This is a genomic window from Pseudarthrobacter raffinosi, from assembly GCF_023913735.1.
GTDB classification, from domain to species: Bacteria; Actinomycetota; Actinomycetes; order Actinomycetales; family Micrococcaceae; genus Arthrobacter; species Arthrobacter raffinosi.
Window position 1 is genome coordinate 1 of sequence record NZ_JAMXBH010000003.1, and the last position, 114,067, is coordinate 114,067.

Here is a 114,067-nt window from a genome sequence, read left to right on the forward strand (position 1 = left end):
GTGCACCACACAACCCGGCACACGAAGTGACAGAGCGTCCGGCTGAACGTCGCACGAACTGAGAGAGCATCCGGCGGAACACTCCAGGAACTGCGAGAGCGTCCGCTGAGGGCGCAATTCCCCCGCAATTCCCTGGAAAACCGGTGATTTTAGTCAAAAAATGGCGGAAACACGCGGAATTTGCGGACCTCGGGGGCCCAAGCTGGTAAGTTTTCGAACAGTGGCTTGCACGCATGCCGCGTTCAGGCTCCAGAAATCGTGACCGTCCAGGAGGACATCAATGGCTAAGAACCGTAGTGAACTTGTTTCAGAGGTAGCAGGCAAGGCCGGCACCAGCCAGGCAGCCGTCAACTCCGTCCTCGATGCACTGTTCGAGGTATTCGAGACTTCCGTCGCCGCCGGCGAGAAGATCACCATCCCGGGCTGGCTCGCAGTTGAGCGCACCGACCGTGCAGCACGCACCGGCCGCAACCCGCAGACCGGCGAGACCATCCAGATCGCGGCAGGCCACAGCGTCAAGCTGACCGCCGGCTCCAAGCTGAAGGCTGCAGTCGCCAAGAAGAAGTAGTCTTCTTCAGCAACAGCAGCAAAGGAGCGGCAACCTCAGGGTTGCCGCTCCTTTGCTTTAAGCCGATTCTGCTTTAATCCGATTCGCCGCGCGGGCACCCGTAGCGGACAATGGATAGGTGCCTTCTGCAGCAAAATCCCGTCCCACAGCACCCCAGCCAGGCCCCGACAGGGGCGCCCCGGCCAGGGCTGGCGGCGTCGTGGGGATTTCCCGGCCGTGGCAGCTCGCGGGCCTTGCAGCCCTCTTCCTGGGACTGACGGCGGCACTCCTTTTCTCCGGCGCCGCCGCGGCCCGTGAGGTCTCTGACCCGGGGGCACTGGTCCGCTGGGGGCTTCCCGTCAGCAAGGCCATCCACAACGTGGCACTGGCGACGGTGATCGGCGGACTGATCTTCGCCGTCGGCATCCTCCCCAGAACTGCGGGTCCCCGGTCCCGGACCCACAAAGGCGATGCTCCGGAACATCCGGCGTTCGCCCGGGCCCTGGCCATTGCTGCCGCTGCGGGTGCTGCCTGGACGCTGTCGGCGGTGGCCGTACTGGTCCTTACTTACTCAGACGTTGCGGGCCAGGCCGTCGGCGGGGACGCCGAGTTCACCCGCGCGCTGGTGTACTTCATGACGGACATCGAGACCGGCCGGGCATGGCTGAGCGTGACCATCATCGCGGCCGTGGTGACCACCGCGCTGTTCGGCGTCAGATCCCTGGACGGCCTTGCCCTCACGCTGATCCTGGCGGTGGCCGGGCTGGTTCCCGCCGCCCTGATCGGCCACTCCTCAAGCTCGTCGGACCACGAAGGCGCCATCAACTCCCTGGGCCTGCACCTTGTGGGCGTCAGCGCGTGGGTTGGCGGCATCATCGTCCTGGCGCTGCTGTCCGGAATCCTGACCGGCTCGAAGCCCGGTGCCGCCGCCGACATCACCGAGCCAACGCTGCGGCGGTTCTCTTCACTGGCCGGCTTTGCGTTTGTGCTCGTCTTTGCCTCCGGCGTCATCAATGCAAGCATCCGCATCACCAACTGGGGTGACCTATTTGGTTCCCCCTACGGCCAACTGATCCTCGCGAAGACGGCGGCAACCCTTGTCCTTGGCGGCATCGGTTTGATGCACAGGCAATGGGTCATCCCCCAGCTGGGCCGCAAAGGCTCGGCCATGTCCTCACGCCGCGTCTTGTGGCAGCTCGTGCTCGCGGAACTCATGGTTATGGGAGCCACCTCCGGCGTCGCCGTGGCCCTAAGTCGGTCGGCCCCGCCGCAGCCCACCACGTTTGCGCCGGACGCGTCGCCGGCGTTCATCCTCACCGGCTACGAGCTGCCGCCTGAACTGACGCCGGAACGCTGGCTGACGGAATGGCGCTTTGACTGGCTCTGGGTGGCCGTGGTGCTCTTCGGGCTGGTGGCGTACTTCCTGGGCGTCGCCAAGGTGGTCCGACGCGGCGACAAGTGGCAGTGGTTCCGCGCCGTGAACTGGGTGATCGGCCTCCTGGTGCTGACCTTCATCACGTCAGGGCCGCCGTCGGTCTATGGCAGGATCCTCTTCTCCGCGCACATGGTGGACCACATGGCGCTGACCATGGTGGCCCCCATCTTCCTGGTGCTCGGCGCCCCGGTGACGCTGGCCCTGCGGGCGTTGCCTGCCCGCGGCGACGGCACCCGTGGGGCCCGCGAGTGGCTGCTCGTGTTTATCCACTCCAGGTTCTCCCAACTGGTCACGCACCCCATCTTCGCGGCGGCCAACTTCGCGGGCTCCATCGTGCTGTTCTACTACTCGGACGCGTTCGGCTTCGCCATGCGGGACCACGTGGGCCACGAGCTCATGATCCTGCACTTCTCGCTTACGGGTTACATCTTCATCCTGAGCATGATCGGCACGGATCCGTTGCCCCGCCGCGCTCCGTATCCCATGCGCCTGCTCCTGCTGCTGGCGACCATGGGCTTCCACGCGTTCTTCGGCGTCGCCATCATGGGCGGCACCAGCCTGCTGGCGGCCGACTACTTCGGCAACCTTGGCCGCGCCTGGGGGCCGTCCGCTCTCCTGGACCAGCAAATGGGCGGGGCCGTGGCCTGGGGCATCGGCGAAGTGCCCACGCTCCTGGTGGCCATCGGCGTCGCCATCATGTGGTCCCGCTCCGATGCCCGGGAGTCCAAGCGCACCGATCGGGCGGCCGACAGGAATAACGACGCCGATCTCACTGCTTACAACGATATGTTTGCCAAATTGGCCGAACGCGATGCCAGACTGGCTGAACGCAACTCAAAGCTGGAAGGACGCTGATGAGCGAAACCGTACGCACCCAACTCCGGGTCCGCGCCTCCGAACTGGTGGGCCGCAACTGGCTCAACACCGGCGGCAAATCGCTGGACCTCGAAGCCCTGCGCGGCAAGATCGTGCTGCTCGACTTCTGGACTTTCTGCTGCATCAACTGCCTGCACGTCCTGGATGAGCTGCGCCCGCTCGAGGAACAGTACTCCGACGTCCTGGTCACCGTGGGCGTCCACTCGCCCAAGTTTGAGCACGAAGCAGATCCCGTGGCCCTGGCCGCCGCCGTGGAACGCTACGAGATCCACCACCCCGTCCTGGACGATCCCGAGCTGGAGACCTGGAAGGCGTACACGGCGCGCGCCTGGCCCACTCTGGTGGTCATCGACCCCGAGGGCTACATCGTGGCGCACCTGTCCGGTGAGGGCCACGCTGACGGCCTGGCCGTGCTCATCCCCGAGCTGATCGCCGAGCACGAGGCCAAAGGCACGCTGCACCGCGGTTCCGGCCCGTACGTGGCGCCGGAAGCGACCTCTGGCACGCTGCGCTTCCCCGGGAAGGCTCTGTTCCTGCCCGCCGGGCGCGGTTCCGCCGGACCCGGTTCAGGCGCGCAGGGTTCAGGCGTCCAGGGAATGTCCGACGGCGGGACTCCCGCCGCCGCTGATACCGCCACCGACGGTTCCTGGCTGGTAACCGACACCGGGCACCACCGCCTCGTGGAGCTTGGCACCGACTTCGAGACCGTCCTGGCGACGTTCGGCTCCGGTACCAGGGGCCACGCTGACGGCCCGGCCGCCGCCGTCGACTCCGTCGAGCCGACCGCACGGTTCAACGAGCCGCAGGGCCTCGTGCTGCTTCCGGAAGAGGTGGCAGCGAAGGCGGGCTACGACGTCGTGATTGCCGACTCGGTCAACCACCGCCTCCGGGGACTCTCGCTCACGGACGGCAAGGCCACAACGATTGTTGGCAACGGCGTGCAGCGCCTGCTGGAAACCGGCCCCGCCCGGGTGGACGAGGACGCTGCCGGTTTCACGGGCCAGCTCAGCGAGCACCCGCTGGAGGTGTCCCTCAGCTCGCCGTGGGACGTCGTCTGGTCCACCAAGCTCAACGCCGTGGTGATCGCCATGGCCGGCACGCACCAGATCTTCAGCTTCGAGCCCCTCACCGGCGCCGTGGCAATTATCGCCGGCAACGGACTGGAGGGCCTGCTGGACGGGCCCGCCCACGAAGCCTGGTTCGCGCAGCCCTCCGGCCTGGCCGAGGACGCCGACGGCAACATCTGGGTGGCGGACTCCGAAACCTCCGCCCTCCGCAAGCTGGTCATTGACGACGGCGGCACGGTCACCGTGGAGACCGCCGTGGGCAAGGGCCTGTTCGACTTTGGCTTCCGCGACGGCCCCGCGTCCGAGGCACGCCTCCAGCACCCCCTCGGCGTCACCGTCCTGCCTGACGGATCCGTTGCCATCGCGGACACCTACAACGGTGCCGTGCGGCGCTACGACCCCGCCGCCGGGACCGTGTCCACGCTGGCCCGCGGACTCTCGGAACCCTCCGACGTGATTGTGGACCACACGCACGCCGCAGGCTCCGAACCGCTGCTGGTAGTGGTGGAGGCCAACCAGCACCAGCTGGTCTACGTGCCCATCCCCAAGGAAGCCCAGCAGGTGGACGAGGGCGCCTCGCAGACCCACCGGCCCAAGAGCCCGGTAGCCCCCGGGCTGCTCGAGCTCACCGTGCGTTTCACCGCGCCCACCGGGCAGAAACTCGACGACCGCTGGGGAGACCCCACGCAGCTGAAGATCTCCTCCACGCCGCCGGAGCTGCTTGTGGCCGGCGGCGGAACCTCGGTGGGGCTGCTCCGCACGCTGGAACTGGCTTCCGACATTCCGGAGGGCGTCCTGCACATCACCGCCCGCGCCGCGGCCTGCGACGGCCCGGAGGACGCGGACGGCGAAATCCCGGACCACGCCGCCTGCCACCTGTACCAGCAGGACTGGGGCATCCCGGTTCTCCTGACGGACGACGGCGACACCGAGTTGGTCCTGGACCTGCGCGGAATGGACTGATCACCGCCGCCGTGGTTTAGATCAAGAGGCTACGGCTTTGCGGCGCCGGCTTGCTGAGCCGGTGTGCAGAGGCTGCCTTCTGTGACCCTCGTGTCACGGGGGGGCAGCCTTTTGCGCGCCGAGGCAGCTCCCGGCCGCGGATTTCCGGGGTTAAAGCCGCCGGTCGCGAGGGGAACCCCGGAAACTCAGGGGCTGGCGCGCCCACCGGTGGCAAAAGCGTGCTGTGCGTGACACGAGGCCCGCCGATAGCCCAGGCGCTAGTAGCTCAGGAGCGGGGTGACCCTGATGGTGTCGCCGGCGACGTCCAGGCGGGTGGTGAAGCTGAAGTCCACCTCTTCGTTGAGCGGGGACCAGACGCCCGTGAAGGAACTCTGCTGGACCGCCTCCACCTTGGCCTTCCCGTCGAGGGGAGCAACCACCCAGCGGCCGCCAAAGGGCTCGATGGATATCTCCGGGTACTCCGTGATGGTCCACTTGATGGTGCCGTCGTCCACGTTGTTGGTGCTGGCGAAGTAGAAGGGGCAGTCCGGCTGCAGCTTTTGCTGCTTCACGGCTTCGGCGGCGCAGGTGTCCAGAAATTCCTTGACCTTCGCGCCCACATCCTTCCGCAGCTGGTCGGTGGCCTCGGTCAGCAGGTTCAACGGAGCCGCCGGGACATCGCGGGATGTCACCGTGGCTCGTGTGGCGGGCGCGGCAAAGTATTCACCGTTCAGGGAGGCTTCGTATTCACCCGGATAGAACACGGCGAACGAATTCCTGCCTTGGGGCATGTTAACCGGGACGCCGTTGAGGTTGGCTTCGCTGGCATTCACCACTGTCAGGCCCACCGTGGGCAGCCGCGACGGCACAAACGCCCACGTGTTGAAGAGCAGCCATTCCGTGCCGGTCTTCTCCAGCAGGAATTCGGTGCGAAGCCTGCTGCCATCGATCGTGTACTGCACGGGCACCATGACCTGGTTGCCGGCGCGTTCTTCGGCATCGCCGATGCTGACGTTCGCCAGCCGGGAAGAGGCCGTCTGCAGCGCTGTGCCGTCGAGCATGGCGGCGCTGCTGGGCGGCACAGTGGCCCGCAACAGACCCAGCGCCTTGCCGCCGTCGCCCTCGTGGAGGGCGTCCAGATACTCCCGGACAGGCTGCTGTGGACTCGCCACCGTATTGTTCACCACGTTGACCCCAACGACGGACGCGGCCACGGCTAGCATGAGGCCAAGCAGCCACCCTGCTGCCATCCTCACCAACGCCTGACTCATCTGCACTTCACTTACGTTACCTGCAAGGCCGCTGAACACAGGTGTCGCCGCCGCCCCGTGTAGCGGGGTGCGGCGGCTTTCCTGATGCCCGACGGCGGGAAGTCCAGGGCGGGACATCGTCCGGTTTTGCCTACCGGCGGCGCCGGGACGAGGTGCCGAAGACGCCGCGGAGCAGCTCCCGGCCAAGCTGCGTGCCCAGGGAACGGACCATACTCTTCAGCCCGCCGCCCAGTGCCCCGCCGAGCGCACCGGCGATGTCGCCCACCATCCCGCCGCCGGCCGGGGCCGCAGGCGCCGGTGCACGCCGCGCGGGCGCATCAGTGCCGGCGCCACGGTCCGGCGTGGGACGGCTGCTGGGCCGGCCCAGGATTTCCTCTTCGATCCTGCGGGCCTCGGCGTCGACGTCGGCCTGCCCTGAACGTGGTTGCCCGGAACCGGCCTGCCCCGGACCTGGCTGCCCGGAAGTCCCCGGAACCGGGGGCTCGCCGGGCGCGGCTCCGCCGGTGGGCGCAGCGGCCTTGCCGGTGAGTTTCTCGTAGGCGGAGACGTTGTCCACGGCGGTCCCGTACTTGGCGAGCAATGCCGACCCGCCCACCGTGCTCTTGATGAGCTCCTCAGTGCTGGGGCCCATGACGGATTCCGGGGCGCGAAGGCGAGTGTGCGCGACCGGCGTCGGGGCGCCCTTCTCATTCATGACGGTAATGACGGCCTCGCCGATCCCCGCGGACGTGAGGGTCTCCTCGAGGTCATAATCGCTCATCGGGAACGTGGACACGGTGGCTTTCAGGGCCTTGGCGTCCTCCGGGGTGAAGGCGCGGAGGGCGTGCTGGATGCGGTTGGCCAGCTGGCCCAGGACGTCGGCGGGGACGTCCTTGGGTGTCTGGGTGACGAAGAAGATCCCCACACCCTTGGAACGGATCAGCCGGACTGTGGTGGTGATGGCGTTCAGGAAGGCCTTGGATGCGCCGTTGAACAGCAGGTGGGCCTCATCGAGGAAGAACACCAGCTTGGGCTTGTCCAGGTCGCCGGCCTCGGGGAGGTCCTCGAACAGGTCCGCCAGCAGCCACATCAGGAAGGTCGAGAACAGCATCGGCTTGGTCTGCAGCGTGGGCAGCTCCAGGCAGGTGATAACGCCGCGCCCGTCCGGGGCGGTCCGGAGCAGCTCGGCGGTGTCGAACTCAGGCTCGCCGAAGAACCGTTCCAGGCCCTGCGCTTCGAGGTTCACCAGTTCGCGGAGGATGACGCCGGCGGTGGCCTTGGACAGGCCGCCCAGTTCCTCCAGCTCGTCCTTGCCCTCGTCCGAGGTGAGGAACTGGATGACCGCGCGGAGGTCCTTGAGGTCGATCAGCTCAAGGTTGTACTTGTCCGCAAAGTGGAAGACCAGCTGCAGGCTGGATTCCTGGGTGTCATTGAGCTCCATCACACGCGAGAGCAGGATGGGGCCAAACGAGGTGATGGTGGCACGGACGGGAATGCCGTTGCCGTCGCCGCCCAGGGCCAGGAACTCCACGGGGAACGTCTTGCCGGCCCAGGCCTGGCCGATGCTGTCGGTGCGGGCCTTCAGCTTCTCGCTGCCGGCGGCCGCCGTGGCCAGGCCGGACAGGTCGCCCTTGATGTCCGCGAGGAACACGGGAACTCCGGCCGCGGACAGCTGCTCGGCCATCATGTGCAGCGTGACGGTCTTGCCGGTGCCGGTGGCGCCGGCTACCAGGCCGTGCCTGTTCATCATGGTCAGCGGCAGGCGGACCTGGGCTTCCTTGTGGAGTTCGCCGTCCACAATTGCGGCTCCCAACTCGATGGTGGCACCTTCCACGGTGTAGCCCTTCTGGATGGTGGCGAGCTTTTCTGCAGTGGTTTTGTTGGCCATGCCGCTAGCTTAGCGGGGCGGCCGGGAGATTCTTCGTGAACGCGAGCGACGTGATGATCTCCGGATCCTGGTCCAGGTCGAACTGCGGCTCATAACCCGAGGCGAGGTACAGGTGCTTTGCTTCAGGCTGGCGCGGACCGGTGGTCAGGAAGACTCGCCGGTAGCCCCGCCGGGCCGCCAGCGCCTCCAGCTCCGCCAGGACGAAGCGGGCGAGGCCGCGGCGGCGGTGCGCCGAGTGGGTCCAGATCCGCTTGAACTCCGCCGTGTCGTTGTTGTACCGGCGGAAAGCTCCGCCGGCTATGGACTCGCCGTTTCCTGGACCACCAGCAGCGCACCGCCCGGTCCCTTGAATTCCGACGCCGGGTAGCGGTTGAGTTCGTCGGCAGCGTCTCCGCGGCCAAAAAGGTCGCCGTAGCGGGAGTCGTATTCCACGGCCAGCTCATCCAGGAGCGGCCGGACCCGCGGATCGTGCATGGGAAGGTTGAGGACGGTCAGCGCGGACCGGTTCAGCGCGGACCTGTTCAGGGCTGCCGGGTTCAGTGCAGCCGGGCTGCCTATGCTGGTTTTCACGCCGCGACGCCCAGAACAGTCCTGGCCAGGGCATCGTTCTCGCGGAACGGGGCGGCATTGGTGCCAGGCTTGGCAAAGGCGCCGGCGCCCCAGCCGGACGTTCCCGGCCCCACACCGAAGAGCCGGCCGCCCGCCCGGCCGTGCCCGTCCAGCAGCTCGTGCCGGTCCGAGACGAGCAGCTTTCCGGTGGAGTGGATGCCGTCCGCCGTGAGCAGCTGCTGTTCGCTGCCCAGACCGGACAGGTGCAGCGACGCCAGCAGCGGGTTGAGCGACCGGGCCACCGACTCTCGTCCCTCGACCTGATTTCCCGTGGCCGTGCCGCGTGGAACATCGTGACCACGGACAACGCCTGGACCGGTGCCAACTTCCGGCGCGGGGGATACCTGGACCACGCCGACCGTTACAGGCACGCTGAAGCATTCGTGGAGACGGCTAAGCGCATCTGGGATTCCTGGGAAACTGCGGAGGGACCGCAGATTCCTGGGAAACTGCGGAGGGACCGCGGGCCGTGTGCTCCATGAAGGGCAGCACTACACCGTGGACGTGACGCCCCGGCTGCCTCGAAGTGCGCAGTACCGGCCCGCGCTCTTCCAGGCAGGCGACTCCCCGGAAGGCCGCGACTTTGCTGCCCGCCAGGCGGATGTCATCTTTTCGGCCCACCCGAAGTTTGATGCTGCCGTCGAGTTCCGCAAGGACCTCGTGGCACGCTCGCTGAACGCGGGCCGCGGAGCCAACGCGGTACAGATCATGCCGGCCAGCGAATTCATCCTGGCACCCACAGCTGACGAGGCTGCGGCGAAGAAGGAATGGGTGCGCAGCCTGCAAATCGGTCCGCAGCAGGCCGTGGCTTACCTGGAGCAGTTCTGGGGCCGCGAGCTGTCGGCATACGATCCGGACGGGCCGTTCCCGGAGATTGATCCAGTGGTGGAGGAAACCTCCGAAACCCGCGGCAGCGGCTTCCACGGCGCCAAAGCCCGGCAGCTGGCGGACCAGTGGCGGGCAGAGGCCAAGGACAAGGGCCTCTCCATCCGCCAGTTCGTCACCTCCCGCACAGCCCGCGTGGACGCCACACCTTCACGGGTTCGTACTCCGCGGTGGCGGACCAGCTGGCTGAATATGCACGGGTCGGCGCAGTGGACGGCTTCAACATCTCGCCGTGGCTGATCCCGTCCGGCCTGGATGACATCGTGAACCACCTGGTGCCGGAATTGCAGGAACGCGGCGTCTACCCGACGGAGTATCGGGGCAGCACCCTGCGTGAAAACCTGGGCCTGGCAACTCCCGCGCGCACTGCTGACGAAGCTGCTGAAGCGGCCCGCGCTTTATGAGCGCGGACCGCCCCGGCGGCTTGTGGCAGCGCCTGTGGGGGACGGTGCGCTGCAGCTACATTGGGGTGTTCGACGGCGGCTGCGCTGGGGACGGTGCCGCCGTGCCCGACGGTGGCGCGGTCAGACTGCAGCTGACGGTGTGGGAGCAGCGCCTCTAAGGTACTTTGGCGTCCGCCACACCGGTTTCAGCCGATGATAACTGCAGGGCGGAGCCCGACGACGGATGGGCTGCTACGGCCGCGGCGTGCTCGGCCAGCACGCCCGTTTGGTGGCGGATCTTCAGCCGGTACAGCAGGGCCCCGCCGCCGGCGACCGCTGCCACGAAGATCACCCCGCCCCACTGCAGGTACCACTCGAACGGCGGCACCGAGTTGTAAATCTCCTGGCGCGGCCACACCAGGTTCAGTGTCATGGCACCGCCCCACAGGACCGCGAGGATGTTCACAGGCAGTCCCCACTTGCCCAGGCTGAATCCGGGTTCGGAGCCGTCGTCGGCAAGCGGCCACTTCTTCAGGAGCCGGTTGCGCAGCATCGGAAAGGTGACCAGCAGGTAGGACAGGTAAATCAGGACGATGCTGATGCTGGAGAGGATGGTGAAGATGGCCGGCTGCATTACGTTGACCAGTAGCGGGATGACGGCCATGATCCCGACCACGATGGCAGCGACAGTGGGGGTCCTGCGGACCGGATCCACTTTGCTGAGCTGCCGGCTGAACGGCAGGTTGTTGTCTCTGGCCATGGCGAACATCATGCGGATGGCGGCAGCATGGACGGCCAGGGTGCAGACCACCACGGCCACTACGATGCAGGCGAGGAAGGCCTTGCCGAAGGGGCCTCCAAGCACGGAGAGCACCAGATACTGCAGGCCGCCGTCGGCCGCCCCGAGCTTGGGGTCAGCCAGGTCCGGGGCTGCCAGGATGCTAAAGAGCAGAATCAGGCCGCCCAGCACGAAGGATGCCGTGATGGCGCGCAGGATGGCCTTGGGTGCCGTGCGTTTGGGGTCCTTCGTTTCTTCACCCAGGGAGCTGGCGGTGTCGAAGCCGTACATAACGTAGCCGGAGGCCATGGCGCCGATCAGGAACACACCGAAGAAGCCGAGGTCGTGGCCTTCCCCGAAGCCGGCGGTGTCGAAGAAGACCTCAGGCCCCCGCACTACGTGCCACCCCAGCGCCAGGATCAGCAGCACGGCCGCGGTCAGCTCAACAAAGACGCCGATGCTGTTGATCCTGGTCATCAGCTTCACGCCGAAGGCGTTAATGAGCGTGGAGATGGAAATCATGATGCTCGCCAGCAGCACGCCGTTGAGGGCGAAGTCGTAGGTGCCCGTTCCGTCACCGATGATCTGGAAGCCGGACCAGAGCTGCGGAAGGGTGAGCTGCAGGGCCAGGGCCACGGCGCCGAGCGCCACGATGGACGAGATGAGCAGCAGCCAGCCCGCCAGCCAGGACCAGGTCCCGGAGGTGAGCCGCTTGGCCCAGTTGTACACCGATCCGGCCACCGGGTACCGGCCCGCCAGCTCGGCGAAACACAGGGCCACCGTCAGCTGGCCTGCGAAGACGAGGGGCCAGGACCACGCGTACGCCGGGCCAGCCATGGAAAAGCCAAAGTAGAACAGTTGAAAAACACCAGTGAGGATGGAGATGTAGCTGACACCTGCCGCGAAGCTGGCAAACTTGCCGATGCTCCGGTCCAGGGTCTGCGTATAACCAAACTCGTCCATGCCGCTTGAATCAATACTCTTGCTGGGTTCCGCCATGTGGACTCCTAAATCAGAAAAGCACGATAGTGATGACCGGCCGGCCGTGGCGCATGGAAGGTCGATGCCCTGCCGCCGGGACCTTGCCGCTTAGGCGAGGGACGCGGTGAGCTCCATTTCTCCTGAGGTCATGGTTTCGCCGGACCGGCTGTCGCGGATGAGGTCCGCACAGCGTTCGCCGATCATCATGACGGTGATGTTGGGGTTGACGGTGACGTGTTCCGGCATGACGGAGGCATCCGCGACGCGCAGGCCGGTGACGCCTTTGACCCGTAATTCCGGATCGAGGGGCGACATGTCGTCGTCGGCCGGGCCCATCCGGACGGTGCCGACGGGGTGGTACACGGTGTTGTGCGTCTTGCGGATGTAGTCCCGCAGTTCCTCGTCCGTCTGCGCCTCGATGCCGGGTGAAAGCTCGCGTCCGGTCCACTCCGCCATGGCGGGCTGCGCGGCGATTTCGCGGGCCTTGCGGATGCCGGCCACCATGACGCGCATGTCGTGGCCGTCCGGGTCCGTGAAGTAGCGCGGGTCCACCTTGGGCTTGTCGCGGAAGTCGCGGCTGCGCAGCCGGACGGTGCCTCGGGAGCGGGCGTGCGTGACGTTCGGGGTGAGGCTGAAGCCGTTTTCCGTGGTGGGATAGCCGTGCCGCAGGGTGTTCATGTCGAACGGGACGGAGCCGTAGTGCATCATCAGGTCCGGGCGGTCCAGGCCGTCCTCGGTGGGGGTAAAGATGCCGATTTCCCACCATTGCGTCGAAGCCTGCACCATCGGCTGCCTGGCCTCGAACTGCACCACGCCTTCGGGGTGGTCCTGCAGGTGCTCGCCCACGCCGGGGGAGTCAACCAGGACCTCGATGCCGTGTTCGACGAGGTGTGCTGCGGGGCCGATGCCGGAGAGCAGCAGCAGCTTGGGCGAGTCGATGGCGCCGGTGGACAGGATGACTTCCCGGCGCGCGGAGAGGCGATGGGTCCGGCCGAACGCGGAGTCCACCACGTCCACTCCGGTGCAGCGCTTGTGCTCGTCGAACACCAACTGGCGGGCGCGCAGGCCCGTCAGCAGGGTGAAGTTTTCGCGCTCCATGATGGGGTGGATATAGGAGACGGAGCTGGAGGAGCGGGTGCCGTCCGCCCTGCGGTTGATCTGGAAAAAGTTGGCGCCGTTGATGACAGTGGTCCCGGTGTTGAACTTCGCACGCGGAATGCCGGTCTGCTCGCAGGCATCCAAAAGCGCGACGCCGGCGGGATCCACCGGGGGCACGTTCATCAGGTGCACGGGGCCTGAGTCCCCGTGGTGCGGCGCGTCCGGGCCGGCGTCCTCGTTGGTCTCCAGCCGCTGGTAGAGCGGCCAGGCGGTTTCAGCGGTCCAGCCGGTGGCGCCGTATTTGGATTCCCACTCGTCCAGATCTTCGCGCGGGGCCCAGAAGGCGATGCAGGAGTTGTGGCTGGAGCAGCCGCCCATGACCTTTGCCCGGGCGTGGCGCATAAAGGAGTTGCCGTTCTCCTGCGGTTCCACCGGGTAGTCCCAGTCATAGCCGGATTCCAGCAGTTCCATCCAGCGGTCCAGCTGCAGGATCTCGGGAAGGTTCCGGTCATCCGGGCCGGCCTCCACCAAGGCAACGGACACGTCCGGATCCTCGCTCAGCCGCGCGGCGACTGCGGCCCCCGCGGATCCGCCGCCGACGACGATGTAGTCGAACCCGCGCTCGCTGAGGTTCTCGACGTTGTCTGTATGCATCTAGTTCTCCTTCCCGTGGTCAGCGAACCAGCCGGTCACCTGGGGGCTGGTGTTCTGGTAGATGTGCTTTGCTTCCTGGTACTCGGCCAGGCCTGTCGGCCCGAGTTCGCGGCCGACGCCGGACTGGCCGAAGCCTCCCCACTCGGCCTGGGGCAGGTAGGGGTGGTAGTCGTTGATCCAGACCGTCCCGTGCCGCAGCCTGGAAGCCACGCGCTGCGCCTTGCCGGCGTCCTGGGTCCAGACCGCGCCTGCCAGCCCGTAGATGGTGTCGTTGGCCGTGGCGACGGCCTCCTCCTCGGTGCGGAAGGTCTCGACGGTCACCACCGGACCGAACGCTTCATCCACGACGACGGACATCCCGCGCTGCACGTTGTCCAGGACCGTGGGCTGGTAGTAGAAACCGGCGTCGTACTGCTGCCCTTCAGGGGCCGCGCCGCCACACCGCAGCCGCGCGCCCTCCTGTATGCCGCGCTGGACGTAGGCATCAACCTTGTCCCGGTGAGCCCCGGAGATCAGCGGCCCGGTTTCGGCGTCGTCATCAAACGGCCCTCCGATACGGATTTCCCGCGCACGGCGGACCAGCTCATCGACGAAGCGCTCGGCGATTGATTCCTCCACCACCAGCCGCGCCCCGGCGGAGCAGACCTGCCCGGAGTGGACGAAGGCCCCGTTCAGGGCGTTGTCGACGGCGGCGTCGAAGTCCGCGTCGGCAAACACCACGTTGGGGTTCTTACCGCCGAGCTCCAGCGCCACCTTTTTCACGGTGCCGGCGGCGGCCGCGGCGATGCGCTTGCCGGTTTCCAGTCCGCCGGTGAAGGAGACCAGGTCGACGGCGGGGTGTTCGGAGAGCGGGGCCCCCGCCTCCGCGCCGGGTCCGGTCACGAGGTTGGCGACGCCGTCCGGCAGGCCGAGGTCCTGCAGCAGCTGCATGGCCAGGATGGCGGTGGACGGCGTCAGCTCGGACGGCTTAAGAACGAAGGTGCAGCCGGCGGCCAGAGCGGGTGCGATCTTCCAGGCTGCCTGGAGCAGGGGGTAGTTCCATGGCGTGATCAGGCCGCAGACGCCCACGGGTTCGTAGACGATCTTGCTGACGACGGCGGGGTTCCCGGCGTCGACCATGCGGCCCGACTGCTGCCCGGCCAGCCGTCCGAAATATTCGAAGCAGGCGGCGATGTCGTCCATGTCGATGCGGCTTTCGACCATGCGCTTGCCGGTGTCCAGCGACTCCGCGCGGGCGAACTTTTCCCGGCGTTCGCGCAGTCCGGCGGCGACCTTGAGCAGGAAGGTGCCGCGTTCGGGTGCCGGGACATTTGACCAGATTCCGGAGTCGAAGGCTGCACGGGCTGCGACGATGGCACGCTCGGCGTCTTCCCGGCCGGCTTCGGACACTGTGGCCGCCACCTCGCCGTCGGCGGGGTTGCGGATTTCGCGGACAGCGCCGGAGACGGCCGGCTCCCATGCACCGTTGATGAACAGGGTGGATGCTGTTTCAGTTTTTTTGGTTTGGGGGACGTCCCGAAGGGGTGTGGCGTAAGTCATACGAAGGACAGTAATGCAGATTGAACGACTGTTCAATACTTTTATTGAACAGTCGTTCAATGCTACGTAGCGGGGCTTACTCCTGCAGGGGCGCGAAGGCTATTTGCTCAGTGCGGGCAATGCTTCGCTGGATGGAGGCCTCATCAACGCCGAGAAGGGCCGTCAGCCACATGCCGTTTTGGATGACGACAATGTCAGCCGCCCGCTCCCTGCATGTCTCCCATGACAGACCCGTTTGGGCATTGGAAACCAGTGCAGCGAGGCCGTCGAGATACCGGTCGAAGGCCTCGGCGTTGATCTGTGCATAGCCCTCGTCCGCTTGGGCGAGGGCCCAAAGATGCAGGCGCAGGGACAGGTAGCGGGTGGTCAGCAGGTCAGCGGCTGCCACCCGCCGCAGGGCCTGGCGCAGCTGTTCCTCCGGGCCGGACGACGGGTCGGGCGCCATCAGCAGCAGGTCGTGCTCGTCGACCCGGCGCAGGGCTGCCCGGATCAGGCTCGTCTTGTCGTCGTAGTAGTAGTTCACCAGGCCGAGCGCGACGCCAGCTTCGCGGGCCACGGCCCGCATGCTCACACCCGAAATCCCATGGCGGGACAGCAGATCCAGCGCCGCCTCGAGAATGCGCGACTGCCTGTCGATCTGTTCGCCGGAGTTCACGGTATTTGTCCCCATCTGGCCAGACTATTGCCAAACCCGCCGTTAGTGCATTTTCCGGATCAGGCGGACCACATCGTCAACCACCTCGTCCCGGAACTCCAGGAACGCGGCATCTGTTAAGAGGCCGGTGCCACCATAAATACGTCCACAGCGTCCTCCGATTCCACCGCAAAGCCGTGTCGCTCATACAGCCGCCGGGCGGCACTTCCCTGGAGGACGTTCAGGCGGAAGGGACGGTGGTCCTGGGGCGCGTCCATGGCCTGCCGGAGCACGGCGCCGCCGAGGTCCTTTCCCTGATGCTCCGGGGCCAGGTAAAAGTGTTCGATCCACTGCGCGTCGGGCTCCGGGCGGACAGCGATCACGCCCGCATTCTGCCCAGCCACCTCGACGACGAAGGTGTGCTCCGGCTGGAACCCGTTCAGGAAGCGCTCGCGGACGCGGACCGGGTCAAAGCGGCCCAGCCGCTCAAGGTCCGGACGCATCACGACGGCGCGGAGCTCGGCGATCCACGGGCCGTCAGTATCGAGGCCGGGGCGGAGCTTGTAGGAGTGGGGCATTCCACTATTCAACGGGGCGCGTCGGAGCGCCGCAAATTCTGGTAGCGCCAGACGCAGCGAACGCGCCAGGCATTGTGGGGCGGGACACGAAGAATCCCCGCCTCGCTGAAGCAAGACGGGGATTCTCCGTGGTTGGCGGCCCTACTTCTTCGGCAGGCCGGGCGGGTTCAGTTCGGAGGTCTTGATGGCCTCCGAGGACAGGCCCCGCCGGTCCAGAATCTCGGCGTAGCTGCCTTCCTTGATGAGAGTGTTCAGGGCAGCCTGGGCTGCAACGGCCAGGCCGTTTCCCTTCTGTGTGGTGAAGGCGATTTCGGAGGTCAGCGGCCAGCCGCCGTTGAGCGTGCCCATTTCCTTGGTCTTGCCGTCCTTCGCGGCCTTGTAGGCCGCCCCGGCGTTCGGGCCGAACGTCAGGTCCGCACGGCCGGACTGGAGTGCCAGCGTGGAGGCGGAGTCGTCGTCGTAATACTCGAACTCAACCGGCGCGAGGCCCTTGGCCTTGTTCTCTTCGTCCCATCGCACCAGGATCGCTTCCTGGTTGGTGCCCGAGCCGACGATGATGCGCTTGCCGGCGACGTCCTTGGCTTCCTTGATGTCGCCGATGGTGGAATCGGTCTTGGCGTAGAAGCCCAGGAGGTCGTTGCGGTAGCTCGCAAAGTCGAACTTCTCCTTGCGGGCCTCGGTGACGGTGACGTTGGAGAGCACGGCCTCGTACTTACCGGATTCAACGCCCAGCGGCCAGTCGGCCCAGGCCACGGGCAGGACCTCCACGGTCAGCCCCAGCGTCTCGCCGACAGCGTAGGCGATGTCCACTTCGCTGCCGATGAGCGTCTTGTTGTCCGTGGCGAACAGGCTCAGCGGGGCTGTGCCGCCGGTGGTGACTACGGTCAGTTTGCCGTCCGCCTTGTTGGCGTCGGGGACCAGTGCGGCGGCTTTCTCATCTACCGTCACCTTGACGCGGTTCTGCTCCGGGGCCAGGTTGAACGTCTTGCCTGCTGCGCTCGCCGTAGAGCCCGACGACGGTGCTGTCGCCGCCGTCGCGCCCGGGTCCGAGCAGGCGGCCAGCGCCAGCAGCGTGACTGCTGCGAGTGCTGCACCGGCAGCCTGTCTTGTCTTGATTTTCGCCATGGTTTCCCCTTGCAAGTTGCTGATTTTCGGAACGGAACGGTGTTCTTGGCAGCAACTATCCGGGACCGCTGGTGCGGGATCAAAGGCCGCCGAAACGGTGCGATACCGGGAGTAACGGCAGTTCACCGGGCGACCGCCGCGGTCACAAATGAGACTGTGGGCCACCCCACCGCAGGCCGCAGAAATAACCCGGACGCCGCCGTCGTTGTCCACAGTGTGCCCGCCGCGACCCGGCCGGCCACCCTACGCAACGCATTGAAAGGCCGGCACCGACGTGACGCTTCCCCTCTCCATCCTTGATCTGGCAACCATTGGCAAAGGCCAGACGGCGGCGGAGAGTTTCGCCGGCAGCGTGGCCATGGCTCAGCGGGCGGAGGAGCTGGGCTACCGGCGGATCTGGTACGCCGAGCACCACAACATGTCCGCCATCGCGTCATCGGCCACAAGCGTGCTGATCGCCCACGTGGCCGCCCACACCAAGACCATCAGGCTCGGCGCCGGCGGCGTTATGCTGCCCAACCACTCGCCGCTGACCATCGCCGAGCAGTTCGGCACCCTGGAAACGCTGCACCCGGGCCGGATCGACCTTGGCCTGGGCCGCGCCCCCGGCAGCGACCAGAACACCATGCGCGCGCTGCGCCGGGACCCCATGTCCGCGGACACTTTCCCCCAAGACGTCCTGGAGCTGCAGGGCTACCTCACCGGTCCCACGCGGATCCAGGGCGTGGAGGCCACCCCGGGCAAGGGCACCAACGTCCCGCTGTACATCCTCGGATCGTCGCTGTTCGGCGCCCGCCTCGCTGCCCAGCTGGGCCTGCCGTACGCCTTCGCCTCGCACTTCGCCCCCAACTCCCTGCAGGATGCCGTGGCGCTCTACCGCAGCGAATTCAAGCCGTCGGCGCAGCTCGAAGCCCCGCACGTGATCGCCGGCGTCAACGTGATCGCCGCCGATTCCGCTGCCGCAGCGCAGGCGGCTTTCCGGGCCACCCTGCGCGCCCGCGTCGGTCTGTTCTTTGGCGGCGGGCGCGAGTTCACCGACGACGAAGCGGACATGATCCTGGACTCCCCGCAGGGCCAGCACGTCTCGCAGATGATGACGTACTCGGCCGTCGGCACCCCGGACGTTGTGAACGACTACCTCGAGGAGTTCGCCAAGCACTCCGACGCCGACGAACTCATCGTGGCGCACCAGAACACCGGCACCGAGGCCAGGATCCGCTCCGTGGAGCTGCTGGCGGGGGTTGCCGGGCTGGCCCGGATCTAGGTCCGGCGCCACCGGCACACGGGGGCGCGCCCGCGTCACGCCAAGCACCCTTTTAGGAAGCCCGACGGCGGGGTTCCCCGGAATCACGCGGCGGGCGCCGCCGTCGTGGTCCAAAAGCGTGCCCTGCGTGACGGCGGAAGCCGGCCAGGACGGAACCAACGCGGCCGCCGGAAAGCACCAATGTGGCGGCGGGCCCTTGACATCCCTCAACTGAACCGGTTCAGTGGCGTGAGTCACGGGACCCGAAACCTGAAGGGTCCCACATCATGGCAGTAACCATCAGCGACGTCGCCCATGCGGCCGGGGTCAGCAAAGGTGCTGTCTCGTATGCGCTGAACAACCAGCCCGGCGTCAGCGACGCCACCCGGGGCCGGATCTTGCAGGTCGCCAAAGAGCTTGGCTGGAAGCCGAGCCTCCGCGCCAAGGGCCTGTCCTCCGCGAAGGCCTACGCGCTGGGCCTTGTGGTGGCCCGCGACCCAAAGCTCCTTGGCACGGACCCGTTCTTCCCGGCGTTCATTGCGGGCATCGAGACCACCCTCGCCGAGCACGATTACACGCTGGTCCTGAGCGTTGCCACCGCCCCCGGCGCCGAAGAGCGGGCCTACCGCAAACTGGCCGACGGCGGCCGCGTGGACGGCGTGATCCTGACCGATGTGCGGCACCATGATTCCCGGATCGGTCTGCTGCGCGAGCTCAAGCTGCCGGCCGTGACGCTCAACAGGCCGGATTCGGACTCACCCTTCCCCGCGGTGTCCATGGATGACACGGACGGCATCACGGCCGCCGTCGAACATCTTCTGGCCCTGGGCCACGTCCGGATCGGCCACGTGGGCGGCGCCCAGGAATACATCCACGGCCGCAGCCGCCGCCGGGCCTGGGAAGCGGCCATGGCCGCTGCCGGCCTGGCAGCGGATCTGTTCGCGGAGGCTGACTTCACGGCGCCCGGGGGAGTGGCCGCCACCGCGGAACTGCTCCGCCGGCCGGACCGCCCCACCGCGATTGTCTATGCGAACGACCTCATGGCGACGTCCGGCCAGTCCTTCGCCCAGTCCCAGGGCCTGAGCGTTCCGGGAGATCTGTCCATCACCGGTTACGACAACGCCGAGTTCACCCAGTACCTCAACCCGCCCCTCACCACTATCGCCACTGACCCCATGCGCTGGGGCAGAGTTGCCGCGCAGGCCCTCCTGGACCAGCTCAACGGCACCCACTCCGGTGAGGATACGGACCTGCAGGCACCTTCCCTGCTGGTCCGCGCCTCCACCGGCCCCGCCCCATCCACAACCACCAAGCCAGTCCCCCAGCAATCCCCAAAGCAAGCAAAAAAGCAAGCAAAAAAGCACACCAACCCGTAGCAGATCCCCACCGGGACCAGTATCAAGGAGTCGCAATGAAGCGCTTTACCAAAGCCACGCGAATACTGTCAGTGGCCGCCCTGACCGTAATGGGGGCAGGCCTGGCTGCCTGCGGCGGCAGCGGAGGGGGCGGCGATGGCGGTTCCGCCACGTCCGCCAAGGGCCCCATCAAGATCTGGTACTCCAACAACGAGTTCGAGGTGAAGTGGGGCAAGGCGATGGTGGAATCCTGGAACTCCGCCCACCCGGACGAGAAGATCGATGCGCAGGAGATCCCTGCCGGCAAGAGCTCCGAGGAAGTCATCGGTGCAGCCATCACGGCCGGCAACGCTCCCTGCCTGGTCTTCAACACCGCGCCTGTCGCAGTTCCCCAGTTCCAGAAGCAGGGTGGTTTGGTGGCCCTGGATGAGTTCCCGGACGGGCTCCAGTACATCAAGGACCGCACCGGTGACCTGGCGGACCAGTACAAGTCCGCGGACGGCAAGATGTACCAGCTGCCGTGGAAGTCCAATCCCGTTGTCCTCTTCTACAACAAGGACATGTTTGCCAAGGCCGGGCTGGATCCGGAGAACCCGAAGCTGGGGACGCACCAGGAACTGCTGGACACCGCCCGGACCCTGGTGTCCTCAGGTGCTGCCACCAACGCCATGTGGCCATCACCGGCCAGTGACTTCTTCCAGGCCTGGTTCGATTTCTACTCCTTCTACGCCGCCAACTCCGACGGCACCCCGCTGGTGAAGGACGGCAAGGCCACGTTCGACAGGGAGGAGGGCAAGCAGGTAGCCACCATGTTCGAGACCCTCTATAAGGAGAAACTGGCCTCCAAGGAGGTCTACCAGGGTGATTCGTTCGCCGAAGGCAAGGCCGCCATGTCCATGGCCGGGCCGTGGGCCATTGCCGCCTACAAGGACAAGGTGAACTGGGGCGCAGTCCCGGTCCCCGCTGCCGCGGCCAAGGCTGATACGTCAACCTTCTCCGATGCCAAGAACGTGGCCATGTACTCCGCCTGCGAGAACCAGGGCACCGCCTGGGAGGTCATGAAGTTCGCCACCAGCCAGGAGCAGGACGGCAAGCTGCTGACCGACACCGGCCAGATGCCCATGCGCAAGGACCTTCCCACGGTGTACGCGGACTACTTCGCCAAGAACCCGGCGTACACCCAGTTTGCCGAGCAGGCCGCGCGGACTGTGGAGGTCCCCAACGTCTCCAACTCGGTTGAGGTCTGGCAGACCTTCCGCACCGCCTACGCCAAGGCCGTGATTTTCGGGAACGAAAGCATCGACACCTCGTTCAAGGACGCGGCCGACAAGATCAACCAACTGGTAGCCCAGAAGTAGCGGTGACCCCCAATGTCACTCCGCTCTTCTAGTGGGAACCCCGTCACGGGGAAACCGGCTGGTGGACCGGCGGACCGGCGGCTGGTGCCCAGGAAGCGTAAGAACTTCCTGGGCCCCCAGCCGCTGGGCCTGCTGTTCAGCGCCCCGTACGTCATCTACGTGCTGGCCGTCCTGGCGTTCCCCCTCGGCTACGCCGTCTACATTTCCTTCCACGATTTCTTCTTCACGGCACCACGGGTCAAGGTGGACCGGCCGTTTGTAGGGTTCGACAACTACATCGCCGTCCTGTCAGACCCCGCCGTCCAGCGCTCGTTCCTGAACATCGGCGTTTTCCTCATCATCAACGTCCCGCTCACGGTGGGCCTGTCGCTGCTGCTGGCCAACGCCTTGAACCGCATCACCCGGTTCAAGACGTTCTTCCGCCTCAGCTACTACGTGCCGTATGTGACCGCGAGCGTCGCCGTCGTCGGGGTCTGGCTGTTCCTCTTCCAACAAAACGGGCTGCTGAACACGCTGCTGGGGCCCCTGGCCCCAACCCCGTCCTGGCTGGTGAATTCGTGGCTGGCCATGCCTACCGTGGCCCTGTACGTGACGTGGAAACAGCTGGGATTCTTCATCCTGCTCTACCTCGCGGCGCTGCAGAACATCCCCGATGAGCTGTACGAATCAGCGGCCGTGGACGGCGGCAACAAGTGGGTCCAGTTCTGGAACATCACCGTGCCAGGCGTCCGGCCCGCCAGCGTCCTGGTCACGCTGCTGGCCACCATTACCGGCGCAAACCTCTTCACCGAGCCGTACCTGCTGACCGGCGGCGGCGGTCCGGACGGGGCCTCGGCCTCCCCGGTGTTCATCATGTACCAGCGGGGCCTCCTGCAGGGGAACCCCGACGTCGCGGCCGCACTGGGTGTGGTGCTGGTGATCGGCGTCCTGCTGATCGCCCTGATCCAGAAACGCCTCGTCGGCGGGAAGGAGGACTGACATGTCCGTCACCAACGCACAAAACGCCAAGAACGACGACGACGCCAGCCGGCGTCCGGAACCAGCGGAACCTGTCCTTCGTCCCGACTTGGGCGTCGAAAAACGCCGCAACCTGGGCGTGGGCAGCTTCATCCTGCTATGCGTGGGCGCCTTCGTTTTCCTCTTCCCGTTCTATTACATGCTCATCGGTTCACTGCAGACTGCCCCGGACACGTCGATTTTCGGCGCGTTTCCCAACCCGGCCAACATCACCGGCGCGAACTATGTGCAGATCAACGAGTCCATCAACCTGTTCCGCGGCCTGCTCAACTCCGGCATCTTCACCGGCGGCGTCATCCTCTTCACGGTGATTTTCGGGCTGCTGGTGGGCTATGCCCTGGCGCAGATGAAGTTCCGTGGCCGCGGCGTGGTGTTCGGGATGATGCTGCTGGTGCAGATGATCCCGTTCCAGCTGCTGCTCATCCCGCTCTACGTCATGATCGTGCGCGATTACGGCCTCGCGGACAGCTACCTGGGCATGATCATGCCGTTCGCCATCAACTCCACGGCGGTGTTTGTGTTCCGCCAGTACTTCCTCCAGCTGCCCTCAACCCTGTTTGAGGCCGCCCGGATCGACGGCGCCTCGGAGCTGCGGATCCTGTGGCAGATCGCCATCCCGCTGGTCCGTCCTGCCATCGTCACCGCCGTGCTGCTGACCTTTATCGGCCCGTGGAACGAGTTCCTGTGGCCGTTCCTGGTCACGAAGGAGCAGTCCCTGCAGCCGTTGGCCGTGTCACTGGCCAACTTCATCTCCAACATCGCCGGCCAGGCCGGCAACCCGTTCGGTGCCATCCTTGCCGGTGCCTGCGTGCTGGCGGCCCCCGCCGTCGCACTCTTCATTTTCTTCCAGCGCCAGTTCATTTCCACCAATATCGGTTCCAGCGTAAAGGGCTAATCCATGACTTCCCCCCACACTTCAGCACTCCCCACTGTCCCCTTCACCCTCACCCGCGCCGGCGTCATCATGACCCCCGAGCCCGGCAACTACTTCGAAGCCGAAGGCGTCCTCAACCCCGCCAGCGGCCGCGGCCCGGACGGCGAGCTGTACCTGCTGCCGCGGCTTGTGGCCACGGGCAACGTGTCCCGTGTGGGGCTCGCCAAGGTGGTCATCAACGACGACGGCGTGCCCAGCGGCGTGGAACGCGAGGGCGTGGTCCTGGCCCCGGACGAGGGCTGGGAACGCGGCATGAACAATGCCGGCACCGAGGATCCGCGCACCACCTGGGTGCCCTCCCTTGGCAAGCACCTCATGACCTACGTGGCCTACGGCCCGCTGGGCCCCCGCCTCGCCTTCGCCCACTCCGAGGACCTCCGGAACTGGGACCGCCTTGGCCCGTGCTTCTTCGAGTACCAGGCCGATCTCTCCATGGACCTGAACCTGTTTCCCAACAAGGATGCAGTGTTTTTCCCGGAGCCGGTGAACGACCCCGACGGCGTGCCCTCCTACGCCATGCTGCACCGCCCCATGTGGGACCTGGGCTGGATCCGTCCCGGCGAAGGCGAGCACCTGCCCGCCGGCGTCACGGACAACCGCCCCGGCATCTGGATCTCCTACGTGGCCGTGGCCGACGTCGAACGCGACCTGCGCAACCTGGTGCACATGGGCAAGCACCGGCTGGTGGCCCTCAGCGAGTTCCCCTTTGAGGAACTGAAGATCGGCGGCGGCCCGCCCCCCATCCGCGTGGACGAAGGCTGGCTCCTGATCCACCACGGCGTGGCCGGAAAGATGGCCGCCTCCGCCTTCGAGCAGCAGCAGAACGTTAACTACACCGCCGCGGCCATGATCCTGTCCGCGGACGATCCCTCCACGGTGATCGCCCGCAGCGACAAGCCGCTGTTGGCGCCGGAAACCGAGGACGAGATCTCCGGGATCGTGCCGAACGTGGTGTTCCCCACCGCGATCGAAAAAATCGGCGACCAGCTGTTTGTGTTCTACGGGATGGCCGACTCCAAAATCGGTGTCGCCAAACTGGACCGGATCTGACGGTGCTGCCTTCACCGAAGGCCACACGGCCGGTGGTGACGGCGGTGGCCGTTTCCATGCTGGCTGTTTCGCTGCAGGCAGGTGCCGTCACGGCGGCCCCTGCCGCGCCGCCGTCGTCCGCCAGTGCGCATACTGCAACGGCGGCACCCGTCCTGGAACCCGCATTGGCCGACGGCGGGAGTCTGACCAACCTGGACCACCTCGACTTCCTGGTGGACACGGTGCCGCTGGCTCCGGTGGCCGGGCACGCCACCTACCAGCTCGAGCAGGACCCCGAGGCCGAAGCGCCGTGGACCTACGCCGATAAGAACGACGACGGCAGTTATGACCGCGTGGGCGGCGGGGACCTGGACCCGGCCACCGGCGACTGGACCCAGGGTGCCTACAACGCGGACGATATCGCCCGCACCGCCGTGGTCTACCTGCGGCACTGGAAGCAGACCGGGGACCTGGCGAGCAGGGAGCACGCCTTCCAGAACCTCCGTACGCTTACGTACCTGCAAACGGTGGATGGCCCGAACGCCGGCAACGTCATCCTCTGGCAGCAGGCGGAGGGCAGCCTGAACCCCAGCGCCATTCCCGTGGAACTGCCGGATCCGTCCGACTCCGCGGAGTCCTACTGGCTGGCCCGCACGGTGTGGGCCCTGGGCGAAGGCTTCGCAGGGTTTGCGGGGTCCGATCCGGAGTTCGCCGCGTTCCTGCAGGACCGGCTGCACCTGTCCCTGGGTGCCCTGAACCGCCAGTCTCTCGCCAAGTACGGAACGTTCGACACCGCCGACGGCGTCCAGGTCCCGGCCTGGCTCATTGCTGGCGGCGCGGATGCCTCCGCCGAGGCCGTGCTGGGCTTGGCCGCGTACGTGGAGACCGTTCCGTCCGATGCCGTGGCCACCACGGCGCTGTCCCGGCTGAGCGAGGGTGTGGCCGCTATGTCTTCCGGCTCGGCCACGCAATGGCCGTTCGGCGCGATCATGCCGTGGAACAAGTCCCAGAGCCTCTGGCACGCGTGGGGCGGCATGGCTCCGGCCGCTGTTGCCACCGCATCCACTGTCCTGGACCGGCCTGACCTGCTGACGGCAGCCGTGAAGGACACCGCGCAGTTCACGCCGCAGCTGCTCGCAGCGGGCGGTCCGGACAACGCCTGGAGCCCCGCTCCCGGCGAGGCCCAGATCGCGTACGGCGTGGACTCCCGCGTCCAAAGCCTGGTGGCGACGGCGGAAGCCGCTAAAGCGCCGGGACTCCTGGACGTGGCAGCCATCGCCGCGGGCTGGTTCTTCGGCGCCAGCCCCAACGGCGCCCCCGCCTACAACCCGGCAACCGGCACGGCCATCGACGGGATCGAAACGGACGGCCGGATCAACCCCAACTCCGGCGCCGAATCCACCATCCATGCCCTGCTCACCATGCTGGCCCTCGACGCCGACCCGGAACTCCGGGCCAAGGCCCTAGGGATCAGCGTGACCGACGGGACCAACGGGCTCAACGTGGTGGAAGCCGAAGCCGGCACCATCACAGGCAACGGCACAGTGGTGCGGCCGCCGTCGGCCTGGACCGGCGAAGCGAACATCTCCGGCGGGGCATATGTGGACCTGAACGCTGGCGGCAGTCTTTCCATCCCGTTGCCGGCAGCGGACCAGCCCAGCAACATCTTCCCCATTGTGAACCAGGCAATTGCGCCCTCGGGCACCACCACCTGGACCTCGGCCAAGGGCCTGCTCGGCACCACGGCCAACGGCAGGGCAGGGGCGCAGGGCATCACCGATGCCCCCGGCATCCTCATCCCGTTCACCTTGCGGCGCGCCCTCGCTGCCGGCCTGACCTCGGTCACCGCCAGCACCGACGGCCAGGCGGCACTGGACGCACTCCTCGTCCAGCCGCTGATCTCCACGGTGTCCGTCTCCGGTTCGGGCGGCGACTCCACGCTGTACGTCAGCGCGGCCAAGTCCGCTACCGTACGGCAGGTGGGCGTGCCGGAAGGGTTTGTGCTGGTCCAGCGCCAGTACGACTCCGCCGGCCAGCCGGTCAAGGGCTCCAACGGCAGCGCCGGCGCCACGTCCGGACGCGTCACGGTGGCCCCTGGCGGCTTCACCCTGGCGACGCTGACCGTCGTCGGGCGTTAAGGCCTGCCCTGCGTGACACGACGCGACGGGAGGCTGCGTGACACGACGTGACGCGAGGCCGGCGGCGGAGGGTGGGTCCCGCCGTCGGACTTTACACGGTGGCAATAGCCGGGACATTCAGGCGAAACCACCCGGCGGAAACATGGGATACGGCCCCTCCGGCCTTTCCGGGCCAGGCTCTGCTGAAGGAGTGCACGCATGGCTACGCCGTTGAACCAGAGCGTGGCGGATTCCGCCCTGCTGACCAGATCGCTGCCGCTGGGCCTGCTCCGGACGTTCATCCAGTCGGACCTGGCGGACGAAGGTTTCACCCCCACCCTCCTGGCCGAACTGAAGGTCCTCGCCCGTGTCCCCGGGCTGCTGGTGGCCTGCAACTACGGCGGAACACTGTGCGACGCGGAGGGAATCTCCACCGAGACCCTTCCCCTGGGGAGCGCCGCGATCGCGCTCCGCGCCCTGGCCGCCCTACCCAACACCCATACCGCCGTCATCTCGGGGCGCTCGCTGCGTGACCTCGCCGCTGTGTCACGGCTGCCCGCGGAGGTGCACCTCATCGGCTCGCATGGCGCGGAGTCGGACATGGCCTTCGCCCACGTCCAGGACCTCGCCACCGAAGCCACGCTCCACAAGGTAGGCACCGCGCTGACTGAGGCCGTGGGTTTCCAGGAGGGAATCTGGATCGAGCGGAAGCCGGTGGCCGTGTCGGTGCACACCCGGCCGGCCTCCCCGACGGTGGTGCAGGTCGTGACGGAAACGGCGCGGGAGATCGCCAGGGCCCATGGGCTGTTCTTCATCGTGGACGGTTCGGTCCTGGACCTCTCGGTGATGGAACCGGCCAAGGCGGACGCCCTGGAAAACCTCCGGTCCCGGCTGGGCGCGAGTGCTGCGCTGTACGCAGGGGACGCCCACAGCGACGAAATGGCCATCGCCACGCTCCGCGGCCCGGACCTGGGGTTACGAGTGGGGCCGGGGGAGACCCGCGCGTCCCACCGGCTGCGGGACCCGGAATCCTTCGCCCGCGTCCTGGCCCTCCTGTTCGAGCTGCGGCGGGCTTGGCTTTTCGGCGAGGACGCAGTGGGGCTCGAGCGCCACACGATGATCGGCAACGGATCATCCACCGCTTTGGTCACTCCGGATGCCAAGGTCTGCTGGATGAGCCACCCGCTCCCGGATTCAGGGTCGCTGTTCGCCCACATCCTGGGCGGGGACGCCGCCGGGCACTTCTCCGTAGAGCCGCTCAAGGCCTCGCAGGTTCTGGGCCAGCGCTACGTGGACAGCACCATGATCGTGGAGACGCGCTGGGCGGACGTAACCGTCACGGACTACCTGGAGCCGGCACCGGAAGGGATCACCAGCCTGGTCCGGGTGCTCTCCGGAACCGGCGGCGCCAAGATCGTCTTCGCGCCCCGGCCGGATTACGCCAACGCGCCGTTCAGCATGGAGGCCCGCGGCGATGAACTCCATGTGGTGGGAACCTCCGATCCCATTTTCCTTTTTGCCCCGGGCGTCAGTTTCACCATCACCTCGGACGGCCTCCATGCCACCGCCACCGCTTCGGTCAACCTCCAGGACGGGCCGGTGGTCCTCAACCTGCGCTGCGGCGACACCGAGCCTGCGTTGGCGGACCCCCGCGGGGAGACGGACCGGCGGGCGGGCGTGGCGCTCCACTCCCGCCGCTGGGTGCAGGAACTGGAACTGCCCTCGGTGAAGCCATCGCTGGTCCGCCGCTCAGCGCTGGTCCTCCGCGCCCTCGTGCACGAGCCCACGGGTGCCGTGCTGGCCGCGCCCACCACGTCGCTGCCAGAAGGAATCGGCGGCACACGGAACTGGGATTACCGCTACTGCTGGCTGCGGGACGGCTCCATGACGGTGAACGCGCTGGTGGACCTGGGCTCCACGGCGGAGGCGGCCGGGTTCCTCAGCTGGCTGGGCCGGATCCTCGAACATGCACCGGGCCCGGAATGGCTGCATCCGCTGTACTCGGTGACGGGGGCGCCGCTGTCCACGGAGGCCGTCATCGACAGCCTGCCCGGGTATGCGGGGTCCCGGCCGGTCCGGATCGGCAACGCCGCAGACCACCAGGTCCAGCTCGATGTCTTCGGGCCGGTGGCTGAACTGATCCACGGCGTCAGCTCACGGAATGGTGGCCTCGAGGACGGCCACTGGGACCTGTTGGTGCAGATGGCGGCCGCCGTCCTGGCCCGGTGGCACGAGCCTGACCACGGCATTTGGGAAGCCCGGCGGCCGCCGCGGCACCACGTCTACACCAAGGTGATGTGCTGGGTGACGCTGGACCGCGCACTGCGGACCGCCGACCGGCACGGCAGGACGCCGGATCCGTCGTGGGAACCCACGGCGCAAACCATCCGGGAGGAAGTCCTGCGCGAAGGCTGGGATGACTCGGCCGCGTCCTACACCGTGGCCTACGACAGCCCCGACCTGGATGCAGCCGTCCTCCACATCGGGCTCTCCGGCCTGCTGGATGTCACTGACCAGCGGTTCCTGGACACCGTCACCGCCGTGGAAAGGGAACTGCGGGTGGGCCCCACCGTGTTCCGGTACAGGTACGACGACGGCCTGCCGGGTTTGGAGGGCGGCTTCCACATCTGTACTACCTGGCTGATTGAGGCGTACGTTGCGGTGGGCAGGATCGAGGAGGCCTGGGACCTGTTCGACCAGCTGGTGAACCTCTTCGGCCCCACCGGCCTGCTCCCCGAAGAATACGATCCCAGTACGGAGACGCACCTGGGGAACCACCCGCAGGCGTACTCGCACCTGGGGTTCATCCGCTGCGCCCGGATCCTGGACCGGCACAAGCCAGAGGCCAAAAGGACATAACCCGGCGCGAACGTGCACTTGAGGCCCTGTCGGGAGGGCCCCAACTGCTCGTGCGCGCTGGTTTTTTCCGCCGGTTTATCACGCACAGCGCCTTTTTGGGAAGCACGACGGCGGCCTGCCGCGGAACTGCGCGGTGGGCGCCGCCGTCGGGCGCTAAAAGCGTGCCTGGCGTGACGAGGGAACCTAGCGGGAGCACAAACCGCTGGTCAGTTCAGCAGCCAATCAGTTCAGCAGCAGCGCGACGCCGATCATGGCAGGTACCGCCACCACCGTGGTGATCAGGACGGTGTCCTTGGCCACGGTGAGGCCGGTCTGGTAGCGGCTGGCGGCAACAAAAACGTTCTGCGCGGTGGGGAGGGACGCCACCACGACGGCCGCGAACAGGGCCGGGCCGTCGAGCCCTACGGCAAAGCGGGCAAAAACGTAGGCGATGGCCGGCTGGACCACCAGTTTGAAGGCACTGGCCAGGAGAGTGTCCACGCGTCTGCCGGCGGCGGCCTGCAATGGCCGGCTGCCGTTCAGGCTCATGCCGAAGGCGATCAGCATGGCCGGAATCGCAGCGCCGCCAATGAGGTGGATCGGCTCCAGGAGCAGCGGCGGAACCTTCCAACCGGTCCCCGCCACCAGCAGGCCAAGGCCCGAGCCAACAATCATCGGGTTCCGCAGGATCATCAGAATGAATCCCCAGGGCGTGGTGCGGTGTGAGCTGGTGCTGGCGTCCAGGATCATCAGGAAAATCGGTGTGAAGAACGCCAGTTGGAAGATCAGCAGCGGTGCCACGTAGCTGGCGTCGCCCAGAACATATACCGCGATGGGAATACCGAGGTTCGCGGAGTTGGCCAGGGAAGCGGCCATCGAGGACATCAGTGCTTCCGGCAACGCGCGCTTAAGGACGAACTTGACGATGCTGAAGAAGATAAGGGCGGTGCAGACGGCGGACACAGCCGTGACCAGCAGCGGTTCCGCGAAGACTTCCCGCAGCTGCGCTTTGCTGAGCGTCTCGAAGAGGAGTGCAGGGCTGGCCACAAAGAAGGTCAGGCCACTGAGGACCTGGCGGGCGTTGTCGCCCAGGATCCGTTGGCGGCCGACGAACCAGCCCACCATGATGATGAACCAGACAACAAAGAAGCCCTGCAGCACGCCTACCAAGAAAAGCCTCCGAGGCTGCGGCGGCGGTGTCTGCCCGGACTCACGCTCCGGCTACAGGGCGGCGTTGTTCAGGGCGAACGGCGGACGCATCAGGCCGGGCGTGTGGCACTCGGCGGGGTCGTTTCCGATCTGGACAATCTTGTTGTCCTCATCCACATGGATGACCTTCGGGGTGTAGGCATGGGCCTCTTCCGTGGTCATCTGGGCATAGGTGATGAGGATGACGATGTCGTTCTCGTGCATCAGGTGGGCTGCTGCCCCGTTGATGCCAATGACACCGGAGCCGCGCTCGCCGGCGATGGTGTAGGTCTCCAGGCGCGCACCGTTGGTCACGTCCACGATGGCCACGAGCTCGCCGGGAAGGATATCGGCAGCATCCAGCAGGTCCAGGTCAACGGTGACCGATCCTACGTAGTGCAGGTCGGCATGCGTGACGGTGGCCCGGTGGATTTTGGACTTGAACATTGTGCGATTCATAACCCGCCCAGTCTAGCGTCGGCACCCGGATCGCGCTGTGACGCACTGAACATGCCGGCGGAAGCTGTTTCCCCGCCTACCCGCACGTGACCGGGCGATCCGGCACCTAACTCGATGCGCCGCCGTCGTCCGTCCTTGCTACTGAGGTGGCGGTGGCGGCCAGCGTCTCGCGGGCGGCGAGGATGGCCGGCCGCTGCGCGCTGGAGCGGCGCACCGATGTGAACACGGTGCGGTGCGGGTTGCCGGGCAGGTCCAGCAGCTGGGCGGTGGTGCCGCGGCCGGTCCAGACGAGGTCCGGCATCAGCGCCACGGCATTTCCGGACTCGATCAGCCTGATCTGCGCCTGGAGATCGGCTGTTTCGAAGCGCACATCGGGCTCGAACCCGGCACTCCGGCAGGCCTGCTCCGCCCAGTGCCGGGATGCCGCGCCGCGGGGCTCCATCACCCAGGGCAGCGCGGCAGTATCTTCCAGCGACGTGATGGGCGGCCGGCCGGGAGCGGCCGGCGGAACGGCCAGCCGGATCACGTCAGTGGTCAGCTTGATGCGGTCCAGCTCCGGGTACCGCGGGGCGGCGTGGCCCGGATACTGTTCGGCGATGACCAGGTCAAAATCGCGCGCCCACGTCTCATGAAGTGCCGTTTCGGGTTCGCGCTGGATCATTTCGATCCGGACCTCCGGGTACTCCGCCGTCATCCGCGTGAGCGTGTCCGGCATCAGCGCCAAGGCCGCGGACTGGAACACCGCAATCCGGACGGTTCCCGTGACAGTCGTCAGCGACGCCGCGAGGTCTGCTTCAGCCTGCTCCATGGTTTCGAGCAGCTGGGCGGTGTGGGCCACCAGGACTTCGGCCTGGGGCGTCAGCTGCACGCGCCGCCCCGTCTTCCGGAGCAGCTCCACGCCCACTTCCTTTTCCAGCAGGGCAAGCTGCTGGGAGACCGACGACGGGCTGTACTGCAGTGCCTCCGCCACCTCCGCCAGGGTGCCCCGGATCTTCAGTTCGCGGAGAAGCCGCAGGCGCCGGACATCGAGCATGGCCACATTCCTTGATGAATCTAATGAATATAGGTTAGAAGTAGTCACTTTATCTAACGCAACTGCGCTTGCATACTGGTGTACCTGAGTTACCCCCGTCACAGCCCCTCGCCGGGGCGCCGTGTTGGGGCCGCACCCCACGCAGGAGTTCCTGATGAGCACAAGAGATATGTCCCAGTCGATTATGCGGCGCAAGCCCATCGACGATATCGAAGAAGAAAACAAGCACAGCGGGCTGTTCAAGTCCCTCGGGCTCTGGCAGCTCACCGCCATTGGTGTCGGCGGCATCATCGGCGTTGGAATTTTCTCCCTCGCCGGGTTGGTCGCGGCCGGAAGCGAAGATACTCCCGGAGTGGGGCCCGCTGTGCTGATCTCGTTCCTTGTTGCTGGTCTCGCATCCGCCGCGGCTGCCCTGTCCTACGCCGAGTTTGCAGGCATGATTCCGCGCGCAGGGTCCGCCTACACCTACGGCTACGTTGCTCTGGGTGAGGTGATTGGATGGTTCATCGGCTGGGACCTGCTGCTCGAATACATTGCCATTGTGGCCGTGGTGGCCATTGGCATTTCGGGGTACTTCGACGCCTTCCTGTCGGGTATCGGAGTTAACATGCCTGTCTGGATGACGTCCACGCCGGATGAGGGTAAGGGCGGCATCGTCAACATTCCCGCCATCGTGGTCTGCCTCCTGGTGACCTGGATCCTGTCCCGCGGCACCAAGGCATTCGGCCGTTTTGAACTCGTAGCCGTGGCCATCAAGGTCATCCTGATCCTGTTCATTATCGGCCTCGGCGTTTTCTATATCGACACCAACAACTACAACCCGTTTATGCCCAGCGGCTTTGGGCCCGTCCTGGCCGGTGCCGCGACCGTCTTCTTCGCGGTGTTCGGGTACGACGCCATGAGTACCGCGGCGGAAGAAGCCACGGACGGCAAGAAGCACATGCCGAAGGCCATCATCCTTTCGCTGATCATCGCCATGCTGCTCTACGTCGCTGCCACCCTAGTCCTGACCGGCATGCAGAACTACAAGGACATCGACCCCACGGCCGGCTTCGCTTCCGCGTTCACCGGCGTGGGTCTGCCCGTCATCGCCACCATCATTTCGGTCTTCGCCGTCCTGTCCATCCTCACGGTGATGCTGACCTTCCTCCTGGGCGTCACGCGTGTCTGGTTCTCCATGAGCCGCGATGGCCTGCTGCCAGGCTGGTTCGCCAAGACGGACCGGCACGGAACCCCGCAGCGCGTTACCTGGATTGCCGGCGTCGCCTCCGCCCTGCTGGCCGGCGTGTTCCCCATCAAGGCCGTCGCGGACCTCACGAACATTGGCATCCTGGCCGCGTTCGTCGTCGTCTGCTTCGCCGTGATCGTGTTCCGCTACAAGAAGCCGGACGCCCCGCGCACGTTCCGCCTGCCGCTGATGCCCGTTATTCCGGCCTTCGGTGTGCTGGCGTCCGCCTTCCTCATGTTCCAGCTGCACTGGGAGACCTGGGCGCGGTTCGGTGTTTGGCTGGTTATCGGCCTGGCCATTTACTTCTTCTACGGCCGCAAGCACTCCCTGATGAACCCGGACAGCCCACGCCACGAGGAGATTGTGGAGATGCACCGCCCCATCGGCTGACCCCCGGGTTCCCGGGCGTCCACCCGCCCACCCGTTCCGGCCCACCCACCCCCGGACGCTCACTCACTTCCTGCACGTTTTCACCAAACGCTCTTTCACTTTCGGGGCGCGAACGACGAACCCTCTCTCACATCCTGTGGGGAGGGTTCGTCCGTTTTTCATTGAGATGCGAGAGCGTTGCCCCAAAACCTGCAGGAAGTGAGGGAGGGTCGCCCAAAAACCCGCTTTAAGTGAGAGAGCGTTGCCCAAAAATCGGGGATTTCCTGACCGTTTGGACGGCAAATCAAAGCATTGGGTTTCCTAACCTGTATTGCTTAGAAAACATCGCTTTATCTTATGTGATTGCAAGTTCATACTGATGAATAAGACCCCTTCCAGACCAAGGAAAGAACGAGCAAACCATGACTCACACTGCAACGGAAGCCACCGGACAGACAGACGTCCCGCAGGCCCGTGCCCTCGCGGCGGACACCATCACGCTGGTGCGCCGCTGGCTGACCGAGGCTTCGAAAGTTCCTGTTGATGCCTCGGCTGAGCAGCTGGCCGGTGTACTGAAGGACCCGAACGGCCTGGACTTCACGGTGGGCTTCGTGGACGGCGTGGTCCGCCCCGAAGACCTCCACGTCGCCGCCCGAAACCTCGCCGCCCTGGCGCCCAAGGTCCCGGCGTTCCTGCCGTGGTACATGCGCAGCGCCGTCCGCCTCGGCGGAACCATGGCGCCGGTCGTTCCGCAGGTGGTCATCCCGATCGCCCGCCGTGTGCTCCGCGAAATGGTGGGCCACCTGATTGTTGACGCCACCGACGCCAAGCTGGGCCCGGCCATCGCCAAGATCCGCAAGGACGGCATCAAGCTCAACGTGAACCTCCTGGGCGAGGCCGTCCTGGGCGAGCATGAGGCTTCCCGCCGGCTCGCGGGCACCCACACGCTCCTGGCCCGCCCGGACGTGGACTACGTCTCCATCAAGGTGTCCTCCACCGTGGCCCCGCACTCCGCGTGGGCGTTCGACGAGGCCGTGGAGCACGTCGTCGAGAAGCTCACGCCGCTGTTCACCAAAGCCGCGTCCTTCGCCGGCGCGGGACAGAAGGCCAAGTTCATCAACCTGGACATGGAGGAATACAAGGACCTGGACATGACCATCGCGGTCTTCACCAGGATCCTGGACAAGCCCGAGTTCAAGAACCTCGAGGCCGGCATTGTGCTGCAGGCCTACCTCCCGGATGCACTCGCCGCCATGACCCGCCTCCAGGATTGGGCCGCAGAGCGCCGCACCAACGGCGGCGCCGCCATCAAGGTCCGCGTGGTCAAGGGCGCCAACCTGCCCATGGAACAGGTGGAGGCCTCGCTGCACGACTGGCCGCTGGCCACCTGGCACACCAAGCAGGATTCGGATACCAACTACAAGCGCGTCATCAACTACTCGCTGCACCCGGACCGGATCAACAACGTCCGGATCGGCGTGGCCGGCCACAACCTCTTCGACATCGCCTTCGCCTGGCTGCTCGCCAAGCAGCGCGGCGTGGAGTCCGGCATCGAATTCGAGATGCTGCTGGGCATGGCGCAGGGCCAGGCTGAAGCCGTCAAGAAAGACGTCGGCTCGCTCCTGCTGTACACCCCGGTGGTGCACCCGGCCGAGTTCGACGTCGCCATCGCCTACCTGATCCGCCGCCTCGAAGAGGGGGCCAGCCAGGACAACTTTATGTCCGCCGTGTTTGAACTCAGTGAAAACGAAGTGCTGTTCGAGCGCGAGAAGCAGCGCTTCCTCGCCTCCCTGGACAAGCTCGACGGCGAGGTCCCCCCGGCCAACCGGCAGCAGAACCGCAGCCTCCCGCCGCAGCCCCTGCCGCGTGACGCGTTCGCGAATACGCCGGATACTGACCCGTCCTTGCCCGCCAACCGCATCTGGGGCCGGGCCATCCTGGATCGTGTCCCGTCCTCCAGGCTGGGCAACGCCGCCGTCGAAGCCGCCACCATCACGGACGCGGACACCCTCAACACCGTCATCGCCACCGCTGTAGAGAAGGGCAAAGCCTGGGGCGCCCTGACCGGCGACCAGCGCGCCGAGATCCTCCACCGCGCCGGCGATGTCCTCGAAGCCCGCCGCGCCGACCTCCTGGAGGTCATGGCCAGCGAGACCGGTAAAACCATCGACCAGGGCGATCCCGAGGTGAGCGAAGCCGTGGACTTTGCCCACTACTACGCCGAGTCTGCCCGGAAGCTGGAAATGGTCGACGGCGCCACGTTCGTCCCGGCCAAGCTCACCGTGGTGACCCCGCCGTGGAACTTCCCGGTGGCCATCCCGGCAGGGTCCACCCTCGCGGCACTCGCCGCCGGCTCCGCCGTCGTGATCAAACCCGCCAAGCAGGCCCGCCGCAGCGGTGCCGTGATGATCGAGGCACTCTGGGAAGCCGGCGTCCCGAAGGACGTGCTGAGCATGGTCCAGCTCGGCGAGCGTGAACTCGGCCAGCAGCTGATCTCCCACCCCGCCGTGGACCGCGTGATCCTGACCGGCGGCTACGAAACCGCCGAACTCTTCCGTTCCTTCCGCAAGGACCTGCCCCTGCTGGCCGAGACCAGCGGCAAGAACGCCATCATCGTCACCCCCAGCGCCGACCTGGACCTGGCCGCCAAGGACGTGGCGTACTCAGCGTTCGGCCACGCCGGCCAGAAGTGCTCCGCCGCGTCCCTGGTGATCCTGGTGGGCTCCGTTGCTAAGTCCAGACGGTTCCACAACCAGCTGGTTGACGCCGTGACCTCGCTGAAGGTGGGCTACCCGCAGGACCCCACCAGCCAGATGGGCCCGATCATCGAGCCCGCAAACGGCAAGCTCCTCAACGCCCTCACCACCCTCGGCGACGGCGAAACCTGGGCCGTGGAACCGCGCAAGCTTGACGGAACCGGCCGCCTCTGGAGCCCGGGCGTGCGCTACGGCGTCCGCCGCGGGTCCTACTTCCACCTCACCGAATTCTTCGGACCGGTCCTGGGCGTCATGACCGCTGACACGCTGGAGGAGGCCATCGCGATCCAGAACCAGGTCGAGTACGGCCTCACCGCCGGCCTGCACGCCCTGGACCCGGACGAGCTCGGCACCTGGCTGGACTCCATCCAGGCCGGAAACCTCTACGTGAACCGCGGCATCACCGGCGCCATCGTACAGCGCCAGCCGTTCGGCGGCTGGAAGAAATCCGCCGTCGGCGCCGGCACCAAAGCCGGCGGACCCAACTACCTCGCCGGCCTCGGGTACTGGGTCAGTGCCGAAGCCTCAGCCGCGGCAAGCGTCACCAACGCAGGCGTCCGCCGCATCCTGAACGCCGCCGCAGGCGCCCTGGATCCGTCCGGGCTTGAGTCGCTGCAGCGCTCGCTGGGGTCTGACGCCCAGGCGTGGGCCGACGAGTTCGGCACCGCCAAGGACGTCTCCGGCCTGAGCGCCGAGCGGAACATCTTCCGCTACCGTGCGCTGCCGGTCACCGTGCGGCTCTCCGAAGGGGGCGTGCTGGCGCACCTGGTGCGGACTGTGGCGGCCGGCGTCCTGGCCGGTTCGGTATTGACCGTGTCCACCGCCGTCGAACTTCCCGCCCAGCTGCGCGCCGTGCTCACCGGGCTGGACGTCAACGTCACGGTTGAGTCCGACGCCGGCTGGCTGGCTTCGGCGGTACGCCTCGCCGCGGCGGGCAAACTGTCCGGTGCGCGGATCCGCCTGATCGGCGGCGACGCCACCGCACTCGCCGAAGCCACGGACGGGCGGCCGGACCTGGCGATCTACGCCCACGCGGTCACCGAGGCCGGACGGGTGGAGCTGCTGCCGTTCCTGCACGAGCAGGCCATCAGCATCACGGCCCACCGCTTCGGCACCCCGAACCACCTCTCGGATGAGCTGATCTAGGCGGGCCGAAAGCCCAACAAAAACACGAAAGGCCCGGTGGCCGCCTTCGGGGCGGTTGCCGGGCCTTCGCTGTCGAATGGTTGCGTAGTGATCAGGTGGCTGCGCGGGGGCGAGCCTGGAGACAGTTGGTAATTAGCCCAGATACCAGCCTGGGGGAGTCCACGATGCAGGAACATTGTGGGCCGAGAAATCTTCGCAATGGGTGCAGGTGTAGGCGACTTCGCCCAGTGTCCTGACCGCCCCGTCACGCCGGTAAACCGGTGGAATGTAGGACTCAAGATAAATGAATTCATCCGTGCCGCACTTGTCGCACGTGGGTTTGCCGACGTACTCGGCCGCCCGCGAAATACCGGCGTTATGGCTGGAATGATGCGTGACCAGCGGCCGTACGGTGCTATGTCGCTGGGTATATACAGTGTGTAAATGGGTGTTCTCGGCTGTCGTCATTGGCTGCCTATCCCGAGTGCGGCCGCATCATGGGCTGCATGGCGCACTCGTAGTGTTGAACCGGCCACTGCTTGACCCATGGATATTCCAGCATAGGCGAGGCGGGCTTTTACTTCAATGGTTCGTTTCCAGTCCTGATTCCTGCGGCAAATTCGGTCAAACCGACTTCTTGAGCGTCCGCCCGACGATGGTCTGGGTCAGCGCATCGATCACTTCGGCGTTGGCCAGCGGGTTCCGGATCAGGGTGAAATCCACATCGCCCACTGGAGGCAGGTCGAACCGGCGGGTGATGATCTTGAGGTCTTCGGGAACCAGCGACGTCGGCATCACAGCCACGCCGATGCCTGCCCGGAGTGCCGCCAGGACACCACTGATCTGCCGGGTAGTGCACGTGATCCGCCAGGTCCGGCCGCTTGATTCCAGTGCATCGATGGCCAGCTTCCGGCTGAGGCTGGGGGAGGGGTAGGAGATCAGCGGTACGGGATGCCCGGGCTCCAATGACGTCTGTTCCAGCCCCACCCAGGAAAAGGTGTCGTGCTGGACCACCGTGCCGTCCTTGACGCCAGCCACCCACTTCACAAACACCAGGTCCAGCTGGCCGGCATTGAGTTTCTTGTACAGCTGGTCGCTCTGGCCAACGGTGAGCTCAAGGTTGATCTGTGGATAGACCTGGCGGAACTCCCGAAGGATCCGGGGGAGGCCGGTGATGGCGAGGTCGTCCGCCGTGCCGAACCGCAGCCGGCCCCGCATGGCCGAGCCGGAGAAGTATCGGGTGGCGGCATCGTGGGCCGAAAGGATGGTGCGGGCGAAGCCGGCCATCGCGTCACCGTTGTCCGTGAGCCGGACATCGCGGGTGTCCCTGCTGATGAGGATGCGCTTCGCCGCCGTCTCCAGCTTGCGGACATGCTGGCTGACGGTGGGCTGTGCCAGGCCCAGGCGCTCCGCGGCCTTGGTGAAGCTGAGCGTCTCGGCTACGGCCAGGAAGGAACGGAGCTGGGTGGGTTCGTACACAGTGGACTCCTTTGGCTGCGGCTGACTGTCCACCCACGTCAGAGTGGGCATTATTACGCTTTGTAATGCTAGTTATAGGCGAGATAGGGCTACATAATCACCTTGAATCAGCCTAGCGTGGGAAGCATCCCAGTCCGCCCGCTTCCCTGAGGACATCCCTGTGGCACCCCCACCGCCAACGTCGGCAACCGTCAGCCAGCCCGTCATCGACTCCGCCTCCGCCTCCGCGTCCGCTACCGCCGCCTCCGCCCAGACCCAACCCATCGCCGTCGTTAGTGAACACCTCCCCTGGCGGCACACGTTTATCTCCCTGAAAGTCCCCAATTTCCGCATCTTCGCGATCGGGCACTTTGTCGCCGTCGTCGCCCTCTGGATGCAGCGGATCGCCCAGGACTGGCTGGTGCTGGAACTGTCCGGCTCCGTCACCGCCGTGGGCATCACGGTGGCCCTGCAGTTCCTGCCGTCGCTGCTGTTGGGGCCGTGGGGCGGCATGATGGCGGACCGGTTCGCCAAACGCCGGATCCTCATCCTGTGCCAGAGCCTGGCCGCGGTCCTCGCCGCAGCGCTCGCGGCACTTGCCCTGACCGGCGCCATCGAAGTGTGGCACGTGTACGTCATCGCGCTGCTGCTGGGCCTGGTCACCGTGCTGGACCAGCCCGCGCGCCAGGTGTTCGTCAACGAACTGGTGGGCCCCAAATACCTCCGGAACGCCATCAGCGTCAACTCCACGACGTTCCAGCTGGGCGGCCTGATCGGTCCGGCACTGGCGGGACTGCTGCTCACCGCGGTCGGCGCAGGCTGGGCCTTCGCCGTGAATGCGCTGGCGTGCTGCTCCACCGTGGCTATGCTGCTGCTCCTGCGCAAGAACCAGCTGTTCGTTAGTGCCCCTGCGCCCAAGAAGAAGGGCATGCTGCGGGAAGGACTGCAGTATGCGCTCAGCAAGCCCACCATCTACTGGCCGTGGCTGATGGCCGGTTTCATCTCCGTCTTCGCCATGAGCCTGCCCGTGCTGCTCGCCGCGTTCGCGGACCACGTGTTCGACGTCGGCGCCGGCGGCTATGGCCTTCTGAACGCCCTGGTGGCACTGGGGGCGTTGGCCGGTGCCGTCGCGTCCACACGGCGCCGCCAGTTGCGGCTCCGCTCCGTGGTGTTCTGTGCCGGAATGTATGGCCTGATGCTGTGCCTGGCCGCCCTGGCGCCGTCCATGCTCTGGTTTAGCGTGGTGATGGTCCTGTCCGGATTCTGGTGCCTGATGTTCCTCACCGGCTCCAACCAGCTCGTCCAGATCAGCTCCAACATGGGCATCCGGGGCCGGGTCATGAGCCTGTACATCATGGTGCTGATCGGCGGCCAGGCCATCGGCGGGCCCATGCTCGGGTGGATCGCCGAGTACGTGGACCCGCATGTGGCACTCATGGTGTCCGGCGGGGTGCCGGCGCTCGCCGCGGTGACTGTCGCCGTCGTCCTGGCCCGAAAAGGCGCGCTGGCGCTCAGGGTGGACCTCAAGGACCGCCGCCACCCGCTGCGGATCGTCCGCCGGGTGGCCACGGCGTAGGGGGCCACGGCGTAAAGGGCTGCAGACCTTGGGCCGCGGCACCTACGCCGCGGCCCAAGGCGGCAGAGCCTACGCCGGCAGGTGCGGGTACTCGGCCTCGCGCCGCTGGAACTCCAGCACGTCCTTGTTGAGGACCACGCCTTCGCGGATTTCGATGGCGCGGGAAATGGTTTCGTTACGGTCCCACTCCGCGGGGCCGCCGATGACTGTCTCAAGGAACGGCAGCAGGGCCTGGCTGATCTCCCAGCTGGAGGAATTCCAGAGGTAGGACGGGCTGTGGTCCACCGCGTAATAGTTGATGTGGTCGCCCATGGTAAACATCGGTTCTGCGAACGTGGTGGAGCGCGCCCAGCTGAAGCCCATTCCCTCGTCGCACGAAACGTCCACGATCAGGCTGCCCGGGCTGAACGCCGCGAGGTCCTCAGTCCGCAAATAAGTCAGCGGATTGTTCGGATCCTGCAGCGTGCAGTTGACCACGATGTCGCTCTCGGCCAGGAACGGCGCCAGCGGTACCCGGCCCCGCTCGGTGATGACCTGGCTCAGGAAGGGGGCCTTGTCGTCGTGATCAAACTGGACGATGTTGACCGAGTGGATCGGGGCACCAACCGCCGCAACTCCGCGGTTGGTCAGCACCTGAACGTCGTGGATGCCATGCGCGTTCAGCGCGGTCACGGCGCCGCGGGCGGTCGCGCCGAAGCCGATCACCACGGCACTGAGCCGGCGGCCGTAATCACCCGTAGAGCCGGTGAGCGAGAGCGCATGAAGCACCGAGCAGTAGCCGGCCAGCTCGTTGTTTTTGTGGAACACGTGTAGCCCGAATCCGCCGTCGCTCGCCCAGTGGTTCATCGCTTCGAAGGCGATGAGCGTGAGCTTCTTGTCGATGGCCAGCTGGGTGATGGCGCGGTCCTGGACACAGTGCGGCCAGCCCCAGAGGATCTGGCCGTCGCGCAGTTCCGCGAGGTCCTCAGGCTGTGGCTTGGGCAGGAGTACGACGTCGGCCTCCGCAAGCAGCGCTTCCTTGGTGGCCATTTTGCCCACGAGGGTTGAGAGCTGGTCATCCGAGACGCCGAAGCGCTCACCGTAGCCCTGCTCCAGGATGATGCGCTGGCGCAGTTCCGGAGCGATCCGCTCGAAATGCAGGGGGTGGATGGGGAGGCGGCGTTCGTCCGGTTTCCGGGTGGATGCCAGGACGCCGAGGGTCAGGTGGCTCTGTTGGCCACTCACTTCTTTTTTGCGGCCTTGGACGTGATGTCCAGGGAGGTGGCCGGCGCTCCGGCGGCCCGCTTGTCGGCGCGCTTTTCCTTGATGGACTTGCCGGCTTTTTTGGATGCTGCTTGACGCGGGGACTTGTCAGCCATGATTGCTCCTGTAGCGGAACCGAAGAGGTTCCTGACTTCTGACGATACACGGCTGGGCCTAACGGCCCCCGGGTGATGGCCGTTTGGAGTGGGATTCGCCGCGCCGGCGCGCCCGCTGCTGTGGTGCGAAAACGGTAGTGAGAAACATTGGAGCGGCTGACGGGAATCGGACCCGCGTATCAAGCTTGGGAAGCTAGCGCTCTACCATTGAGCTACAGCCGCATCGCCCCGTTTTGAGCGGGGCAGAACTTAGCTTAGCGCAGATGCGATCACGCGCCAGCAACCGTGACCACGCACTGGACCCGTGTCCGCCGGGATGGCCGCTACCGGCCGCGTCATCCAGTAACTCTTCAATAACGGCGCCGTCGGTGGCTAGGTCCGGGGCGGGCCGAGTGGCTACTCTGAACCCGTTAGCTGCGGTGTCATGGGGGTGGGGCGGGCTACCACCTGACCAGCCGCTAACTAAGGACTCCCATGGTATTTGCAGAGCACGAGGTGCTTATCCGGTGCGACGCAATGACCGTGTACGCGTTCCTGGTGGACGGAATGAACCTTCCCCTATGGCGCAAGGGCATCCGCAGCATCGGCTTGATGTCCGGTGCTGCCGGAACCAAGGGCGCCGTTTACCGGCAGACGACCACGGGCCGGTCAGGACGGACAATCCCCGCCGACTTCGAAATAACGCAGGCCAGGCCGGGCGCCGAGATCCAGTTCCGTGTGATCTCGGGACCGTCGCAGCCCACCGGCGGGTACTACCTCAGCACCGAACCGGCCGGCACCCGCGTCAGGTTCGCCCTCGAGTACCAGCCCAAAGGCCTCCTGGGCCTGATGAATACCGGCATCCAGCGCACCATCAGGGCCGAAGTGTCCCAGCTCGCACGGCTCAAAGATGTCCTGGAAGTGCGGACGGCCGCCTGAGGGCTACTGCGCCAGCCGCTGGCCCGCCCAGCTGCCGGTAATGTTCGACGGCGACGCAAGGCTTCCGCTGCTCAGGTCCCAGTACTGCACCACATCGTTGGCCCGGCGGAGCGCGACCCCCGTGGAATTCAGGGCTGTCACGTCGCGCAGCGGACGGATCCCGGTGACGTCTTGCCAGCCGGTGGTGACGGTGAGCCGGGCTTCGACGCGTGGCGCCGGAGTGCCAGCTCCGCGGTAAAGCTGCACACCGCCGTCGGACCTAATGGCCAGGAGATCCTGGAAACCGTCGGCGTCATAGTCCACCATGCTCAGCTTCCTGGCCGATACTCCCGTGGCCATGGTTGTGCGTGATGACATGTCCGCCAGGCCCACGTTCGGGTAGAGGTACAGGTTGCCGGCGGTATCCAGGGCGACCAATTGGGGGAGCCGGTTGTTGGCGCACCAGCCGCCGACGGCCAGTGTCAACGTCGCCCAGCCGCCCGAGCCCAGCGTGAACGAGGTTTGGAACCCTCCGGTAGCGATACCCCGGTGGAGCGTCAGCCGTCCGTCGTTCCACTGCGTCAGGAGGTCATAGGCGCCGTCGCGGTCCCAGTCCGTGGTGAATACTTCCTTGGCCGTTCCGAAACCGGAGCCGATGACCTTGGCAGCACCAAAGGTCCTGTTCCCTGTGGAGGGGCGGTTGATGAGCTGGCCTGAGGCGTTGATGGTCACCAGATCAGCGGCACTGGTGATGGCCGCGCTGCCTAAATCCAGGGTGGGCGGCATGTGTTTGACGGCGGGGTCGCACACGGTTGGCGTTGGGGCGGGGAAGGCGCCCCCGCCGGCGGAGCTGCCTCCAGGGGAGGTGACGGTGCCGGCGGGCAGGGTGGTGTAGCCGAAGAAGTTCACCACACCCCAGATGGTGTACAGATTGTTCGTGTACGAGATCCCGGCGCCCATGACGTTGAAGCGCGGGTCTAGCAGCATGGCGTTGTGGCCCTCGGAGTTTTTCCACCACTCCACCAACTGCGCCGCGTTGCGGTCCGTGCGGATGGCAATGACCTCGCCGGCGCCATTGTTCGGACTCAGGGCGCGGGGATCGGTCCAGAAACTGGCGCGGTGCTCAATGACGTCCCGGGACGCGATGCTGTCGGACCATTCCTGCGCCATGCCGGCCACCGTGGGGTGGTACTTGACCGGGGCCAGGCTGTTGGCCGCCCGGTAATTGTTGATTTCGTTGAAAACCGTGAGGATGGCGGCCGTGTTGCTGTCCGGCACCAGGGCCTCGGTGCCAAGGGATTCGGTAGTGATGGATTCCGTTGCGGGGGTCGGCGGGGTGGGAGCCGCGGTTTTGTTCTGGCTCAGTTCCGCGTCGGGGGCCCAGAGGGGTGGCAGGGAAGGCGGCTCGGGGGCGAGGGGCTCGGAGGTGGCGGTCTCGGGGGCAGCCACCGTCGCCGTCGGCGGCGCCGCTGCGGTCCCTGACGTGCCTTCTCCGGCGGGTGATGCCGGTGTGATCACCGGTTCCACGGCCGGGGCGAGCGGGGAACCGGTGCCGGTCTCAACGTCGGGCGCGCCGCCGTCGTCCGCTGTTCCCGACGGTCCCAACGTGACCGTGCGCGGTCCAAAGGCACCAGCCTGGACGGACGGCGCATTCTCCGGCGGGCCGGAATACATGCCGGCGGCCGGGGACACGAGGGCGAGCGCGCACAACATGGCCACAACGGCGGGCGCCGCAAATTTATTCAAAACCAACCCCAGATCAGTTCAGTTGTACCAACCGGGAGACCATCCGGCGGCTGACATGCTGAGGCAACATTAGCCCCACTAGGCGACAGCAACAACGAAAAAGTGTGCGCTGTGGACAACGCATAGTAATTTGGGACGGTGCTGATCTCTGACCGCGACATTCGTGCCGAACTAGACACCCAACGGATCGTCCTCGAACCGTACGATCCCGCGATGGTCCAGCCATCCTCGGTGGACGTGCGGATCGACCGGTTGTTCCGACTTTTCGACAACCATAAGTACGCGCACATCGACCCCGCCGAAGAGCAGCCCGAGCTGACGCGGCTTGTGGAGGTGGAGAGCGGTGAGCCGTTCATCCTGCACCCCGGCGAGTTTGTCCTTGGTTCCACCTACGAGGCCGTCACGTTGCCGGACGACATTGCTGCGCGGTTGGAAGGTAAGTCGTCCCTGGGCCGTCTGGGCCTGCTGACGCACTCCACGGCCGGGTTCATTGATCCGGGGTTTTCCGGCCACGTCACGCTGGAGCTGTCCAACATGGCCACGCTGCCCATCAAGCTCTGGCCCGGCATGAAGATCGGCCAGCTGTGCTTCTTCCGGCTGACCTCTGCTGCTGAGTTCCCGTACGGTTCCGGCGAATACGGCAACCGCTACCAGGGCCAGCGCGGGCCGACAGCCAGCCGCAGCCACCTGAACTTCCACCGCACGAAGGTCTGAGCCTTTTCCATCGAGGGGTGAGGTCTCGGCTCTAACCGTCCGTCTTGGCGCCGAGATCTAACCTCTCGGTGCGGCAGCTTGGGAACCACTACTCCTCCACTCTGTGGATAACCGGGTTGGGGCAGCCCGGCTGTGCCAACAATAGGTCATGCGGCAGCCCTCACCTCTTCCGGACCACTTCGCTGGACGTTCCTTGACCCTTCATGAGCAGGTCCACGCCGGCGTCCCCGCTGCGCGTGCATGGCGGCGTGATCTCCGCGTGGCAAGCCGCGGAGTACGGGTTCCCTGGGGTGCGTCGCAGCCTCTTCACCACACCTGCGCATTGCTGGCCACACTCTCTCCCGGTCTCGTCTGCTGTCTGGCCACCGCGGCGCTGCTGTGGGGCTGCCCGCTGCCATTGGCACTTCAGAACGAGCTGAAAATCCACTTGGCGAAGATCGGCGGAGGCGCCCGGCCGGTGCGCAAGGGGGTATCCGGTCACCGGCTGGGCCTTCGCAGCCAGGATATGGGGGAACTCGACGGCGTCCCGGTCACCTGCCCTGCGCGGACGTGGCTGGACTTGGCCGCGGTCCTGGACTTGGAGGATTTGGTGGCGGCGGACTACTTCATCTGCAGCCAATCGAGGAGCTTCGGGCCTAAGAAGGACGCGCTGTGTTCACTCGGGGACCTTCTTGAGCAGGTCCACTCCACCCCGGGCGCCCGCGGTTTCCGGAAAGCCAGGCAGGCTCTGGAACTGTGCCGGGTCGGGGCCGATTCCGCGCCGGAGACCCGGCTGCGGCTGGCCATCGGAAGGCTCGGACTGCCGGAACCCGCGCTGAGGTACGTGGTGCAGGACGCTACTGGGTGGGAACTTGCCTGGCCAGACGTGGCGTTTCCGGACTTCAAGGTGGCCGTTAATTACGATGGCCGGCATCAATTGGAAGAACGCAGCGTGAGTCAGACATCCGGCGGGACGAGTCCATCGCGGCCATCGGCTGGGCATCGGTGACTGTCACAGCCGGGCATGTACGCCAGTGGGGCTTCGACGGATGCGCCCACCGGGTACTGGACTCCCTTGCTCGGGCGGGATGGCGGATCGAGGGGTGAGGTCTCGGCGCCAACGGTCCGTTATAGCGCCGGGATCTCACGTCTCGGTGCGGGGAGTGTGGTGGCCTACGCCTTCGCGGCCAACCGGACAGGCCCGCCGAACGCCTTGAGCACCGGTTCCACATAGCGCGCGGCCAGCGGCCCGAGGACGGCCATGATCAGCACGTAGGCGGTTGCCAGGGCGGCGACATCGTCCGGGACCACGCCCGACGCCACGGCCAGGCCGGCGATAACGATGGAGAACTCGCCGCGGGCTATCAGGGCGGCGCCTGCACGGAAGCGGCCCGGGCGTGCAATTCCGGCCCGCTTGGCAGCCCAGATGCCCGTGAGCATCTTGGTAGTGGCAGTGATGGCCGCCAGGATCAGAGCCCAGCCGAGTACCGGCGGGATGGTCGACGGGTCTGTGTTGAGCCCGAAGGCCACAAAGAAGATGGCCGCAAAGAGATCCCGCAGCGGTTCCAGGATCCGGGTGGCGCTGTGGGCGGTAGCCCCCGAGATCGCGATGCCCAACATAAACGCGCCCACTGCGGCCGAAACCTGCAGGGCGGACGCGACGCCGGCCACCAGCAGTGCGGCACCGAGCAGGTTGAGCAGGAATACTTCGGAGTTTTCGCTGTGCACCGCTTTTGATACACGGTGGCCGTGCCGCAGCGCCACCATTAAGACGACGGTGACCACCGCCAGCGAGATTGCTACCGTGGTGAGCCCGCCCAGGAAGCTCACACCCGCGAGGGTGGCGGTGAGGATGGGCAGGTACACAGCCATGGCCAGGTCCTCGAACACCAGGATGGACAGCACCACGGGGGTCTCGCGGTTACCGATCCGGCCCAGGTCCGTGATGACCTTGGCAGCGATCCCTGAGGACGATATGTACGTGACGCCGCCCATAACCATGGCGCCCACCGCTCCCCAGCCGAGCAGGAGCGCCAGTGCCGCGCCGGGGATGAAATTCAGCACCAGGTCAAGAACACCGGCCTGCCAGGACCTGCGCAGACCGGTGAAAAGCTCGGCAGCCGTATATTCCAAACCGAGCATAAGCAGCAGCAGGATCACGCCGATTTCGCCGGAGAGATGTGCGAATTCCTGCATACCTTCGAGCTTGACCACGCCGCCTGCGCCGAAGGCGAGGCCGCCAACGAGGTAGAGCGGTATGGGTGACATTCCGATCCGTCCGGCCAGCCTGGCCAGGAGGCCGAGACAGAACACAACGGCCCCCAGTTCAATGAGGGTCAGGGCCAGCGGGTCCATGACGCTCAGCCGTTGCGCAGGATATCGGCCGCCGAATCGAGGCCTTCTTGCGTTCCAACTGCAACGAGGAGGTCACCGGAGTGAAGTACGACGTCGGGTCCCGGCGACGGGAGCACTTCGCCTTCACGCATGATCGCCACGATCGAGACACCGCAGCGGGTGCGGATGCAGGCCTTCCCCATGGGCTGGTTCTGGAACGGGGATTCCGGGGCGATGGAGAACTGCCGGGTCACGATGCCCGGGATCTCCCGGTGCTCTTCAGTCAGCTTCATGGCAAGGTGCTGCCCGCCCAGGAGGTTACCCAGGGTGGCGGCCTCATCGCCGGTCAGGGGAATCGACGCCTGGCAGGTGTCGGGATCGTCCCAAGTGGAAACGATGAGTTCCATCGTGCCCTCGCGCAGCTCCACGACGCCGATGCGGCGGCCGGAAGTCGTCATGAAGTCCTTCCGCCGGCCCAGGCCGGGGAGGTCAGTCTCGTCCACGTTCATACCACCAGCCTAGTCTTTGCAGGCCGGTTTCGGGCGGGGGTGCCGAAGGCGGCGCGAGCGGGCAGCAGATGACGTCAGACCCCGGATTTGAGGTCATCTGCTGCCCGTTCGCGCTTCAAGGGGGTGGGGCTTAAGTGTCCGTTCGCGCTAGGAGGCTGGAACGACGGCGATGGCGGTCTTGTCCGGCGACTTTACCGGGAGCAGGACCAGCAGGCCGGCGAGCAGCACCACCATGATGCCCAGGATTCCCCAGCGCTGGGCCTCGCCGGGCGCAACCAGGGGAGTGGCCAGCGTGATGCACAGGGTGAACAGCGCCGGAGCGAGGAAGCTGACGGCACGCCCGGTGGTGGCGTAAAGGCCGAACAGCTCGCCGGATTCGCCGTGGGGTGCCAGCCGGGCCAGGTATGCCCGCGACGAGGACTGGGCAGGCCCCACAAACAGGCACAGGAACAGCCCGAAGACCCAGAAGGTGGTGCTGCCGGCCCACGCCGTGCCAAAGAAGATGTAGTTTTCGTTGCCGAGGACCAGGATCATGGTCCCGGCGACCAGCAGCCCCACCAGGGAACCCATGATCACGGCCTTGGGCCCTACACGATCGTCCAGGAACCCGCCGATGATGGCGCCCACGGCCGCCACCACATTGCCGAAGATGGCAAAGAAGATGACCTGGGACAATTCGAAGCCAAACGTGCCGGCCGCGATGATCCCGCCGAAGGTGAACACGGCCGCGAGGCCGTCCCGGAACACTGCGCTGGCCAGGAGGAAGTAAATGGTGTGCGGGCTGGTGGCGTAGATTGCCTTGATCCGGCGGATCAGCAGGCGGTAGGAGGCCAGGACGCCCAACGGTTGGGCCCGCTCCGGCCGCGGCAGCTCCGGGACAGCAAACAGCACCGGCAGGGCAAAGATGAAGAACCACAGGGCGGAGAACACGGCCACCAGCCGGATGTTCAGGCTGTCCTCGGTGGAGGCGCCGAACCAGTCGAAGCTCGGTTGCACAAACAGCTGCAGCACAATCAGCAGGGCCACAATGCCGCCCAGGTAGCCCATGCCCCAGCCGAACCCGCTGACCTTGCCGATGTTCTTCGGCGTGGAGATCTGGGCCAGCATGGCGTTGTAGTTGACCCCGGCGAACTCAAAGAACACATTCCCCAGCGCGATCAGGGAAACGCCCAGCAGCAGGAACTCCGGCCGCGGGAACACAAAGAAGCACAGGCCCGTCAGGATGGCGACGGCGGCCGTGTTGACCCCCAGCCACAGCTTGCGGCGCCCGCCGTTGTCCGAGCGCTGCCCGGTCACCGGAGCGAGCAGCGCGATGGCGATCCCCGCAACGGCCAGCGCACCGCCAAGAACGGCCGAAGCCTGATCTTTGCCGCCGAAGGCATTGGAGGTGAGGTAGACGGTGAAAACGAAGGTGGTCATGATCGCGTTGAAGGCCGCAGATCCCCAGTCCCAGGCGGCCCAGGCGAGGACTCGGCCCTTGCCGGTGGCCTGGGTTCCGGACGCGAGTTCCGATGACGGCTGCATGGCCTCAGGAGCGCTTGCGGTGTTCATAGGCTGAATCGTATCCGCCCCTGGCGAACATCGCGGAGATGGTACGCCGGACACCGGCGAAATTCCAGGGACCCACGGTCCGGTGCGGGAAAAGTGTCAGTGGTGCCTTGATAAACTGTGGCCACCGAACCTGACGAATGACCGCCTGCCCTGACTTTTGACAATCGAATCCCTGACGTTGCGGAGCTACCAGTGATCACAGTCCTTGCCGTGCACTTTGCGGTGGCTGCCGTGGCGCCGTTTCTCTTCAGGGCATGGGGCCGCAACGCTTTTTATGCGCTGGCCGCTGTTCCTGCCGTTTCGTTTGGCTGGCTGCTGTTCCAGCACGGCGCCGTGTACTCGGACGTCGGCGCGGTCTCGGAAGTCTTCCCGTGGATCCCCGGGCTGGATCTTGAATTCGCCTTCCGGCTCGATCCCCTTGCCTGGGTGATGTCGCTCCTTATCCTGGGCATCGGCGCCTTGGTGCTCGTCTATTGCGCGCGGTACTTCAGCCTCAAGGACCAGGACCTCGGAGGCTTCGGCGCCCAGTTCCTCGCCTTCGCGGGAGTGATGTTCGGCTTGGTGATCGCTGACGATCTTCTTCTGATGTTCATTTTCTGGGAACTCACCACCATCCTGTCCTACCTGCTGATCGGCTTCGCCCGCACCAGGCTGGCGGCCCGCCGTTCTGCGCTGCAAGCTTTGATGGTCACCACAGCGGGCGGGCTGGCCATGCTGGTGGGCCTGATTATGCTGGGCCACAGTGCCGGCACGTACCGGATTTCGGCGATCCTGGCGCAGGCTCCCACCTTGATCAGCGGACCTTCCGGAGGAATCGTGGCCGCCGCCGTCGTACTTATCCTGGCGGGCGCCATCAGCAAGTCCGCGCTGGTTCCCTTCCACTTCTGGCTTCCGGGAGCCATGGCGGCCCCCACCCCGGTGAGCGCGTACCTCCACGCCGCGGCGATGGTGAAGGCCGGGATCTACCTGGTGGCGCGGCTGGCCCCGGGATTTTCCGACACCGCCTACTGGCAGTCCATTGTGCTGGGCCTGGGCCTGGCCACCATGCTGGTTGGCGGCTACCGGGCGCTCCGGCAGACCGACATCAAGCTCATCCTGGCCTACGGCACGGTCAGCCAGCTGGGTTTCCTGACCATGGTTGTGGGGCTGGGCACGCCGGACGCGGCCCTCGCCGGCCTCGCGATGCTCCTCGCCCACGGATTGTTCAAGGCCACCCTGTTCCTGGTGGTGGGCATCATCGACCACCAGGCCGGTACCCGCGATGTGCGCCAGCTTTCCGGCGTGTTCCGGCAGTCCCGGGCGCTCGGAATTGTGGCCGGCATCGGTGCCGCCTCGATGGCCGGCGTCCCGCTGCTCGCCGGATTTGTGGCCAAGGAATCAGTCCTTGAAGCCTTTGTCCACCACGCTTCCGGCGGCGAGGCCTGGAGCATGGTGGTGCTCGTGGGCATCGTCCTCGGGTCCGTTCTCACGTTCGCCTACAGCGCACGCTTTATGTGGGGAGCGTTCGCGGTGAAGCCCGGGATTGAGCGGACAATGTTCAAGGCGGTCAAGCCTTCCTTCCTGGCGGCCCCGGCCGTCCTCAGCGTCCTCAGCATCGTCTACGGCCTCTGGCCGGCGTCGGTGGACGCCTGGGTCCAGCCCTACGCCGCGCTGTTCGCCTCCACCGCGTCCGGCGCCGGCACACCGGCCGAGCAGGCCGGCCACCTTGCGCTGTGGCACGGTTTCACCCCCGCCCTGGGACTGACCGCCCTCACGTTTGCCCTGGGCCTGGCGATGTACTTCGGACGGAACCTGGTGGCCCGCGCGCAGTCCCGCGTTCCCGGCTGGATCGACGGCGACCGCATGTACCAGCTCACCATCGGCGCCCTGGACGACACTGCGGTCTGGATTACGGGCCGCACGCAGCGTGGTTCCCTGTACTTCTACCTCGCCGTGATCCTCACGATGGCGTTTGCGCTGCCGCTGACCGCCATGGTGCTGGCGGGCAAGCCGCTTCCGGACAACCTGTACTTCATCGATCCCTACTCGCCGCTGCAGCCCGTGGTCGGGGCGGGAATTGTGATCGGCGCGCTGGCCGCGGTCAAGGCCAACAAACGGTTCCTCGCTGTGCTGATGGTGTCCGTCACCGGATACGGGATCGCCCTGATGTTCGCGCTCCAGGGCGCGCCGGACCTGGCCCTCACGCAGATGCTTGTGGAAACCATCATCCTGGTGGCCTTTGTCCTGGCCATGCGCAGCCTGCCCGCGGAACTCCGCGACCGGACCGGCGGCAAGTACCGGGTGATCCGCGTGATCATCGGGGCGGCGTTCGGCGTCACCATGGTCTTCGCCGCCATCCACGCCATGGGCGCCCGGGTGGCCGTCCCAGTGTCCCTGGAATTCCCGCGTCTTGCCTATGAAGGCGGCGGCGGGCTGAACATCGTCAACGTGACCCTGGTGGACATCCGCGCCTGGGACACTTTCGGTGAAATATCCGTCCTTGCCCTGGCCGCCACAGGTGTTGCCAGCCTCATCTTCGTCCGCGGCCGCGGCGACCGGACCAGGGTCTCTGAAACTATTGCCGAGGGCAGCGTCGGCCGCCAGGTCGCTGTGGATCCCGGGTCGCGGGAAGCCGCGGACCTGGCCATCAGCCGCAAATTCGCCGCCTCCGCCCGGGACGCCTGGATCGTGGCGGGGCGCACGCTGGCACCGGAACGGCGTTCCATCATCTTTGAAGTGGTCACGCGGCTGATCTTCCACTCCCTGATCATCTTCTCGCTCTACCTCCTCCTGGCCGGCCATAACCTGCCCGGCGGCGGCTTCGCCGGCGGCCTGACTGCCGGACTTGCCCTGGCCATCCGCTACCTGGCCGGCGGCCGGTTCGAACTGCGCGAGGCCACGCCCGTCGGCGCCGGAACGCTGCTGGGGATCGGGCTCGCCACTGCGGCGGCGTCCGGTGTGGTGCCGCTGCTGCTGGGCGGCCAGGTATTCCAGACCGCCATCATCGAACTCTGGCTTCCGGTGTTCGGGGACATCAAGTTCGTCACATCCACCATCTTCGACATCGGCGTCTACATCGTGGTGATCGGCCTGGTGCTGGACGTCCTGCGCAGCCTGGGCTCCGAGATCGACGAACACTTTGAAGAGCAAAGAACTGCGCCTGCCGAGGACGCGCCAGCGGACGACGCTCCTGCCGCTACCGAGGTGCAGGCCGACGTGCACGCCGAGGAACCCGTGGGTGTCCCCGCCGAAACCACCGCGAGGGGCCAAGGATGAGCGTCAACCTGACCCTGCTGACCGTGATGGGTGCCCTGTATGCGTGCGGCATCTACCTGATCCTGGAACGCAGCCTCACCCGGGTGCTGCTCGGGCTGATGCTGCTGGCCAACGCCACCAACCTGCTGATCCTGGCCACCGGCGGCTATGCCGGCCTGGCGCCCCTGTACAACAAGGCCACCGGCGCGCATGAGTACGCGGACCCGCTGCCGCAGGCCCTGATCCTCACGTCGATCGTGATCTCCTTCGCCGTGACGGCCTTTATGCTCGGCATCATCTACCGCACGTGGGTCCTGGCCCGCCAGGACGAGATCCAGGACGACATCGAGGACCTCCGCGTCGCCGAGACGCCCCGCTTCGACGCCGAGGACGACACCCCGATCCCGGCCGAAACTTCCGAGTTTCCCCTAACCATGCTGGGCGGCGACGGGAGCACGGTCTCAGATCACCCCACGGCGGCGGACGGCCCGGATGAGGCCGGTTCCGTCACCGCCGGTGCCAAGGAGATTTCTGCCCGGGACGCCGCCGCCGAAGAGCAACCCGGCTCGCAGAACGTAACCCCTGGTCCCGAAGGAGGTGTGAAGTGAACATGGCAAGCTTTGCCCCGCTCGCCGTCGTACTTCCCATCCTCGGTGCCGCCCTGGCCTTCCTGCTGATCCGGCACTCCCGCGCGCAGCGCGCGGTGAGCATCGGCGTGCTGTCCCTGACGCTCCTGCTGGAGTGCCTGCTGCTGGCGTCGGTGTGGGACGGCGGAACGGCTGCCGTGAACATCGGTGGCTGGCTGCCGCCGTGGGGCATCACGATGGTGGTGGACCAGTTCTCGTCCCTCATGCTCGTGGTGTCGTCGGCCATTAGCCTCGCTGTGTTGGTCTACGCCACCGGGCAGGGAATGGCCGACGGCGACCGGGACGCCCCGGTGTCGATCTTCCACCCCACCTACCTCATCCTTGTGGCCGGAGTGTCCAACGCGTTCCTGTCCGGGGATCTTTTCAACCTCTATGTCGGCTTCGAAATCCTGCTGACGGCAAGCTATGTCCTGATGACCCTGGGTGGGACCGGCCCCCGCATCCGCGCCGGCGTCACCTACGTGGTGGTGTCCGTGGTGTCCTCGGTGCTGTTCCTGATCTCCATCGCCATGGTTTACGGGGCCACCGGCACCGTGAACATGGCCGATCTCGCCGTCAAGCTCGCGGACCTGGACGAAGGAACCCGCACCCTGCTCCATGTCATGCTCCTGGTGGCCTTCGGCATCAAGGCGGCCGTTTTTCCGTTGTCCTTCTGGCTGCCGGACTCCTATCCCACCGCCCCTGCGCCGGTCACGGCCGTGTTCGCGGGCCTGCTGACCAAGGTGGGCGTCTATGCGATGGTGCGTACCGAAACCCTGCTGTTTCCCGGTGACAGCCTGGACACGCCGCTGATGGTGGCGGCGCTGCTGACCATGGTGGTGGGAATCCTGGGCGCCCTGGCCCAGAGCGACATCAAGCGTCTGCTGTCCTTCACCTTGGTCAGCCACATCGGATACATGGTGTTCGGCCTGGCCATGTCTTCGGTGGCCGGACTGGGTGCCGCCGTGTTCTACGTGGCCCACCACATCACCATCCAAACAAGCTTGTTCCTGGTCACCGGGCTGATTGAACGCCGTGGCGGCAGTTCATCCGTGGACCGGCTGGCGGGCCTCGCCAAGCTGTCACCCATCCTGGCCCTGCTGTTCTTTATCCCCGCCATGAACCTTGCCGGGATCCCGCCGTTCTCCGGTTTCCTGGGGAAAGTGGGGCTCATCCAGGCGGGCATCGAACTGGGCACACCCCTGGCCTACGCCCTGGTGATCGGCGGTGTGGTCACCAGCCTCCTGACCCTGCTGGCCGTCGCGCGCGTCTGGAACCGCGCCTTCTGGCGCAAGCCCTCGGACGCCGAGCACCCGGACCCCGTCCTGCGGGCCGAGCCGGAGGATTCGGACACCGGCAGCCGGGCCGGCCGCAAGAACGTCACGCTGCTGCCCCGCACCATGGTGGGCTCAACCCTGGGCCTGGTGGTCCTGGGCGTCTCGCTCACTGTTTTCGCGGGCCCGCTGTTCACAGTCTCGGACCAGGCCGCCCACGAAATGCTGGACCGGTCCGCCTACATCCAGGCCGTGCTGGGCGAGGACACGGACGTTCCCCCGCTGGCCCTGAAAAACGGTGGGGGCAAATGAGCCGCCGCCGGATTTCCCTCCGCCAGGAACTGCCCCTGCTGGTATGGCTGGTGCTTGTCTGGGGCGCCCTGTGGCAGGACTTCAGCCCCGGCAACCTGCTCTTCGGCGCGTTGCTGGCGGTGCTCGTGGCCCGGATATTCTATCTGCCGCCGGTGGAACTCAGCGGCCGGTTCAACATTCTTTATGCAGTGCCATTTGCCCTGCGTTTCCTGGGCAGGGTGGCGGCAGCCAGCGTCGAGGTCATGTACCTGGCGGCGGTCCGCGGCCCGCGGGTCATCAACGCCGTCGTCGCTGTTCCGTTGCGGAGCCACCAGGACCTGATGGTCACCGCCACCGGGCACGTGATCTCGCTGATCCCGGGCTCCCTGGTGGTGGAAGTGGACCGGTCAACGTCCACCCTCTACCTCCACGCGCTCAACGTCAGCAGCCCGGAAGAAGTGGAAAGCCTGCGCAAGGAAGTCCGCTCCATCGAAGCGGGCCTGATCAGGATCATGGGCACCCGCGAAGAACTCGAAGCAATCCGGCAGGAGGCCGCAGCATGATGCAGACCGTCCTGGCTGTCACGGCAGTCATTCTTTCGCTGGCGGCGGCAGGAGCCATCATCAGGATCTCCCGCGGCCCGTCGCTGCTGGACCGGGTGCTGGCCTCCGACGTCCTGCTCGCAATCCTCGGCGCTGCCCTGTGCATCGACATGGCCGTTAACCGGCACCTGAACAACCTGATGCTGCTGGTGGCGCTGTCCGTGGTTGGCTTCATCGGTTCGGTGACCGTTGCGCGCTTCGTGGCCGACCGGCGGGAGCAAGCCAATGAATCCTGAGGCCAGCGTGGTTGACAATGTCATCGACACCGTCTCGGCGGTGTTCCTGGTGGTGGGTGCCCTTATGTCGCTCGCCGCCGCTGTGGGCCTGCTCCGCTTCCCGGATCTGCTGAGCCGCATGCACGCGGCCACCAAGCCCCAGGTGCTGGGTCTGTTCCTGCTCCTGGCGGCGATCGGCCTGCAGCTGCGCAGCTGGTGGGTGTGGCCGGTGCTGCTGGTGGCCTGGATTTTCCAGCTGCTGACGGTGCCGATTTCCGCCCATATGGTGGGCCGCGCCGGGTACCGCACCAAACACCTGCACCGCGAGCTGCTCAGCTCCGATGAACTCGAGGCCGTGGTTCAGAAGGCGGCCCAGTCGGCCCGGGATGAGTCGTCCAGGGATGAAGCGTCTGACGGCGGCCGGCGGGACTGAGCGTCACGCGCAGCCCCCAGCGTCCCTTGTGAGTTCACCTTCCAGATACTGCGGGCATCTCGGCCGGTTTGAACCGATTAGCTGGACGGTGAAACTCAGGGGATGGTGATGCGGTCAGACGATGTCCTGGGACTTGGCGAAGCGGGTGATGGCCCGCTGCGTGCCGCGGTTGGCGAGCACCTGGATGATAGTGCTGACCGAGGCCGAGATGAGCGCGAACGTCAGCGCCGAGCGAAGGCTCGTGGGGGTGTCTTCATCCCTGCCGGTCGGGGGCTTCCGGCCGGTGGACTTTTCCCATACGGTATTGACCATCTTGGTGCCGACGAATCCGGCGCCGAGGCTGATTGCAGTGCCGAGCAGCTTGATGAACAGGTTCATTCGTTGAACTCCTTTTGAGCGGATCCGGGATTGTCTTTAGCCTAACCCGCATGCATGGACTCCAGAATCTCCCGCAGGGCCTCCACCACGAGATCATGGTCCTGTTGCTGGGGCAGGCCCGAGACCGTTACCGTGGCCACTGCACCCACACCGGTGACGTAGACCGGGAAGCAGCCGCCGTGCGGGGCATAGGTGGACTCGTCGAACCAGCCGTGGTCCTCGATCCGGCCGCCGTGCAGCCTGCCGCGGAGGCCCACCAGCAGCGACGGGATATCATACCTGGCGGCGGTGCGCTGCTTGGCCCGGACCCAGTGCTCGTTGTCCGGCGTGGCGCCGTCCAAGGCCACGTGGAACAGGACCTGGTCACCCTTGGTGATGTCGATCGCGATGGGCAGCTTCCGGCTCTTGCCCAGCTCCACCAGGAGCAGCCCGAGGTTGAGGGAGTCGTCCTTGCTGAAATGCGGAAACTGCAGCTCGTTGATCTCGGCTTTGACCCGGGCAATCAGGGCCTCAAGCAGCCCCGCCGGCTGGGGCACTGTCGAATCGGGATTGAACGCAGTCACAGTCGGGTTGTTGGCAGTCATGGCCCACAATCTACCCCGCCCGCGGTGTAAACTGGAGCACGCCCATCAGGGCAGATTTATTACGACAGGGGAGCGCCGCCGTCGGACATCACTGGCATTGCCAGGGAACCGCAGGTGGGCGCTGAGAGTGCGGACAGCCGCAGACCCTCGAACCTGATCCGGTTAGTACCGGCGCAAGGGAGTCGAGTTCTCGAAGTGTCCGGAAACGGCGGCAGCGCCGCACGCCGGGGCACTTTCCCCTCCTGTTCCTCAGGAGGACCAAAATGACAACTGCAGCAATCAAAAAGACCGGCAATACCTGGCGTGTTGTGGACATCGTGGTGGCGGCGCTCATCGCCATCACCGGCGGCGTGATCTTCTGGGCCTGGTCCCAGGGCGCCGGCATCGTCTCCGCCCCCATGAACGCCGTTTACCCCCCGCTGACCGGCCTGATCGCCGGTGGCTGGATGATCCCGGCAGTGCTGGGCATGCTCATCATCCGCAAACCCGGCGCGGCGCTCTTCTGCGAAGCGGTGGCCGCCACCGGCGAACTCATCATGGGCTCGCAGTACGGCGCCACCGTGCTGATCTCCGGACTCCTCCAGGGCCTGGGCGCCGAACTGGTGTTCTTCCTGCTGGTGTACGGCAACTTCCGGTTCAAGTCCTTCCTGCACCAGAAGTACAACCTCATCGCCGCGCTGCTGGCCGGTGCCGGCGCGGGCCTGTTCTGCGGCCTCAATGACTCGTTCCTGCCGTGGGGCTGGAACATCGCCTACGAGCCCGCCGACAAGCTCGCGTACATCGCGTTCTGCACCATCTCCGGCGCGGTGATTGCGGGCGCGCTGTCCTGGATCGCCACCCGCGGCCTGGCCAGGACCGGCGTGCTGAGCTCGTTCGCATCCCGGAAGGCAGCTTCGGAGCCCGTCTTCAACTGATGACCGCTTCCGACGCCGGCGCTTCCGGAGTACGCCCCGCCGCGGTGTCCGCCCGTGGCTGGGGCTGGCGGCATGCCGGACGTTCCGCCCCCGCCGTCCGGGGGCTCGACCTCGACATCGCTCCCGGCGAGCGGGTGCTGCTGCTGGGCCCATCGGGCGCGGGCAAGTCAACGCTGCTGCATGCGCTCGCAGGAGTGCTGGGGGATGAAGGGGACGACGCCGACGAAACCGGTTCGCTGCTGATCGACGGTGTGGTGCCGCGCGGGCAGCGCGGCCGCTCGGGACTGATGCAGCAGGATCCGGAAACGCAGGTGGTTCTTTCGCGCCTGGGCGACGACGTCGCCTTCGGCGCCGAGAACCTCGCCGTTCCGCGGGACGAGATCTGGCGCCGCGTCCATGAAGCGCTCGACGACGTCGGGCTGCGAAGTGCCGGGGGCGGCGGTTTGAACGCCGGCGCCGGCGCCGGTTTGAACGCCGGCGGGCTCCCGCTGGACCACCCGACGTCGGCCCTGTCCGGCGGGCAGAAGCAGCGCCTGGCGCTGGCCGGGATCCTCGCGATGCGGCCCGGGCTGATCCTGCTGGATGAGCCCACCGCGAACTTGGATCCCGCCGGCGTGCTGGAAGTCCGCGACGCCGTGGGCCGCTGCCTGGACAAAACCGGAGCCACCCTCGTTGTGGTGGAACACCGTGTGTCCGTCTGGAAGGACCTGGTGGACCGGATTGTGGTGCTGCAGCCGGGCTCGGCAGCGGGTTCCGCTGCTTCCCCCGCTACGTCCGCAGTCCTGCTGGACGGGCCGCCGGACCAGGTGCTTGCGGAGGCGCGGGACATGCTGATCGGCGCGGGTGTCTGGGTGCCGGGCTATGTTCCGGCAACCCGCCGCCGCGTGTCCGCAGGCTCAGGTGACCTGCTGCTGGCGGCCGAGGACCTTGCCGTCTCCCGCGAGCGTCCGCGGCGCCGCGGCTTCCGGACGATCCCGCCCGTACCGGTGCAGCAGGGCATCACGGCCCTGGTCCGTTCCGGCCAGGCACTCACCGTCACGGGGCCCAACGGCGCCGGAAAGTCAACGTTTGCGCTGACGCTCGCCGGACTTCTTGCGCCGGTGGCGGGAAAGGTGTCGGCCGCCGTCGAGCTTTCCGAGGGGGCCGGGATCGATCCCTTCAAATGGAAAGCCAACCAGCTGATTTCCCGCATCGGAACCGTCTTCCAGGAGCCTGAGCACCAGTTTGTCACCGGCCGTGTGCTGGACGAGCTGATGTTCGGTCCGCGGCATCTGGGACATGGCGAGGAACGGGTTGATGAGCTGCTGGAACGGCTGCGCCTGACGCACCTGGTGGACGCCAATCCGTACACGCTGTCCGGTGGCGAAAAGCGGCGCCTGTCGGTGGCCACCGTCCTCGCGGCCCACCCTCGTGTGCTGGTGCTCGACGAGCCGACGTTCGGCCAGGATGCCAACACCTGGGCCGAGCTCGCATCGTTCCTCTCGGAACTGCTCGACGCCGGGACCTCAGTGGTTTCCGTGACCCACGACCAGGAATTCAGCGCCGTCCTGGGCGGGGCCGAACTGCGGCTGGGCCCGGCCTCGCGCGGCGGCGCCCGCCAGGAAGCAGGTGCGGCATGAGGGATGCCCTGACCCTCCGCAACAACCACGGGCTGCTGACGCGCGCCAACCCGCTGGCCAAGTTCGCCGTCGTCTTCCTCATCACCCTGGTGCTGGCGCTCTCCATCGACTGGGTGTCTGCCTCGGTGGCGCTTGCGGCGGAACTGGCGCTCTTTCCGTTGGCCGGCCTCACGCTGCGCCTCTTGTGGCAGCGCGGCTGGCCGCTCATCCTCGCGGCAGCCCTGGGCGGCTGGAGCACGGCGATCGTCGCGGCGGACAGCGGCGCTGTGCTGCTCGACGTCGGGATCTGGTCCATCAGCGAGGGTTCCCTGCAGCTGGGAATCGGTTTTATGCTGCGCGGGCTCGCGATTGCCCTGCCGGCGATCCTGCTCATGACCTGCACAGATCCCACCGACCTCGCCGATGCGCTGGCCCAGAAGGCCCGGCTGCCGCACCGTTTTGTCCTTGGCACGCTGGCAGCGATGCGGCTCGTGGGACTCATGGCCGAGGAGTGGCAGACCATCGGCATGGCGCGGCGGGCCCGCGGCGTCGGTTCGCAGGGCAGCCCGCTGCAACGGCTGCGGGCCACCCTCGGGCAGAGCTTCGGGCTCCTGGTCCAGGCCATCCGCCGGGCGTCCCGGCTGGCCATCACCATGGAAGCGCGCGGTTTTGGCGCGGGGCATAGGACGTGGGCGCGGGAATCCACGTATTCGCGGCTGGATGCCTGGGTGCTGGCGGGCGGCGTGCTGATCGCAGCGGCTGCTGTGGTTGCCGCGGCCGGGATGGGGACCTGGAACTTCGTCTGGCGTTAGTCCGGGCGGGCCATGCTTCTGGATTCTGGCTACGCCGCGCTGTGCTTGCTAAATGCACGAGTGGTCGTAGTCGAAGCCCCTGGAGACGAACTGGGTCAGGGTGACTGTGCCGCCGGGGGTTAGCGGCGCATTCGAGCAGTTGGCCGTGGCTCCGAAGGCCGTGCGGGCGCCTGCCAGCCAGCTGGGCAGGGCATAAAGGTTGCTGGAGTTGCTGACGGTGCCCACGATCTGTCCCCATTGATAGGCCGAGGAGTAGATGCCGACGTCGGCGCCGATGCTGTGAAATAAGTCGGTCATACCTTCCAGGACGGCACGGTTGGCACTCTTGTCGAGGGACCAGCTGTTGCCTGTTTCAACATCGAGCCACCACAGGTAGTCCGAGGGGCTGCTGATGCCGCGGATGTAGGCGTCGTCGTAGGCCTTGGCGTAGCCGTACATGTATGCGCACGCCGGGGCAACGTCCTTGTCCTTGCAGGTGCCGTAGGGGTTGGATACAGCTTGGGCTGCGGGGTAGTTGTTACTGGTGGGCCACCAGGAGCCAGCGTGCCCCGGGTTGGCGGTGTTGACGTAAAGGGCCACGGACGGCTGGTCGGTCGGGTTCACCGTGATGGCTTTGGCCCAGCGGAGCAGTTCGGCGAGGCAGGGGTTAGTGGTGCTGGCCAGGCCATTGTTGACGCCCACGATCCCGAAAGCTGAAGCGGCGGGAAGCGCCTTGTTGCACTGAGGCCACGAGACATCGTTACCCAGTGCTTGCTCGGCGCCCTCGCCCGGTGAAGGGGCGGCCACGGACGCCGGCGCCACGATAAGCCCGCAAAGGGCCATAAGCAGGCACAAGATGGCACACGCTAAAGCACGGGATGCTGTAGCCGCATTCCCATACATGGCAGGCCTCCTGCAGGGCATTCTTCCGTTATCGGGTGAACCCGATGTTTCAGTCTCCCGCCGAGCGAGTGGCTGGTCAAGGACAATCATCAAGGAGCTGCTATCTCATGAATCGGGTATTTGCTGGGATTTCAGGCGCCACTCCGATTCGCATCCCATAAAATAGCTCATTTGTGATATTTTTTTGTTATGACTCAGGAAACTGCCGAGCACATCGCCGCCACGCTCAAGGATGCCCGGACCGAGAAGGGCTGGACCCAAGGCCAGCTCGCCGCCGCGCTGGGAACCAGCCAAAGCGCCGTCGCCCGGATGGAACAGGGCAAGCAGAACCTCAGCCTCAAGATGATCCAGCGGCTCGAAACGATCTTCGACCGCAGCATCGTCAAAGTAGGCAAACCGCAGATGACGCACCTGCGGATCGAAGGCGGCCGCACCTTGTCCGGTGCGGTGGATGTCAACAGCAGTAAGAACGCCGGTGTGGCGCTGCTGTGCGCCAGCCTGATCAACCGCGGCACCACGGTCCTGCGCCGGCTCGCCCGGATCGAAGAGGTCAACCGGATCGTGGAGGTCCTGACCAGCATCGGCGTCGAATGCACGTGGCTCAACGACACCGACCTCCAGCTCCGCCGCCCCGCCGTCCTGGACCTTGAAGCCATGGATGTGGACGCGGCGCGCCGCACGCGCAGCGTGATCATGCTCCTGGGCCCGCTCCTGGACGAATCCGCGGAATACCGCTTGCCTTATGCCGGCGGTTGCGATCTAGGTACCCGCACCGTGGAGCCCCACATGCAGGCGTTGCGCCAGTTCGGGCTCTCCGTGGAAGCCACTGCCGGTTTCTACGCCGTGCAGGCTCCGCCGCCGGACACTCACGACCGGTCCTTTGTGTTGACCGAGCGCGGGGACACTGTCACCGAGAACGCGATCATGGCAGCGGCGCACCGCCGTGGCACCACCGTCATCCGCAACGCCAGCCCCAACTACATGGTCCAGGACCTCTGCTTCTACCTCGAGATGCTGGGCGTGAAGATCGACGGCGTGGGCACCACCACACTGAAGATCACCGGGCAGCCGCTCATCGACGTCGACATTGAGTATTTCCCGTCCGAGGACCCCATTGAGGCCATGAGCCTTATCACCGCCGGGATCGTCACCAACTCAGAGGTGACCATCCGCCGCGTGCCCATCGAGTTCATGGAGATCGAACTGGCCACGCTGGAGCAGATGGGCCAGCAGCTGGAGATTTCCGGCGAGTACGTGGCGCGCAACGGCCGCACCCGGCTGGTGGACGTGACCACCAAGCCGTCCGAGCTGCGGGCGCCGGAGGACAAGATCCACCCGATGCCGTTCCCGGGCCTGAACATCGACAACCTGCCGTTTTTCGCGGTCATCGCCGCCAACGCCGACGGCCAGACCATGATCCACGACTGGGTCTACGAGAACCGGGCCATCTACCTCACCGAACTCAACCGGCTCGGCGCCCAGGTGCAACTGCTGGACCCGCACCGGATCTACGTCAACGGCCCCACGAAGTGGCGGGCCGCCGAGGTGGGCTGCCCGCCGGCGCTCCGCCCCGCCGCCTGCCTTTTGCTGGCCATGCTCGCGGCGCGGGGTGTTTCGGAGCTGCGGAATATCTACGTGATCGAGCGCGGCTACGAAGACCTGGCGGAACGGCTCAACACCATCGGCGCCAAGGTGGAGTACTTCCAGGACTAACGCGAACGTACACTTGCGGCCCTCCGCCTGGCGCGAACTGGCAGATAACGACCCCCAGAGGCGGATTTGAGCGCTTTATCTGCCGGTTCGCGCTTCGTCATGATCGGCAGTAACCGGGTCAACCTGGCGGGCGTTGCAGCACAATATAAGAATGCGTACATTCGGCGTCGAGGAAGAGCTCCTGATCGTTGATCCGGACACGGGGGAGCCGCTTGCCCTCGCGGATGCGATGTTGGCTGGCCGCCGGATGGCAGCCGACGACGCCCCGGAACGTCCCTATGCGCTGGCAGCCAAGGAAAAAACCGCTCACGACGACTGGACTGGCCTGACTGCCGAGCTGAAGCTTGAGCAGATCGAGACCCAGACCCGTCCCTGCCTCGAGTACGCAGAACTGCTGCAGCAGATCCGGGCCGGCCGGCTGCTGGCGGACCAGGCGGCCATCAAGAACGGTGCCAGGGTCGCTGCGCTGGCCACTTCTCCGTTTGGCCTTGCGAGCCACACCACTCCGGACGCCCGCTATGCCCGGATGCTGGAACGCTTCGGCCTGACCGCGCAGGAGCAGCTGACCTGCGGCTTCCACGTCCACACGTTCATCGAATCCAAGGACGAGGGCGTGGCAGTGCTGGACAGGATCCGGGACAAGCTGGCAGTGCTCACGGCAGTGAGCGCAAATTCGCCGTTCTGGAACGGGATGCCCACAGGGTTCGAGAGCTACCGAACCCAGGCCTGGAACCGCTGGCCTATGTCCGGCCCTTCGGCCATTTTCAGCACGTACTCCGCATATCGGAGGGTGGTCACGCGTCTGCTGGACAGTGGCGTGCTGCTGGATGAAGGCATGATCTACTTTGACGCCCGACTGTCCCGGAACCACCCCACGGTTGAGGTCCGGGTGGCCGACGTTTGCCTCCGCGCCGAGGACGCTGCCCTGATCGCGGTGCTGGTGCGGGCCTTGGTCGAATCGGCCAGCCGTGAATGGCGCGACGGCGTGGAGCCGGCGCCGGTGCCCACGGTGCTGCTGCGGATGGCGGCATGGCAGGCGAGCAGCAGTGGCCTGAACGGTGAGTTGCTGGATTTTGGCACGTTCAGGCCGGCGCCGGCCGTCGACGTGGTGCGGTCCTTGGTGGACTATTTGGCTCCGGTCCTCGCCGAGCAGGACGAACTTTCCCTGGCCCGGCAGGGCATCGAGGACATCATTGCCCGCGGCACCGGCTCCACGGAACAGCGCAGGGTGCGGGACGCGGTGATGCAAGAATCGGCGCCCGACGACGGCGGGCTGGGGGCCGTGGTTGCCCACGCCGTGCGTGTCACGATGCGCGGCACCTCCGGGTTGCGTGAGGCGGACGAGGTCCCGGAGCTGCTGCGCGTGCGCCTGTCCTGAGTTCTCCCTGAAGCTTTGCGCGAACGGGCAGATATAGCCCTGTTCTTGCGCTGTGATGGGCCCACAGTGTCCGTTCGCGCCAAGAAACGACGACGTCATGCACCGACAGCCAGGCGCACACCCAGCGTGAGCATGACCGCAGCGACGAGCCCGTCCAGGATGCGCCACGAGGAGGGCCGCGCGAAGAACGGCCGGAGGACCCTGGCTCCGAACCCGAGCGCACTGAACCAGGCGATGCTGGCGGCGATGGCTCCGCCCCCGAACCACCAACGCAAATCCTGTGCCTGCTGGTTGGCCACCGATCCGAGCAGCAGCACAGTGTCCAGGTAGACATGCGGGTTGAGCCACGTCAGGGCCAGTACCGTGCTGATGGCGGCGCCGAGGCCGACGGCGGGCTGCCGCCCCGACGCCGTTAGTGCTCCAGGACGAATCGCCCGGCGCGCCGCCATAACGCCGTAGCCCACCAGGAAGGCGGCTCCGGCAAACCTGACCACGTCTACGATCACGGGACTCGACTGGAGCAGCGCCCCCACTCCGGCGATGCCCGCAGCGATGAGCAGCGCATCGGAGACGCTGCAGACCAGGACGACGGCGGCCACATGCTCGCCGCGGATGCCCTGCCGGAGGACAAAAGCGTTCTGGCTGCCGATGGCCACGATGAGGGCGAGGCCCGTGCCGAAGCCCAGCGCGGCGGGGCCTAGAAATGCAGTCAGATCCATATCCTCCAACGTACGGGCGGACATAGGATTACTCCAGCTAAATATTCTTAGCTCTATTAAGGAAAGCTAACGAAGATGTTCCAGTTCGAGCAGCTCCGGACCTTCGCGGCCGTCGTGGACGAGGGGACGCTCGAGGCGGCGGCCCGCAGCCTGTACGTCACGCCGTCGGCCATTTCCCAGCGGCTCAAGGCGATGGAGGACGCGGCCGGCCAGATCCTGTTGCAGCGCTCCAACCCCGTCCGCCCCACAACGTCCGGAGAGGCCATCCTGCGGTTCGCCCGGCAGGTCCGGCAGCTCGAATGGGACGCCCAGCAGGAGCTCGGCGGGAGCAGGGACCGCCCGACGGCGCCCATCCCCTTGGTGGTGAACGCGGACTCACTCTCCACCTGGTTCATGCCTGCGCTGGCAAATCTTCCGCCGGACCTCGGCGCTTGCTTCGAACTGCGCAGGGAGGACGAGCAGCATTCCACCCAGCTCCTGCGGACGGGATCGGTGATGGCCGCGGTAACCGCAACGCCGGAACCGGTCCAGGGCTGCAGTGTGGAACCACTGGGTTCCCTGCGGTACCGTGCTGTGGCAAGTCCCGGCTACCTCCGGCGCTGGTGGCCCGACGGGCCGGAACTTGTTGCAGGGAGCCAGGCCCCGGTGGTGGACTTTGACCGAAAGGATGACCTGCAGGACGGGTTCTTCCGCACGATGACCGGCGCGGAACTGACCGCGCCGCGGCACTATGTGCCGTCGTCGGCCGAGTTCGCCCAGGCCATCCGGCTGGGACTGGGATGGGGGCTGCTGCCGGAGCAACAGTGCCTGGCAGACCTCCGCAGCGGCGCCCTCGTGGAGCTGGCCTCCGCGAGCCCCGTTGACGTGTCCTTGTACTGGCAGCGCTGGAAAATCGACTCCCCGGTTCTCAACCAGCTGACCGCCGCCGTCCGGGAGACGGCCTCCCGGGAACTGCGCCAGCCAGGCGGCCAGCCAGGCGCCTGAGCGGGCGTTCGCCTCACCCGCCGTTCGCGTGGCCGGGCCCCCACAGGGGGATGCGTCCGGCAACGCGGCATGCCATACTCAGGCCGTGACGTCGTTGTACTCATTCCGGGCCGAACTGTGGCGCTATCCCGACGAATCCGGCTGGCACTTTCTGACCCTCCCGGTGGAGGTCGCCGACGACCTCCGGGAGGAGGCAGCGGTGTTCCGGAAGGGCTTCGGCTCGGTCAGAGTCACGGCGGAAATCTCCGGCTGCACCTGGCAGACCTCGGTCTTTCCGGACAGCAAAAGCCGCTCCTACCTGTTGCCCGTCAAGAAGGCTGTCCGGGACGCGGCGGGCATCAGCGACGGGGATGAAGTGGCCGTCCGGCTCGCCATCCACGGCGAAGACGAGGCACGTACCGGGGAACAGACAAGCGGTACTGGCTGAACTTTACCGGAAACGACGCCGCCAGGATCGCCTCTTCTCCAAGCACCCCGCGGTGCACTGCGACGGAAGCCACCGGGAGGGCCGCCACCATCCAGAGATCATCGCGCAGCAGCCCAATTCCCAGGTGCGCCAGGGCCCAGCCCACGTACATCGGGTTCCGCGAGTGCGCATACGGCCCGGCGGTTAGCAACGCATCGGGCCGGGACAACCGGGTGTTCCGGGCAGCCAGCAACGCCCAGCTGACGATTGCGCCACCCGCCGCCAACGATGCAGCGCCGATGGTCCGTACCAGAAAGTGTGGCCCGCCGAGCCGGAGCGGCATCAAACGCTGAAGGACCACGCCGACGGCGATTCCCGCCAGGGTCTGCTCGGGCAGCGGGATGTTGGAAAGCAGCCGGCCCCAGTCCCGGTGTGCGTTCATACGTCACGGCCTCCCGGCGCGAAGGGACAGTTGAGGCCCCGAAAGACGCAAGAAACAGGGCCTCAACTGTTCCTTCGCGCCAATCAGAACCAGGCCAACCAGACCTAGATGTGCTTCAGGGCCTGCTCCAGGTCGCCGATGAGGTCGTCCACGTCCTCCAGGCCCACGGACAGCCGCACCACGCCATCGCTGAGCCCGATCGCGGCGCGGCCCTCGGGGCCCATGGCGCGGTGCGTCGTGGTGGCCGGATGGGTGATGAGGGACTTCGCGTCGCCCAGGTTGTTGGAGATGTCGATGATCCGCAAGGCGTCCAGCAGCGCAAAGGCGGCTTCCTTGCCGGAGCGGCCACCCGTCGTCGCAAGTTCCAACGTGAGGACGGTGCCGCCGGCCTTCATCTGCTTGGCGGCGAGCTCGTACTGCGGGTGAGACTTCAGCAGCGGGTACTTGACCCAGCTGACGGCCGGCTGCTGTTCGAGCCATTCGGCCAGCCGCAGCGCGGACGCGGAGGAGTGGTTCACGCGCAGCGCCATCGTTTCGAGGCCCTTGGTGAGCACCCAGGCGTTGAACGCGGAGAGGGCCGGGCCGGTGTGCCGCATGAGCTGCTTGACCGGGCCGTCGATGAACTCCTTGGTGCCCAGGATGGCGCCGCCCAGGACACGTCCCTGGCCGTCGATGTGCTTTGTGCCGGAGTACACAATCACGTCCGCACCCAGCTGGCCGCAGCGCTGCAGCAGGGGAGTGGCAAAGACATTGTCGACGACGACGGTGGCCCCGGCGGCGTGTGCCAGCTCGCTGACCGCGGCGATGTCCACGATTTCCTGCATCGGGTTGGAGGGCGACTCGAAGAACACGGCCGTGGTGGGCTCCGACAGCGCGACGCGCCATTGCTCAAGATCCGGGCCGTCAACAAACACGGTTTCCACGCCCCAGCGCGGCAGGATCTCGTTCAGGATCACAAAGCAGGAGCCGAACAGCGATCGCGCGGCAACCACCCGGTCCCCGGCCGCCAGCAGGGCGCCCAGTGCGGTGAACACGGCTGACATGCCCGACGCCGTCGCAAAGCACGCTTCGGTGCCCTCAAGCAGGCGGAGGCGTTCCTGGAATGTGGCTACGGACGGGTTGCCGTACCGGGAGTAGACGAAGCGTTCGTCCTCGCCGGTGAAGGCGCGCTCGGCGGCGGCAGCGGACTCGTAGACGAAGCCCGAGTTCAGGAAGACCGGCTCGGTGGTCTCCTGGAAGTTGGTGCGGTCCAGCCCGCCGCGCACCGCCTGCGTCTCGGCGCTCCAGCTGGCGGCGTCTGGGTTGAAGGTCACTTGGCTATTCCCAGATTGGTGGGCAGGCCGCGGTTCTTCCAGCCGTTGACGGTGCGCTCGCCGTAGCGGTCCGGCTCGCCCTCGAAACCCTCCAGGACGTTGTAGGAGGTGAAACCGGCCTGCGTCGCGGCGATGGCGGCGGCGATGGAGCGCTGGCCCGAGCGGCAGAGGAACACCAGTTCAGTGCCGTCGTCCACCGGGGCCTGCTGCGTCAGGTCGGTGATGAAATCCCGGTTCGGGATGCCACCCGGGAACGTCCACGGGATGAACAGGGGATCGTTGTCCGTGGCCTTCGTGTCCGGGATGCCGATGTGGGCCCATTCACCTTCGGTCCGGACATCCACCAGAATGGCGCCCTGTTCGAGTTTGGCCCAGGCCTGCTGCGGGGTGAGGTCTCCGGCGTAGCTCATGCGTGGCCCTCGCCGTCGAAATCGAGGTCATCCACGGCGGAGGCGACGGCCGCATCAGCGGTGGCGATGGCCGACGGGAGGATGAGTGCCTGGGCCACAATCACCTGGCCGCCGTTGGACGTCGCGGCCGGGCTTCCGTGCAGGACATACCCTTCGGCCAGGGCAGTGGAAATCCGTTCACAGAAAGACCTGTCATCCGGCCCGGTGACAAGCCGGTACGACAGTTTCTCTTCAGGGGCGGGGGCGGGGGCGGGTGCGTCAGACACGACGGAACTCCTTCTTTCACGCTTGCAGCTCGAATGGGTCGATATGCCGAGTATTCACCTGAGGCACCCCGCCGCGAAAGGGAGGGTTGCCGACCGGCCAGTCAGGGCTTGGCGCCGGTTCTCATTACTCCCCAAAAACGTAACATCCGGCCCGCCCGGCCGCACCGCCGCCGTCGTCATGTTCCGTAACCAACGCGTTTTTCCGTAATCCCGCCGTGCTTCCGTAACGCCGGCGCTGACGGGACAATCGGGTCATGGGGAACTTTCGAGGGCGTTCATTGACGGGCGCCTGGGCACGCGTTTTGGCTGTGACGTTGTGCGCCGTGCCGGTGCTGGTGGGGGTGACAAGCTGCCGGAACATTTTCGCACCGCCGCCCTGTATGCCGCCGGAGTTTTCCGTCTCGCCTGCCGCCGCCCAACCCGGCGACCGGGTCACCGTCAGTGCCCCGGACACCACCTGCGATGCCCGCTACGGCAGCGACGCGCGGGTCCAGGTGACGGTCAAGGATGCGGCCGGTACCGCAGTGCTGGAGGAGCTCGCTCCCATGACCGACGACGGCGGCTTCACTTTCGTGTTCACCGTCCCGGCCGAGTTGGCGGCCGGGAACGCCGCTGTCACCGCCTACCCCTATGGCGTGGACTGGTGCGACGACACCGGAGTGAACAACCGGGCGGCTCAGGGGCAACCGGAACTGGTCCGGGTTTCGTGCGCGGAACGCTTGGTGCCGCTGGTGATCCTTGGACCCGGAGGCTGAACCTGGCGTCAGGCTTTGAGGATCAGGGCGTCGCCCTGGCCGCCGCCGCCGCACAACGCAACCACGCCTGTCCCGCCGCCGCGCCGGTTCAGCGCGAGTGCCTGATGCAGGACCAGGCGGGCCCCCGAGGCGCCCACCGGGTGGCCCAGGGCGATGGCGCCGCCGTCTGCGTTGATCCTGTCCGCGTCGATCCCCAGGTCCGTGGCGGACTGCAGCACCACCGAGGCGAAGGCTTCGTTGATCTCAATGAGGTCCACGTCGTCAATGGTCAGCCCTTCGAGTTTCAGGGCTCGCTCAATGGCGCGGGACGGCTGGGAATGCAGGGATCCATCCGGTCCGGCGGTCTGGCCGTGGCTGCCGATTTCCGCGATCCAGCTGAGGCCGGCCGCTTCCGCAGCTGCCTTGCTGGCCACTACCACTGCTGCGGCTCCGTCTGACAGCGGGGAGGCAGAACCGGCGGTGATGGTGGCCGCCGGATCCTTGGAGAAGGCGGGCTTCAGTGCCGCCAGCGTCTCGATGGTGGTGCCGGCGCGGATGCCTTCGTCGGCATCAATCACGACGGCGGGTCCCCGGCGCTGCGGGACCTCCACCGGAGCGATCTCCTCAGCCAGGATGCCGGCCGCCCGGGCGGCCTCCGCCCGCTGGTGCGAAAGGGCGGCGACGGCGTCCTGGTCCTCGCGGCTGATGCCCAGGCGGGCGTTCCCGGCGTCGGTGGCGGAGCCCATCAGTTCGCCTGAGACGGGGTCCTGCAGGCCGTCAAAGTTCAGTGAATCCAGCAGCGGCGCATCGCCGATGGCCACGCCGCCGCGGAGCCGGGGCAGCAGGTGCGGGGCGTTGGTCATGGATTCCTGGCCCGCCGCCACAATGAAATCAGCCTCGCCGGCGCGGATCATCCGGGCGGCATCGATCACCGCGGTGAGGCCGGACAGGCACAGTTTGTTGATGGTTACGGTGGGCACGTCCCAGCCGATGCCCGCGGCGAGGCTGGCCTGCCGGGCGGGTCCCTGGCCAGCACCCGCCTGGATGACCTGGCCTACGATGACGGCCTGGATCTGTTCCGGCGCCACACCGGACCGTTCCAGAGCGTTCCGGATGGCGTGGGCACCCAGTTCGCTGGAGGTGAGCCCGGAGAGGCCGCCGCGGAACTTGCCGAAGGGGGTCCGTGCGCCGCCCAGGATGACGGGGATGTGAGCGTCGGTGCTCATGGGGTGCCTTTCGATTGCGGATTCAAGAGTGCTCGGGGCCAGCTTAGGCGAACCGTGAGGGCCGGTGAGGTGGCGCAGGCGCTGTTGATTCGGCCGCGATCGCGTCAGCCGTGGAGGAGCAGTTGGTGGAGTAGGTGGTCCTGCCAGCGGCCGGCGATCTTCAGGTACTGCGGCGCCACGCCGATTTCCCGAAACCCAGCGCGTTTGAGGATCTTGCGTGAGCGCTCATTGTCGAGCAGCGTTGCCGCCTGGACCCGGTGGAGGCCCAGTTCTGTCCGGGCATGGTCAGTGGCGAAGCGGACCGCCGCAGATCCGATGCCCCGCCGGTTGAGGGTGGAATCAACCCAGTACCCGAGGTTGGCGTTGAGGAACGGCCCGCGGACGATGCCGGTGAGGATGACGGCGCCGACGATGCAAGCGGGATCGTTGTGGTCCACCAGCACCCACGGAACTTCCTGGCCCACGGAATGCTGGGCGAGCTTGGCCCGGATGATGTCCAGTTGATGCCTGGGAGCGAAGAAGGCCTCGTCCCGCTCCGGTTCCCAAGCCTCGAGGTGCTGGCGGTTCCGTAGGTAGGCCTCGCTCAGGCCGGCTGCGTCACTCCGCCGCAGCAGCCGGATCCGGACCCCCGGGACGAGAAAGGCCGGGGAATCGCTAAGCAAGAACTCTCCCGCGCTATTCGAAGGAAGCACGACGGCGGTCCGACAACCGGGTGTTCCAGACGTCCGGTTTGGTGACCTGGAAGCGGCGGCCGGTCAGTGCAAGTGGGGTTAGCCGGATGTAGTAATTCTTGGGTCCAGACTGCCAGGGCTCCAGATGCAGGGCGTCGACGGCGTCCTTGTCAGCCTGGGCCTCGATCACTTCGGTGTCTCCGCGCGCCACCACACTCCAGGCCACCTCCGTGCGGGGATCGTATCCATCGATCTCCAGCGCCGCGGGACGGTCCGCCTGGGCGCCCCACAGTTTGGAGCCACCGGCGCTGCGGAAGACGACGCTCCTGCGGTCCAGGACGTAGTTGACCGGAAAGATCTCCGGATGGCCGTCCACTACAAGGGCCAGCCGCCCCAGGGTGTCGTCGGCCAGTAATTCCCAGCATTCGTCAAATGTCAATTTGTTGATCGGCTGCGCGTAAGAGTTCATGCACCAAACCATACGGACCTATGCGACGGACCAACAGGGCAGTGCCACCGTAATCCCCGGCCCGGGCCTCGGTAGTTCAACTTAGGGCAGCTCAATATGCTCCCTGAGGGCGTCCAGGACCGGAAGCTGGCCCTTGACCAGCTTGCTGCGGGCCTCGGATTCCGTCACCCACCGGGCATCGTCCACCTCGGGAAAGTCCTGGATGATACCGGATCCTTTGGGCCATTCCAGCGGAAACGTGTTGCTCACAATCCGGTCGGGCTGGAAGTCAGACTCCGCGGCGAACACCGTGATGATCTTTCCTGACGGTTGCCGGAACGCGCCCAGCTCAAAGTAGGCAACAGCTGGCGGCGGCGTGCCGATTTCTTCGGCAAACTCGCGCAGCGCGGCCAGCAGGGGTTCCTCGTCGGGAAGGTACTCGCCCTTGGGAACCGACCAGGACTGGGTTTGTTTGCGGGCCCAGAACGGTCCGCCCATGTGCGCTATCCACACCTCCAGCCCGTTTGCTCCCTGCCGGAACAGCAGGATCCCGGCACTGCGAACCACCATGGCTTAAGGCCTCCCTGCTGAACTTCGGAAAACTACGGGATCCGGGAAACTGCTGAATCCCGGAACCTACTGGATCCCGGCAAACAATGCGTTGAGTTCGGCCGTCAGCTGCTTCTGCACCGCGGGCGTTCCGACTTCCTTGCCGTCAATGTGGTTCACCGGCGCGAGCAGCCTGATGCTGGAAATCAGCCACACGGCGTCGGCGTCCAGCAGGTCCCGCGGTTCCAGCGGCCCGTAGCCGAGTTCCCAGCCGGCCGCCTTGGCCGCCGCGAACAGGGCCCCCTGGGAAGTCCCGGGGAGGATCCCGCTGTCCAGTTGCGGGGTGATGAGGCGGCGCACCGTCCGAGGGGCGCCGGCGCCGTCGTCGGAGGTTTCCAGATGTGCCAGCAGCACAGTGGACGTGGGGCCTTCCAGGACCCGGCCGTCGGAGGAGGTGAAGATGACGTCGTCGGCGCCCTGTTTGTGGGCGTACCGCAGGGCGGCCATGTTCGTGGCATAGGACAGGGTCTTGGCGCCGAGCAGCAGCCACGGGGCACGCTCAGCGACGTCGCTGTCGTAGCCGCGGTCCAGGAGGATGACATCGATCCCGGTTTCGCGCTGGCGGCGTCCGAGGGCGCCTACGGGGGACACCTGAACCCAGCATGTGGGGGACTCTGCGCCTTCCGGGCCGCGGGTGACCACGAGTTTCACCACCACCTCGTCCTCGGCGGGCGACGGAGCGGGATGCTGCGTCCGGTGCTCCGCGACGCCCGTGGCGATGGCAGCCCGCCACGCACCCTGCGCCGGGATCACCAGGTCAAGGGCCTGGGCGGACCCGACGAGCCGGTCCAGATGAGCCTGCAGCTTCCGGACTGCGCCGCCCACCGCGAGCATGGATTCGAATACGCCGTCCCCGCGGGTGGCGCCCTGGTCCGTGGCCATCAGCTGGGGCTGCGAAGCGTCGGCCAGCCGGCCGTCCGGGAACGCGGGGTCAAGGAAAACGAGCACCACGGGCGCAGGAGAAGTCATGGCTCCAGCTTAGTAGGGCCCGCCGCGGCTAAGCTGTGGTCATTGCCCCGCTGGAACAGGTCCGCGGGTGCGCGCAATCCGGGGGTATTCCAGTGCTGTGGCCAATTTCGCTTGCGGGTACCGCGCCGACGTGGGTGGTGGTGGTGCTCAGCATTGCAGACCTGGTGATCCGGGTTCTGGCCATCGGCATCATCCCCGGCAACAGGCGTCCCACCACGGCCATGGCCTGGCTGCTGGGCATCTTCTTTGTGCCGTTCCTGGGCCTGGTCCTTTTCCTGCTGTTCGGAAACTTCAAGCTCTCCAGCCGCCGCCGCCAGCAGCAGGAGGTCATCAACACCCGCGTGCGGTCCGGCATCTCGGCGCTCGCCGACGTCGTCAGTGAATATGAAGGGCCCGAATGGGTGACGTCCGCCGGGGAACTGAACCGGCGGCTCGGCTCCCTCCCCATGGTGGACGGCAATTCCGTGGACCTCCTTCCCGGCTACCCGGACTCGATCCTGGCCATGACCCAGGCCGTGCGCAAAGCCAAGACGTTCGTCAATGCCGAGTTCTACATCATGAGCACGGACCACATCACCGATGACCTGCTGACCGCCCTGGAGGAGGCCGCCGAGCGTGGCGTGGAAGTGCGCGTGCTATTTGACCACATCGGCACGCTCCGCGTCAAGGGTTACCGCGACCTGCTCAAACGGCTGCGGGCGGGAAAGATCCAGTGGAAGCGTATGCTCCCGGTGCTGCCCATCCACGGCCAATGGCGCCGCCCGGACCTTCGGAACCACCGCAAAATCATGGTGGTCGACGGCGAACTCGCCTTCACGGGCTCGCAGAACCTGATCGAGCCCTCCTACAACAACCCCAAACACCGTAAGGCCGGCCGCGAATGGGTGGAGCTGATGGCGTGCCTGCGCGGCCCGATCGTCACCACGCTCAACGTGGTGTTCGCCACGGACTGGCTGAGCGAAACCGACGAGTCCCTGGAACACCAGCTGCAGCTCCCGGACAACCCCGAGCCGGGCAACGTCACGGCCCAGGTGGTGCCCAGCGGACCTGGGTTCATCACCGAGAACAACCTGCGCCTCTTCAACACCCTGATCTACTCCGCCCAGCACCGGATCTCCATCTGCAGCCCGTATTTCGTGCCCGATGACTCCCTGCTCTACGCCATCACCACCGCAGCCCAGCGTGGCGTGGACGTGGAGCTGTTCGTCTCCGAAAAGGGCGATCAGTTCCTGGTCCACCACGCCCAGCGCTCCTATTACGAGGCGCTGCTGGAAGCCGGCGTCCGGATCTACCTCTACAAGGCGCCCTTTGTGCTGCACGCCAAGCACTTCACCATCGACGACGAAGTGGCCGTCCTGGGCTCCAGCAACATGGACATGCGCTCGTTCTCGCTGAACATGGAGGTCTCGGTGATGCTGCTCGGTGCGGAAACCGTGAACAGTATGCGCGCGGTCGAAGACACATACCGCGACATTTCCAACGAGCTCATACTCGACGACTGGCTGCAGCGCCCCCTCGCCGCCCGCTATGTCGATAACGTCGCCAGGCTGACCGCCACGCTCCAGTAACTCTTGACAAGGATAGGAGCATCAAAAACTTCGGGGGGTCAGGCGTCGGGAAAGTCCGCACCCAGCGCGGAAAGCACACCGTGCGCCTTCACGCGGATTTCGTCGTACTCCTCGTCAGGTACGGAGTCGGCGGTGATGGCGCCGCCGACGCCGAGGGTGAGTTCCGCCGTCGATGCTTGTCCGCCGCCGTCCCCGGCCACCGCCGTGGTTACCAGGGTGCGGATCGCCACCGCCAGGTCCGTGGCCCCGTTGAGCGAAAAGTAGCCGATCGCGCCGGAATACAGGCCGCGCGGGCCCTCCTCCAACCGGTCCAGGATGGCCATGGTGCTGATTTTCGGGGCGCCGGTCATGGAGCCGGCCGGGAAACAGGCGGCCACCGCCTCGGCCCGCGGCGAGCCGGGCAGGAGCCGCGCGTCGATGGTGCTGACCATCTGGTGCACCGTGGCGTAGCTTTCGATCTCGCACAGCCTGCTGACAGTCACCGATCCAGGTTCCGCGAAGTGGCTGAGGTCGTTCCGCAGCAGGTCCACAATCATGATGTTTTCCGCGCGGTCCTTCAGCGAGGTCGCCAGGTTCTCCCGCATCTGCCTGTCACGCTCCGGATCAGCACCCCGGCGGCGGGTGCCCTTGATCGGTTCGGCGCGCATGCCGCCGTCGGACGTTATCCTCAGGAACCGCTCCGGCGACGTGCTGGCCACCGTCAGCCCGCCGAACCGCAGGTAGCTGGCGAACGGCGCGGGATTCTTCCGCCGCAGCGCGAGGTACGTGGGCCAGGGGGCAGCCGCGGCGGCGGGCAGCCGGGCCGTGAGCGTGGTGGTCAGGCAGACCTCGTATGAGTTCCCTTCACGGATTTCGTGCTGGGCGGCCGCGATTTTGGCCAGGTAGGAGGGCTCCGTGTCGCGGCTGCTGAACGCGGGCCCAACGGGACGGACGACGCCGTCGCTGCCGCCGGCGTGCGTGCGTTGGTCCCCTGGGCCTGGCGTGCTCGCGGCGGGGGCGACAGCGGCGGCGACAGCGACGGCCGCGCGGGCGTCGGTCAGCCAGTGGTCGGCGTCGGGCGCTTCCAGGGCAAGGAGCCAGGCCGCTCCTTCCACGTGGTCCAAAACGACGGCTCGGCCCGCGAAGATCAGGGCCGCGTCAGGGGTCGGCGCCGCCACGTCCGTCCCGCCGGTTTCGCGCTTGAGCTCATAGCCCAGGCAGCCCAGCCAGCCCAGGGTGAAGTCGCCCGGGTAGCCGTCCGGCGTGCGGACCGCCCGGCGTCCCCAGACCGTGTCCAGCCAGCGGAAGAACGGTCCCGGCACGCGCGCCGTGGCGGAGCCTGCCGTGATGACGCTTTCGCCGGACCGGTGCGTGACCGCCTGGCCGTACGTCCCGCCGTCGTCCGCGAGGATGCTGAAGCGGCTGCGCGCGTTGGCGGGCGACGGCTGCGGGAGCGGCCCTGCGGGTGTGGCGACGTCCGCGTTGGAGGAGTCCAGCCAGACGGCATTGGCCGAGCCGCCGTAGAGGTTCTCGAAGAGCACGGCGGCGTCCGGCCTGGCGTCCAGCCGTTCTGCGCGCAGCCTGAGGCCGCGGCGGGCGGCAAGCTCGGGAACAAGGGCAGGTCCGAGAGCGGGCAGGTACGCGAGGGCCTGCATAACGTCGGCGGTGGCGGAACCGTCGGCATTGTTGAGGACGCGGATATCGGCTTCGTGAGGGACGTCGTCGTCGGCGAGCCAGGCTTCCTCCTGCTCAGCCCACTGGTCCCAAAACGGCTCATACGTGCCGCCGTCGCGGTCCAGGGCACGCTTTCGGCGGATGTCGTCCGGCGAGTCGGCCCAGATGACAGCGCTGAGCAGGGGCCGGGCGTCCGCAGCCGCCGCCCCCACTCCCTCAATGATCACGATCTCGGCGGGCAGCGTGACGCGTGTGTCGCCGTCGTAATGCCTTTCCCAGTCCCAGCTGGTCCAGGTGGCGGGCTCGGCGCGGCTCAACGGCGTGAGCACGGTGGAAACGTAGCGCTCGATGCCCGCGGTGAGGCCGTTCCAGCCCGGGTAGATGTCCTCCAGGTGGAAGAGCGCGACTTTGTGATGGTTCCGCAGCTGCGCGGCCAGTTCGATGGCCAGAGTGGTTTTCCCTGCGCCGGATCGCCCGTCAATGGCGATGATCACAGGTGCGGGGGTCATGAAATAGAGCGTACCTGCTGCTGCATCAGCTGCTGTCGCGGCGCCGCCTGGCCAAGGACCATGCGGACATGCGCGACGACGCCGGGCACGGCGCCGCGGATCTGCTCCCAGACGGCGCTAAAATCGGCATGGCCCCCGTACCAGGGATCCTCGATGCCTTGGTCCAGCAGATCGCTGCCGGCAGCGGCGAGGTTGAAGCTGCGGAGCATCCGGACTTTGTTCATGGTGTGCGCGTCCGGCGCGGCGTCGCGCAGCCAGGCGTAGTGGTCAACGTCCAGTGCCAGGATGAGATCGCGCTCGCGGAACCACCCGGCCTGCCAGGCGCGGGCAACATGGTGCTCTGAGCTCAAGTGCGTTTCCGCAAGCCGGCGGGCGGCGCGCGGATCGATGGGCTGTCCTGCCTCATAACCGGTAGTTCCCGCCGAATCCACTGTCACATCCGAGCCCATGCCCTCGGCTTGGAAGGCCGCGCCCGACATCATCTCAGCCATCGGTGACCGGCAAATATTTCCCGTGCAGACGGCGATGATTCGGTATGGGCTCGACGATGAGTTCATGGGGCTAAGCATGCGGGACTGGGGGGCATTCTTGGCCAGCTGGCATTCACATGACGTGACAGATTCGTAAGAAATTTGACCGAAGAGTCAAAATTCCGTCCGTCCGTCTGCCTTCCAGGATCGGCCTTGCTAGGCGTCCTGCAGCGGGCGCCGTGCCAGCCATGCTGCCACGATCGCGCCGGAGATGTTGTGCCAGAGCGAGAAAACGGCGGACGGCAGTGCGGCCAGCGGGGTGAAATGCGCGGTGGCCAGCGTGGCGGCCAAACCGGAGTTCTGCATGCCCACTTCGAAGGCGAGCGCCCTCCGTGCTTTATCGTCCAGCCGGCCCAGTTTGCCCGCCAGGTAGCCCAGGCCCAGGCCGAAGCCGTTGTGGAGGACCACTGCGAGGAACACAATGCCGCCCGCGGCCACGATCTTAGAGGCGCTGCCCGCCACAACAATCGCGACAATGAAGGAAATTACGACGGCGGATGCCCAGGGGAGCGCCGGTAGCAGCTTGGCGATGAGGTTCTTGAAGAACAGCCGCGCGAGCAGCCCGGCGATGACGGGCAGGAGTACCGTCTTGACGATGTCCAGGACCATGCTCCCAGCGTCGATTTCCAGGAACGATCCGGCCAGGAACAGGACCAGCAGTGGCGTAACCACCGGTGCGATCAGGGTGGATACCGAAGCGACGGCGACGGACAGGGCAACGTCCCCCTTGGCCAGGAATGCCATCACGTTCGAGGCGGTGCCGGATGGTGCACAGCCCACCAGGATCAGGCCTACGGCAAGCTCCGGCGGAAGCTGGAGCGCCACGGCAATCAGCCAGCCCGCGCCGGGCATGATCACGTAGTGCGCCACAATGCCCAGGACCACTGCCCACGGGCGCTTCACCACAGAGGCAAAATCCAGCGGCGTCAGGGTCAGGCCCATGCAGAACATGATGATGCCCAGCAGGTACGGGACGCTGGGCCCCAGCGGCTGGAAGGTGGCTGGCACAAGGAAGCCGGCGACGCCCGCCAGGACCACCAGCGCCGGGAGGATCGTGACGGCAAGCCGCGCGATTTTCGCCTCGGCGGCCAGCGCCGGGTTGGTGGGTACTGGGGCTTGATCAGTGCCGGATTCTGTCGATGTGGGGGATTTGGTTGCCTCAAGCATTTATCGATCGTGGCATTGATGTCCGGCAGGTGACCACTTCATGACCATGCTCAGGGCAAAAATGTCAGACATCTGCGGCCGAAGGCTTGCCAGTGGATCCAGGCCTTGACGACGGGCCTGGAAGAACAGGCCTAGTGGATCAGCGCAAGGAGAATTCCTACCGCCATAAAGAGCACCCCGAAGATCCGGCTGAGGATCTTCTGGCCACGGGCGTTGTGCGTGAACCGCTGGAAGGACTTGGCGGCAAAGGCGAAGAAGAACCACATCACCAGGATGTCGATCACCACCACGGTGGCTGTGAGCACAAGGTACTGCGGCAGGAGCGGCTGTTCAGGGCGGATGAACTGTGGCATAAACGCGAGGAAGAAAACGACGGCCTTCGGGTTGAGCAGGTTGACCCAGAGGCCACGCCGGAACATTGACCAGGCGGGCTCGTTCCGGAGGGCGGCGGCCTGTTCCTGGTCCACCTCCGGTTTGCTGAGGAACTGGCGGATGCCCAGGTACACCAGGTAGGCGGCCCCGGCGTAACGGATCACATTGAAGGCCACCGGGGAGCTTGCCACCAGCACACCGACGCCCAACGCCACGATCACCACGTGGACAACCAGGGCTGCCTGCTGGCCAAGGATGCCCCAGATGGAGCGGCGGAACCCTGACGTCAGCGAGTTGCTCATGGTGTTGATGGCACCGGCACCCGGCGTGAAACTGATCAGGGCGCCGGCGCCCGCGAGGGCGAGCCAAAGGGAGAATTGCACCTGCCAAGTTTAGTGCCGTCGGCACAACAAGAGTGCCGCCTCACCACAGCGTGGTCACGGGCTCGAATGCGTGAAGCTCCTCATCTGCCGTTACCAGCGTCAGCCCCTCCACCATGGCCTGGGCAGCCAGGATCCGGTCAAAGGGGTCCTTGTGTTCCCAGTCCAACTGGCCGGCGGCCAATGCGTGCGGTGCGGAGATGGACAGCTCAGAGGCGTACAGGTGGGCCACCTGCCGTCCAAAGCTTGCCACTATCGCCGCCCCAGCCGGCAGCTTGCCTTGATGGTGTTTGTAGGACAGTTCGTACGCGGTCATGGGCGACACGTAGACCGAGTTCTCGAGCTTGGTGATGGCGTTCCTGGCTTTGGTGGACAGTTTCCTGGGTTCGGCGAGGGCCCAGAGGAAGACGTGGGTGTCCAGGAGCAGGCGCATCAATGATCCCTGCCTGTCGCTTCACCCATTTCCTCGTCGGTCCACGGGTCATAGAACCCGTCAGGAATTTGAAGGGGCGCCAGGAAGCCCAGCTCGCGTTTGTGGGGGCGCTCGATTTTCACCAGCCGGGCCACCGGACGGCCTGCCTTGGCGATGACCACATCCTCGCCGTTTTCAACGAGGCTCAACAGCTCAGACAGGCGGGTTTTTGCCTCTTGGACGTTGTACTGTCCCATGTTGACCAAGTCTAGTTGGTCAACCTCGGCGGTGTAAGGCTCTGCCCAGTATTCGTTCTCTCCGTAATGGTTCATAGTCCGACGCTATTGCCGCCAGCGCAGGGTGGATAGGCACGGGTGCGCCTATGTGGAAATTACGCCCGTGGAAAATCACGCCCGGGCGATGACCTCACCGTTCGGGATCAGGAACCAGCCGTCGTCTGTGGATCCCCAGCGGTGCCATCCTGCCGAAATCCGGGCCAGGTCCGCTGGATTTGCGAAGCCGTATTCAAGGGCCTGCTCCGCGAAGGCCGAATGCAGCACTCGTTCGCCCCAGACCCGGGCCTGCCATCTCCGTTGTTGCCCGGTGGCATAGAGCCAGTTGCTGCTGGTGGGCGCCACGTTGCTGAAGCCCGCAGACTGGGCCCAGGACACGAGCCGGCGGCCGGCGTCGGGCTCGGCCCCGTTGCGTCGTGCGATCCGCTGGTACAGGTCCATCCATTCGTCCAGCTCAGGGATCGTGGGGTACCAGCTCATGCCGTGGAAGTCGGCGTCGCGCACTGCCACTATGCCGCCCGGCTTCGCTACCCGGCGCATCTCGCGCAGCGCCTCCACCGGGTCGGTCAGGTGCTGGAGCACCTGGTGGGCGTGGACGACGTCGAACGTTTCGTCCTCGAAGTCAAGGTCGTAGATGTTGCCGGCCAGGAACTCCGCATTGGCCACGCCGCGTTCGGCGGCCAGCGCCGTGGCCTGGGCGATGATGTCCGGTGACCGGTCCAGGCCGGTGACCTTTCCGGGCGACACCAGCCCGGCGAAATCGCAGGTGATGCTTCCAGGGCCGCAGCCGACGTCGAGCACTGAAACCCCGGGCGTGAGGTGCGGAATGACAAAGGCCGCGGAGTTCTCCGCGGTCCTGGAAGCGTGGGCGCGGACCACCGACTCGTGGTGGCCGTGCGTGTACACATCGTCGTCAGGCTGCTGCGCACTCATAATGAAACGCTACCCCTCCGCAGTGAAAAACAGGCGGAACCGTCCCCGAAGTAGGTGGCACTTAGTGTCGTTATGAGCCCTCATGACGACATCTACTGCGACCTACTTGGGCGGAGTGGGCGAGGCGGGGCCGCCGTCGGACGTTTCCTCACGGGCCGCGATGGTGGCGTCCACCATGGCGGCCATGAACCGGCTGACCAGCTCCAGCTCTTCGGGCGAGAAACCCGCCATGGCGGCACCCATGTGGCGCGAAAGCGGCATAAAAATGGCGCTGCCGTCCTGGAAGGCCTTGGGTGTCATGCGCAACTGGACCTGCCTCCGGTCCGGGCCGAGGCGCTCCCTCACCGCATGCCCTGAACTGTCCAGCCGGTCGATAAGCGCGGTGGTGGCGGGCGAGCTGAGGTTGAGTTCCCTGCGCAGGATGCCCGGCGTGACCACGAGGCCCTTGGCGGTGTGCCGCATGATCACTGCCAGCGCGTTGAGGTCCGTGCGGTGCATGTCGTTGCGGCCGCCGGCAGTGTCCACATACCTGTTGGCCTCCAGCGTGAAGTCCTGGAGCAGGCGGACCAGGGCAAAGGGGGCGGAGTCGGGTGGGCGCTGGAACGCTTCGTCCGTCATGTTCCGCCCTCCTCCGCTCGCTTGCCACGTCCTGTGATCTTGCCTGGTGCCCTGACGGATATTACTGCAGCGATGCCAGCTGCGTAGTTTCAAACAGAAAACCAATTTATTTCCATGGTGGAGATACTCTAGGATGGAACCAAGTGTACCCCGGCCACCCAAGCGAAGCAGGAATCATGAAATCAAGTCCCCAGCACAGCGCGAAGGTTCCGTTCTGGCTTCGCTGGCTGCTTCCCGTGTTCCTGGTGCTCACGTGGCTGGCCATCGCCGGTGTGGGTGGACCCACGTTCGGCCGGCTCGACGAGGTCTCCTCGAACGACCAGGCCTCGTTCCTGCCGGCGAGCGCCGAGGCCACCGCGGTCCAGGACTGGCAGGCAAAGTTCCGCGATTCAGACGAAGTGCCGGCGGTCATCGTCATCGAAAACGACGCCGCCATCAGCCCCTCGGAGCTTGGCGAACTGGCATCCCTGAAGGCTGGGCTCGAGGGCCTGGAGCTGGGCAGCGCGGTGATCGGCCCCATCCCGTCCGAGGACGGGAAAGCGGTCCAGTTCATTGCCCCGATCGGGTCCTCCGGCGAGCTTAAGGAATCCGTCCAGGAGTTGCGGGACTTCCTGGCGGATTCCGCCCCCGCAGGCATGCAGACCTTCGTCACCGGACCCGCGGGCCTGACCGCAGATCTGGTCGCCGCCTTCGCCGGCATTGACGGCATCCTGCTGCTGGTGGCACTCGGCGCGGTCTTCCTGATCCTATTGATCGTCTACCGTTCGCTCCTGCTGCCCATCGCCGTGCTGCTCACCTCGGTTTTTGCGCTCTGTGCCGCCATCCTGCTGGTGTTCGGCATGGCAAAGCTCGGCTGGATCCAGCTGAGCGGCCAAAGCCAAGGCATCCTGTCCATCTTGGTGATCGGCGCGGCCACGGACTATGCCCTGCTGTACGTGGCGCGGTTCCGCGAGGCCCTGACCCACACACGCAACCGGACGGAAGCGGTGCTGACGGCGTGGAAGGCGTCGTTCGAGCCGATCCTGGCTTCCGGCGCCACTGTCATCATTGCCTTGCTCTGCCTGCTGTTCTCGGACCTGAACTCCAACAAGGCGCTGGGCCCCGTTGCGGCTGCGGGCATCCTCTGTTCGCTCTTCGCCGCGCTGACCCTCCTGCCCGCCCTGATGGCACTTTTGGGCCGGGCCGCGTTCTGGCCGTTCCGCCCCAGGCTGGTTCCGGCGGGCGAGCGCGAGCCCGAGCTGGTCACCGGCCTGGAAGGGCAGAAGGGCATCTGGCGGGCCACCGGTTCGCTGGTCTCCCGCCGCCCGCGCACGGTCTGGGTCGCGTCGGTCCTCCTCCTGCTGGTGGCTTCGGCGGGGGTGCTGCAGCTGAAGGCCAACGGCGTGCCGCAGACCGAGGTCATTCTCACCGCGTCGAATGCGGTGGACGGCCAGGACGCGCTGGCGCGGCATTTCGACGCCGGCAGCGGCAGCCCCGCCGTCGTCATCGCGGACGAAAGTAAAGCCGATGAAGTGCTGGCAAAGGTCAAAGCGGCCGACGGCGTGGGGGACGCCTACCTCCTGGCTGAAGGCAGGCTGCCGATCACCGGCGCCCCCGGGACTCCCAGCGAGCCTGACGTCCACGACGGCAAGGTGCTGATCAACGCCACGCTCAACTACGCCGCGGATTCCATTGAGGCGGAGGATGCGGTCAAGGCGCTGCGCGAGGAGGCAAAAACGGTCGACGCCGGCGCGTTGGTTGGCGGCGTGACCGCCACTGCGCTGGACACCAACACCACCGCCCAGCGCGACCTGGTGATCATCATCCCGATCGTGCTGGCGGTCATCCTGCTCATCCTGATGCTGCTGCTGCGATCAGTCTTGGCGCCGGTCCTGCTGGTGCTCTCCGTGGTGCTGTCGTACGGCGCGGCCATGGGCGTTTCGGCCGTGGTCTTCAACAGCCTGCTCGGATTCCCCGGCGCCGACGCCACCGTGCCCCTGTTCGGGTTTGTGTTCCTGGTTGCCCTGGGTGTGGACTACAACATCTTCCTGATGAGCCGGGTGCGGGAAGAGTCGCTGAAGCACGGGACCCGGCCGGGCATCCTTCGCGGACTCGGCGTGACCGGCGGAGTGATCACTTCGGCCGGCGTGGTGCTGGCCGCCACGTTCGCCGCACTGAGCGTCATCCCCATCATGTTCCTGGTGCAGCTGGCCTTCATTGTGTCGTTCGGCGTACTGCTGGACACCGTGCTGGTGCGCTCGCTGCTGGTCCCTGCGCTGGCGTACGACATCGGCCCGCGCATCTGGTGGCCCGGCAAGCTGGGCCGGACGGAGCTGGATGCCGCGGTGCGGCGGGAGGTTGGCCCGGCCGAGCCCGGCCTTCATCCCGCGTCAGAGACTGCCAGCCGCCGCTAGGGCACCTAGCACTGTGCGCGCCACCAGGCCACCGTGGCAGCGGCGGCCTCGCGCAGAGGTGTCGGGCGGATCCCAAGTGCGGTCTCGCTGGCGGCAGATTCCATCACAAACGGCCGCTCGAACTGGTAGAGCATTTCGGCAACTTCGCGGAAGTCTTTCGAGAACACACCCATGGTCCGGAGCGCCCAGCCCGGAATGGCTCCAAGCTTCGGCGCCTGCACTCCGCCAGTCTCGGTGAACGCTGTGGCCAGCTGCCGCTGCGTGACTGCCGGACCCGTGGGCGCGTGCCACACCCTGTTCCACAGCGACGGCGTCGCCGCGGCGTGGATCATCGCGGCGGCCAGGTCCGGGACGTACGTGAATGAATGGGGCTGATCGGCGCTCCCGATGACCCAGACTTTCTTGCCGGCCAGGACGGCGGGGACCACGCGCTCTCCGGCATGTGAGGTTCGCACCCGAGGGCCAAAGAAATCGCCGGCAACCACGCTGACGGTGTTGGTCGGAGAGGCGTCCCGCGCCTTGAGCAGCGCGGTGCGGACGCCCCGCTTGCCGCCCTCGGCAGTCCGCGGACCCGCCTCGACCATGGGGCGTTCAGGCTCGCTGTACGAGTAAAGGCTCTCGGGAAAAACGACGACGGCGCCTGCCTCGCCTGCTGCGGATAGCACCGTTTGCTCGGCCCGGGGCAGTTCTGCTTGCCACGCGTCCACCGTGTAGGAGGAGCCGTGGATGCAGTGGAAGACGGCGGTGGCGCCCGCGAAGGCGTCCCGCAGCTGGGCGGCATTCTGGACGTCGGCCTTCACGCGTTCCACCAGCGGATGCTTGGGGCCGCTGCCCGAACGGGTGAGGATCCTGACGTTTTTCCCCTGCTCAGCGAGCTGTTCTGCAACTGTCCAGCCCACGGGGCCGGCTCCGGTAACAACGTAGACATCGTTCATGACTTCTCCTCAAGGGATTTCCGCTAGAGAGCGCTGCTCTCCAACAAGCGTGCGCCTTGTCCGGGAGGCCTGTCAAGAGCAGTGCTCGCAATTGTTGACACTGCTCTGATTTGTGCCATGCTGGAGCAATGAATGACCCTGCCGCGGCCGCGGAACCCATCCTTCGGACACCGCGGGAGCGCGCCCGGGCCCAGACCATTGCCGACATCGTCAGGCTGGGCAGGGAGCACCTGGCAACGCAGGGCGCGGCCGCATTGTCCCTCCGCGCCGTGGCAAGGGATCTTGGCGTGGTCTCCTCCGCGGTCTACCGCTACGTGGCCAACCGCGACGAGCTGCTCACGCTGCTTCTGGTGGACGCCTACAGTGAGCTCGGCGACGCCGTGGATGCCGCGGTGAACGCGGTGCCGGTGCGCGACTTCGATGGCAGGTTCAAGGCGCTCGGCCGGGCTGTCAGGGCATGGGCGTTGCGGGAGCCTGCGCGCTACGGCCTGCTATTCGGGAGTCCGGTCCCCGGCTACCAGGCCCCCTCGAGCCAGACCACAACCCCGGGAACGCGCGTGATCTACCGCCTGATCGGCATTCTCGACGGCGCCTACCGGGCAGGTGCGCTGACCGCCACGGCGCGCACCGCCGTCGTACCTTCTGCCCTGTCCGCCGACCTTGAGGCGATCCGCAGTGAACTTGGGCTGGCCATGCCGGACGAACTCCAGGCGAACGGTGCCCTCGTGTGGACGTCGCTCTTCGGGGCCGTGAGTTTTGAGGTTTTTGGCCAATATGGCCCGGATACGTTCCGTGCCCGGGGCGAACTCTTTGAACACCACCTCACTGTCCTCGCGGCGATGGCTGGGCTCGTGCCTGAGGGAAACCCGCGGGACGACCCGAAGTCTGCGGCCACCCCTGTTTAGCCCGCCTCCGGCTGAGTAGACTCCAAATGCGTCCGGATGGACGCCGAGACTCAAAGGAGAGATCACGTCATGAGTGAAAACACCGCACCTGAAGAAGATCGCCGCAAAGGCAGCACCGAGCCCGGGCTGGAGGGTGAAGGTGGCCAGTATGAGGAAGGCGACTACGGCGAGGCCGGCGTCGTGGGCGGGGCGGAGAACCAGCCCCAGGAGGGCGACTATCCCGAAGGTGACTACGGCGAGGCCGGCTCTGTTGACAGCGCCCGTGAGGTGGAAGTGGACGAGGACGAGAACCGGTAGCGGCCGTTCACGCACAGCGAACTACTGCCAGGGACGGGGATTTTCCGCCTGAAATCCCCGGGATTCCGGGGGTTCGCCTGAGGGTGCCGTGACCCAAAAATCCAAAGTTGAGCGTACTCCGCTCAACTTTGGATTGACATCGCTTGTGCCTTGAGTAAAGTTGAGTGCAGAACGCTCAACACGAGCGCCAGCAAGTTTCCAAGGAAAGAAGGAAGCAACACATGTCACGTGCAGTAGGTATCGACCTCGGAACCACCAACTCCGTCGTCTCCGTTCTCGAAGGTGGCGAGCCCACCGTTATTGCCAACGCCGAGGGTGGCCGCACCACGCCGTCCGTCGTTGCATTCTCCAAGTCCGGCGAAGTCCTGGTTGGCGAGATCGCCAAGCGCCAGGCCGTCAACAACATCGACCGCACCATTCATTCCGTCAAGCGCCACATGGGCACTGACTGGAGCGTCGCCATCGATGACAAAAAGTACACGGCGCAGGAAATCTCCGCACGCATCCTGATGAAGCTGAAGAACGATGCCGAGTCCTACCTCGGCGAAAAGGTCACCGACGCCGTCGTCACCGTTCCCGCGTACTTCAACGACGCCCAGCGCCAGGCCACCAAGGAGGCCGGCGAAATCGCAGGCCTCAACGTCCTGCGCATCGTCAACGAGCCCACCGCGGCCGCTCTGGCGTACGGCCTGGACAAGGGCAAGGAAGACGAGCTCATCCTGGTCTTCGACCTCGGCGGCGGAACCTTCGATGTCTCCCTGCTGGAAGTCGGCAAGGATGAAGACAACTTCTCCACCATCCAGGTCCGCTCCACCGCCGGCGACAACCACCTTGGCGGCGACGACTGGGACCAGCGCGTTGTTGATTACCTGCTGAACCAGCTCAAGGTCAAGGGCATTGACCTGTCCAAGGACAAGATCGCCCTGCAGCGCCTGCGTGAAGCCTCGGAGCAGGCCAAGAAGGAACTCTCTTCTTCCAGCAGCACCAACGTTTCGCTCCAGTACCTCTCCGTCACCCCCGATGGCCCGGTCCACCTGGACGAGCAGCTGACCCGCGCCAAGTTCCAGGACCTCACGAAGGACCTGCTGGACCGCACCAAGAAGCCGTTCCAGGACGTCATCAAGGAAGCCGGCATCAAGCTCTCCGAGATCGACCACATCGTCCTCGTGGGCGGTTCCACCCGCATGCCCGCTGTCTACGACCTGGTCAAGGAACTGGCCGGAGGCAAGGAACCGAACAAGGGCGTCAACCCGGATGAAGTTGTAGCCGTTGGCGCAGCACTCCAGGCCGGCGTTCTGAAGGGCGAGCGCAAGGACGTCCTGCTGATCGACGTCACCCCGCTGTCCCTGGGCATCGAAACCAAGGGTGGTGTGATGACGCACCTGATCGAGCGCAACACCGCCATCCCCACGAAGCGGTCCGAGACCTTCACCACGGCTGATGACAACCAGCCGTCCGTGGCCATCCAGGTCTTCCAGGGCGAGCGCGAGTTCACCCGCGACAACAAGCCGCTGGGCACGTTCGAGCTGACCGGCATCGCGCCGGCTCCGCGCGGCGTCCCGCAGGTCGAGGTCACCTTCGACATCGACGCCAACGGCATCGTCCACGTCTCCGCGAAGGACAAGGGCACCGGCAAGGAACAGTCCATGACCATCACCGGTGGCACCGCGCTCTCCAAGGAAGACATTGAGCGCATGGTCAAGGACGCCGAGGAGCACGCAGCCGAGGACAAGGCCCGCCGCGAGGCGACCGACACCCGCAACACCGCGGAGCAGCTCGCTTACTCCGTGGACAAGCTGATCGCCGACAACGCCGACAAGCTGCCCGAAGAGGTCAAGACCGAGGTCAAGGCCGACGTCGACGAGCTCAAGAAGGCCCTCGAAGGCACCGATGACGCAGCCGTGAAGACCGCGTTCGAGAAGCTCCAGGCTTCCCAGTCGAAGCTCGGCGAAGCCATTTACGCCCAGGCCGGTTCGCCGGACGGTGCCACCGGTGCCGCAGGTGCCGAAGGCGCCGCTGGTGGCGCCCCCGCCGGCGACAAGGCTGCTGATGAGGACATCGTCGACGCCGAGATCATCGACGAAGACGAAGCGAAGAAGTAGCCATGCCGCACCACGGTAACGAGGAAGAGCACAACTCATCCGCGAACCAGGAGCCGATCATCCGGGACAACCGCAAGGTTGACCCGGTGACCGGGCAGGCCCGGCACCCGGAGGGCGAGCAGCCCGCTGCCGAGCCGGTGGGAGAGCCCCTAGTGGGCGAGCCTGTTGGCGGCGAGCTTGGTGACAGGGACGGCGATGCACTCGCCCAGGCCGAGGAAATCCTGAACGGCATCGAGGTGCCGGCCGAGGAATCGGTGGCACAGGGTGCCGGACACGCTGAAGCTGCCGAGCTGAAGAACGATCTCCTCCGCCTCCAGGCTGAATACGTCAACTACCGCAAGCGCGTCGAGCGCGACCGGGCCGTGGCAGGGGAGATGGCTGTTATCGGCGTCCTGAACTCCCTGCTGCCGGTACTGGACGACGTCGATGCTGCCCGCCAGCACGGTGACCTGACCGACGGCCCGTTCGCCGCGATCGCCACCAAGCTGGAGAACGCGCTGAAGACGTACGGCCTGGTCCGCATTGATGAGACCGGAGTGGAGTTCGATCCCACGATCCACGAGGCCCTCATCCAGCAGCCGGGAGAGGACATCGAGGTTGACACCGTCAGCCAGGTCCTCCGCTCCGGCTACCGGTCAGGCGAGCGCGTCCTCCGCGCAGCACAGGTTATCGTCGCAGTTCCTGCGTAGCATTTACCCCATCGAGATGGCAGTTCGCGGCAGTGATTCGCAGGAACATTGCCGCGAACTTCCATCTCGGCACAGAGATTTGAAAGGAAACGCCATTGGCTAGCCAGGATTGGGTGGACAAGGACTTTTACGCGATCCTTGGTATCGCCAAGGACGCTTCCGACGCCGACATCAAGAAGGCCTACCGGAAACTTGCCCGCCAGCACCACCCGGACACCAACTCGGGGGACGCTGCGTCGGAGAAGAAGTTCAAGGACATCTCCGAGGCCTATTCAGTGCTGTCTGATCCGGACGAGCGCCAGCAGTATGACGCCATCCGGGCCATGGGTGGCGGCGCGCGCTTTGCCCCCGGCGGTGCCGGTGCCGGTGCCGGGAACGGCGGCTTCGAGGACATGTTCGGCGGCCTGTTCACCGGCGGCGCGCGGCGCCAGCCCGGCGGGTTCAATACGTCAGGCGGCATCCCGCCCGAGTTTGCTGACCTGTTTGGCGGCGGCGGCTTCGGCGGCCCGACGGGCTTCCAGCGCCCGCCGCAGAAGGGTGCCGACCGTACGGCTACGACCAGCATTTCCTTCTCCGGGTCCATCCGCGGCACCACCATCGGCCTGCGCGAACCCAGCGGTGACGTCATTGACGTCCGCGTTCCCGCCGGCATCAAGGACGGCCAGAAAGTGCGCGTCCGCGGCAAGGGCCAGCCAGGGCCCGCCGGCAACGGCGACCTCATGGTGGCCGTGTCCGTCAAGCCGCACGAGTTTTACACGCGCGACGGCGACAACCTCCGCATCCATGTCCCGGTCACCTTCCCGGAAGCTGCTTTGGGCGCCGACATCCAGGTCCCCACTATCGACGGCGAGACCGTCAAGGTCCGTGTTCCGGCCGGCACGCCTTCGGGGCGTACGCTCCGGGTCAAAGGCCACGGCGTGAAGACCTCCAAGGTCACCGGCGATCTCCTGGTGACCATCGACGTCGCGGTGCCGAAGAACCTGAACAAGGAAGCCGAAGCAGCCGTGAAGGCCTTTGCCGAAGCCACCGCCGACGCCGATGTCCGTGAAGGCCTGGCCGCCAAGGCCCGGCTCTAAGCAACGGAGCAGACCGTGGACATCAGCGCTGACCAGCCGATCTTCGTGATCTCCGTCGCGGCTGAACTGGCGGACATGCACCCGCAGACGCTCCGGCAGTATGACCGGCTGGGCATTGTTTCGCCCAGCCGGGCGCCGGGGAAGTCGCGCCGCTATTCGCAGCGGGACATCAACATGCTGCGCGAAGTCCAGCGGCTGTCCCACGAGGGCGTCTCGCTCGAAGGCATCAAACGGATCCTTGAGCTCGAGAACCAGGTGGCCGCGCTGCAGCGCAGGGTGGGCGAGATGACCGAGGAGCTGGGCCGCCGTCGTGATCCTCTTGATTCGCGGATCTTCGCGGCCGGTGCCGCCGGTGATGTGGTCAGCCTGGCACGGGGCCAGCGCCCCCGTGCGCGCTCCCAAGCCGTGGTGGTCTGGCGGCCCAGGGCGCTGGGCGAATAGTCGCCACTCAGGCAGTCGGCCGACGCATAAATAGCCCTGCCCGCCGCTCGGGTGTTGCGCATAGCCGCAGGTGAGACCCGTTTCACGGCGCTGGGCCGGATTATGTCCGGCTACCGGGCCAAAGTTACGCCGCGGCAGGTTTCCCGCAGGTTAACTCTCCCAGGGCCCGTTTTCCCGCGGTTTTCTCCCGCACGCCTGCCGTGCGCCTCAACTCCCGGCCGGCCCGGCGAGCGCCCCGAAACGGTCTCGAAACCAACCGGGCAGGCGCTGAAACAATTCGCTCCTACGTTCATCGCAAGGGGTCACTTCTGACGGACCTCGGAGGCGAGCCGCTGCCCAGCGCAACGGCGGAGTGAGAAGCAGGTACACATGAGGGTTTCGGTCACCAAACGCGCTTTCTATTCCTTGGCGGCAGCCGCCATGGCCACTGTCCTGGCAGGCTGCGGCAGCCAGATCGCGGATCCGGCGTCCGCAGGCTCCACCGCCAGCAGCGGCACTTCCTGTGTGGACACCTCGGGCAGCAGCATCAAAGTCGGGTTCATCAACTCGCTGTCCGGCACCATGGCCATCAGCGAGAGCACCGTCTTCGACTCCCTGTCCCTGGCTGCCGAGGAAATCAACGCTTCCGGCGGTGTCCTGGGCAAGCAGCTCGAGGTCATCAGCGAGGACGGCGCCAGCGAACCGACCAAGTTCGCGGAGCGCGCCGGGAAACTGATCCAGCAGGACTGCGCGGCCGCGGTATTCGGCGGCTGGACCTCCTCGAGCCGCAAGGCGATGCTCCCTGTGTTTGAGGCCAACGACGCGCTGCTGTTCTACCCGGTGCAGTACGAGGGCCTGGAGTCGTCGAAGAACATCTTCTACACCGGCGCCACCACCAACCAGCAGATCATCCCGGCGTTGGACTATCTGGCCGAGCAGGGAACCAAGTCCCTGTTCCTGGTCGGCAGTGACTACGTCTTCCCGCGAACAGCCAACAAAATCATCCAGGCCTACGCCGCGGCCAAGGGCATCGAAGTCCTCGGCGAGGAGTACGCCCCGCTGGGCTCCACGGAATTCTCCACCATCGTCAACAAAGTCCGGGACTCCAAGGCCGACGCGGTCTTCAACACCCTCAACGGCGACAGCAATGTGGCCTTCTTCCGCCAGTACAGGAGCGTTGGCCTGACCGCCGACACCATTCCCGTGGTCTCCGTGTCCATCGCCGAGGAGGAAGTCCCCGGCATCGGCCTGGACAACGTCGAAGGCCAACTGACTGCCTGGGACTACTACCAGACCCTGGACACGCCAGCCAACAAGAAGTTCGTGGCGGCGTTCAAGTCGAAGTTCGGCACCGAGCGCGTAACGAGCGACCCCATGGAAGCCGCCTACACCTCCCTGTACCTCTGGAAGGCAATCGTGGAGAAGGCGGGATCCTTTGAGGTGGACAAGGTGCAGGCCGCCGCGGACGGGGTGACCTTCGAGGCGCCTGAGGGCCTGGTCACGGTCAACGGGGAGAACAACCACATCACCAAGACCCCCCGCATCGGCAAGATAAACGCGGAGGGCCTGATCGACACGGTGTGGTCATCGCCCGCGGCGGTTGAACCGGATCCGTTCCTGGCCACTTACGACTGGGCCAAGGACCTGACCAAGTAACGGCCGCGGAAACATCGAGGAAAGGCCTGCTGGAATGGAACTCCTGATAGGGCAGATGTTCGCCGGACTCAGCCTCGGCTCCGTGCTGCTCCTGGCGGCACTGGGACTGTCGTTGACCTTCGGCCAGATGGGGGTCATCAACATGGCCCACGGCGAGTTCATGATGGCCGGGGCCTACACGGCCTTTGTGGTCCAGCAGGCCATCTCCGACGCCGGCGTATCGCTGCTGGTGTCCATTCCCGCAGGCTTCCTGGTGGGAGGTGTCCTGGGGCTGGTGCTCGAAGCGGTGCTGTTGCGCCGCATGTACCACCGGCCCCTGGACACCCTTCTGGTCACTTTCGGGGTGGCCCTGATCCTGCAGCAGGCCGCACGTGACATCTTCGGGGCACCCAGCGTCGATGTCCGCGCACCGGGATGGCTGCAGGGGAACATCGAGTTGCTGGGCGCTCCCATCCCGCTGACCCGGCTCTTTATCCTGGGGCTCTCGCTGCTGTGCCTCGCCGGCCTGGTCCTCCTCCTGAAGGCCACGCCGCTCGGGCGCCGTATCCGGGCCGTTGTGCTGAACCGGGACCTCGCGGAAACGAGTGGGGTGTCAACCCGGCGCAGCGACCAACTGACGTTCTTCATCGGTTCGGGCCTGGCCGGCATCGCCGGCGTCGCGGTCACACTCATAGGTTCAACAAGCCCGTACCTCGGCACCAACTACATAGTGGATGCCTTCCTGGTGGTGGTGGCCGGAGGTATCGGCCAGATCAAGGGGGCCGTCATCGCTGCCTTTGCCCTGGGAGTGCTGCAGTCCGTCTTCGAGTACTCGACGACGGCCAGCATCGGCAAGGTCCTGATCCTGATCGTGATTGTGGTGTTCCTCCAGCTTCGGCCGCAGGGCATCTTCAGCCTCAAAACAAGGAGCCTGGCATGAAAAGCCTGTTGCGCGGGCGGTTGGGAACCGTGGCCGGATTCACCCTTGGTGCGGTCCTGCTCCTGGGCGTTGCACCCGCGCTGCTTCCGGCGTTCAACCTCGGCCTGCTAGGGAAGTTCCTCTGCTTTGCCATCGTGGCAGTCGGTATCGGCCTGGCATGGGGACGCGGCGGCATGCTGACCCTGGGCCAGGGGGTGTTCTTCGGACTCGGGGCCTACATCATGGCCATGCACATGAAGCTGGCCGACGCATCGCTCTTCGGCGGCTCCGGGGTGCCGGACTTTATGTCCCTCTACGGCAGCGGCGAGGTTCCAGGCTGGTGGGAACCGTTCCGGAGCCCCGCAGTGACGCTCCTCGCCGTGGTCCTGGTTCCGGGGCTGGTGGCACTCGTCCTGGGCTTCGCGATCTTCAAGCGCCGCGTCAAAGGTGCCTATTTCGCGATTCTCAGCCAAGCGCTGGCGGCGGCCTTCGCAGTGTTCCTGATTGGCCAGCAGGCTACAACCGGAGGGTCCAACGGACTGAACGGATTCCGGTCATTCTTCGGTTTTGACCTGAAGGACCCGAACAACAAGCTCATGCTGTACATGATCGCGGCGGTGGTCCTGCTGCTGTCGGTCGCCATTGCCCGGCAGCTGATGCACAGCCGTTTCGGCGAGCTGCTGGTGGCGGTCCGGGACCAGGAGGAGCGCGTCCGTTTCCTGGGCTACGATCCGGCGACCGTCAAAACCGTCATCTACGTGGCTGCCGCCGTCCTGGCAGGCGTCGCGGGGGCGTTGTTCGTCCCGATCGTCGGGATCATCTCGCCTGCGGACGTGGGCGTGATCCCGTCCATCGCATTCCTTATCGGCGTCGCAATCGGCGGCCGCGGCACCCTTCTGGGGCCGGTCCTCGGCGCCGTCTGCGTCGCCGCGGCCCAGTCCAGCCTGTCATCCACTTTCCCGTCCTTCTGGGTGTACTTCCAGGGCCTGCTGTTTGTCCTGGTCATCGGGTTTATGCCGGGCGGGCTTGCCTCATTGCCGGCCCTGCTGGGCAGGCGGCGCAGAACGCCGCCCGAAGCGTCAGATCCCGTAGCGCCGCCCGACGCGCCAGATCCCGACGTTGAAGAGCGAGCCACCAAGCCTGAGGAGGTCAGCAGATGACGACGCCCACGCTGCTCCCTGACGGGGAGCCCCAGGCCGGGGGTTGGCGCCGCGGCCGGCCAAAATACCTCGAAGTCCGTAACCTCTCGGTTTCCTTTGACGGATTCCTCGCCGTGGACAACGTCAACCTTGATGTGATCCAGGGCGACCTGCGGTTCTTGATCGGACCCAATGGTGCCGGGAAAACGACGGTAATTGATGCCATCACCGGGCTGGTGCCGGCTACGGGATCGGTGAACCACACCGGCACAGAGATCCTCGGCCGCAAAGTGCACAAGATCGCCCGGCTGGGTGTGGGGCGCACGTTCCAGACCGCAAGCGTGTTTGAGAACCTCTCCGTACTCCAGAACCTCGACATCGCTGCCGGCTCCAGCCGCAGCCCGCTGCAGATGCTCCGCCGCCGGAAGTCCGTGGAACCAGCCGTGGAAGAGGCCCTGGAAATCATCGGCCTGGCAGGCGCGGCGGACAAGAAGGCAGGCATCCTCGCCCACGGACAGAAGCAGTGGCTGGAAATCGGCATGCTCCTGGTGCAGAACTCGGACGTGCTCCTCCTGGACGAGCCAATCGCGGGGATGAGCCAGGACGAGCGCGGGGAAACCGGCGAGCTGCTGCGCCGCATCGCAGCCAACCGGATCACCCTCGTAATTGAGCACGATATGGACTTCGTCCGGGAGTTCGCGACATCGGTCTCTGTCCTTGCCGCGGGCAAGGTCCTCAGTGAGGGAAGCGTAGCGCAGGTGCAGGCCGACAAGAAGGTGCAGGACGTGTACCTGGGGACCGCGGCAACGGAAGGCCAATGATGCTCGAAATCGAAAATCTGCAGACCGGTTACGGCCGTACTCAGGTGATCTCCGGGGTGAGCGTGACCGTCCGGGAGGGAGCCGTCGTCTCGGTTCTGGGGCACAACGGCGCCGGCAAAACGACGCTGCTGCGCGCCGTCGTCGGGCTCCTCAAACCCATGGCCGGACGCATCACCCTGGACGGGGAGGACATCTCGGCCCTCCGCCCACACCAGCGGATGGCGCGGGGCATGGCCTATGTACCACAGGGCCAGCAGTCATTCGGGCAGCTGTCCGTTATGGAGAATCTGCAGCTCATCGCGGACGGGCGCAGGAACGGCAATGAACGCGTGGCAGAGGCCCTCGATATGTTTCCCGCGCTCCGTCCGCTGCTGGCACGGCGGGCCGGGCTGTTGTCGGGCGGCCAGCGGCAGCAGCTTGCCATTGCCCGGGCGTTGATCACCGAGCCGCGCCTTCTGATCCTGGACGAACCAACCGAAGGCATCCAGCCCAACGTTGTGGCGGAGATCGAAGCGACCATCCTCAAGCTGTCCCAGCGCAACGGCATGAGCATCCTCCTGGTGGAGCAGCACATCGGTTTTGCCCTCCATGCCGCGGACAGCTACTACGTCCTTTCGGCCGGAAGGGTTTCCTCCTCGGGAGCCGGCGGCGCTGGATCAGCGGGCAATGTGCGGCAGGCGATGCTCATCTGAGGCGAGAACAATGCTTGTCTGATGCCGAAAAGCGAGTACTCACTACTCGTGACCGGACCACCCCCCACTGGCTTGAATGGAACTTCAGCTAGGTCTAACAGTGCAGGTTCGAGCCTTTGGGGGTTTTCGCGTGTTTGGTTCTTCAGTCGTTATGTTCGCAGGGTCCAGTGCCGGGCTGATCCTGCTTGCCATCGGTCAGACCGTCGTTGTGGTTTGCATGTGCTTTGACATGGTGCGGGCGCTGTCCGTGCCGAGGTCGCACCGGCGCTATGTGGCCAGCACGGTCTTCCGGACGCTGGCCGTTCCGTCCATCATCGCCGCCGGCATGAGCGTGCTGATCGACGCGCTGGCCTGGTCCTGGATGGACGTTGGCATGTCGATGTTCGTGATGGTGGCCATCATCTTCCGTCTGCACCACGACAAGGACGAGGACAACTGGTGGAAGGGCAAGGGCAAAAAACTCGCCCGCTGGGCCCGCAGCCAGTTCAGCTCCGGAACGTCGGTAGCGCCGGCGATGGGGTAGGACTCCGGCGACCCGGGCACACGGTCGCCGGTGCCGGTTGTGGCCTGCATCACTGCCGCGTAGACTTCCACTTCAGGGCAGGATTCATATATGGAACATCGAGTTCTATTATCGAACTCGATGCCTGCCAGCCGCACAACGAAGTGAGGAAAGCCCGTGCAGTTCCACCACCACGGTTACGTATCCGGTGACCCGCGGGTCCAGCCAGCATCCGGCGTCGGTCTGGACCGGCCTGCCGAGCTTCCCGACGAAGTGGACGTGCTCATCGTGGGCACCGGTCCTGCGGGCATGCTCACCGCGGCCCAGCTCTCCCGGTTCCCTGGCGTCACCACGCGCATCGTGGAGCGCCGCCCCGGGCGGCTCGTCATCGGCCAGGCGGATGGTATCCAGGCCCGCAGCGTCGAAACCTTCCAGGCGTTCGGGTTCGCGGAGCGCATCATCGCCGAGGCTTACCGCATCACCGAAATGGCGTTCTGGAAACCGGACCCCGCCGACCACTCCCGGATCGCCCGCGCCGCCCGCACGACGGACGACCCCACGGGCGTCAGCGAGTTCCCGCACCTGATCGTCAACCAGGCCCGCGTGCTGGACTACTTCGCCGAGTACATGGCCAACGCGCCAGCGCGGATGTCGCCCGACTTCGGCTATGAGTTCCGCAGCCTCGAAATCGGCGACGGCGACTACCCAGTCGCCGTGAGGCTCGTCCACACTTCAGGACCTGACGAGGGCAAGACGCGTGTTGTCCGAGCCAGGTACGTCGTCGGCGCGGACGGCGCACGCAGCAAGGTGCGCGACTCGATCGGCTGCACCATGGCCGGTGACCAGGCCCATCACGCGTGGGGAGTCATGGACGTTCTCGCCGTCACCGACTTCCCCGACATCCGCACAAAATGCGCCATCCAGTCCGGTGCGGGCGGCAGCATCCTGCTAATCCCGCGCGAAGGCGGGCACCTCTTCCGCATGTACGTTGACCTCGGCGACGTCGCGCCGGAGGACCACGGGGCCGTGCGCAGCACCACCATCGAGCAAATCATCGACCACGCGAACACCATCCTGCACCCCTACACCTTGGACGTCCGCAATGTCGCCTGGCACAGCGTGTATGAGGTCGCCCACCGCCTCACGGACAGGTTCGACGACGTCCTTCCGGACCAGCGCGGGACGCGCACACCCCGCGTGTTCATCACCGGCGATGCCTGCCACACGCACAGCGCCAAGGCCGGCCAGGGCATGAACGTCTCGCTGCAGGACGGCTTCAACCTCGGCTGGAAGCTCGGGCATGTGCTCGAGGGCCGCAGCCCCGCCAGCCTGCTGGCCACGTACTCGGCCGAGCGGCAGGTGGTGGCGAAGAACCTGATCGACTTCGACAAAGAGTGGTCCACCATGATGGCGAAGAAGCCGGAGGAGTTTGCGAACCCCTCCGAGCTTGAGGACTTCTACGTCAGCACCGCCGAGTTCCCCGCGGGCTTCATGACCCAGTACACGCCGTCCATGATTACCGCAGAACCGGTGCACCAGCACCTGGCCGCCGGCTTCCCCATCGGCAAGCGGTTCAAGTCCGCGCCCGTGGTGCGGGTGTGCGACGGCAACCCGATGCATCTCGGCCACCACGCCACAGCGGACGGCCGGTGGCGCATCTACGTCTTCGCCGACGCGGCAGCATCCGATGCGGCGACGTCGTCCGCAGAACAGCCGACGGCGGGACAACAGGATGCCGGACAGCCGACGGCGGGACAGCACGCGCCGCCGTCGTCCGTCTCCGGCTTCGCCGAGTGGATCGCGAACTCGCCGGAATCACCGCTGGCCGCTACGCCGTCGGGCGCTGACCGGGACGCGTGGTTCGATGTGAAGGTCATCTACCAGCAGGACCACACAAACGTTGATATCGGTGCGGTTCCGGCGGCGTTCAAGCCGTCAGTGGGGCCGTTCCAGCTGACGGACTACGAAAAGGTCTACGCCACCGATCCCGCCGCTGACATCTTCGAGCTCCGGGGCCTGGACCGCGGCGGCGTGGTGGTGGTGGTGCGGCCGGACCAGTACGTGGCCAACGTCCTGCCCCTGGACGCGACGGCCGAACTCGCCGCGTTTTTCGCTCCGCTCCAGCGGCCAGCGATCAGACAGTGACTGTCTGCGCGGTCCGGAAACCGGCGGCGGGATAGACGCCCAGGATGCGGACTTCGGTGGTGAAGAAATCCAGTTCCTCAAGGGCCAGGCGCAACGGCAGGTCCTCGGGGTGGCCTTCGACGTCCACCATGAACATTGTGGCGGCGAATTCGTCCCCCACCATGTAGCTCTCCAGCCGGGTCATGTTCACGCCGTTCGTGGCGAACCCGCCCAGCGCCTTGAACAGCGCCGACGGGACGTTCCTGACGCGGAACACAAAGCTGGCCACCGCCGGTCCGGGCAGCTCTTCCCGGGTGGGCAGTTCCTTTTCCCGCGCCAGGACCACAAAACGGGTGGTGTTGGACGGGTCGTCCTCGACCCGCGACGCCAGCACGTCAAGGCCGTAGATCTCGGCCGCGAGCGGGGGAGCGAGGGACAGCTTGGTGGGGTCGTTCCACTCGCGGACCTCCCGGGCGGATCCGGCGGTGTCCCCGGCAATGACAGGACGCAGCCCGGCCTCCCGGATCAGGCGGCGGCACTGGCCCAGGGCGTGGATGTGGCTGTGGACCTCCGTGGCCGCCTCGATAGTGCTGCCCGGAATGCCCAGCAGGTCAAAGTGGATGGGCAGGAAGAACTCGCCCACGATCTGCAGGTGCGACTGGGGGAGGAGGATATGGATGTCTGCCACCCTGCCGGCGATCGAGTTCTCAATCGGAATCATCGCCAGCTCCGCCTCGCCGCTGGAGACCAGCTCGAAGGCGTCCTCGAAGCTGGCGCAGGGAACGCTTTCCAGCTGGGGGAACATCTGCATGCACGCGATATTGGAGTTGGCGCCGGGCTCACCCTGGTACGCAATCTTCTGGGCCATGGTCCGTATGGTTTCACGTCAGGTGCCTGCCCACCCAACTGAGTAGCGTCAAGTGCCGTTTTGAGGGTCCAGAACGGCAGATAGCGCTACTCAGTTGGGGCATCAGAGGTGGGTGACGCGGAGCCAGACGTATTGGTGCGGCGTAAGCATGGCTTAGCCCGCGCCCAGCCGCATGGACACCTGGTACCGGTCCGAGCGGTACGTTGAGACGGCGTATTCGATGGGTGTGCCGGGGTCCTCCTGGCCGGTGAACGAACGGCGCCGGAAGAGCAGGACCGGTGACCCGGGTTCGATGTCCAGCAGCGCGGCGGTCTCGTCAGGGGCGGCGGCGGCCTCGACGGTCTGTTCGGCGTGCTGCACCGGGTGCCCCGCGGCGCCGAGGGCCCGGTAAAGGGATCCCGTCAGGTCTTCCGAGAGCAGCCCGGGGACCAGCGCGGGCGGCAGCCACGATTCGTCCACACTGACGGGCGCGCCGTTCGCGAGCCGCAGCCTGCGGACGCGAAAGGCAGTTTCCCCGGGCGCCAGCCCGAGGTGATCGGCGGCCGCCGCCGGCGGCAATGCCGTGGAGGCGTTGATGACCCGTGTGCTGGGTTCGAATCCGGCGGCCCGCATGTCCTCGTTGAACGAGGCCAGGTGCAGGGTGGAACGCACCAGCCCGTGGGAGACGAACGTGCCCTTCCCCTTGATCCGCACCAATGCGCCGTCCTGGACCAGGTCCGAAATGGCACGGCGCACCGTGATGCGGGAGACGCCGAACTGCTCCTCCAGTTGCCGCTCACCCAGCAGGGCGTCGCCGGGCCGCAGCGTGCTGGACACCAGGTCCTGGAGTTGCCTGCGGACCCAGACGTGTTTTAGTTCCCCTGCCGTATCCATGTCTCCTATTTTCCGGGAATTTTGAACAGGTGGCCGCCTGCTTCCACGCGGCCACCGGAGGCCGGAGGTTCGATGGCGTCCGCCGCGCTGTCCAGGATCACCACGGGACTGCACATGCTCAGGTCCTTTGAGCGGACCAATGTGACGTCCACGGTGATCATGGGGTCGCCGGCGCGGACCTGGTCCCCCTTTTGCGCGAGCACGGCGAAGCCCTCGCCCTTCAGCCCGACGGTGTCGATGCCGACGTGGACCAGCACTGCGGGCCCAGACGCGTGCTGGACGATGTAGGCGTGCGGCATGACCTTGATGACCCGGCCGTCCAGCGGTGCGACGGCGGTGAGGACGCCGGCGTCGTCGTCGGGAATTACGGCGGCGCCGCCGCCTACAAGCCCCTTGGCGAACACGGGGTCCGGCACCTCGTCCAGGGGAATGAGCCGGCCCGGCAGCGGGGCGACAACGCTGATGACCTGGGCCGGTGCTTCCGTGCTCACGTCCGGCGTGCTCACGTCAGGCGTGCTCACCTCAGGACTGCTCACATCAGATCCTGGATGTCTTCGGCGAGGCTTTCGGCTTCCGGACCCACAACCACCTGGACCACCGTGCCGGACATCATGACGCCGTGGGCACCCGCGGCCTTGAGGGCGGCCTCGTCAACGCGGGAGGAGTCCACCACCTCGGTGCGAAGGCGGGTGATGCACCCTTCGATTTCTTCGACGTTATCGGCGCCGCCAAGGGCGGCGAGGATGATTTCTGCTTTGGACATGTCCACTCCTGAGTTCGTTTCGCGGTGAATGACGCCGGGTCCGGAAGCTTTTTTACGGCTTGAGGTTGACAACTGAGGTCGGCGCCCTTCACAGTGATGGTTGTCACTGGTTATAACCAGTTAGCTAGACTCTACTGAATCAAGCATCCCCGCACAAGCACCACCCTCTTCGAGACGAGGAACATTATGACGACTGAAAACCCATCAGCTTCCGCCGAGGCCGGCCCACTGGCCGCCCCGGCACCAGGCAAGGGCAAGGGCAGCGGAAAAGCGCTGCAGAACATGCAGCGCTTCGGCCGCAGCCTTATGCTCCCCATCGCCGCCCTCCCCGCGGCGGCGCTGCTTTTGCGCCTGGGCCAAGACGACCTGCTGGGCAGGTTCGAATCCCTGACCACCGTCGCCCAGGTCATCGGCGCCGCCGGCGGCGCCCTGTTCGAGAACCTGCCGCTGCTCTTCGCCGTCGGCATCTCCTTCGGTTTCGCCAAAAAGGGTGACGGTTCCACGGCCCTTGCCGCCGTCGTCGGATACCTGGTCCTCACCAACGTCTTCAAGGTCATGGCCCCGCTGGTGCTGGGAGCCGCCCCCGAGGGCGGCAAGGATCCCGTCATCAATTACGGCGTGCTGGCAGGCATTGTGATGGGCCTGACGACGGCGTTGCTGTGGCAGCGTTTCCACCGCACCACCCTGCCGGACTGGCTGGGCTTCTTCGCGGGCCGCCGCCTGGTGCCCATCCTGACGTCCTTCGCCGCCATCGTGATCGGCGTGGCCATGGCGCTGCTGTATCCGCTGTTCAACAACGGGCTGACTGCCGTGGGCAACACGGTGGCGGACAACACCGTGGTGGGCAGCGGGGTCTATGGCGTCCTCAACCGGCTGCTCATTCCGCTGGGCCTGCACCACATCCTGAACTCCATCGTCTGGTTCATCATCGGCGACTACGACGGCGCCCACGGCGACCTGAACCGGTTCTTCGCCGGGGACCCCACCGCCGGCGTCTTTATGACCGGCTTCTTCCCCATCATGATGTTCGCCCTGCCCGCAGCCGCCCTCGCCATCTGGCAGGAAGCCAAGCCGTCGCAGAAGAAGATCGTGGGCGGCATCATGCTCTCCACCGGCCTCACGGCCTTCCTCACCGGGATCACCGAACCGCTGGAGTTCTCGTTTATGTTCGTGGCCTGGCCGCTGTACGTCGTCCATGCCTTCCTGACCGGGACGTCCATGATGCTGGTCAACTTCCTCGGCATCCATCACGGGTTCGGATTCTCAGCAGGAGCGATCGACTACGTCCTGAACTTCGGCATCGCACAGAATCCGCTGTGGCTGATCCCCATCGGGCTGGGCTACGCCGCCGTGTACTACGTGGTGTTCCGCTTTGTGATCCGTCGCTGGAACCTGCGCACCATGGGCCGCGAAGATGAAAACGACGAGAACGGCTCAATGGCCAAAGCCGATGCCAGCTGAGCCTTCGTCGGCCCGGGGCAGCGGGGCCGGCGACGGGGTGGGGCTGCGGGGCCGCCTCGTCACCGGACTCCCCGGTGCTGCGGTGATCGACGACGGCACCGTGGTGATGGCCGGAGGGAACATCGTGTGGTGCGGCCCGACGTCGGACCTGCCGGTAGGTTTCGACGCCGATCTCCGGCAAGTGCCGCTCATCCTGCCCGGACTCGTGGACGTCCACTGCCACGGTGCCGTGGGGCACACTTTCTCCGCGGATGCGGACGGCGCGCGCCTGGCTGCCGGCCACCATGCAGCGCAGGGCACGACGTCGGTACTCGCCTCGCTGGTCTCGGCGCCGTCGCAGGTACTGCTGGAACAGATCGAGGTGCTGCGGGACCTGGTGCAGGACGGCACCCTGGCCGGCCTGCACCTGGAAGGGCCGTTCATCACCACAAGCATGTGCGGGGCCCAGGACCCGGCAGCCATCATCGACGGCGACCCGGCGCTCCTGCAGCAATGGCTTGAGGCGGGACGAGGGACCGTGCGGTCACTGACTCTTGCCCCCGAAACCCCGCACTTTGCCGAGCTCGTGCAGCTCTGCCGGGAACACGGCGTCGTGCCTTCCCTTGGCCATACCGCCGCCACGGCTTCCCGCACCCGGGAAGCCCTGGGCGGCGTAGACGGTGGGGTTGGCGGCCTGTGGTCGGCCACGCACCTGTTCAACCGGATGCCCCCGCTGGGCCACCGCACGCCCGGGCCCATTGCGGTCCTGTTGCAGGCGGCCGAGCAGTCACCCGGGCAGGTGGTGCTGGAACTGATTGCCGACGGCGTGCACCTGGACCCGGAGATCGTCCGCATGGTCTTCGGGCTGGTGGGACCCCGCTCCATTGCGCTCATTACGGATGCGATGGCGGCGGCGGGCATGTCCGACGGCCATTACACTCTCGGCAGCCTGGACGTGCTGGTCCAGGACCGCGTGGCGCGCCTGGCCGGAACCGCCGACGCCGGTCCCGCCGCCGCTCCCGACGCCGGTCCCGGGGCGATCGCCGGCGCGACGAGCCACCTGCTGGAGAACGTCCGCCGCTGCGTTGAGTGGGGCGTTCCCCTGGCCGATGCCGTCGTCGCGGCATCCTCCACTCCGGCGCGGCTGATGGGCCTGGATCGGCCTGGCCCCAACCGGGTGGGAGCCATTGCCGCGGGTTGCCGGGCGGACGTGCTGGTGACCACCGAAGAACTTGAACTCGTGCAGGCATACCGCGCCGGCACACCACAAACGCAGGAAAGGAATGACCGTGCAGATAGTTCTGTGTGAGTCCGCCGATCACGTAGGAGCCCGGGCGGCGGACATCATTGAAGCCCGGGTCCGGCAGGGACCGGCCGTGCTGGGGCTGGCGACCGGCGGCTCCCCGCGATCCACGTACCAGGAGCTCATCCGGCGGCACCGCGAGGAGCAGCTCAGCTTCGGCAAGGTCGCCGGCTTCACGCTGGACGAATACGCGGGTTTGCCGCCGGAGCACGGGCAGTCGTACTACTCCACCATCCGGCGGGAGTTCGTCGACCATGTGGACCTGCCCCTGGAACGGCTCTTTACCCCGCAGGGGGACGCGCCGGACCTGGTGGCCGAGGCTGACCGTTATGACGCAGCCATCGCCGCCGGCGGGGGTGTGGACATCCAGATCCTGGGCATCGGCGCCAACGGCCACATAGGCTTCAACGAGCCGACGTCGTCACTGGCTTCCCGCACGAGGGTGAAGACCCTCGCCGGGGCCACGCGGGCTGACAACGCGCGGTTCTTTTCCGACGGCGATGTTCCGCGGCTGTGCCTGACGCAGGGCCTCGGGACCATCAGCGAAGCCAAACTGGCAGTGCTGGTGGCGATGGGGGAGAACAAGGCCGCCGCTGTGCAGGCCATGGTGGAAGGTCCGGTCAGTGCCCACTGCCCCGCGTCGGTGCTCCAGCTGCACCGCCGGGCAGTTGTCATCCTGGACCCGGGAGCCGCTTCCCAGCTAAGCCTGCTGGATTACTACCGGGAAGCCCAGGACTTCAACGACAGGCTGGGCCAAACGCCCACGAGGCCCTGGCTCCGGCAGCCGGTCAGCCGTTGAAGAAGGTGACATTCGTCGCATTGGATTCCGCCAAATGAAATTTTGCTACCACTGCATGGAATAACTGTTGAACTAGAGGAGGCGGCGTGGACGCTCGGCTTGAGGCCATCCGGAATACGGTACTGGCGCGGCACCCAGGTGAAGCTGAATTCCACCAGGCAGTGACCGAGGTCTTTGAGAGCCTTGGTCCCGTCCACGACCGGCACCCCGAGCTGCTCGAAGCCGCCATCCTGGAGCGGCTCTGCGAGCCCGAACGCCAGATCATCTTCCGCGTCCCGTGGACCGACGATTCCGGCCGCGTGCAGATCAACCGTGGCTTCCCGAATCCGGCGTCCTCACCGGGAAAGGCATGTCCTGGGGCGGCTCCCTGGTGCGGCCGGAAGCCACCGGCTTTGGCACCGTCATCTTCACCCAGGAGATGCTGAAAACCCGGGGGTCCTCCTTCGACGGGCAGCGCGTGGTGGTGTCGGGTTCCGGCAACGTGGCCATCAACGCCATTGCCAAGGCGCAGACGCTCGGTGCCAGCGTGGTGGCCTTCTCCGACTCCTCCGGCTACATCGTGGATGAGGCGGGAATCGACGTCGCGCTCCTCCGCGAGGTCAAGGAAGTTGAACGCGGACGCCTCAAGGATTATGCAGTGCGCCGCCCCGGCGTTTCCTATGTGGAAGCCGGATCGGTGTGGGATGTCGACGCAACGGTGGCGCTGCCCTGCGCCACGCAGAACGAGCTCGACGGCGATGCTGCCGCGCGGTTGGTCCGCAACGGCCTGGTCGCGATCGGCGAAGGCGCCAACATGCCCTCCACCCGTGACGCTGTCTCGGTGTTCCAGGATGCCGGTGTGCTGTTCGGGCCGGGCAAGGCCGCGAACGCAGGCGGCGTGGCGACGTCGGCGCTTGAGATGCAGCAGAACGCCAGCCGCGATTCCTGGTCCTTCGAGCACACAGAACAGCGGCTCACCGAGATCATGGTGGGCATCCACCACCGCTGCGCTTCAACCGCGGACGAGTACGGCGACCCCGGCAACTACGTGCTGGGCACCAACATCGGCGGCTTCGTCAAGGTGGCTGATTCCATGCTCGCGCAGGGGCTTATCTAGCGCACACTCACACTGACGCTCATATCGGCCACCGACACAAGCAAGGGTCGGTGGCCGCTTGCGTTGTTCCAGCATCCGGGCACGGAGTCTATTTACATGCTTGCCGGAAAGATGGTTTACGGACACGGCGCCTACGAATACACCATGGAATCGAGCGACTCACTCCTGCTTGACGGCGAGGGCCCCATGGGCCGCTGGAGCTGCTCGACTTGCCCATCAGGTTCATGGCCGTCTCCGCCAAGTAGCACTGCGCGGGAAAACCGGCGGCTGCGATCCCGGAATTCCCTGAATCCAAAGTTCGTTTGAGTGACCTGTGAAACTCGCGTGCCCGTGAGTGAAACGTTGATTTAACCAGCCAGAAACCCATCGCGGAACTGCAGCCATACAGTCGGAACCAGACGGCAATAGCTGCCCTCCGACGAACGTGGTACTTACTCCGCGTCCCACCTCCGGAGCGGCTCTGACGGGCAATTTCCGTTCTCTCTTCGCATCACGAAAGGGGTTTCCCATGGATTCGGGAAATGTCGCTTGGATTCTGGCCAGCTCAGCGCTGGTCTGTATGATGATCCCTGCCCTGGCCCTGTTTTACGGGGGCATGGTGGGGTCTCGTCGTATTCTCAACATGATGATGATGATGATGTGCTTTGGCGGCGCGAGCCTAGTGGCAGTACTCTGGGCGCTCTTCGGTTATTCCATGGCCTTCGGAAACTCCGTGGGCGGCCTCGGACTCATCGGGGACATCACGGAATTCCCGGGCATGGGACAGTTGCTCGCCGCAGACGAGGCAGCCTCCATTCCGGTGGTCCTGTTCGCCGCCTTCCAACTGTTCTTCGCATGTGTCACTACGGCCCTGGTTGCGGGAGCGGCAGCCGGACGTATGAAGTTCGGCGCCTGGATGCTGTTTGCCGGAATCTGGGCAACCATCGTCTACTTCCCCATCGCACACTGGGTGTTCGCTTTCTCCTCTGCTGACGGCAGCGTCATGGGCGGCTGGATCGCGAGCGGCATCAAGGCAATCGACTTCGCCGGTGGAACCGCCGTGCACATGAACGCCGGCGCAGCGGCGCTTGCACTGGCACTCGTGCTCGGCAAGAGCTCCGGCTGGCCCAAGATGGAGCACACCAAGCCGCACAGCCGGCCGCTTGTGCTCGTAGGAGCGGGACTGCTCTGGGTGGGCTGGTTCGGCTTCAACGCAGGCTCCGCACTCTCGGCCGGGCAGTCCGCCTCCATCGTATTCCTGAACACCGCGGTGGCAGCGTCGGCCGGCCTCCTCGCTTGGGCACTGGTTGAGCGCCTCCGCCACGGCGCAGCCACCAGCATGGGAGCGGCATCCGGCCTGATCTCGGCCCTGGTTGCCATTACGCCTGCTTGCGGCGCGGTCAGCCCGGTGGGTGCACTGGCCATCGGCGCCATCGCCGGTGCCGTCTGCTCCCTCGCCATCGAACTGAAGTTCCGCCTGGGCTACGACGATTCGCTCGACGTCGTGGGCGTTCACCTCGTGGGCGGCATCATCGGCACCCTGTTGATCGGCCTGTTTGCCACCGACGCTGCTCCGAACGCCGTCAACGGCCTGTTCTATGGCGGCGGCGTTGAATTGCTGGGTGTCCAGGCGCTGGCCACAGTCACGGTCCTGGCGTACTCGTTCGGCATCACGTGGATCCTGGCCAAGATCCTCGACCGCGTTGTCGGCCTGCGGATCAAGCCTGAAGACGAAATGCGCGGTATCGACATCGCCGCGCACTCGGAACTTGCTTACCTCACTGATGAAGACCCGGTGGAGCTGGGTTCGCCGCAGCGGGCCTGATAACCAGTGGGACCTGAACTCAAATAGATATGCCCGGGCGGCGCCCATTGGCGCCGCCCGGCGCGAGCCCGGCTAAGGGCCGAACATCGGACCGGTGCCAGCAGCCGCTGGCTTATAGTTCCGCAGTTCGGCCTTTTGTCGTGCCGTCAGGCGTCAATACATACCAGGTCGCCGTTGTGAACTTCCAGGACGGCCGCCCGGACGTGGCTGAGGTGGGTCTTCGGGTCTGCTGCCATGGCGTCAATATCCTCGCCGTTCCAGTGCGGATGGGTGAAGTAAATGATCAGGGCTCGTTCCTTGCCGTCCGCCGCTGCGTCCAGCGGCACCACGTCCGCGTGCCGTCCCGCGACCGGACCGCCGTCGGCCGTTTCAGGAGCGGTCAGGATGAGGCCGTCAAGGTACTCCTGTCGGGTCCAGCCACCAGAGGCATCCTCGGACCGGTAGATCGCCTGCCCGCGCCACTCGTCCACGATAATCCAGAACTGCCCGCCGAGCTTGAAGACTTTGGGTCCTTCGTGCGGGCGCCCCGGAATCGCCAGTCCTTCAAGAACCCACGACGTCGGATCGGCAGGCGTGCTGGTTACCGCACTATACGTGTTGGATCCGCGGGCCTCGTCCTTGTACCAGAGACGGTGCCGGCCATCACCGCAGGGGGCCACTGCCGCGTCGATGACCCGCGGAGACTTCAGGTCGATGGAACCGAGGAACTCCCACGTGACCAGGTCCGGGCTGGTCAATTGGACGATCGAGGCGTTGCCGGTCCGGTCAGTCCGCACTCCGCCGAGGACTGTAAGGTACATGATCCATTGATCGCCGATTCGGACGACGTCGGGCGCCCAGAGTGTGGCGGGCCGTTCAGTTCCCGGCGGGACCAGTCCGTCCAGCGTGCCCTGATACTGCCAGTTGAGTCCGCCATCGGACGGTGCGCACGGGAATCTCCAGGTGGATGCGAAGTCGGAATCCCTTCAGCATATGCGGGAAAGTGCTTTCCCGCAGCTGCTTCCTGGCTGCGTGACAGGGCTCAGCCGGTGCTAGCGCAGGGGACTGGAGGTGCCGCACCGGCCCCAGGCTGTTGTGTCAGCCAGAGGAAGTCGGGTACGGATGGGTACGGTGGCGGGTCTGGTTCTTGGGGGCGGCGCAGCCATTTCCGCTCCGGCTCTCGGTCTGCCGGTAGGTGGCTTTCGGGCAGGAGAGGGCCAGGCGCCTGATGGGGGAGTTGGTTCAGTAGCTGGTTTGGCCAGATGGGTGGTTCCCAGTCGGGGTGTTCGCTGGCGTAGCGGCGGCCTGTGGGTGAAATCCAGCCGGGTGGTTCGGTGGAACTCGCCGTGGTGGGTTTCCAGGGTGTGGTGTGTTTGAGCCGGTGGTGCTTGGGGCAAGGCTGACCGAGATTGCTGATCCCGGTGGTTCCGCCCTGGTGCCAGGCGAGGAGGTGGTCGGCTTCGTTGTCCAAGGACTGGTTGTTGCAGCCGGGGAACGGGCACTTCCCGTCCCGCAATCTAAGCCATTGGCGCATCGCTTTGGGGATCCGGTAGCTGTCACGGCCGATTTCCAGCGGTGCTCCGTCGCGCGGGTCGGTCAGGACACGGTGGAACGAATCGGCGCCGTCGGCGACGAGGGTCCGCGCCATGGACGGCGAGATGGGCCCGTACCCGTCGAGCATCGCGGGTTCATCGGTCAGGCCCATCAGCGCAAACACCGGCACGGTCACGAGGACTTGGGCCTTGGGTGACGGGATCAGATCGGCCTGCCCGCCCAGAAGCCAAGCCGCGGCGCTGTCGGCGCGGAGTTGGGTGAGGGTCCTGGACTCGGTGGGGCCCTGCAGAGCGCGGGCGGCGGTGGTGGCGCGGTCCCAGATCCCGGAGGCCTGATTGGCCGGGAGGTAGGCGGAGAGCCAGGCCATGCCGTCCCGGTCCGGGGAGCATTCAAGCCGCCGGTCCGCCGCGCTGCGGGTGTGGCGTTTTTCGATGCTGTCCGGGTGGTGGCGTTCGCGCCAGGTCCGGGCCTTGTGACGGAACCGGGACGGGACCATTTCTCCGGCCGGCCCACCCCGTGCCGGGTTGGGTTCGTCCGGGTCCAGGAAATGCGCCTCCAACGCGTGCGCGGCAGCAGGATTCAGGTTGAGGGTTTCGTCAACCATGATCCGGGCGTGCTGCCACGAAATGGTCCCTGCTTCCAGGGCGGCGAGGGTCAATGGCAGAGTGGTGGTCAGGCGATGTGCCTCGCCTAGCAGCGCGTCACCCGTGCGTTCGCTGACGGTCAGGGCGCAGGCGACCTCGGCCACGATGCCCATGTCCTGGGCGGTCTGCTCCTGAGGGGAAGTGATGGGGCCCGCGATGGTCTGGGCCGCCTCGTCGTAACCGCTGGCGGCATGGACCTTCACGGCAGCGAACATGGCTTCCATCCCCACGGTCCCCGACAGGACGGTCAGGCACAGCTCAGCCTGCCAGCGAGACAGGTCCCCACACGTCGCGGACGGATCAGGTGCTAAAGGGGCATCAGCCGGGCCAGTTGCAGCCGGGCTGGCTGCTGGATCCACGGCCTTCCCACGAAGCACACCGGCCATCCGCAGGGCAGAGGCCGCGATGGTCTCCAGAATCTCTGCCGGTGCTGTGTTGTCCATACTTCCATCATGTCGAGGGGGTACGACATTTTAGGGTGACAGACTCCACATCCCGGAATGACAGGTCAGAACGCCCCGCGCCAGTAGCCTGTTCACCTCCGCCGCACTCCTGAAGGACATAACCATTAACCGCTCCGCCGCCACCAAAGCACTGACGCTGTTCACCACTCTGCTTCTCGCCAGCGCCCTCACCGGTTGTGACGCCGCCGCCCAGGCCGCAACGCAGGCCGCAAACAAGGTGGCCGAAGGGGTCAGGGAAGCACTGTCGTCGGGCAACTCCGGCGAATCATCTGTGAGCCCAGCCGAGGTGGCAACGGCGCTCGCCCAGCTGGAGACTATCTCGGTGAAGGGGCGCGCACCCAAGACCGGCTACACCCGCGAGGAATTCGGCCCCGCGTGGGCGGACATCGACCGAAACGGCTGCGATACCCGAAACGACATCCTCGCCAGGGACCTCGACGGCGAGACGTTCAAGCCCGGCACGCAGAACTGCGTCGTTACGACCGGTACGCTGGCCGACAAATACACAGGCACAACCATCGACTTTGTCCGTGGCAACACCACCAGCTCCGCCGTCCAGATCGACCACCTGGTTGCCCTCAGCGACGCCTGGCAGAAGGGCGCCCAGCAGCTCAGCGCCGAACAGCGCAGGCAGTTGGCCAACGATGCCCTGAACCTCATGGCTGCCGACGGGCCCACCAACAGCGCCAAAGGCGACAAGGATGCGGCCACCTGGCTCCCGCCAAACAAGGCGTTCCGGTGCGAATACGTAGCCCGCCAGACCGCCGTGAAGGCCAACTACAGCCTGTGGGTCACCCAGGCCGAGCGGGACGCGATCGAAGGTATCCTGGCAGCCTGCAGTTAGGCTTTGACCGCGCTCAGTCCTTGAACAGGCCCGCGAGGTCCTCGGCCGTGATCGACCCGCTGGACAGGGCGTCGCCTTCCATCACATCCGCGAACAGCTGCGACTTCCGGGCCTTCAGCGCCATGACCTTTTCCTCGATCGTGTCCTTGGCCACCAGCCGGTAGACCATGACATTCCGAGCTTGCCCGATCCGGTGCGTCCGGTCCACGGCCTGCGCCTCCGACGCGGGATTCCACCAGGGATCGAGCAGGAAAACGTAGTCGGCCTCGGTCAGGTTCAGGCCAAAGCCGCCGGCCTTCAGCGAAATCAGGAACACCGGCGCGCTGCCGTTCTTGAATTCGTTGACGACGTCGGTTCGGTTCCGGGTGCCGCCGTCGAGATAGCAGAACTCGATCTTCTCCTCCACAAGCCGCTCGCGGACCTTGCCCAGGAACCCGGTGAACTGGCTGAAGATCAGTGCCCGGTGGCCCTCCGCAACCAGATCCTCCAGCTGCTCGAACAGCACGTCCAGCTTCGAAGAGCGGACGCCGGACAGCGACGGATCGACCAGCGACGCGTCCAGGCTGAGCTGACGCAGCAGGGTCAGGGACTGGAAGATGGTGAACCGGTTCTTGTTCACGTCCTCGATCAGGCCCAGGATCTTCTGCCGCTCGCGCTGCAGGTGCGTCTGGTAGACCTTCTGGTGGCGCGGGTTCAGCACCACTTCGAGGATCTGCTCCTGCTTGGGCGGCAGGTCCTGGATGACCTGGTCCTTGGTGCGGCGCATCATCAGCGGACGGACGCGACGGCGGAGCTTGTCCAGCTGCCCCTTGTCGCCGTTCTTTTCCACCGGCTTCTGGTAGTACTCGGCGAACCGTTTGGGGCTGGAGAACAGGCCCGGCGCCACGATGGACGTCAGCGCCCAGAACTCCATAAGGTTGTTCTCCAGCGGGGTGCCGGTGATGGCCAGCTTGAACGCCGAGGGCAGCTTCCGGGCACACTGGTAGGCCTTGGACTGGTGGTTCTTCACAAACTGGGCCTCATCGAGCACCAGACCCGCCCAGGTCTTGGAGGCATAGGAGTCGTAGTCGATCCGGAACAGCGCGTAGGACGTGATCACGATGTCCGCTCCGGCGAGTTCAACGGCCGCATCCTGGCTGTTCTTGGCAAAGGTTTCGCTAACGATGCGAACCGTGAGGCCGGGAGCGAAGCGTGCGGCTTCCGCCGCCCAGTTGCCTACGACGCTGGTGGGGGCCACCACCAAAAAGGGAGTCACGCCGTCGGGCGCCGGAACATCGGGCGCTGGTGTTTCAGCATCCTCAGACACAGACGCAGCCTGCTCCTTCGCGGCGCACATCAGGGCGAGTGCCTGCACGGTCTTGCCGAGGCCCATGTCGTCGGCGAGGATCCCGCCGAGGCTGTGCCGGTACAGGAAGCTGAGCCAGTTGTAGCCCTCAAGCTGGTAAGGCCGCAGCTCGGCATTGAGCGAGGGAGGCAGCGGCAGCCCGTTGATCCCGCCTTCGAGCAGCCCGCCCACGGCCTCACGCCAGGCGGCGGCCTGTTCATCGACAATGCCAAGCTGCGCGAGCTCGTCCCAGAGCCCGGCCTGGAAACGGCTGATCTGCAGCGGCGCATCCTTGTTGTCCTGCAGCGAGCGGGCTTCCTCGATCAGGGCGCGCAGCTGGTGCAGTTCCGGCAAATCCAGCGAGAAGTACGCGCCGCTGGGCAGGAGCATCTTGGTCTGGCCCGCGGCCAGCGCGGAGAATACGGCGGCGAAGGAAACCGGCTGCCCCTCCAAAGAGATCTGGATGCCAAGGTCGAACCAGTCGCGCTGTTCGGTGGCCTTGGTGGAGATGGAAACGACCGGCGCTTCCTCGGCCTCGCGGTAGTCGGCGATGTCCCCGGCAGTGTCCACTGAAACGTCCGGGGCGTTCCGGAGCTCGGGCAGGACGTCTTCGGTAAAAGCGAGTGTGTCCAGGCCGTTCAGTTCGGCGGACGCGGACAGGCGTGGCGTGCCCCAGCCGCCGGTGGCCGATTCGCCCAGGGCCGGAACAACGTTCCACGGCTGGCCGATGCCCTCCAGGATGCGGGCCTCGGCGGTGTCGTCGCGGTAGCCGTGGTCGCCGGGGTGCCGCCACAGCGGTTGGGCCGTGACCAGGTTTCCGGACTTGTAGTGCCATTCCCAATGCAGCCGGACCCGGTGGTCCGCGCCGTAGTTGGCCAGCAGGGAAAGGGTCGGGAGGGCCAGGGCGGGCAGCGCCACCGACTCGTCCGTCGCCGTGACCCGGGCTGCCTGCTTCAGCTTCGGGTAGAAGCCGGTGAGGAAGCGCGTCTCGTCCTTCGCCGGAATGTGCAGCGTGCTGCCGGCCGTGACGAAGGTCAGCAGCTCCTCGCTCAGCCCGCTCTCCAGCGGCGCCAGCGTGATCACATTCTCCGCGGAAACCCCGGGCAAAGCCTCCCCGCCAGTGGTCAGGAAAATGCCGTGCGCGGGGCGGCCAATGGTCCCCACCGACGCCGGATCAACGTCTTCCCCCACAACGGTGATGGTGGGCGCGAGCTCCAGCCCGCCGTCGTCGTGCGTTGCGCCCGGAGCCGCAGCGTCCCCACCCACGGACGCGCCGTAACGGCTCAAATTAAGCCCGACGGCGGCGGGAGACTCGGCGAGCCGCACCGGCTCGGTGCCGCGGCTGTGCACCAGGGCGAGGCCGATCTTTTTGGCGTCGGTGAGCAGGCTCCACATGTTCTTCCCGGCGAACGTGTTCAGGCCAAGCCACAGCGCGGAGGAGTTATGAACCCGGTTGGCGGCGGCGGTGTGTGCGGCCAGGAATGCCTGCATCCACTCGATGTGCGCCTCGTTGCATTCGCGGCGGAAGTTCAGGTAGCTCAGGGTGTTCCAGGAGACGTCGCCGCGGATCCACTTGCCCTTGGCGCCCATGATCACGGGCCGGGCTTTGAGCTGGCGGACGCTGCGGAGCGGGTCGCGGCGGCCTGTGTAGGAGAAG

General features: G+C 66.2%; 100 protein-coding genes, 2 tRNA genes, 4 pseudogenes and 2 riboswitches (1 of these 108 cut by a window edge). Of the genes and pseudogenes, 54 read left to right on the plus strand and 52 right to left on the minus strand.

Translation table 11 applies throughout. From position 1 onward, the window contains the following. Positions 1 to 280 precede the first annotated feature (280 nt). The 3 genes from NG698_RS03245 (at position 281) to NG698_RS03255 (ending at position 4,888) form a co-directional block, all read left to right on the plus strand. Positions 281 to 568: an HU family DNA-binding protein gene (locus NG698_RS03245; protein WP_056341443.1), complete on the plus strand. Its 288-nt coding sequence runs from the start codon at positions 281 to 283 to the stop codon at positions 566 to 568. Between the two features lie 118 nt (positions 569 to 686). Beyond that, positions 687 to 2,837 (plus strand): bifunctional copper resistance protein CopD/cytochrome c oxidase assembly protein, encoded by a 2,151-nt coding sequence (locus NG698_RS03250; RefSeq protein WP_252599204.1) that lies wholly within the window; start codon positions 687 to 689, stop codon positions 2,835 to 2,837. Next, on the plus strand, positions 2,837 to 4,888 hold the full coding sequence (locus NG698_RS03255; protein ID WP_252608024.1) for an NHL domain-containing thioredoxin family protein: 2,052 nt from the start codon (positions 2,837 to 2,839) through the stop codon (positions 4,886 to 4,888). The genes NG698_RS03250 and NG698_RS03255 overlap by 1 nt, the downstream gene beginning before the upstream one ends. Before the next feature lie 257 nt (positions 4,889 to 5,145). Here NG698_RS03255 and NG698_RS03260 read toward each other — a convergent pair whose 3' ends face one another. The 4 genes and pseudogenes from NG698_RS03260 to NG698_RS03275 all read right to left on the minus strand — a co-directional run. Continuing rightward, positions 5,146 to 6,138 carry a hypothetical protein gene (locus NG698_RS03260; protein WP_252608288.1) on the minus strand — a complete coding sequence of 331 codons (993 nt, stop codon included), beginning with the start codon at positions 6,136 to 6,138 and terminating at the stop codon, positions 5,146 to 5,148. A gap of 130 nt (positions 6,139 to 6,268) precedes the next feature. After that, a complete protein-coding gene (locus NG698_RS03265; RefSeq protein WP_252608025.1) occupies positions 6,269 to 8,005 on the minus strand; it encodes a helicase HerA-like domain-containing protein in 1,737 nt (578 codons plus the stop codon). Positions 8,006 to 8,009: 4 nt separating this feature from the next. Further along, positions 8,010 to 8,479, minus strand: a pseudogene (locus NG698_RS03270) (GNAT family N-acetyltransferase). A gap of 92 nt (positions 8,480 to 8,571) precedes the next feature. Next, positions 8,572 to 8,859 (minus strand): annotated as a pseudogene (locus NG698_RS03275) (hypothetical protein); the annotation flags it as partial. On the opposite strand from NG698_RS03275, the pseudogene NG698_RS03280 reads away from it, so the two are divergent. Together NG698_RS03280 and NG698_RS03285 are read left to right on the plus strand one after the other, a co-directional pair. Beyond that, positions 8,851 to 9,903 (plus strand): annotated as a pseudogene (locus NG698_RS03280) (LLM class flavin-dependent oxidoreductase); the annotation flags it as partial. The pseudogenes NG698_RS03275 and NG698_RS03280 overlap by 9 nt on opposite strands. Next, positions 9,900 to 10,061 carry a hypothetical protein gene (locus NG698_RS03285; RefSeq protein WP_252608026.1) on the plus strand — a complete coding sequence of 54 codons (162 nt, stop codon included), beginning with the start codon at positions 9,900 to 9,902 and terminating at the stop codon, positions 10,059 to 10,061. The pseudogene NG698_RS03280 and the gene NG698_RS03285, both read left to right, overlap by 4 nt. Here NG698_RS03285 and NG698_RS03290 read toward each other — a convergent pair. The 6 genes from NG698_RS03290 to NG698_RS03315 all read right to left on the minus strand — a co-directional run bounded on the left by NG698_RS03290 (position 10,058) and on the right by NG698_RS03315 (position 17,269). Then, positions 10,058 to 11,659 (minus strand): APC family permease, encoded by a 1,602-nt coding sequence (locus tag NG698_RS03290; RefSeq protein ID WP_252599199.1) that lies wholly within the window; start codon positions 11,657 to 11,659, stop codon positions 10,058 to 10,060. The genes NG698_RS03285 and NG698_RS03290 overlap by 4 nt on opposite strands. A 90-nt stretch (positions 11,660 to 11,749) precedes the next feature. Next, complete coding sequence (locus NG698_RS03295) at positions 11,750 to 13,393, minus strand: GMC family oxidoreductase (RefSeq protein WP_252599197.1); 1,644 nt, start codon at positions 13,391 to 13,393, stop codon at positions 11,750 to 11,752. Continuing rightward, the gene (locus NG698_RS03300) at positions 13,394 to 14,932 is read right to left on the minus strand and encodes an aldehyde dehydrogenase family protein (RefSeq protein WP_252608027.1); all 1,539 of its coding nucleotides are present in this window, start codon (positions 14,930 to 14,932) and stop codon (positions 13,394 to 13,396) included. Positions 14,933 to 15,008: 76 nt separating this feature from the next. After that, the gene (locus NG698_RS03305) at positions 15,009 to 15,602 is read right to left on the minus strand and encodes a TetR/AcrR family transcriptional regulator (RefSeq protein WP_252608028.1); all 594 of its coding nucleotides are present in this window, start codon (positions 15,600 to 15,602) and stop codon (positions 15,009 to 15,011) included. Positions 15,603 to 15,703: 101 nt separating this feature from the next. Beyond that, a complete protein-coding gene (locus NG698_RS03310; RefSeq protein ID WP_252608029.1) occupies positions 15,704 to 16,144 on the minus strand; it encodes a GNAT family N-acetyltransferase in 441 nt (146 codons plus the stop codon). A 141-nt stretch (positions 16,145 to 16,285) separates the two neighbouring features. Further along, positions 16,286 to 17,269, minus strand: coding sequence for an ABC transporter substrate-binding protein (locus NG698_RS03315; RefSeq protein ID WP_252608030.1), 984 nt, complete (start codon positions 17,267 to 17,269; stop codon positions 16,286 to 16,288). Between the two features lie 274 nt (positions 17,270 to 17,543). On the opposite strand from NG698_RS03315, the gene NG698_RS03320 reads away from it, so the two are divergent. The 8 genes from NG698_RS03320 to NG698_RS03355 all read left to right on the plus strand — a co-directional run bounded on the left by NG698_RS03320 (position 17,544) and on the right by NG698_RS03355 (position 29,181). Next, a complete protein-coding gene (locus NG698_RS03320; RefSeq protein WP_252608031.1) occupies positions 17,544 to 18,533 on the plus strand; it encodes an LLM class flavin-dependent oxidoreductase in 990 nt (329 codons plus the stop codon). Between the two features lie 266 nt (positions 18,534 to 18,799). Further along, the gene (locus NG698_RS03325; protein ID WP_252608032.1) at positions 18,800 to 19,888 is read left to right on the plus strand and encodes a LacI family DNA-binding transcriptional regulator; all 1,089 of its coding nucleotides are present in this window, start codon (positions 18,800 to 18,802) and stop codon (positions 19,886 to 19,888) included. Positions 19,889 to 19,923: 35 nt separating this feature from the next. Beyond that, positions 19,924 to 21,225 (plus strand): extracellular solute-binding protein, encoded by a 1,302-nt coding sequence (locus NG698_RS03330; protein WP_252608033.1) that lies wholly within the window; start codon positions 19,924 to 19,926, stop codon positions 21,223 to 21,225. Between the two features lie 12 nt (positions 21,226 to 21,237). Then, positions 21,238 to 22,203, plus strand: coding sequence for a carbohydrate ABC transporter permease (locus NG698_RS03335; RefSeq protein WP_252608034.1), 966 nt, complete (start codon positions 21,238 to 21,240; stop codon positions 22,201 to 22,203). Between the two features lies 1 nt (position 22,204). Beyond that, positions 22,205 to 23,137 carry a carbohydrate ABC transporter permease gene (locus NG698_RS03340; RefSeq protein ID WP_374209920.1) on the plus strand — a complete coding sequence of 311 codons (933 nt, stop codon included), beginning with the start codon at positions 22,205 to 22,207 and terminating at the stop codon, positions 23,135 to 23,137. Between the two features lie 3 nt (positions 23,138 to 23,140). Next, on the plus strand, positions 23,141 to 24,226 hold the full coding sequence (locus tag NG698_RS03345; protein WP_252608035.1) for a glycoside hydrolase family 130 protein: 1,086 nt from the start codon (positions 23,141 to 23,143) through the stop codon (positions 24,224 to 24,226). A gap of 2 nt (positions 24,227 to 24,228) precedes the next feature. Next, a complete protein-coding gene (locus tag NG698_RS03350; RefSeq protein WP_252608038.1) occupies positions 24,229 to 26,343 on the plus strand; it encodes a hypothetical protein in 2,115 nt (704 codons plus the stop codon). 198 nt (positions 26,344 to 26,541) lie between these two features. Continuing rightward, positions 26,542 to 29,181, plus strand: coding sequence for a trehalase-like domain-containing protein (locus tag NG698_RS03355; RefSeq protein ID WP_252608040.1), 2,640 nt, complete (start codon positions 26,542 to 26,544; stop codon positions 29,179 to 29,181). Between the two features lie 222 nt (positions 29,182 to 29,403). Here the strand turns inward: NG698_RS03355 and NG698_RS03360 are convergent, their stop codons facing one another. The 3 genes from NG698_RS03360 to NG698_RS03370 form a co-directional block, all read right to left on the minus strand. Then, complete coding sequence (locus tag NG698_RS03360; RefSeq protein ID WP_252599173.1) at positions 29,404 to 30,330, minus strand: AEC family transporter; 927 nt, start codon at positions 30,328 to 30,330, stop codon at positions 29,404 to 29,406. Between the two features lie 51 nt (positions 30,331 to 30,381). Further along, positions 30,382 to 30,807 (minus strand): aspartate 1-decarboxylase, encoded by a 426-nt coding sequence (gene panD, locus NG698_RS03365; RefSeq protein WP_248763631.1) that lies wholly within the window; start codon positions 30,805 to 30,807, stop codon positions 30,382 to 30,384. Between the two features lie 106 nt (positions 30,808 to 30,913). Next, positions 30,914 to 31,840 carry a LysR substrate-binding domain-containing protein gene (locus NG698_RS03370; protein ID WP_252599172.1) on the minus strand — a complete coding sequence of 309 codons (927 nt, stop codon included), beginning with the start codon at positions 31,838 to 31,840 and terminating at the stop codon, positions 30,914 to 30,916. A 154-nt stretch (positions 31,841 to 31,994) separates the two neighbouring features. Here NG698_RS03370 and NG698_RS03375 point away from each other — a divergent pair, with 154 nt between their 5' ends. Both NG698_RS03375 and NG698_RS03380 read left to right on the plus strand, forming a co-directional pair. Then, a complete protein-coding gene (locus tag NG698_RS03375) occupies positions 31,995 to 33,458 on the plus strand; it encodes an amino acid permease (protein WP_058930841.1) in 1,464 nt (487 codons plus the stop codon). Between the two features lie 401 nt (positions 33,459 to 33,859). Further along, positions 33,860 to 37,339, plus strand: a complete 3,480-nt coding sequence (locus NG698_RS03380) for a proline dehydrogenase family protein (RefSeq protein WP_252608043.1) — start codon at positions 33,860 to 33,862, stop codon at positions 37,337 to 37,339. Positions 37,340 to 37,942: 603 nt separating this feature from the next. Here the strand turns inward: NG698_RS03380 and NG698_RS03385 are convergent. Beyond that, a complete protein-coding gene (locus NG698_RS03385; protein WP_056341377.1) occupies positions 37,943 to 38,797 on the minus strand; it encodes a LysR family transcriptional regulator in 855 nt (284 codons plus the stop codon). A gap of 160 nt (positions 38,798 to 38,957) precedes the next feature. Between NG698_RS03385 and NG698_RS03390 the strand changes: the two genes are divergently transcribed. Next, positions 38,958 to 40,352, plus strand: a complete 1,395-nt coding sequence (locus NG698_RS03390) for an MFS transporter (protein ID WP_252608045.1) — start codon at positions 38,958 to 38,960, stop codon at positions 40,350 to 40,352. A 69-nt stretch (positions 40,353 to 40,421) separates the two neighbouring features. Here the strand turns inward: NG698_RS03390 and NG698_RS03395 are convergent, their stop codons facing one another. The 3 genes from NG698_RS03395 to NG698_RS03405 form a co-directional block, all read right to left on the minus strand. Beyond that, positions 40,422 to 41,576: a N(5)-(carboxyethyl)ornithine synthase gene (locus tag NG698_RS03395; RefSeq protein WP_252608047.1), complete on the minus strand. Its 1,155-nt coding sequence runs from the start codon at positions 41,574 to 41,576 to the stop codon at positions 40,422 to 40,424. Continuing rightward, positions 41,573 to 41,710 carry a hypothetical protein gene (locus tag NG698_RS03400; protein ID WP_167349828.1) on the minus strand — a complete coding sequence of 46 codons (138 nt, stop codon included), beginning with the start codon at positions 41,708 to 41,710 and terminating at the stop codon, positions 41,573 to 41,575. The genes NG698_RS03395 and NG698_RS03400 overlap by 4 nt, the downstream gene beginning before the upstream one ends. A gap of 148 nt (positions 41,711 to 41,858) precedes the next feature. Further along, a tRNA-Gly gene (locus tag NG698_RS03405) sits at positions 41,859 to 41,932 on the minus strand. Between the two features lie 252 nt (positions 41,933 to 42,184). Between NG698_RS03405 and NG698_RS03410 the strand changes: the two genes are divergently transcribed. Continuing rightward, a complete protein-coding gene (locus NG698_RS03410; RefSeq protein ID WP_058930847.1) occupies positions 42,185 to 42,628 on the plus strand; it encodes an SRPBCC family protein in 444 nt (147 codons plus the stop codon). A gap of 3 nt (positions 42,629 to 42,631) precedes the next feature. Here NG698_RS03410 and NG698_RS03415 read toward each other — a convergent pair whose 3' ends face one another. After that, positions 42,632 to 44,353, minus strand: coding sequence for a CAP domain-containing protein (locus NG698_RS03415; protein ID WP_308293013.1), 1,722 nt, complete (start codon positions 44,351 to 44,353; stop codon positions 42,632 to 42,634). Positions 44,354 to 44,491: 138 nt separating this feature from the next. Here NG698_RS03415 and dcd point away from each other — a divergent pair, with 138 nt between their 5' ends. Beyond that, the gene (gene dcd, locus NG698_RS03420) at positions 44,492 to 45,067 is read left to right on the plus strand and encodes a dCTP deaminase (RefSeq protein WP_252599167.1); all 576 of its coding nucleotides are present in this window, start codon (positions 44,492 to 44,494) and stop codon (positions 45,065 to 45,067) included. Between the two features lie 322 nt (positions 45,068 to 45,389). Next, positions 45,390 to 46,055: a hypothetical protein gene (locus NG698_RS03425; RefSeq protein WP_252608048.1), complete on the plus strand. Its 666-nt coding sequence runs from the start codon at positions 45,390 to 45,392 to the stop codon at positions 46,053 to 46,055. A gap of 164 nt (positions 46,056 to 46,219) precedes the next feature. Here NG698_RS03425 and NG698_RS03430 read toward each other — a convergent pair whose 3' ends face one another. The 3 genes from NG698_RS03430 to NG698_RS03440 all read right to left on the minus strand — a co-directional run bounded on the left by NG698_RS03430 (position 46,220) and on the right by NG698_RS03440 (position 49,440). After that, complete coding sequence (locus NG698_RS03430; RefSeq protein ID WP_252608050.1) at positions 46,220 to 47,401, minus strand: cation:proton antiporter; 1,182 nt, start codon at positions 47,399 to 47,401, stop codon at positions 46,220 to 46,222. Between the two features lie 5 nt (positions 47,402 to 47,406). Continuing rightward, the gene (locus tag NG698_RS03435) at positions 47,407 to 47,889 is read right to left on the minus strand and encodes a cation:proton antiporter regulatory subunit (protein WP_056341364.1); all 483 of its coding nucleotides are present in this window, start codon (positions 47,887 to 47,889) and stop codon (positions 47,407 to 47,409) included. Between the two features lie 147 nt (positions 47,890 to 48,036). Then, positions 48,037 to 49,440 (minus strand): MFS transporter, encoded by a 1,404-nt coding sequence (locus tag NG698_RS03440; RefSeq protein ID WP_252599163.1) that lies wholly within the window; start codon positions 49,438 to 49,440, stop codon positions 48,037 to 48,039. Between the two features lie 192 nt (positions 49,441 to 49,632). Here NG698_RS03440 and NG698_RS03445 point away from each other — a divergent pair, with 192 nt between their 5' ends. Genes NG698_RS03445 through mnhG form a run of 6 tightly spaced genes read left to right on the plus strand, consistent with a single transcriptional unit; the run spans position 49,633 to position 56,115 of the window. Further along, positions 49,633 to 52,695 carry a Na+/H+ antiporter subunit A gene (locus NG698_RS03445; RefSeq protein WP_252608052.1) on the plus strand — a complete coding sequence of 1,021 codons (3,063 nt, stop codon included), beginning with the start codon at positions 49,633 to 49,635 and terminating at the stop codon, positions 52,693 to 52,695. Then, entirely contained in the window at positions 52,692 to 53,282 is a 591-nt protein-coding gene (locus tag NG698_RS03450) for a Na(+)/H(+) antiporter subunit C (RefSeq protein WP_252599160.1), read from the plus strand. Before NG698_RS03445 ends, NG698_RS03450 begins: the two co-directional genes overlap by 4 nt. Then, positions 53,279 to 54,886: a Na+/H+ antiporter subunit D gene (locus tag NG698_RS03455; protein WP_252608054.1), complete on the plus strand. Its 1,608-nt coding sequence runs from the start codon at positions 53,279 to 53,281 to the stop codon at positions 54,884 to 54,886. The genes NG698_RS03450 and NG698_RS03455 overlap by 4 nt, the downstream gene beginning before the upstream one ends. Beyond that, positions 54,883 to 55,428: a Na+/H+ antiporter subunit E gene (locus NG698_RS03460; RefSeq protein ID WP_252599156.1), complete on the plus strand. Its 546-nt coding sequence runs from the start codon at positions 54,883 to 54,885 to the stop codon at positions 55,426 to 55,428. The genes NG698_RS03455 and NG698_RS03460 overlap by 4 nt, the downstream gene beginning before the upstream one ends. Further along, positions 55,425 to 55,703 carry an MrpF/PhaF family protein gene (locus tag NG698_RS03465; RefSeq protein WP_056341351.1) on the plus strand — a complete coding sequence of 93 codons (279 nt, stop codon included), beginning with the start codon at positions 55,425 to 55,427 and terminating at the stop codon, positions 55,701 to 55,703. Before NG698_RS03460 ends, NG698_RS03465 begins: the two co-directional genes overlap by 4 nt. Next, on the plus strand, positions 55,693 to 56,115 hold the full coding sequence (gene mnhG / locus NG698_RS03470) for a monovalent cation/H(+) antiporter subunit G (RefSeq protein ID WP_252608056.1): 423 nt from the start codon (positions 55,693 to 55,695) through the stop codon (positions 56,113 to 56,115). The genes NG698_RS03465 and mnhG overlap by 11 nt, the downstream gene beginning before the upstream one ends. A 114-nt stretch (positions 56,116 to 56,229) precedes the next feature. Here the strand turns inward: mnhG and NG698_RS03475 are convergent, their stop codons facing one another. Together NG698_RS03475 and NG698_RS03480 are read right to left on the minus strand one after the other, a co-directional pair. Next, positions 56,230 to 56,493 carry a DUF4235 domain-containing protein gene (locus NG698_RS03475; RefSeq protein ID WP_056341347.1) on the minus strand — a complete coding sequence of 88 codons (264 nt, stop codon included), beginning with the start codon at positions 56,491 to 56,493 and terminating at the stop codon, positions 56,230 to 56,232. Between the two features lie 41 nt (positions 56,494 to 56,534). Further along, positions 56,535 to 57,077 carry a heme-degrading domain-containing protein gene (locus NG698_RS03480; RefSeq protein WP_252608058.1) on the minus strand — a complete coding sequence of 181 codons (543 nt, stop codon included), beginning with the start codon at positions 57,075 to 57,077 and terminating at the stop codon, positions 56,535 to 56,537. Positions 57,078 to 57,133: 56 nt separating this feature from the next. Beyond that, positions 57,134 to 57,275: riboswitch (TPP riboswitch) on the plus strand. Positions 57,276 to 57,340: 65 nt separating this feature from the next. On the opposite strand from NG698_RS03480, the gene NG698_RS03485 reads away from it, so the two are divergent. Beyond that, positions 57,341 to 57,991 (plus strand): ECF transporter S component, encoded by a 651-nt coding sequence (locus NG698_RS03485; RefSeq protein ID WP_252599153.1) that lies wholly within the window; start codon positions 57,341 to 57,343, stop codon positions 57,989 to 57,991. A gap of 167 nt (positions 57,992 to 58,158) precedes the next feature. On the opposite strand, the gene NG698_RS03490 is transcribed toward NG698_RS03485, so the two are convergent. Both NG698_RS03490 and NG698_RS03495 read right to left on the minus strand, forming a co-directional pair. Further along, entirely contained in the window at positions 58,159 to 58,389 is a 231-nt protein-coding gene (locus tag NG698_RS03490) for a hypothetical protein (protein WP_252608060.1), read from the minus strand. Positions 58,390 to 58,418: 29 nt separating this feature from the next. Next, a tRNA-OTHER gene (locus tag NG698_RS03495) sits at positions 58,419 to 58,499 on the minus strand. 49 nt (positions 58,500 to 58,548) lie between these two features. On the opposite strand from NG698_RS03495, the gene NG698_RS03500 reads away from it, so the two are divergent. After that, a complete protein-coding gene (locus NG698_RS03500) occupies positions 58,549 to 59,610 on the plus strand; it encodes an ATP-binding cassette domain-containing protein (protein WP_252608062.1) in 1,062 nt (353 codons plus the stop codon). Further along, entirely contained in the window at positions 59,607 to 60,401 is a 795-nt protein-coding gene (locus tag NG698_RS03505; protein ID WP_252608064.1) for an energy-coupling factor transporter transmembrane component T family protein, read from the plus strand. The genes NG698_RS03500 and NG698_RS03505 overlap by 4 nt, the downstream gene beginning before the upstream one ends. A gap of 48 nt (positions 60,402 to 60,449) precedes the next feature. Here the strand turns inward: NG698_RS03505 and NG698_RS03510 are convergent, their stop codons facing one another. Then, positions 60,450 to 61,223, minus strand: a complete 774-nt coding sequence (locus NG698_RS03510; protein WP_252599220.1) for a glycoside hydrolase family 25 domain-containing protein — start codon at positions 61,221 to 61,223, stop codon at positions 60,450 to 60,452. 249 nt (positions 61,224 to 61,472) lie between these two features. Between NG698_RS03510 and NG698_RS03515 the strand changes: the two genes are divergently transcribed. Together NG698_RS03515 and NG698_RS03520 are read left to right on the plus strand one after the other, a co-directional pair. Further along, positions 61,473 to 62,996: a UDP-N-acetylglucosamine 1-carboxyvinyltransferase gene (locus NG698_RS03515; RefSeq protein ID WP_252599149.1), complete on the plus strand. Its 1,524-nt coding sequence runs from the start codon at positions 61,473 to 61,475 to the stop codon at positions 62,994 to 62,996. Positions 62,997 to 63,147: 151 nt separating this feature from the next. Further along, a complete protein-coding gene (locus tag NG698_RS03520; protein ID WP_252608068.1) occupies positions 63,148 to 64,374 on the plus strand; it encodes a glutamate--cysteine ligase 2 in 1,227 nt (408 codons plus the stop codon). Positions 64,375 to 64,469: 95 nt separating this feature from the next. Here NG698_RS03520 and NG698_RS03525 read toward each other — a convergent pair whose 3' ends face one another. Then, complete coding sequence (locus NG698_RS03525; RefSeq protein WP_252599146.1) at positions 64,470 to 65,093, minus strand: LysE/ArgO family amino acid transporter; 624 nt, start codon at positions 65,091 to 65,093, stop codon at positions 64,470 to 64,472. 75 nt (positions 65,094 to 65,168) lie between these two features. Between NG698_RS03525 and NG698_RS03530 the strand changes: the two genes are divergently transcribed. Further along, positions 65,169 to 66,077: a LysR family transcriptional regulator ArgP gene (locus tag NG698_RS03530; protein WP_252608070.1), complete on the plus strand. Its 909-nt coding sequence runs from the start codon at positions 65,169 to 65,171 to the stop codon at positions 66,075 to 66,077. Between the two features lie 85 nt (positions 66,078 to 66,162). Next, positions 66,163 to 66,504: a DUF1905 domain-containing protein gene (locus NG698_RS03535; protein ID WP_252599143.1), complete on the plus strand. Its 342-nt coding sequence runs from the start codon at positions 66,163 to 66,165 to the stop codon at positions 66,502 to 66,504. On the opposite strand, the gene NG698_RS21910 is transcribed toward NG698_RS03535, so the two are convergent. From NG698_RS21910 to NG698_RS03550, 4 genes are all read right to left on the minus strand, one after another. Next, the gene (locus NG698_RS21910; RefSeq protein WP_374210074.1) at positions 66,416 to 66,925 is read right to left on the minus strand and encodes a methyltransferase family protein; all 510 of its coding nucleotides are present in this window, start codon (positions 66,923 to 66,925) and stop codon (positions 66,416 to 66,418) included. The genes NG698_RS03535 and NG698_RS21910 overlap by 89 nt on opposite strands. Before the next feature lie 104 nt (positions 66,926 to 67,029). After that, entirely contained in the window at positions 67,030 to 68,238 is a 1,209-nt protein-coding gene (locus tag NG698_RS03540) for an O-succinylhomoserine sulfhydrylase (protein ID WP_252599141.1), read from the minus strand. After that, positions 68,235 to 68,648, minus strand: a complete 414-nt coding sequence (locus NG698_RS03545; protein ID WP_252599138.1) for a rhodanese-like domain-containing protein — start codon at positions 68,646 to 68,648, stop codon at positions 68,235 to 68,237. The genes NG698_RS03540 and NG698_RS03545 overlap by 4 nt, the downstream gene beginning before the upstream one ends. Further along, positions 68,645 to 68,914, minus strand: a complete 270-nt coding sequence (locus tag NG698_RS03550; RefSeq protein WP_252608072.1) for a DUF1737 domain-containing protein — start codon at positions 68,912 to 68,914, stop codon at positions 68,645 to 68,647. The genes NG698_RS03545 and NG698_RS03550 overlap by 4 nt, the downstream gene beginning before the upstream one ends. 13 nt (positions 68,915 to 68,927) lie before the next feature. Next, a riboswitch (SAM riboswitch) is annotated at positions 68,928 to 69,043 on the minus strand. Positions 69,044 to 69,168: 125 nt separating this feature from the next. Between NG698_RS03550 and NG698_RS03555 the strand changes: the two genes are divergently transcribed. Beyond that, on the plus strand, positions 69,169 to 69,669 hold the full coding sequence (locus NG698_RS03555; RefSeq protein WP_252608074.1) for a hypothetical protein: 501 nt from the start codon (positions 69,169 to 69,171) through the stop codon (positions 69,667 to 69,669). Between the two features lie 8 nt (positions 69,670 to 69,677). Here the strand turns inward: NG698_RS03555 and NG698_RS03560 are convergent, their stop codons facing one another. The 5 genes from NG698_RS03560 to NG698_RS03580 form a co-directional block, all read right to left on the minus strand. Further along, positions 69,678 to 70,874: an acetyl-CoA C-acetyltransferase gene (locus tag NG698_RS03560; protein WP_252608076.1), complete on the minus strand. Its 1,197-nt coding sequence runs from the start codon at positions 70,872 to 70,874 to the stop codon at positions 69,678 to 69,680. Between the two features lie 104 nt (positions 70,875 to 70,978). Further along, positions 70,979 to 71,536 (minus strand): GNAT family N-acetyltransferase, encoded by a 558-nt coding sequence (locus tag NG698_RS03565; protein WP_252608078.1) that lies wholly within the window; start codon positions 71,534 to 71,536, stop codon positions 70,979 to 70,981. 13 nt (positions 71,537 to 71,549) lie between these two features. Further along, a complete protein-coding gene (locus NG698_RS03570; RefSeq protein WP_252608080.1) occupies positions 71,550 to 72,014 on the minus strand; it encodes a pyridoxamine 5'-phosphate oxidase family protein in 465 nt (154 codons plus the stop codon). 81 nt (positions 72,015 to 72,095) lie between these two features. Beyond that, a complete protein-coding gene (locus tag NG698_RS03575) occupies positions 72,096 to 72,563 on the minus strand; it encodes an NUDIX hydrolase (protein WP_252608082.1) in 468 nt (155 codons plus the stop codon). 66 nt (positions 72,564 to 72,629) lie between these two features. After that, positions 72,630 to 73,571, minus strand: coding sequence for an aminodeoxychorismate lyase (locus tag NG698_RS03580; protein ID WP_252608084.1), 942 nt, complete (start codon positions 73,569 to 73,571; stop codon positions 72,630 to 72,632). Positions 73,572 to 73,666: 95 nt separating this feature from the next. On the opposite strand from NG698_RS03580, the gene cls reads away from it, so the two are divergent. Continuing rightward, positions 73,667 to 75,139, plus strand: a complete 1,473-nt coding sequence (gene cls, locus NG698_RS03585; RefSeq protein ID WP_252608292.1) for a cardiolipin synthase — start codon at positions 73,667 to 73,669, stop codon at positions 75,137 to 75,139. Positions 75,140 to 75,177: 38 nt separating this feature from the next. On the opposite strand, the gene NG698_RS03590 is transcribed toward cls, so the two are convergent. The 8 genes from NG698_RS03590 to NG698_RS03625 all read right to left on the minus strand — a co-directional run bounded on the left by NG698_RS03590 (position 75,178) and on the right by NG698_RS03625 (position 82,006). Further along, a complete protein-coding gene (locus NG698_RS03590) occupies positions 75,178 to 77,301 on the minus strand; it encodes a chorismate-binding protein (protein WP_252608086.1) in 2,124 nt (707 codons plus the stop codon). Continuing rightward, positions 77,298 to 77,858, minus strand: coding sequence for a low molecular weight protein-tyrosine-phosphatase (locus NG698_RS03595; protein ID WP_256470776.1), 561 nt, complete (start codon positions 77,856 to 77,858; stop codon positions 77,298 to 77,300). Before NG698_RS03595 ends, NG698_RS03590 begins: the two co-directional genes overlap by 4 nt. A 129-nt stretch (positions 77,859 to 77,987) precedes the next feature. After that, positions 77,988 to 78,998 carry a bile acid:sodium symporter family protein gene (locus NG698_RS03600; RefSeq protein ID WP_252608090.1) on the minus strand — a complete coding sequence of 337 codons (1,011 nt, stop codon included), beginning with the start codon at positions 78,996 to 78,998 and terminating at the stop codon, positions 77,988 to 77,990. Between the two features lie 131 nt (positions 78,999 to 79,129). Continuing rightward, entirely contained in the window at positions 79,130 to 79,753 is a 624-nt protein-coding gene (locus tag NG698_RS03605) for a LysE family transporter (RefSeq protein WP_252608092.1), read from the minus strand. A gap of 40 nt (positions 79,754 to 79,793) precedes the next feature. Next, complete coding sequence (locus NG698_RS03610; protein WP_252599124.1) at positions 79,794 to 80,183, minus strand: type II toxin-antitoxin system VapC family toxin; 390 nt, start codon at positions 80,181 to 80,183, stop codon at positions 79,794 to 79,796. Beyond that, the gene (locus NG698_RS03615; protein WP_252599123.1) at positions 80,183 to 80,494 is read right to left on the minus strand and encodes a type II toxin-antitoxin system Phd/YefM family antitoxin; all 312 of its coding nucleotides are present in this window, start codon (positions 80,492 to 80,494) and stop codon (positions 80,183 to 80,185) included. Before NG698_RS03615 ends, NG698_RS03610 begins: the two co-directional genes overlap by 1 nt. Positions 80,495 to 80,569: 75 nt before the next feature. Then, complete coding sequence (locus NG698_RS03620) at positions 80,570 to 81,388, minus strand: methyltransferase domain-containing protein (protein WP_252608094.1); 819 nt, start codon at positions 81,386 to 81,388, stop codon at positions 80,570 to 80,572. Positions 81,389 to 81,490: 102 nt separating this feature from the next. Beyond that, a complete protein-coding gene (locus NG698_RS03625; RefSeq protein WP_252608096.1) occupies positions 81,491 to 82,006 on the minus strand; it encodes a MarR family winged helix-turn-helix transcriptional regulator in 516 nt (171 codons plus the stop codon). Between the two features lie 176 nt (positions 82,007 to 82,182). Here NG698_RS03625 and NG698_RS03630 point away from each other — a divergent pair, with 176 nt between their 5' ends. Then, complete coding sequence (locus NG698_RS03630; protein WP_252608098.1) at positions 82,183 to 84,399, plus strand: MMPL family transporter; 2,217 nt, start codon at positions 82,183 to 82,185, stop codon at positions 84,397 to 84,399. Between the two features lie 5 nt (positions 84,400 to 84,404). On the opposite strand, the gene NG698_RS03635 is transcribed toward NG698_RS03630, so the two are convergent. After that, positions 84,405 to 85,334, minus strand: coding sequence for an NAD-dependent epimerase/dehydratase family protein (locus NG698_RS03635; protein ID WP_252599119.1), 930 nt, complete (start codon positions 85,332 to 85,334; stop codon positions 84,405 to 84,407). Between the two features lie 128 nt (positions 85,335 to 85,462). Here NG698_RS03635 and NG698_RS03640 point away from each other — a divergent pair, with 128 nt between their 5' ends. From NG698_RS03640 to NG698_RS03700, 13 genes are all read left to right on the plus strand, one after another. Beyond that, positions 85,463 to 86,239, plus strand: coding sequence for a TetR/AcrR family transcriptional regulator (locus NG698_RS03640; RefSeq protein ID WP_252599118.1), 777 nt, complete (start codon positions 85,463 to 85,465; stop codon positions 86,237 to 86,239). Positions 86,240 to 86,308: 69 nt separating this feature from the next. After that, positions 86,309 to 86,536, plus strand: coding sequence for a hypothetical protein (locus tag NG698_RS03645; RefSeq protein ID WP_252599116.1), 228 nt, complete (start codon positions 86,309 to 86,311; stop codon positions 86,534 to 86,536). A gap of 221 nt (positions 86,537 to 86,757) precedes the next feature. After that, positions 86,758 to 88,638: a molecular chaperone DnaK gene (gene dnaK / locus NG698_RS03650; RefSeq protein WP_252599115.1), complete on the plus strand. Its 1,881-nt coding sequence runs from the start codon at positions 86,758 to 86,760 to the stop codon at positions 88,636 to 88,638. Positions 88,639 to 88,640: 2 nt separating this feature from the next. Next, complete coding sequence (locus tag NG698_RS03655; RefSeq protein WP_252599114.1) at positions 88,641 to 89,327, plus strand: nucleotide exchange factor GrpE; 687 nt, start codon at positions 88,641 to 88,643, stop codon at positions 89,325 to 89,327. Between the two features lie 95 nt (positions 89,328 to 89,422). Next, positions 89,423 to 90,403 (plus strand): DnaJ C-terminal domain-containing protein, encoded by a 981-nt coding sequence (locus NG698_RS03660; RefSeq protein WP_252599113.1) that lies wholly within the window; start codon positions 89,423 to 89,425, stop codon positions 90,401 to 90,403. Positions 90,404 to 90,418: 15 nt separating this feature from the next. After that, complete coding sequence (locus NG698_RS03665) at positions 90,419 to 90,844, plus strand: heat shock protein transcriptional repressor HspR (RefSeq protein WP_308216161.1); 426 nt, start codon at positions 90,419 to 90,421, stop codon at positions 90,842 to 90,844. Positions 90,845 to 91,213: 369 nt separating this feature from the next. Continuing rightward, complete coding sequence (gene urtA, locus NG698_RS03670; RefSeq protein ID WP_252608100.1) at positions 91,214 to 92,479, plus strand: urea ABC transporter substrate-binding protein; 1,266 nt, start codon at positions 91,214 to 91,216, stop codon at positions 92,477 to 92,479. A 34-nt stretch (positions 92,480 to 92,513) separates the two neighbouring features. Continuing rightward, a complete protein-coding gene (gene urtB, locus NG698_RS03675) occupies positions 92,514 to 93,398 on the plus strand; it encodes an urea ABC transporter permease subunit UrtB (RefSeq protein WP_056341284.1) in 885 nt (294 codons plus the stop codon). Beyond that, positions 93,395 to 94,537 carry an urea ABC transporter permease subunit UrtC gene (gene urtC, locus NG698_RS03680; RefSeq protein WP_252608101.1) on the plus strand — a complete coding sequence of 381 codons (1,143 nt, stop codon included), beginning with the start codon at positions 93,395 to 93,397 and terminating at the stop codon, positions 94,535 to 94,537. Before urtB ends, urtC begins: the two co-directional genes overlap by 4 nt. After that, on the plus strand, positions 94,534 to 95,337 hold the full coding sequence (gene urtD, locus NG698_RS03685) for an urea ABC transporter ATP-binding protein UrtD (RefSeq protein ID WP_252608103.1): 804 nt from the start codon (positions 94,534 to 94,536) through the stop codon (positions 95,335 to 95,337). Before urtC ends, urtD begins: the two co-directional genes overlap by 4 nt. Then, complete coding sequence (gene urtE / locus NG698_RS03690; protein ID WP_252608105.1) at positions 95,334 to 96,029, plus strand: urea ABC transporter ATP-binding subunit UrtE; 696 nt, start codon at positions 95,334 to 95,336, stop codon at positions 96,027 to 96,029. The genes urtD and urtE overlap by 4 nt, the downstream gene beginning before the upstream one ends. A 151-nt stretch (positions 96,030 to 96,180) precedes the next feature. Then, on the plus strand, positions 96,181 to 96,552 hold the full coding sequence (locus NG698_RS03695) for a hypothetical protein (protein ID WP_252599215.1): 372 nt from the start codon (positions 96,181 to 96,183) through the stop codon (positions 96,550 to 96,552). A 156-nt stretch (positions 96,553 to 96,708) separates the two neighbouring features. After that, complete coding sequence (locus tag NG698_RS03700; RefSeq protein ID WP_252608107.1) at positions 96,709 to 98,676, plus strand: FAD-binding monooxygenase; 1,968 nt, start codon at positions 96,709 to 96,711, stop codon at positions 98,674 to 98,676. Here the strand turns inward: NG698_RS03700 and NG698_RS03705 are convergent. The 4 genes from NG698_RS03705 to NG698_RS03720 all read right to left on the minus strand — a co-directional run bounded on the left by NG698_RS03705 (position 98,666) and on the right by NG698_RS03720 (position 101,159). Then, the gene (locus NG698_RS03705) at positions 98,666 to 99,523 is read right to left on the minus strand and encodes a prephenate dehydratase (RefSeq protein ID WP_252599105.1); all 858 of its coding nucleotides are present in this window, start codon (positions 99,521 to 99,523) and stop codon (positions 98,666 to 98,668) included. The two genes, NG698_RS03700 and NG698_RS03705, sit on opposite strands and share 11 nt — an antisense overlap. A gap of 153 nt (positions 99,524 to 99,676) precedes the next feature. Then, entirely contained in the window at positions 99,677 to 100,396 is a 720-nt protein-coding gene (locus NG698_RS03710) for a GntR family transcriptional regulator (protein WP_252599103.1), read from the minus strand. Positions 100,397 to 100,401: 5 nt separating this feature from the next. After that, positions 100,402 to 100,932, minus strand: coding sequence for a PTS sugar transporter subunit IIA (locus tag NG698_RS03715; protein WP_252608109.1), 531 nt, complete (start codon positions 100,930 to 100,932; stop codon positions 100,402 to 100,404). Then, positions 100,929 to 101,159, minus strand: a complete 231-nt coding sequence (locus NG698_RS03720) for a PTS sugar transporter subunit IIB (RefSeq protein ID WP_058930899.1) — start codon at positions 101,157 to 101,159, stop codon at positions 100,929 to 100,931. The genes NG698_RS03715 and NG698_RS03720 overlap by 4 nt, the downstream gene beginning before the upstream one ends. A 186-nt stretch (positions 101,160 to 101,345) precedes the next feature. On the opposite strand from NG698_RS03720, the gene NG698_RS03725 reads away from it, so the two are divergent. From NG698_RS03725 to NG698_RS03745, 5 genes and pseudogenes are all read left to right on the plus strand, one after another. Further along, positions 101,346 to 102,620, plus strand: coding sequence for a PTS transporter subunit EIIC (locus NG698_RS03725; protein ID WP_252599100.1), 1,275 nt, complete (start codon positions 101,346 to 101,348; stop codon positions 102,618 to 102,620). Then, positions 102,610 to 103,908, plus strand: coding sequence for an N-acetylglucosamine-6-phosphate deacetylase (locus NG698_RS03730; RefSeq protein ID WP_252608116.1), 1,299 nt, complete (start codon positions 102,610 to 102,612; stop codon positions 103,906 to 103,908). Before NG698_RS03725 ends, NG698_RS03730 begins: the two co-directional genes overlap by 11 nt. Next, the gene (nagB, locus tag NG698_RS03735; RefSeq protein ID WP_252608118.1) at positions 103,889 to 104,701 is read left to right on the plus strand and encodes a glucosamine-6-phosphate deaminase; all 813 of its coding nucleotides are present in this window, start codon (positions 103,889 to 103,891) and stop codon (positions 104,699 to 104,701) included. The genes NG698_RS03730 and nagB overlap by 20 nt, the downstream gene beginning before the upstream one ends. 86 nt (positions 104,702 to 104,787) lie before the next feature. Further along, positions 104,788 to 105,797, plus strand: a pseudogene (locus NG698_RS03740) (dehydrogenase family protein). Between the two features lie 508 nt (positions 105,798 to 106,305). Then, on the plus strand, positions 106,306 to 107,601 hold the full coding sequence (locus tag NG698_RS03745) for an ammonium transporter (protein WP_252608120.1): 1,296 nt from the start codon (positions 106,306 to 106,308) through the stop codon (positions 107,599 to 107,601). Positions 107,602 to 107,747: 146 nt separating this feature from the next. On the opposite strand, the gene NG698_RS03750 is transcribed toward NG698_RS03745, so the two are convergent. Further along, on the minus strand, positions 107,748 to 108,401 hold the full coding sequence (locus NG698_RS03750; protein WP_252599095.1) for a glycoside hydrolase family protein: 654 nt from the start codon (positions 108,399 to 108,401) through the stop codon (positions 107,748 to 107,750). A gap of 221 nt (positions 108,402 to 108,622) precedes the next feature. Then, the gene (locus tag NG698_RS03755) at positions 108,623 to 110,221 is read right to left on the minus strand and encodes an HNH endonuclease signature motif containing protein (protein ID WP_252608128.1); all 1,599 of its coding nucleotides are present in this window, start codon (positions 110,219 to 110,221) and stop codon (positions 108,623 to 108,625) included. Positions 110,222 to 110,513: 292 nt separating this feature from the next. Between NG698_RS03755 and NG698_RS03760 the strand changes: the two genes are divergently transcribed. Further along, positions 110,514 to 111,086, plus strand: a complete 573-nt coding sequence (locus NG698_RS03760; RefSeq protein ID WP_308293014.1) for an HNH endonuclease family protein — start codon at positions 110,514 to 110,516, stop codon at positions 111,084 to 111,086. A 13-nt stretch (positions 111,087 to 111,099) separates the two neighbouring features. On the opposite strand, the gene NG698_RS03765 is transcribed toward NG698_RS03760, so the two are convergent. After that, positions 111,100 to 114,067: the 3' portion of a DEAD/DEAH box helicase gene (locus tag NG698_RS03765; protein ID WP_252608129.1), read on the minus strand. Its footprint extends 485 nt past the window's final position; 2,968 of the gene's 3,453 nt are visible here — the last part of the coding sequence; its start codon lies off the right edge, out of view — the gene reads right to left on this strand; the stop codon is at positions 111,100 to 111,102.

Bases quoted from the DNA above. Each gene is read 5' to 3' on its own strand.
- urtD (WP_252608103.1), top strand. From the start codon at position 94,534: ATGACGACGCCCACGCTGCTCCCTGACGGGGAGCCCCAGGCCGGGGGT.
- NG698_RS03290 (WP_252599199.1), bottom strand. From the start codon at position 11,659: ATGGCGGAACCCAGCAAGAGTATTGATTCAAGCGGCATGGACGAGTTT.
- NG698_RS03330 (WP_252608033.1), top strand. From the start codon at position 19,924: ATGAAGCGCTTTACCAAAGCCACGCGAATACTGTCAGTGGCCGCCCTG.
- NG698_RS03560 (WP_252608076.1), bottom strand. From the start codon at position 70,874: ATGAGCACCGACGCTCACATCCCCGTCATCCTGGGCGGCGCACGGACC.
- NG698_RS03600 (WP_252608090.1), bottom strand. From the start codon at position 78,998: ATGCTTGAGGCAACCAAATCCCCCACATCGACAGAATCCGGCACTGAT.
- NG698_RS03315 (WP_252608030.1), bottom strand. From the start codon at position 17,269: ATGGCGAAAATCAAGACAAGACAGGCTGCCGGTGCAGCACTCGCAGCA.
- NG698_RS03475 (WP_056341347.1), bottom strand. From the start codon at position 56,493: ATGAACCTGTTCATCAAGCTGCTCGGCACTGCAATCAGCCTCGGCGCC.
- NG698_RS03295 (WP_252599197.1), bottom strand. From the start codon at position 13,393: ATGCATACAGACAACGTCGAGAACCTCAGCGAGCGCGGGTTCGACTAC.
- NG698_RS03400 (WP_167349828.1), bottom strand. From the start codon at position 41,710: ATGGCTGACAAGTCCCCGCGTCAAGCAGCATCCAAAAAAGCCGGCAAG.
- NG698_RS03370 (WP_252599172.1), bottom strand. From the start codon at position 31,840: ATGCTCGATGTCCGGCGCCTGCGGCTTCTCCGCGAACTGAAGATCCGG.
- NG698_RS03610 (WP_252599124.1), bottom strand. From the start codon at position 80,183: ATGCGCCTGCTCCTGGACACCCACGTCTTCCTCTGGGCCCTCGCCGAA.
- NG698_RS03265 (WP_252608025.1), bottom strand. From the start codon at position 8,005: ATGGCCAACAAAACCACTGCAGAAAAGCTCGCCACCATCCAGAAGGGC.
- NG698_RS03750 (WP_252599095.1), bottom strand. From the start codon at position 108,401: ATGTACCTTACAGTCCTCGGCGGAGTGCGGACTGACCGGACCGGCAAC.
- NG698_RS03480 (WP_252608058.1), bottom strand. From the start codon at position 57,077: ATGACTGCCAACAACCCGACTGTGACTGCGTTCAATCCCGATTCGACA.
- NG698_RS03325 (WP_252608032.1), top strand. From the start codon at position 18,800: ATGGCAGTAACCATCAGCGACGTCGCCCATGCGGCCGGGGTCAGCAAA.
- NG698_RS03645 (WP_252599116.1), top strand. From the start codon at position 86,309: ATGAGTGAAAACACCGCACCTGAAGAAGATCGCCGCAAAGGCAGCACC.
- NG698_RS03580 (WP_252608084.1), bottom strand. From the start codon at position 73,571: ATGACTTCTCCTGCGCCCGTGGTGCTCGTTTTCCTTGACCCCGCGTTC.
- NG698_RS03530 (WP_252608070.1), top strand. From the start codon at position 65,169: ATGTTCCAGTTCGAGCAGCTCCGGACCTTCGCGGCCGTCGTGGACGAG.
- NG698_RS03655 (WP_252599114.1), top strand. From the start codon at position 88,641: ATGCCGCACCACGGTAACGAGGAAGAGCACAACTCATCCGCGAACCAG.
- NG698_RS03725 (WP_252599100.1), top strand. From the start codon at position 101,346: ATGACGACTGAAAACCCATCAGCTTCCGCCGAGGCCGGCCCACTGGCC.
- NG698_RS03310 (WP_252608029.1), bottom strand. From the start codon at position 16,144: ATGCCCCACTCCTACAAGCTCCGCCCCGGCCTCGATACTGACGGCCCG.
- NG698_RS03485 (WP_252599153.1), top strand. From the start codon at position 57,341: ATGACAACTGCAGCAATCAAAAAGACCGGCAATACCTGGCGTGTTGTG.
- NG698_RS03625 (WP_252608096.1), bottom strand. From the start codon at position 82,006: ATGACGGACGAAGCGTTCCAGCGCCCACCCGACTCCGCCCCCTTTGCC.
- NG698_RS03490 (WP_252608060.1), bottom strand. From the start codon at position 58,389: ATGGACGCGGCGCCAGATCTCGTCCCGCGGAACGGCGAGGTTCTCGGC.
- NG698_RS03745 (WP_252608120.1), top strand. From the start codon at position 106,306: ATGGATTCGGGAAATGTCGCTTGGATTCTGGCCAGCTCAGCGCTGGTC.
- NG698_RS03465 (WP_056341351.1), top strand. From the start codon at position 55,425: ATGATGCAGACCGTCCTGGCTGTCACGGCAGTCATTCTTTCGCTGGCG.
- NG698_RS03285 (WP_252608026.1), top strand. From the start codon at position 9,900: ATGAGCGCGGACCGCCCCGGCGGCTTGTGGCAGCGCCTGTGGGGGACG.
- NG698_RS03335 (WP_252608034.1), top strand. From the start codon at position 21,238: ATGTCACTCCGCTCTTCTAGTGGGAACCCCGTCACGGGGAAACCGGCT.
- NG698_RS03260 (WP_252608288.1), bottom strand. From the start codon at position 6,138: ATGAGTCAGGCGTTGGTGAGGATGGCAGCAGGGTGGCTGCTTGGCCTC.
- NG698_RS03255 (WP_252608024.1), top strand. From the start codon at position 2,837: ATGAGCGAAACCGTACGCACCCAACTCCGGGTCCGCGCCTCCGAACTG.
- NG698_RS03525 (WP_252599146.1), bottom strand. From the start codon at position 65,093: ATGGATCTGACTGCATTTCTAGGCCCCGCCGCGCTGGGCTTCGGCACG.
- urtE (WP_252608105.1), top strand. From the start codon at position 95,334: ATGATGCTCGAAATCGAAAATCTGCAGACCGGTTACGGCCGTACTCAG.
- NG698_RS03340 (WP_374209920.1), top strand. From the start codon at position 22,205: ATGTCCGTCACCAACGCACAAAACGCCAAGAACGACGACGACGCCAGC.
- urtC (WP_252608101.1), top strand. From the start codon at position 93,395: ATGAAAAGCCTGTTGCGCGGGCGGTTGGGAACCGTGGCCGGATTCACC.
- NG698_RS03410 (WP_058930847.1), top strand. From the start codon at position 42,185: ATGGTATTTGCAGAGCACGAGGTGCTTATCCGGTGCGACGCAATGACC.
- NG698_RS03755 (WP_252608128.1), bottom strand. From the start codon at position 110,221: ATGGACAACACAGCACCGGCAGAGATTCTGGAGACCATCGCGGCCTCT.
- NG698_RS03640 (WP_252599118.1), top strand. From the start codon at position 85,463: ATGAATGACCCTGCCGCGGCCGCGGAACCCATCCTTCGGACACCGCGG.
- NG698_RS03355 (WP_252608040.1), top strand. From the start codon at position 26,542: ATGGCTACGCCGTTGAACCAGAGCGTGGCGGATTCCGCCCTGCTGACC.
- NG698_RS21910 (WP_374210074.1), bottom strand. From the start codon at position 66,925: ATGAACGCACACCGGGACTGGGGCCGGCTGCTTTCCAACATCCCGCTG.
- NG698_RS03500 (WP_252608062.1), top strand. From the start codon at position 58,549: ATGCGGCCCGGGCTGATCCTGCTGGATGAGCCCACCGCGAACTTGGAT.
- NG698_RS03555 (WP_252608074.1), top strand. From the start codon at position 69,169: ATGGGGAACTTTCGAGGGCGTTCATTGACGGGCGCCTGGGCACGCGTT.
- NG698_RS03380 (WP_252608043.1), top strand. From the start codon at position 33,860: ATGACTCACACTGCAACGGAAGCCACCGGACAGACAGACGTCCCGCAG.
- NG698_RS03595 (WP_256470776.1), bottom strand. From the start codon at position 77,858: ATGAACTCATCGTCGAGCCCATACCGAATCATCGCCGTCTGCACGGGA.
- NG698_RS03570 (WP_252608080.1), bottom strand. From the start codon at position 72,014: ATGAACTCTTACGCGCAGCCGATCAACAAATTGACATTTGACGAATGC.
- NG698_RS03695 (WP_252599215.1), top strand. From the start codon at position 96,181: ATGTTCGCAGGGTCCAGTGCCGGGCTGATCCTGCTTGCCATCGGTCAG.
- NG698_RS03590 (WP_252608086.1), bottom strand. From the start codon at position 77,301: ATGACCCCCGCACCTGTGATCATCGCCATTGACGGGCGATCCGGCGCA.
- mnhG (WP_252608056.1), top strand. From the start codon at position 55,693: ATGAATCCTGAGGCCAGCGTGGTTGACAATGTCATCGACACCGTCTCG.
- NG698_RS03620 (WP_252608094.1), bottom strand. From the start codon at position 81,388: ATGAGTGCGCAGCAGCCTGACGACGATGTGTACACGCACGGCCACCAC.
- NG698_RS03730 (WP_252608116.1), top strand. From the start codon at position 102,610: ATGCCAGCTGAGCCTTCGTCGGCCCGGGGCAGCGGGGCCGGCGACGGG.
- NG698_RS03635 (WP_252599119.1), bottom strand. From the start codon at position 85,334: ATGAACGATGTCTACGTTGTTACCGGAGCCGGCCCCGTGGGCTGGACA.
- dnaK (WP_252599115.1), top strand. From the start codon at position 86,758: ATGTCACGTGCAGTAGGTATCGACCTCGGAACCACCAACTCCGTCGTC.
- NG698_RS03435 (WP_056341364.1), bottom strand. From the start codon at position 47,889: ATGAACGTGGACGAGACTGACCTCCCCGGCCTGGGCCGGCGGAAGGAC.
- NG698_RS03345 (WP_252608035.1), top strand. From the start codon at position 23,141: ATGACTTCCCCCCACACTTCAGCACTCCCCACTGTCCCCTTCACCCTC.
- NG698_RS03440 (WP_252599163.1), bottom strand. From the start codon at position 49,440: ATGAACACCGCAAGCGCTCCTGAGGCCATGCAGCCGTCATCGGAACTC.
- NG698_RS03450 (WP_252599160.1), top strand. From the start codon at position 52,692: ATGAGCGTCAACCTGACCCTGCTGACCGTGATGGGTGCCCTGTATGCG.
- NG698_RS03630 (WP_252608098.1), top strand. From the start codon at position 82,183: ATGAAATCAAGTCCCCAGCACAGCGCGAAGGTTCCGTTCTGGCTTCGC.
- panD (WP_248763631.1), bottom strand. From the start codon at position 30,807: ATGAATCGCACAATGTTCAAGTCCAAAATCCACCGGGCCACCGTCACG.
- NG698_RS03300 (WP_252608027.1), bottom strand. From the start codon at position 14,932: ATGACTTACGCCACACCCCTTCGGGACGTCCCCCAAACCAAAAAAACT.
- NG698_RS03520 (WP_252608068.1), top strand. From the start codon at position 63,148: ATGCGTACATTCGGCGTCGAGGAAGAGCTCCTGATCGTTGATCCGGAC.
- NG698_RS03510 (WP_252599220.1), bottom strand. From the start codon at position 61,223: ATGGCCCTTTGCGGGCTTATCGTGGCGCCGGCGTCCGTGGCCGCCCCT.
- NG698_RS03545 (WP_252599138.1), bottom strand. From the start codon at position 68,648: ATGAGCTACGCCGGAGACCTCACCCCGCAGCAGGCCTGGGCCAAACTC.
- NG698_RS03305 (WP_252608028.1), bottom strand. From the start codon at position 15,602: ATGGGGACAAATACCGTGAACTCCGGCGAACAGATCGACAGGCAGTCG.
- NG698_RS03575 (WP_252608082.1), bottom strand. From the start codon at position 72,563: ATGGTGGTTCGCAGTGCCGGGATCCTGCTGTTCCGGCAGGGAGCAAAC.
- NG698_RS03615 (WP_252599123.1), bottom strand. From the start codon at position 80,494: ATGAACCATTACGGAGAGAACGAATACTGGGCAGAGCCTTACACCGCC.
- NG698_RS03505 (WP_252608064.1), top strand. From the start codon at position 59,607: ATGAGGGATGCCCTGACCCTCCGCAACAACCACGGGCTGCTGACGCGC.
- NG698_RS03720 (WP_058930899.1), bottom strand. From the start codon at position 101,159: ATGTCCAAAGCAGAAATCATCCTCGCCGCCCTTGGCGGCGCCGATAAC.
- NG698_RS03705 (WP_252599105.1), bottom strand. From the start codon at position 99,523: ATGGCCCAGAAGATTGCGTACCAGGGTGAGCCCGGCGCCAACTCCAAT.
- urtB (WP_056341284.1), top strand. From the start codon at position 92,514: ATGGAACTCCTGATAGGGCAGATGTTCGCCGGACTCAGCCTCGGCTCC.
- NG698_RS03515 (WP_252599149.1), top strand. From the start codon at position 61,473: ATGACTCAGGAAACTGCCGAGCACATCGCCGCCACGCTCAAGGATGCC.
- urtA (WP_252608100.1), top strand. From the start codon at position 91,214: ATGAGGGTTTCGGTCACCAAACGCGCTTTCTATTCCTTGGCGGCAGCC.
- NG698_RS03375 (WP_058930841.1), top strand. From the start codon at position 31,995: ATGAGCACAAGAGATATGTCCCAGTCGATTATGCGGCGCAAGCCCATC.
- NG698_RS03460 (WP_252599156.1), top strand. From the start codon at position 54,883: ATGAGCCGCCGCCGGATTTCCCTCCGCCAGGAACTGCCCCTGCTGGTA.
- NG698_RS03430 (WP_252608050.1), bottom strand. From the start codon at position 47,401: ATGGACCCGCTGGCCCTGACCCTCATTGAACTGGGGGCCGTTGTGTTC.
- NG698_RS03710 (WP_252599103.1), bottom strand. From the start codon at position 100,396: ATGGATACGGCAGGGGAACTAAAACACGTCTGGGTCCGCAGGCAACTC.
- NG698_RS03245 (WP_056341443.1), top strand. From the start codon at position 281: ATGGCTAAGAACCGTAGTGAACTTGTTTCAGAGGTAGCAGGCAAGGCC.